At 70.7% G+C, this 112,452-nt stretch carries 107 protein-coding genes, 3 tRNA genes, 1 rRNA gene, 1 pseudogene and 1 riboswitch; of the genes and pseudogenes, 70 read left to right on the forward strand and 42 right to left on the reverse strand.

Going from position 1 to position 112,452, the window contains the following annotated elements; translation table 11 throughout:
• Positions 1–5: 5 nt before the first annotated feature.
• From rrf to BM085_RS26805, 22 genes are all read left to right on the forward strand, one after another.
• Positions 6–122 (forward strand): 5S ribosomal RNA (gene rrf, locus BM085_RS26700).
• Positions 123–243: 121 nt separating this feature from the next.
• Positions 244–1,536 (forward strand): bifunctional folylpolyglutamate synthase/dihydrofolate synthase, encoded by a 1,293-nt coding sequence (locus tag BM085_RS26705; RefSeq protein ID WP_093889659.1) that lies wholly within the window; start codon positions 244–246, stop codon positions 1,534–1,536.
• Positions 1,537–1,583: 47 nt separating this feature from the next.
• The gene (locus BM085_RS26710; RefSeq protein WP_037935107.1) at positions 1,584–1,901 is read left to right on the forward strand and encodes a DUF4233 domain-containing protein; all 318 of its coding nucleotides are present in this window, start codon (positions 1,584–1,586) and stop codon (positions 1,899–1,901) included.
• A gap of 11 nt (positions 1,902–1,912) precedes the next feature.
• The gene (locus tag BM085_RS26715) at positions 1,913–3,661 is read left to right on the forward strand and encodes a hypothetical protein (RefSeq protein WP_143121083.1); all 1,749 of its coding nucleotides are present in this window, start codon (positions 1,913–1,915) and stop codon (positions 3,659–3,661) included.
• 95 nt (positions 3,662–3,756) lie between these two features.
• A complete protein-coding gene (gene ndk / locus BM085_RS26720) occupies positions 3,757–4,167 on the forward strand; it encodes a nucleoside-diphosphate kinase (protein ID WP_012893700.1) in 411 nt (136 codons plus the stop codon).
• Positions 4,168–4,361: 194 nt separating this feature from the next.
• Positions 4,362–5,393: a rod shape-determining protein gene (locus tag BM085_RS26725; RefSeq protein WP_012893699.1), complete on the forward strand. Its 1,032-nt coding sequence runs from the start codon at positions 4,362–4,364 to the stop codon at positions 5,391–5,393.
• Positions 5,393–6,328, forward strand: a complete 936-nt coding sequence (gene mreC / locus BM085_RS26730; RefSeq protein ID WP_093889661.1) for a rod shape-determining protein MreC — start codon at positions 5,393–5,395, stop codon at positions 6,326–6,328. The genes BM085_RS26725 and mreC overlap by 1 nt, the downstream gene beginning before the upstream one ends.
• Before the next feature lie 2 nt (positions 6,329–6,330).
• Positions 6,331–6,861, forward strand: coding sequence for a rod shape-determining protein MreD (gene mreD / locus BM085_RS26735; RefSeq protein ID WP_093889662.1), 531 nt, complete (start codon positions 6,331–6,333; stop codon positions 6,859–6,861).
• 67 nt (positions 6,862–6,928) lie between these two features.
• A complete protein-coding gene (gene mrdA / locus BM085_RS26740) occupies positions 6,929–8,992 on the forward strand; it encodes a penicillin-binding protein 2 (RefSeq protein WP_093889663.1) in 2,064 nt (687 codons plus the stop codon).
• Between the two features lie 55 nt (positions 8,993–9,047).
• Complete coding sequence (gene rodA, locus BM085_RS26745) at positions 9,048–10,211, forward strand: rod shape-determining protein RodA (protein WP_245789722.1); 1,164 nt, start codon at positions 9,048–9,050, stop codon at positions 10,209–10,211.
• 153 nt (positions 10,212–10,364) lie between these two features.
• A complete protein-coding gene (locus BM085_RS26750; protein WP_093889665.1) occupies positions 10,365–11,261 on the forward strand; it encodes an aminoglycoside phosphotransferase family protein in 897 nt (298 codons plus the stop codon).
• Positions 11,262–11,279: 18 nt separating this feature from the next.
• Positions 11,280–13,190, forward strand: a complete 1,911-nt coding sequence (locus BM085_RS26755; RefSeq protein WP_093889666.1) for a TIGR03960 family B12-binding radical SAM protein — start codon at positions 11,280–11,282, stop codon at positions 13,188–13,190.
• Positions 13,191–13,293: 103 nt separating this feature from the next.
• Positions 13,294–14,073 carry a TIGR03936 family radical SAM-associated protein gene (locus BM085_RS26760; RefSeq protein WP_093889667.1) on the forward strand — a complete coding sequence of 260 codons (780 nt, stop codon included), beginning with the start codon at positions 13,294–13,296 and terminating at the stop codon, positions 14,071–14,073.
• A 143-nt stretch (positions 14,074–14,216) separates the two neighbouring features.
• Positions 14,217–16,922, forward strand: coding sequence for an Rne/Rng family ribonuclease (locus BM085_RS26765; RefSeq protein WP_425443279.1), 2,706 nt, complete (start codon positions 14,217–14,219; stop codon positions 16,920–16,922).
• A gap of 218 nt (positions 16,923–17,140) precedes the next feature.
• Entirely contained in the window at positions 17,141–17,443 is a 303-nt protein-coding gene (gene rplU / locus BM085_RS26770) for a 50S ribosomal protein L21 (RefSeq protein ID WP_030924785.1), read from the forward strand.
• A gap of 19 nt (positions 17,444–17,462) precedes the next feature.
• Complete coding sequence (rpmA, locus tag BM085_RS26775) at positions 17,463–17,720, forward strand: 50S ribosomal protein L27 (protein WP_012893687.1); 258 nt, start codon at positions 17,463–17,465, stop codon at positions 17,718–17,720.
• A gap of 105 nt (positions 17,721–17,825) precedes the next feature.
• A complete protein-coding gene (gene obgE, locus BM085_RS26780; RefSeq protein ID WP_031165384.1) occupies positions 17,826–19,178 on the forward strand; it encodes a GTPase ObgE in 1,353 nt (450 codons plus the stop codon).
• Between the two features lie 56 nt (positions 19,179–19,234).
• On the forward strand, positions 19,235–20,359 hold the full coding sequence (proB, locus tag BM085_RS26785) for a glutamate 5-kinase (protein WP_086576097.1): 1,125 nt from the start codon (positions 19,235–19,237) through the stop codon (positions 20,357–20,359).
• Between the two features lie 17 nt (positions 20,360–20,376).
• Positions 20,377–21,666, forward strand: a complete 1,290-nt coding sequence (locus tag BM085_RS26790; RefSeq protein ID WP_093889669.1) for a glutamate-5-semialdehyde dehydrogenase — start codon at positions 20,377–20,379, stop codon at positions 21,664–21,666.
• A 309-nt stretch (positions 21,667–21,975) separates the two neighbouring features.
• Positions 21,976–22,167, forward strand: coding sequence for a hypothetical protein (locus BM085_RS26795; protein ID WP_093889670.1), 192 nt, complete (start codon positions 21,976–21,978; stop codon positions 22,165–22,167).
• Positions 22,164–22,850: a DoxX family protein gene (locus tag BM085_RS45360; protein ID WP_218158838.1), complete on the forward strand. Its 687-nt coding sequence runs from the start codon at positions 22,164–22,166 to the stop codon at positions 22,848–22,850. Before BM085_RS26795 ends, BM085_RS45360 begins: the two co-directional genes overlap by 4 nt.
• 152 nt (positions 22,851–23,002) lie before the next feature.
• Complete coding sequence (locus BM085_RS26805; protein WP_093889671.1) at positions 23,003–24,787, forward strand: serine/threonine-protein kinase; 1,785 nt, start codon at positions 23,003–23,005, stop codon at positions 24,785–24,787.
• A 125-nt stretch (positions 24,788–24,912) separates the two neighbouring features.
• On the opposite strand, the gene BM085_RS26810 is transcribed toward BM085_RS26805, so the two are convergent.
• On the reverse strand, positions 24,913–25,938 hold the full coding sequence (locus BM085_RS26810; protein WP_177245291.1) for a M48 family metallopeptidase: 1,026 nt from the start codon (positions 25,936–25,938) through the stop codon (positions 24,913–24,915).
• A gap of 74 nt (positions 25,939–26,012) precedes the next feature.
• On the opposite strand from BM085_RS26810, the gene nadD reads away from it, so the two are divergent.
• From nadD to BM085_RS26830, 4 genes are all read left to right on the forward strand, one after another.
• A complete protein-coding gene (nadD, locus tag BM085_RS26815; protein WP_177245292.1) occupies positions 26,013–26,633 on the forward strand; it encodes a nicotinate-nucleotide adenylyltransferase in 621 nt (206 codons plus the stop codon).
• A 137-nt stretch (positions 26,634–26,770) separates the two neighbouring features.
• Positions 26,771–27,178 carry a ribosome silencing factor gene (gene rsfS, locus BM085_RS26820; protein ID WP_012893678.1) on the forward strand — a complete coding sequence of 136 codons (408 nt, stop codon included), beginning with the start codon at positions 26,771–26,773 and terminating at the stop codon, positions 27,176–27,178.
• Positions 27,175–27,807, forward strand: a complete 633-nt coding sequence (locus tag BM085_RS26825; RefSeq protein ID WP_093889672.1) for a histidine phosphatase family protein — start codon at positions 27,175–27,177, stop codon at positions 27,805–27,807. The genes rsfS and BM085_RS26825 overlap by 4 nt, the downstream gene beginning before the upstream one ends.
• A gap of 124 nt (positions 27,808–27,931) precedes the next feature.
• A tRNA-Ala gene (locus BM085_RS26830) sits at positions 27,932–28,004 on the forward strand.
• Between the two features lie 246 nt (positions 28,005–28,250).
• Here BM085_RS26830 and BM085_RS26835 read toward each other — a convergent pair.
• Positions 28,251–28,847 (reverse strand): helix-turn-helix domain-containing protein, encoded by a 597-nt coding sequence (locus tag BM085_RS26835; RefSeq protein ID WP_093889673.1) that lies wholly within the window; start codon positions 28,845–28,847, stop codon positions 28,251–28,253.
• Between the two features lie 115 nt (positions 28,848–28,962).
• Here BM085_RS26835 and BM085_RS26840 point away from each other — a divergent pair, with 115 nt between their 5' ends.
• The 3 genes from BM085_RS26840 to BM085_RS46920 all read left to right on the forward strand — a co-directional run bounded on the left by BM085_RS26840 (position 28,963) and on the right by BM085_RS46920 (position 33,899).
• Positions 28,963–29,799 (forward strand): DMT family transporter, encoded by an 837-nt coding sequence (locus BM085_RS26840; RefSeq protein WP_093889674.1) that lies wholly within the window; start codon positions 28,963–28,965, stop codon positions 29,797–29,799.
• A gap of 41 nt (positions 29,800–29,840) precedes the next feature.
• Entirely contained in the window at positions 29,841–30,488 is a 648-nt protein-coding gene (locus BM085_RS26845; protein ID WP_093889675.1) for an FMN-binding negative transcriptional regulator, read from the forward strand.
• Between the two features lie 156 nt (positions 30,489–30,644).
• The gene (locus tag BM085_RS46920) at positions 30,645–33,899 is read left to right on the forward strand and encodes an AfsR/SARP family transcriptional regulator (protein WP_281249870.1); all 3,255 of its coding nucleotides are present in this window, start codon (positions 30,645–30,647) and stop codon (positions 33,897–33,899) included.
• On the opposite strand, the gene BM085_RS26855 is transcribed toward BM085_RS46920, so the two are convergent.
• On the reverse strand, positions 33,881–34,861 hold the full coding sequence (locus tag BM085_RS26855) for a helix-turn-helix transcriptional regulator (protein WP_093889676.1): 981 nt from the start codon (positions 34,859–34,861) through the stop codon (positions 33,881–33,883). The genes BM085_RS46920 and BM085_RS26855 overlap by 19 nt on opposite strands.
• A gap of 62 nt (positions 34,862–34,923) precedes the next feature.
• Between BM085_RS26855 and BM085_RS26860 the strand changes: the two genes are divergently transcribed.
• Positions 34,924–35,373 carry a hypothetical protein gene (locus BM085_RS26860; protein ID WP_093889677.1) on the forward strand — a complete coding sequence of 150 codons (450 nt, stop codon included), beginning with the start codon at positions 34,924–34,926 and terminating at the stop codon, positions 35,371–35,373.
• Positions 35,374–35,383: 10 nt separating this feature from the next.
• Here BM085_RS26860 and BM085_RS26865 read toward each other — a convergent pair whose 3' ends face one another.
• Complete coding sequence (locus tag BM085_RS26865) at positions 35,384–36,724, reverse strand: HAMP domain-containing sensor histidine kinase (protein WP_093889678.1); 1,341 nt, start codon at positions 36,722–36,724, stop codon at positions 35,384–35,386.
• On the reverse strand, positions 36,721–37,398 hold the full coding sequence (locus tag BM085_RS26870) for a response regulator transcription factor (RefSeq protein ID WP_093889679.1): 678 nt from the start codon (positions 37,396–37,398) through the stop codon (positions 36,721–36,723). The genes BM085_RS26865 and BM085_RS26870 overlap by 4 nt, the downstream gene beginning before the upstream one ends.
• Positions 37,399–37,448: 50 nt before the next feature.
• Here BM085_RS26870 and BM085_RS26875 point away from each other — a divergent pair, with 50 nt between their 5' ends.
• Positions 37,449–38,081 (forward strand): hypothetical protein, encoded by a 633-nt coding sequence (locus BM085_RS26875; RefSeq protein WP_143121084.1) that lies wholly within the window; start codon positions 37,449–37,451, stop codon positions 38,079–38,081.
• On the opposite strand, the gene BM085_RS26880 is transcribed toward BM085_RS26875, so the two are convergent.
• Positions 38,078–38,572: a 2-thiouracil desulfurase family protein gene (locus BM085_RS26880; RefSeq protein WP_093889681.1), complete on the reverse strand. Its 495-nt coding sequence runs from the start codon at positions 38,570–38,572 to the stop codon at positions 38,078–38,080. The two genes, BM085_RS26875 and BM085_RS26880, sit on opposite strands and share 4 nt — an antisense overlap.
• 86 nt (positions 38,573–38,658) lie before the next feature.
• Between BM085_RS26880 and BM085_RS26885 the strand changes: the two genes are divergently transcribed.
• The 5 genes from BM085_RS26885 to BM085_RS26905 all read left to right on the forward strand — a co-directional run bounded on the left by BM085_RS26885 (position 38,659) and on the right by BM085_RS26905 (position 42,488).
• Positions 38,659–39,021 carry a hypothetical protein gene (locus BM085_RS26885; protein ID WP_093889682.1) on the forward strand — a complete coding sequence of 121 codons (363 nt, stop codon included), beginning with the start codon at positions 38,659–38,661 and terminating at the stop codon, positions 39,019–39,021.
• The gene (locus BM085_RS26890; RefSeq protein ID WP_086576010.1) at positions 39,018–39,398 is read left to right on the forward strand and encodes a hypothetical protein; all 381 of its coding nucleotides are present in this window, start codon (positions 39,018–39,020) and stop codon (positions 39,396–39,398) included. The genes BM085_RS26885 and BM085_RS26890 overlap by 4 nt, the downstream gene beginning before the upstream one ends.
• A 60-nt stretch (positions 39,399–39,458) precedes the next feature.
• Positions 39,459–40,154, forward strand: coding sequence for an SRPBCC family protein (locus tag BM085_RS26895; protein WP_093889683.1), 696 nt, complete (start codon positions 39,459–39,461; stop codon positions 40,152–40,154).
• 193 nt (positions 40,155–40,347) lie between these two features.
• The gene (locus tag BM085_RS26900; RefSeq protein WP_093889684.1) at positions 40,348–41,577 is read left to right on the forward strand and encodes a CynX/NimT family MFS transporter; all 1,230 of its coding nucleotides are present in this window, start codon (positions 40,348–40,350) and stop codon (positions 41,575–41,577) included.
• A 68-nt stretch (positions 41,578–41,645) separates the two neighbouring features.
• Positions 41,646–42,488, forward strand: a complete 843-nt coding sequence (locus BM085_RS26905) for an alanyl-tRNA editing protein (RefSeq protein WP_093889685.1) — start codon at positions 41,646–41,648, stop codon at positions 42,486–42,488.
• A 70-nt stretch (positions 42,489–42,558) separates the two neighbouring features.
• On the opposite strand, the gene BM085_RS26910 is transcribed toward BM085_RS26905, so the two are convergent.
• Positions 42,559–43,446: an RNA polymerase sigma-70 factor gene (locus tag BM085_RS26910; protein WP_093889686.1), complete on the reverse strand. Its 888-nt coding sequence runs from the start codon at positions 43,444–43,446 to the stop codon at positions 42,559–42,561.
• A 110-nt stretch (positions 43,447–43,556) separates the two neighbouring features.
• On the opposite strand from BM085_RS26910, the gene BM085_RS26915 reads away from it, so the two are divergent.
• The 3 genes from BM085_RS26915 (at position 43,557) to BM085_RS26925 (ending at position 47,186) form a co-directional block, all read left to right on the forward strand.
• Positions 43,557–44,987 carry an MFS transporter gene (locus BM085_RS26915; protein WP_093889687.1) on the forward strand — a complete coding sequence of 477 codons (1,431 nt, stop codon included), beginning with the start codon at positions 43,557–43,559 and terminating at the stop codon, positions 44,985–44,987.
• Between the two features lie 19 nt (positions 44,988–45,006).
• Positions 45,007–45,079: transfer RNA gene (locus BM085_RS26920), tRNA-Ala, on the forward strand.
• Between the two features lie 748 nt (positions 45,080–45,827).
• Positions 45,828–47,186, forward strand: a complete 1,359-nt coding sequence (locus tag BM085_RS26925) for a hypothetical protein (RefSeq protein WP_143121085.1) — start codon at positions 45,828–45,830, stop codon at positions 47,184–47,186.
• Positions 47,187–47,483: 297 nt separating this feature from the next.
• Here the strand turns inward: BM085_RS26925 and BM085_RS26930 are convergent, their stop codons facing one another.
• Entirely contained in the window at positions 47,484–48,656 is a 1,173-nt protein-coding gene (locus BM085_RS26930; RefSeq protein ID WP_093889689.1) for an FAD-dependent monooxygenase, read from the reverse strand.
• A gap of 58 nt (positions 48,657–48,714) precedes the next feature.
• On the opposite strand from BM085_RS26930, the gene BM085_RS26935 reads away from it, so the two are divergent.
• Positions 48,715–49,254 (forward strand): TetR/AcrR family transcriptional regulator, encoded by a 540-nt coding sequence (locus tag BM085_RS26935; RefSeq protein ID WP_093889690.1) that lies wholly within the window; start codon positions 48,715–48,717, stop codon positions 49,252–49,254.
• A 19-nt stretch (positions 49,255–49,273) separates the two neighbouring features.
• Entirely contained in the window at positions 49,274–49,453 is a 180-nt protein-coding gene (locus tag BM085_RS43430) for a hypothetical protein (protein WP_143121086.1), read from the forward strand.
• A gap of 99 nt (positions 49,454–49,552) precedes the next feature.
• Here BM085_RS43430 and BM085_RS26940 read toward each other — a convergent pair whose 3' ends face one another.
• The 3 genes from BM085_RS26940 to BM085_RS26945 form a co-directional block, all read right to left on the reverse strand.
• Positions 49,553–50,920 (reverse strand): hypothetical protein, encoded by a 1,368-nt coding sequence (locus BM085_RS26940; protein WP_093889691.1) that lies wholly within the window; start codon positions 50,918–50,920, stop codon positions 49,553–49,555.
• A gap of 208 nt (positions 50,921–51,128) precedes the next feature.
• Positions 51,129–51,263 carry a hypothetical protein gene (locus BM085_RS46925; protein ID WP_281249871.1) on the reverse strand — a complete coding sequence of 45 codons (135 nt, stop codon included), beginning with the start codon at positions 51,261–51,263 and terminating at the stop codon, positions 51,129–51,131.
• Between the two features lie 30 nt (positions 51,264–51,293).
• Positions 51,294–51,659 carry a YybH family protein gene (locus BM085_RS26945; protein ID WP_093889692.1) on the reverse strand — a complete coding sequence of 122 codons (366 nt, stop codon included), beginning with the start codon at positions 51,657–51,659 and terminating at the stop codon, positions 51,294–51,296.
• Positions 51,660–51,848: 189 nt separating this feature from the next.
• Here BM085_RS26945 and BM085_RS26950 point away from each other — a divergent pair, with 189 nt between their 5' ends.
• Complete coding sequence (locus BM085_RS26950; protein ID WP_093889693.1) at positions 51,849–52,760, forward strand: diacylglycerol/lipid kinase family protein; 912 nt, start codon at positions 51,849–51,851, stop codon at positions 52,758–52,760.
• A 110-nt stretch (positions 52,761–52,870) separates the two neighbouring features.
• Here BM085_RS26950 and BM085_RS26955 read toward each other — a convergent pair whose 3' ends face one another.
• The 3 genes from BM085_RS26955 to BM085_RS26965 are packed head-to-tail and all read right to left on the reverse strand — an operon-like array spanning position 52,871 to position 55,062.
• Positions 52,871–53,689: a MerR family transcriptional regulator gene (locus BM085_RS26955; protein ID WP_093889694.1), complete on the reverse strand. Its 819-nt coding sequence runs from the start codon at positions 53,687–53,689 to the stop codon at positions 52,871–52,873.
• Positions 53,690–53,725: 36 nt separating this feature from the next.
• On the reverse strand, positions 53,726–54,238 hold the full coding sequence (locus BM085_RS26960) for a DUF1990 domain-containing protein (protein WP_093889695.1): 513 nt from the start codon (positions 54,236–54,238) through the stop codon (positions 53,726–53,728).
• 8 nt (positions 54,239–54,246) lie between these two features.
• A complete protein-coding gene (locus BM085_RS26965; RefSeq protein WP_093889696.1) occupies positions 54,247–55,062 on the reverse strand; it encodes a YndJ family protein in 816 nt (271 codons plus the stop codon).
• 173 nt (positions 55,063–55,235) lie between these two features.
• On the opposite strand from BM085_RS26965, the gene BM085_RS26970 reads away from it, so the two are divergent.
• From BM085_RS26970 to BM085_RS26985, 4 genes are all read left to right on the forward strand, one after another.
• Positions 55,236–55,865, forward strand: coding sequence for a TetR/AcrR family transcriptional regulator (locus BM085_RS26970; RefSeq protein ID WP_093889697.1), 630 nt, complete (start codon positions 55,236–55,238; stop codon positions 55,863–55,865).
• A 173-nt stretch (positions 55,866–56,038) separates the two neighbouring features.
• On the forward strand, positions 56,039–56,779 hold the full coding sequence (locus BM085_RS26975; protein ID WP_342742899.1) for an SAM-dependent methyltransferase: 741 nt from the start codon (positions 56,039–56,041) through the stop codon (positions 56,777–56,779).
• 60 nt (positions 56,780–56,839) lie between these two features.
• The gene (locus BM085_RS26980) at positions 56,840–57,631 is read left to right on the forward strand and encodes an SDR family oxidoreductase (RefSeq protein ID WP_093889699.1); all 792 of its coding nucleotides are present in this window, start codon (positions 56,840–56,842) and stop codon (positions 57,629–57,631) included.
• Positions 57,631–58,464 carry an SCO6745 family protein gene (locus BM085_RS26985; RefSeq protein ID WP_093889700.1) on the forward strand — a complete coding sequence of 278 codons (834 nt, stop codon included), beginning with the start codon at positions 57,631–57,633 and terminating at the stop codon, positions 58,462–58,464. The genes BM085_RS26980 and BM085_RS26985 overlap by 1 nt, the downstream gene beginning before the upstream one ends.
• A 73-nt stretch (positions 58,465–58,537) precedes the next feature.
• Here BM085_RS26985 and BM085_RS26990 read toward each other — a convergent pair whose 3' ends face one another.
• The 6 genes from BM085_RS26990 to BM085_RS27015 all read right to left on the reverse strand — a co-directional run bounded on the left by BM085_RS26990 (position 58,538) and on the right by BM085_RS27015 (position 66,834).
• Positions 58,538–59,785, reverse strand: coding sequence for a serpin family protein (locus tag BM085_RS26990; RefSeq protein WP_093889701.1), 1,248 nt, complete (start codon positions 59,783–59,785; stop codon positions 58,538–58,540).
• Between the two features lie 100 nt (positions 59,786–59,885).
• Positions 59,886–60,485, reverse strand: coding sequence for a hypothetical protein (locus tag BM085_RS26995; protein WP_093889702.1), 600 nt, complete (start codon positions 60,483–60,485; stop codon positions 59,886–59,888).
• A 37-nt stretch (positions 60,486–60,522) separates the two neighbouring features.
• On the reverse strand, positions 60,523–61,908 hold the full coding sequence (locus tag BM085_RS27000; RefSeq protein WP_093889703.1) for a selenium-binding protein SBP56-related protein: 1,386 nt from the start codon (positions 61,906–61,908) through the stop codon (positions 60,523–60,525).
• 152 nt (positions 61,909–62,060) lie between these two features.
• Complete coding sequence (metE, locus tag BM085_RS27005) at positions 62,061–64,277, reverse strand: 5-methyltetrahydropteroyltriglutamate--homocysteine S-methyltransferase (RefSeq protein WP_093889704.1); 2,217 nt, start codon at positions 64,275–64,277, stop codon at positions 62,061–62,063.
• Between the two features lie 94 nt (positions 64,278–64,371).
• Positions 64,372–64,583: riboswitch (cobalamin riboswitch) on the reverse strand.
• A 325-nt stretch (positions 64,584–64,908) separates the two neighbouring features.
• A complete protein-coding gene (locus BM085_RS27010) occupies positions 64,909–65,463 on the reverse strand; it encodes a dihydrofolate reductase family protein (protein WP_093889705.1) in 555 nt (184 codons plus the stop codon).
• A gap of 177 nt (positions 65,464–65,640) precedes the next feature.
• A complete protein-coding gene (locus BM085_RS27015) occupies positions 65,641–66,834 on the reverse strand; it encodes an FAD-dependent monooxygenase (protein ID WP_177245293.1) in 1,194 nt (397 codons plus the stop codon).
• A gap of 467 nt (positions 66,835–67,301) precedes the next feature.
• Between BM085_RS27015 and BM085_RS47500 the strand changes: the two are divergent.
• Positions 67,302–67,577: pseudogene (locus BM085_RS47500) on the forward strand (replication initiator); the annotation flags it as partial.
• A 415-nt stretch (positions 67,578–67,992) separates the two neighbouring features.
• On the opposite strand, the gene BM085_RS27020 reads toward BM085_RS47500, so the two are convergent.
• On the reverse strand, positions 67,993–68,253 hold the full coding sequence (locus BM085_RS27020; RefSeq protein ID WP_093889707.1) for a GntR family transcriptional regulator: 261 nt from the start codon (positions 68,251–68,253) through the stop codon (positions 67,993–67,995).
• A 98-nt stretch (positions 68,254–68,351) separates the two neighbouring features.
• Here BM085_RS27020 and BM085_RS27025 point away from each other — a divergent pair, with 98 nt between their 5' ends.
• Both BM085_RS27025 and BM085_RS43440 read left to right on the forward strand, forming a co-directional pair.
• On the forward strand, positions 68,352–68,570 hold the full coding sequence (locus BM085_RS27025) for a hypothetical protein (RefSeq protein WP_093889708.1): 219 nt from the start codon (positions 68,352–68,354) through the stop codon (positions 68,568–68,570).
• Entirely contained in the window at positions 68,557–68,844 is a 288-nt protein-coding gene (locus BM085_RS43440) for a hypothetical protein (RefSeq protein ID WP_143121088.1), read from the forward strand. Before BM085_RS27025 ends, BM085_RS43440 begins: the two co-directional genes overlap by 14 nt.
• Before the next feature lie 659 nt (positions 68,845–69,503).
• Here the strand turns inward: BM085_RS43440 and BM085_RS27030 are convergent.
• The 7 genes from BM085_RS27030 to BM085_RS27060 all read right to left on the reverse strand — a co-directional run bounded on the left by BM085_RS27030 (position 69,504) and on the right by BM085_RS27060 (position 74,254).
• The gene (locus BM085_RS27030) at positions 69,504–69,941 is read right to left on the reverse strand and encodes a HepT-like ribonuclease domain-containing protein (RefSeq protein WP_177245294.1); all 438 of its coding nucleotides are present in this window, start codon (positions 69,939–69,941) and stop codon (positions 69,504–69,506) included.
• Positions 69,931–70,227 carry a nucleotidyltransferase family protein gene (locus BM085_RS27035; protein ID WP_093889710.1) on the reverse strand — a complete coding sequence of 99 codons (297 nt, stop codon included), beginning with the start codon at positions 70,225–70,227 and terminating at the stop codon, positions 69,931–69,933. Before BM085_RS27035 ends, BM085_RS27030 begins: the two co-directional genes overlap by 11 nt.
• Positions 70,228–70,360: 133 nt before the next feature.
• Complete coding sequence (locus BM085_RS27040) at positions 70,361–70,510, reverse strand: hypothetical protein (protein ID WP_218158839.1); 150 nt, start codon at positions 70,508–70,510, stop codon at positions 70,361–70,363.
• Positions 70,511–70,849: 339 nt separating this feature from the next.
• Positions 70,850–71,893 carry an NADP-dependent oxidoreductase gene (locus BM085_RS27045; RefSeq protein WP_093889712.1) on the reverse strand — a complete coding sequence of 348 codons (1,044 nt, stop codon included), beginning with the start codon at positions 71,891–71,893 and terminating at the stop codon, positions 70,850–70,852.
• 1 nt (position 71,894) lies between these two features.
• The gene (locus BM085_RS27050; protein WP_093889713.1) at positions 71,895–72,164 is read right to left on the reverse strand and encodes a hypothetical protein; all 270 of its coding nucleotides are present in this window, start codon (positions 72,162–72,164) and stop codon (positions 71,895–71,897) included.
• A gap of 454 nt (positions 72,165–72,618) precedes the next feature.
• Positions 72,619–73,260, reverse strand: a complete 642-nt coding sequence (locus BM085_RS27055; protein ID WP_093889714.1) for a GNAT family N-acetyltransferase — start codon at positions 73,258–73,260, stop codon at positions 72,619–72,621.
• A gap of 250 nt (positions 73,261–73,510) precedes the next feature.
• Entirely contained in the window at positions 73,511–74,254 is a 744-nt protein-coding gene (locus BM085_RS27060; RefSeq protein WP_093889715.1) for a TetR/AcrR family transcriptional regulator, read from the reverse strand.
• A 65-nt stretch (positions 74,255–74,319) separates the two neighbouring features.
• On the opposite strand from BM085_RS27060, the gene BM085_RS27065 reads away from it, so the two are divergent.
• The 3 genes from BM085_RS27065 (at position 74,320) to BM085_RS27075 (ending at position 76,603) form a co-directional block, all read left to right on the forward strand.
• Positions 74,320–75,270, forward strand: coding sequence for an ATP-binding cassette domain-containing protein (locus tag BM085_RS27065; RefSeq protein WP_093889716.1), 951 nt, complete (start codon positions 74,320–74,322; stop codon positions 75,268–75,270).
• Entirely contained in the window at positions 75,263–76,006 is a 744-nt protein-coding gene (locus BM085_RS27070; protein WP_093889717.1) for an ABC transporter permease, read from the forward strand. The genes BM085_RS27065 and BM085_RS27070 overlap by 8 nt, the downstream gene beginning before the upstream one ends.
• A 225-nt stretch (positions 76,007–76,231) precedes the next feature.
• The gene (locus tag BM085_RS27075) at positions 76,232–76,603 is read left to right on the forward strand and encodes a nuclear transport factor 2 family protein (RefSeq protein WP_093889765.1); all 372 of its coding nucleotides are present in this window, start codon (positions 76,232–76,234) and stop codon (positions 76,601–76,603) included.
• Between the two features lie 52 nt (positions 76,604–76,655).
• Here the strand turns inward: BM085_RS27075 and BM085_RS27080 are convergent, their stop codons facing one another.
• Positions 76,656–78,425 (reverse strand): asparagine synthase-related protein, encoded by a 1,770-nt coding sequence (locus tag BM085_RS27080; protein ID WP_093889718.1) that lies wholly within the window; start codon positions 78,423–78,425, stop codon positions 76,656–76,658.
• 37 nt (positions 78,426–78,462) lie between these two features.
• On the opposite strand from BM085_RS27080, the gene BM085_RS27085 reads away from it, so the two are divergent.
• The 3 genes from BM085_RS27085 (at position 78,463) to BM085_RS27095 (ending at position 80,921) form a co-directional block, all read left to right on the forward strand.
• Positions 78,463–79,023, forward strand: coding sequence for a TIGR03086 family metal-binding protein (locus tag BM085_RS27085; protein ID WP_218158841.1), 561 nt, complete (start codon positions 78,463–78,465; stop codon positions 79,021–79,023).
• A 99-nt stretch (positions 79,024–79,122) separates the two neighbouring features.
• Entirely contained in the window at positions 79,123–80,598 is a 1,476-nt protein-coding gene (locus BM085_RS27090) for a vWA domain-containing protein (protein WP_093889719.1), read from the forward strand.
• Positions 80,599–80,848: 250 nt separating this feature from the next.
• Positions 80,849–80,921: transfer RNA gene (locus BM085_RS27095), tRNA-Ala, on the forward strand.
• A 490-nt stretch (positions 80,922–81,411) separates the two neighbouring features.
• Here BM085_RS27095 and BM085_RS27105 read toward each other — a convergent pair.
• The 6 genes from BM085_RS27105 to BM085_RS27130 form a co-directional block, all read right to left on the reverse strand.
• Positions 81,412–81,804: a DUF3224 domain-containing protein gene (locus BM085_RS27105; protein WP_093889720.1), complete on the reverse strand. Its 393-nt coding sequence runs from the start codon at positions 81,802–81,804 to the stop codon at positions 81,412–81,414.
• A 277-nt stretch (positions 81,805–82,081) separates the two neighbouring features.
• The gene (locus BM085_RS27110; RefSeq protein ID WP_093889721.1) at positions 82,082–83,116 is read right to left on the reverse strand and encodes an ABC transporter ATP-binding protein; all 1,035 of its coding nucleotides are present in this window, start codon (positions 83,114–83,116) and stop codon (positions 82,082–82,084) included.
• The gene (locus BM085_RS27115; RefSeq protein ID WP_093889722.1) at positions 83,113–84,267 is read right to left on the reverse strand and encodes an ABC transporter ATP-binding protein; all 1,155 of its coding nucleotides are present in this window, start codon (positions 84,265–84,267) and stop codon (positions 83,113–83,115) included. The genes BM085_RS27110 and BM085_RS27115 overlap by 4 nt, the downstream gene beginning before the upstream one ends.
• Complete coding sequence (locus tag BM085_RS27120) at positions 84,267–85,196, reverse strand: ABC transporter permease (protein WP_245789724.1); 930 nt, start codon at positions 85,194–85,196, stop codon at positions 84,267–84,269. Before BM085_RS27120 ends, BM085_RS27115 begins: the two co-directional genes overlap by 1 nt.
• Positions 85,197–85,266: 70 nt before the next feature.
• Positions 85,267–86,775 (reverse strand): ABC transporter permease, encoded by a 1,509-nt coding sequence (locus tag BM085_RS27125; RefSeq protein ID WP_093889724.1) that lies wholly within the window; start codon positions 86,773–86,775, stop codon positions 85,267–85,269.
• Positions 86,776–86,921: 146 nt separating this feature from the next.
• Positions 86,922–88,628: an ABC transporter family substrate-binding protein gene (locus BM085_RS27130; RefSeq protein WP_245789726.1), complete on the reverse strand. Its 1,707-nt coding sequence runs from the start codon at positions 88,626–88,628 to the stop codon at positions 86,922–86,924.
• A 794-nt stretch (positions 88,629–89,422) separates the two neighbouring features.
• Here BM085_RS27130 and BM085_RS27135 point away from each other — a divergent pair.
• The 8 genes from BM085_RS27135 (at position 89,423) to BM085_RS27170 (ending at position 98,062) form a co-directional block, all read left to right on the forward strand.
• Positions 89,423–90,706 carry an MFS transporter gene (locus tag BM085_RS27135; protein WP_245789728.1) on the forward strand — a complete coding sequence of 428 codons (1,284 nt, stop codon included), beginning with the start codon at positions 89,423–89,425 and terminating at the stop codon, positions 90,704–90,706.
• 64 nt (positions 90,707–90,770) lie between these two features.
• On the forward strand, positions 90,771–91,463 hold the full coding sequence (locus BM085_RS27140; RefSeq protein WP_093889726.1) for a peptidyl-tRNA hydrolase: 693 nt from the start codon (positions 90,771–90,773) through the stop codon (positions 91,461–91,463).
• 470 nt (positions 91,464–91,933) lie between these two features.
• Entirely contained in the window at positions 91,934–92,869 is a 936-nt protein-coding gene (locus tag BM085_RS27145) for a hypothetical protein (RefSeq protein ID WP_093889727.1), read from the forward strand.
• A 312-nt stretch (positions 92,870–93,181) separates the two neighbouring features.
• Positions 93,182–95,227: an ATP-dependent zinc metalloprotease FtsH gene (gene ftsH / locus BM085_RS27155; RefSeq protein WP_093889729.1), complete on the forward strand. Its 2,046-nt coding sequence runs from the start codon at positions 93,182–93,184 to the stop codon at positions 95,225–95,227.
• Positions 95,228–95,238: 11 nt separating this feature from the next.
• Positions 95,239–95,832 (forward strand): Maf family protein, encoded by a 594-nt coding sequence (locus BM085_RS27160; protein WP_093889730.1) that lies wholly within the window; start codon positions 95,239–95,241, stop codon positions 95,830–95,832.
• A 45-nt stretch (positions 95,833–95,877) separates the two neighbouring features.
• Complete coding sequence (locus tag BM085_RS43450; protein WP_143121089.1) at positions 95,878–96,090, forward strand: hypothetical protein; 213 nt, start codon at positions 95,878–95,880, stop codon at positions 96,088–96,090.
• Positions 96,091–96,109: 19 nt separating this feature from the next.
• Positions 96,110–96,859: an EI24 domain-containing protein gene (locus tag BM085_RS27165; RefSeq protein ID WP_093889731.1), complete on the forward strand. Its 750-nt coding sequence runs from the start codon at positions 96,110–96,112 to the stop codon at positions 96,857–96,859.
• Positions 96,860–96,952: 93 nt separating this feature from the next.
• Positions 96,953–98,062: a DUF4192 domain-containing protein gene (locus BM085_RS27170; RefSeq protein WP_093889732.1), complete on the forward strand. Its 1,110-nt coding sequence runs from the start codon at positions 96,953–96,955 to the stop codon at positions 98,060–98,062.
• Between the two features lie 4 nt (positions 98,063–98,066).
• Here the strand turns inward: BM085_RS27170 and BM085_RS27175 are convergent, their stop codons facing one another.
• Entirely contained in the window at positions 98,067–98,405 is a 339-nt protein-coding gene (locus tag BM085_RS27175) for a hypothetical protein (protein WP_031165246.1), read from the reverse strand.
• A gap of 232 nt (positions 98,406–98,637) precedes the next feature.
• Between BM085_RS27175 and BM085_RS27180 the strand changes: the two genes are divergently transcribed.
• Complete coding sequence (locus tag BM085_RS27180; RefSeq protein WP_245789730.1) at positions 98,638–99,186, forward strand: DUF1707 and DUF4870 domain-containing protein; 549 nt, start codon at positions 98,638–98,640, stop codon at positions 99,184–99,186.
• 133 nt (positions 99,187–99,319) lie between these two features.
• On the opposite strand, the gene BM085_RS46180 is transcribed toward BM085_RS27180, so the two are convergent.
• The 3 genes from BM085_RS46180 to BM085_RS27205 form a co-directional block, all read right to left on the reverse strand.
• Positions 99,320–100,090, reverse strand: coding sequence for a septal ring lytic transglycosylase RlpA family protein (locus BM085_RS46180; protein ID WP_245789731.1), 771 nt, complete (start codon positions 100,088–100,090; stop codon positions 99,320–99,322).
• 593 nt (positions 100,091–100,683) lie between these two features.
• Positions 100,684–102,504: an ATP-dependent DNA ligase gene (locus BM085_RS27195; RefSeq protein ID WP_245789732.1), complete on the reverse strand. Its 1,821-nt coding sequence runs from the start codon at positions 102,502–102,504 to the stop codon at positions 100,684–100,686.
• Positions 102,505–102,572: 68 nt separating this feature from the next.
• Entirely contained in the window at positions 102,573–102,947 is a 375-nt protein-coding gene (locus BM085_RS27205) for an FKBP-type peptidyl-prolyl cis-trans isomerase (protein ID WP_031165239.1), read from the reverse strand.
• 137 nt (positions 102,948–103,084) lie between these two features.
• On the opposite strand from BM085_RS27205, the gene BM085_RS27210 reads away from it, so the two are divergent.
• Together BM085_RS27210 and BM085_RS27215 are read left to right on the forward strand one after the other, a co-directional pair.
• Positions 103,085–103,855 carry an SDR family oxidoreductase gene (locus BM085_RS27210; RefSeq protein WP_031165237.1) on the forward strand — a complete coding sequence of 257 codons (771 nt, stop codon included), beginning with the start codon at positions 103,085–103,087 and terminating at the stop codon, positions 103,853–103,855.
• A 438-nt stretch (positions 103,856–104,293) separates the two neighbouring features.
• On the forward strand, positions 104,294–105,286 hold the full coding sequence (locus BM085_RS27215) for a LacI family DNA-binding transcriptional regulator (protein ID WP_093889769.1): 993 nt from the start codon (positions 104,294–104,296) through the stop codon (positions 105,284–105,286).
• Here the strand turns inward: BM085_RS27215 and BM085_RS27220 are convergent.
• Complete coding sequence (locus BM085_RS27220; protein WP_093889737.1) at positions 105,270–106,268, reverse strand: LacI family DNA-binding transcriptional regulator; 999 nt, start codon at positions 106,266–106,268, stop codon at positions 105,270–105,272. The genes BM085_RS27215 and BM085_RS27220 overlap by 17 nt on opposite strands.
• A complete protein-coding gene (locus tag BM085_RS27225; RefSeq protein ID WP_093889738.1) occupies positions 106,265–107,644 on the reverse strand; it encodes a GH1 family beta-glucosidase in 1,380 nt (459 codons plus the stop codon). Before BM085_RS27225 ends, BM085_RS27220 begins: the two co-directional genes overlap by 4 nt.
• 191 nt (positions 107,645–107,835) lie before the next feature.
• On the opposite strand from BM085_RS27225, the gene BM085_RS27230 reads away from it, so the two are divergent.
• The 3 genes from BM085_RS27230 to BM085_RS27240 all read left to right on the forward strand — a co-directional run bounded on the left by BM085_RS27230 (position 107,836) and on the right by BM085_RS27240 (position 111,266).
• Positions 107,836–109,191, forward strand: a complete 1,356-nt coding sequence (locus BM085_RS27230; protein WP_093889739.1) for an ABC transporter substrate-binding protein — start codon at positions 107,836–107,838, stop codon at positions 109,189–109,191.
• Between the two features lie 85 nt (positions 109,192–109,276).
• Positions 109,277–110,248 carry a carbohydrate ABC transporter permease gene (locus BM085_RS27235; RefSeq protein ID WP_093889740.1) on the forward strand — a complete coding sequence of 324 codons (972 nt, stop codon included), beginning with the start codon at positions 109,277–109,279 and terminating at the stop codon, positions 110,246–110,248.
• A 67-nt stretch (positions 110,249–110,315) separates the two neighbouring features.
• Positions 110,316–111,266: a carbohydrate ABC transporter permease gene (locus BM085_RS27240; RefSeq protein ID WP_093889741.1), complete on the forward strand. Its 951-nt coding sequence runs from the start codon at positions 110,316–110,318 to the stop codon at positions 111,264–111,266.
• A gap of 97 nt (positions 111,267–111,363) precedes the next feature.
• Here the strand turns inward: BM085_RS27240 and BM085_RS27245 are convergent, their stop codons facing one another.
• A complete protein-coding gene (locus BM085_RS27245) occupies positions 111,364–112,014 on the reverse strand; it encodes a YflT domain-containing protein (protein ID WP_093889742.1) in 651 nt (216 codons plus the stop codon).
• A gap of 252 nt (positions 112,015–112,266) precedes the next feature.
• Between BM085_RS27245 and BM085_RS44660 the strand changes: the two genes are divergently transcribed.
• On the forward strand, positions 112,267–112,422 hold the full coding sequence (locus BM085_RS44660) for a hypothetical protein (RefSeq protein ID WP_177245295.1): 156 nt from the start codon (positions 112,267–112,269) through the stop codon (positions 112,420–112,422).
• Positions 112,423–112,452: the final 30 nt, after the last annotated feature.

Genomic DNA, 112,452 nt, shown 5'->3' on the forward strand with positions numbered 1-112,452 from the left:
AGTGTTACGGCGGTTATGGCGAAGGGGAAACACCCGGTTACATTCCGAACCCGGAAGTTAAGCTCTTCAGCGCCGATGGTACTGCACCGGGGACGGTGTGGGAGAGTAGGTCGCCGCCGGACAATCTTTTTAGGAAAGGCCACCCTTCGGGGTGGCCTTTTCTGCTTTCCGGGCCAGTGAGGGGTCCGGCCGCGAGGTCAGTAGGCTTGAGGCGTGGACTATCGAGCGGTTGAACTGGCAATCATGGAACGCGGCGTCGAGTGGAACTTCGAGCCCACTCTCGACAGGATCGCCGCGCTCATGGACGTGCTCGGTTCCCCGCAGCACTCATACCCCGTCGTGCACGTCGCCGGAACCAACGGCAAGTCGAGCACGACCCGCATGATCGAGACCATCCTGCGCGAGCGGAACCTGCGGGTGGGCCGTTTCACCAGCCCGCATCTGATCTCCATGCGTGAGCGGATCTCCGTGGACGGCGCCCCGCTGAGCGAGGAACGCTTCGTCGAGGTCTACGAGGACATCGCGCCCTACCTCCAGATGATCGACGCCCAGGGCCGTCGCCTCTCCTTCTTCGAGACGCTGACCGCGATGGCCTTCGCGGCCTTCGCCGACGCCCCCGTCGACGTCGCGGTGATCGAGACCGGCATGGGCGGCAGCTTCGACGCCACCAACGTCGCCGACGGCGCCGTGGCCGTCATCACCCCCATCTCCCTCGACCACGTCGACTATCTCGGCCCCGACATCGCGACGATCGCGGGGGAGAAGGCCGGCATCATCAAGCCCGGCGCGACGGTCGTGCTCGCCCAGCAGGAGCTTCCCGCGGCCGAGGTGCTGATGCGCAGGGCCGCCGAGATGGGGGCCACCGTGGCACGCGAGGGGCTGGAGTTCGGCGTGCTCGGCAGGGAACTGGCGATCGGCGGTCAGCTGCTCCGGCTCCAGAGCCTCAAGGGGACCTACGAGGAGGTCCTGCTCCCCCTCTACGGCGCCCACCAGGCGAGCAACGCCGCCTGCGCGCTGGCCGCGGCCGAGGCGCTGACAGTCGGAGACGACCCCCTCGATCCCGAGCTGGTACGGCAGGCGTTCCTGCAGGTGACCTCGCCGGGCAGGCTCGAGGTCGTACGGCGGGGCCCCACGGTGCTGGTGGACGCCGCGCACAACCCGGGCGGGATCCAGGCGACCCTGGAGGCCGTCCAGGAGTCGTTCGACTTCGCCAAGCTCATCGCCGTGGTGGCGGTGTTCGAGGACAAGGACGTCCAGGGCATCCTGGAGCTGCTGGAGCCGATGGTGGACGAGATCGTGGTGACCCGGAACTCCTCGCCCAGGTCCATGGACGTGGACGATCTCGCCGCGCTCGCCGAGGAGATCTTCGGGCTGGACCGGGTCCACCAGGTCGAGCGACTGGACAGTGCCATCGACCGGGCGATCGGGATGGTCGACGCCCTGGGCGAGTTCAGCGGGGCCGGAGTGTTGATCACCGGGTCCGTGGTCACCGCCGGGGACGCGCGGCTTCTTCTCAAGGCGGGCGAGGCCACGTGAGCGGGGCGACGGCGGGAAGGCGAGAGATGATCACAGTTACTCCGGGCATGCGACGGCTCTGTGCAAGCGTGCTGGGCATGGAGGCGATCGTCATCGGGCTGTTCACACCTGTGGCGATCAACACCCAGAACATCGAGCCGACCGTCGCGGTGACCGTCGGGATCGGTCTGGCGGTCCTGTGTGTCCTGGTCGCGGGCATGCTGAAGCGCCCCTTCGCGTACATCATGGGAAGCGTGATCCAGGTGCTCGCCATCGCCGCGGGCTTCCTGGTCCCGACCATGTTCCTCCTGGGAGCGATCTTCGCCGCACTGTGGATCACGGCGATATTCGTCGCTCGCCGTGTCGAGGGCGTGACTTCCCGCTAAAGTCGGCCAACATGGCCGTCCCTCCCACTCAACCGACTCGGGCGGTGACCGCCGGGCCCAAGGGCGTGGCGCGCCCGCTCGGTGTCTCCGCAGTGCTCGACGTCGTCCTCGGACTGCTCGTCGCGGTGGTTCTCCCGCTGGCGATCGTCGCCATCCCCAACACCATCTCGGTGGTGGCCGCCCTGCTTCCGCCCGAGATCTCGCAGATAGCGATGGTGCGGGCGCACGGGCTGGCGCTGCCCGCGATGGTGCTGACCGTGCCGCTGGCCGCCGTCGCCGTGCGCCGGCTGCGGGCGGCCCCGCTCCTGGTCGCCGGCCTGACCCTGCTCGCCGTGGCGGACGCGGCCGGGGGTTACGCGGACTCCACTGTGCTGGTGGGGGTCCTGCGGGTCCTGCACGGGATCGGCGCCGGCCTGCTGGTGCCCGCGACCCTGGCGGCGGTCGGGGAGCGGTCGCCGTTCCTGCGTGCGGTGTGGGGAGGCATGCTCGCGGTGAGCCTCCTGACCGCGCAGGCACTCGCCCTGTGGCCCCTTGACGAGGTGAGGTCCTGGAGGGTCACGCTACAGCCGTACCCGATGCTCACGGGCGTCGCGCTCGCCCTGGCGGCCGTCTATCTCGTGCTCTGGATGAAGAGGGGGGAGGGCGCCCCGGCCGGCGGTGGGACGGACGCCGCCGAGCGCGGACGCCTGCCGGTGGCGGTGGTGCCCGCCGCGGGCATCGCCGCCCTGGCGCTGGGCAGCACCTTCGACTGGCCGCCGGATCTGCTGGTCGGCGCGGCGCTGCTGTCCATCCTCGTGCTGTTCGGGCTCGCCTCCCTGCGAACTTTGGGCGGCGTCGGCGGCCGGGTGCCCGCTTACACGATGCTGGCGGTGGGCGTCGTCGTCCTGCCCACCGCGGCCCAGGTCACCTATGTGGAGCTGGGCGGGCTGGGTGGTCCGGGCCTGTCCGGGCTCTGGCCGGCCTTCGTGATCGCCGGGGTCGCGGGCGTCGTCGCCGCGGCACTGGTGAGCCGGCTGGGCGACGGCGCCGTGTCCCTCGCCGGCGCGGGCGGTCTGGTGCTCGTGGTGGCCGGGCTGTGCGCGGTCCGGTTGCTCCTTCCCTCCCCCGGCGGGCCCGCGCCGATCATCCCGCTGGCGCTGCTCGGGGTCGGCGCCGCCGTGGCACTCACCTCCGCGCTGCGCTCGTCCGGCCCTGGCGCGGTGCTCTTCGCGCTGTCGCTCTTCTTCCCCGCGGTGCTCTCCGGCTTCCTGTTGGGCAGCGGGGTCCAGTTCATGAGCCTGAAGGACGCCGCGACCTCACAGGCACTGGTCGACGGGTTCGTCGGCGCCCTCCATCTGTGGGCTCTGATCGCCGGCGGCCTGGTGGTCGTGGTGATCGTGCTCTGCTCCGTCCTGGCACGCCGTTCCCCGGCGCCCGCGTCCGCTACGGCGGACACCGGGGCTGCGGACTCCCTGCCTCCGGGCGGGCGGTCACCCGCCGAGGGACTGCCCGCCGGGCGCGTCACCGGACCGGTGATGGTCCCCGAACCCGCCCCCGAGCTGGAGCCGCTGGCCGGGCCGCGGTCCCCGTGGCCGGCGCCCGCGGTGCGGGCGGAGCCGGAGGCCCGGGGAGAGGGCGACAGGCCCGGCCGGGACGGATCCGATCCGGGCGCCGAGCCGCGGCCGGAACCGCGGCCCGACAAGACCGGCACACTGCCGGTGGTGCCGCCGCCCACACCGTCTCCGGAGGACGCGCCGGGAGACGGGCCTGCCCGCACCTGACGTCGCCGAACACGGGGAAACGGGCCAAGGGCGGTAAACTTCGCGCGTTCATCGCAGTCCGCGAGTCAATCCTTCCTGTTCAAAGGAGAACTTCAGTGTCCGAGCGCACTCTTGTCCTGATCAAGCCCGACGGTGTCGCGCGCGGTCTCATCGGCGACGTGATCGCCCGGGTCGAGCGCAAGGGCCTGAAGGTCGTGGCGCTGGAGCTGCGCACCCTGGACGTCGACACCGCCAAGGCGCACTACGCCGAGCACTCCGAGCGGCCCTTCTTCGGCGAGCTGGTCGAGTTCATCACCTCCGGTCCGCTGGTCGCCCTGGTGCTTGAGGGCCCCCGGGCCATCGAGGCCTTCCGCGCCCTCGCCGGCCTGACCGACCCGGTCAAGTCCGCCCCCGGCACCATCCGTGGCGACCACGCCCTGGAGATCGGTGAGAACGTGGTCCACGGCTCCGACTCGCCCGAGTCCGCCGCCCGCGAGATCAAGATCTTCTTCCCGGACCGCTTCTAGGCGTTCTCCACGTCCGGCGCCGTCGAGCCTCGTCAACCCCCTGGGGTTGACGAGGCTCGACGTATTTGACGCGTCTTAAGATTTTCCTGGAACTGGCGGGCCCATTGCGTTCAAGGGTGGGTACGTCACGTTACGATTCGAGTGCGTTCTGTAGTTTTCGCCGACGATCCCACGGGAGGAGGGCCGCCTTCCCCATGAGCAGCAAGCTTTCTTTTCTCGGCCGCGACATGGCAGTCGACCTCGGCACCGCCAACACACTCGTCTACGTCCGGGGACGCGGCATCGTGCTCAACGAACCCTCCGTCGTCGCGATCAACACGACCACAGGGAAGATCGTCGCCATCGGCATCGAGGCCAAGCGCATGATCGGCCGGACCCCTGGCAACATCGTGGCGATCAGGCCGCTCAAGGACGGCGTCATCGCCGACTTCGACGTCACCGAGCGTATGCTCCGCTACTTCATCCAGCGGGTGCACAAGCGCCGTCATTTCGCCAAGCCTCGCATCATCATCGCGGTGCCGAGCGGGATCACCGGAGTCGAGCAGCGGGCGGTCAAGGAAGCCGGCTACCAGGCGGGAGCGCGTCAGGTCTACATCATCGAGGAGCCGATGGCGGCCGCGATCGGCGCCGGGCTCCCCGTGCACGAGCCGACCGGCAACATGGTGGTCGACGTCGGCGGCGGGACCACCGAGGTGGCGATCATCTCGATGGGCGGTGTGGTGACCAGCCAGTCGATCCGGGTGGGTGGCGACGAGCTGGACCAGGCGATCATCAGCTTCGCGAAGAAGGAATATTCGCTCATGCTCGGTGAGCGGACCGCCGAGGAGATCAAGATGGCGATCGGTTCCGCGTGCGTGCTCCCCGAGGAGGGGCATGCCGAGATCCGGGGCCGCGACCTGGTCAGCGGTCTGCCCAAGACGATCATCGTGTCGGCCCATGAGATCCGCAAGGCCACCGAGGAGCCGGTGAACGCGATCGTGGACGCCGTCAAGACCACCCTGGACAAGTGCCCGCCGGAGCTCTCCGGCGATCTGATGGACCGGGGGATCGCGCTGACCGGCGGTGGCGCGCTCCTCAAGGGCCTGGACGAGCGGCTCAAGGACGAGACGGGTATGCCGATCCACCTGGTGGACAACGCCCTCGACTCCGTCGCGCTCGGCTCGGGCAAGTGTGTCGAGGACTTCGATGCCTTGCAGCAGGTCCTGGTCCCGGAGCCGCGGCACTGATGAAAGACACGCGCCGGGCACGGATGAGCCTAGGACTGCTGCTGGCCGCGGCGCTCGTGGTCATGACCGTGGACCACCGGGCAGGGGGCGAGTCTCCCTTCGGCCCTCTCCGCGGGGTAGGCACGGCTCTGTTCGGCACCGCCGAGAGCGCGGGGGCCGACGTCATCCGGCCGGTCGGCCAGTTCTTCGAGACGATGGTGGGCGCGCCCGACGCGCAGCGTCGCATCGACGCGCTGAGCGCGGAGAACCAGCGGCTCAAGCGCGACCTGGTGGCGCAGAGCCTGGACCAGCGGCACTCCGCCGAGCTGCGCCGGTTGCTGGGGGTCGCCGGGACCGCCGGATACAGGATCGTTCCCGCTCAGGTGATCGCCCGGCGTGGCACGCCCGGGTTCGAGGAGGCCGTCGAGCTCGACGTGGGCAGCGCGGACGGGGTGCGCTCGGAGATGACCGTGCTGAACGGCGACGGCCTGGTGGGCCGGGTCGTCCAGGTGGGGGCGTCCACCTCGACCGTGGTGCTGCTCAGCGATCCCGCCTCGGCGGCTGGGGCGCGGATGGAGGGGAGCAACGAGATCGGAGTGGTGCACGGGGTCGGGGAGAACGGCCGCCTGGTCCGTTTCCGGCTGCTCGACTCGACCGCGCAGATCGTTCCGGGCCGCCGGATCCTGAGCTTCGGCTCCCAGCGTGGCGTGCCGTACGTGGCGGGGGTGCCGATCGGGGTGGTGGAGCGGGTGGAGGCCACGCCGGGGGAGCTGACCCGGATCGCCTACGCGCGGCCGTACGCCGACCTCACCGCGCTGGACGTGGTCGGCGTGGTGGTGCAGTCGCCGCGGCGCGACCCGCGTGACGCGGTGCGGCCCGGCGCGCCGCGCAAGCCCGGTCCTTCGCCGAAGCCCGAAGCGTTGCGCGGGCCCGGCGCGGAGCGGAAGGGGATCTGACGGTGGGCGGTCGTGACGTGCTCTCGGCGGGGGTGCTCCTGCTGGTCATGGTCGTGCAGGTGACGGTCGTGAACCGGCTGCCGCTGCCGGGCGCGGGCGCGCCCGACCTGGTGCTGCTCACCGTGGTGGGCTACGCGCTGGTCCGCGGGGCCGCCGCCGGCGCGGTCATGGGTTTCTGCGCCGGGCTGGCCAGCGACGTGCTGCCGCCCGCCGCGCACGTGCTCGGGCAGCACGCGCTGGTGCTGTGCCTGGTCGGGTTCATGGCCGGGCGGGTGGCGGAGAGCTGGCCGGACGCCGGGCAGCTCACGACACTGGCCTGTGCGGTCGCCGGTCCGCTGGTCGCCGTGGGGGTCGGCGCGCTGCTCGGCGACGATCGGATCAGCCGGTCCATGCTCACGGCGACGCTGCCCCAGGCGGTCCTGTACAACCTGCTGGCCGCGCCGCCGGTGGTGTGGGCGGTGACGAGAGCCGTCCGGGGGCCCCGGGTGCGGACCATCCAACCGGCGGGGTATCTGGCGCGGGGGCGGACATGAGTCGGCGGCCCGCCGGACACGGGATCTCCGGATCACGTCCGGGCGCGCCGTCAGGCGAGGAGCGGACATGATCCGGATGCGGGGCCGGCTGGTCGTGTTGCAGGTGCTGGTGGTGTCGTTGCTGGCGCTGCTCGCCGTACGGCTCTGGCAGGTGCAGGTGGTGCGCGGCGACGAGTTCGTGGTGGCCGCGACCGAGACGCGCACCCGCGACGTGGTCGTGCCCGCGGTGCGCGGGCAGATCCTCGACGCGGCGGGACGGCCGCTGGTACGCAACCGGACCAGGCTCGTGGTCTCGGTGGACCGGACGAGCCTGAACCGGATGGAGGGCAACGGCAGGGGGGTGCTCCAGCGGCTGGCCACGGTGCTGGACCGCCGGCCCGCGGATCTGCGCGAGCGCATCAGGGCGTGCGGTCCCGGGGTCCCCAGACCCTGCTGGCCCGGCTCGCCGTACCAGCCGATCCCGATCGACGACCACGTCACCACCCGGGAGGCCCTGCAGATCCTGGAGCGGCAGGAGGAGTTTCCCGGGGTCACCGCCGAGGTGCAGGCGGTGCGGGAGTATCCGGGCAGCAGCGCGGGCGCGCAGGCGCTCGGTTACCTGCAGCCGATCACCCAGGCCGAGATGGACAGGCGCGCCGGGTCCAAGGCGGTCTTCTCCGGGGTGGACCTGGTGGGCCGTGACGGCCTGGAGTCGGTGTACGACAGCGCGCTGCGCGGGGTGCCCGGGATCCGGCGGATGCAGGTGGACCGGCTCGGCAAGGTGATCGGGGTGGAGCGGCAGGTGCCGCCGACGCCCGGGGACACGCTCATCACCAGCATCGACGCCAAGGTGCAGGCCGTGACGGAGAAGGCCCTGGCCGAGGCGATGAAGTCCGCCCCCACGGCAGACGGCGCGGCGGCGGTGGTGCTCGACGCGCGGACCAGCCGGGTGATCGCGCTGGCCAGCGCGCCGACCTACAACCCGGCGATCTGGACCGGCGGCATCTCCGAGGTGGCCTACCAGCGTCTGCTCTCCGGCAAGACCGGCAAGCCGCTGGTGTCGCGGGCCATCAAGGGGGAGTTCGCGCCGGGCTCGACGTTCAAGGTGTCGTCGGTGGCGGCGATGCTCAAAGACGGCTATCCGCTGAACGGCCAGTACGACTGCCCGGGCTCCTTCATGGTGGGCAGCAGGCCGTTCAACAACTTCCGGGGGATCGGGCTCGGCACGCTCACCCTGCACACGGCGCTGGTGAAGTCCTGCGACACGATCTTCTACAAGGCCGCCTATGAGCAGTGGCTGCGTGACGGCGGGCTGAAGCCGAAGGCGAAGACCAAGGAGCCGATGGCGAACATGGCGCGTGCCTTCGGGTTCGGCAGTCCCACGGGCGTCGACCTGCCGGGCGAGTCGGCAGGGCGGATCCCCGACCGGCACTGGAAGAAGGACCTGTGGTCGGCGACCAAGGACGACAACTGCAAACACGCCAAGGCCGGCTATCCGGACGTGGCCAAGAGCGATCCCAGCCGGGCCGCCTTCCTCAAGCGGCTGGCGTACGAGAACTGCCTGGAGGGCTACCAGTGGCGGCCGGGTGACGCGGCGAACTTCTCCATCGGCCAGGGCGACGTCCTGGTGACCCCGCTGCAGCTCGCGGCGGCCTACGCGGCGCTGGTCGGCGACGGCAGGCTGCGCAGCCCCCGGCTCGGCTGGGCGCTGGTGCGGCCGGACGGCACCATGGTCAAGGAGATCAAGACGCCGGTGGTGCGCAAGCTGCCGATCTCCGCCAAGGAACGGGCCTACATCAAGGGGGCGCTGAGCGAGGTCGCCTCCGACGGCACGGCCGCCGGGGCCTTCGTCGGGTTCCCCATGGACAAGGTGAAGATCGGTGGCAAGACCGGCACCGCGGAGGTCTACGGCAAGGCGGACACCTCCTGGTTCGCCTCGTTCGCGCCCACCGACAAGCCCCGGTTCGTGGTCGTCGTCATGGTCTCCCAGGGAGGGATGGGCGCCCAGACCGCGGCTCCGGCCGCCCGGAAGATCTATGAGGGCATCTACGGCTTCACGCCCACCGGGGGCAAGGCCCCGGCGGCGCTGCCGGCTCACCGCCCCGCCTCCGAGCCGCCGATGATCAAACGGGACGGCACGGTGGCGCGATGATCCGCATGACGACGGCGCGGGGCAGCCGCCTGCCCGGCGGGGCGGCGGTGGCGCGGTGATCCGCGCGATGGCCGCGCCACGGAGCGGGTCCTTCGCCCGCAGGGCGGCGACGGCGTCCTCGGCGGTGCAGCGGATGGACGGGGTGCTGCTGGTCGCCGTCGCGGCGCTGGCGGTGATCGGCACCATGCTGGTCTGGTCGTCCACCAGGACCTGGGCGCCCGGATCCACCGGCCTGGTCAAGAAGCACATCCTCAACCTCTGCATCGGGACCGTGCTGACCGGCGTGGCGGCGATGGTGGACCACCGGCGGCTACGGGCCTACGCGCCCCTGGTGTACGGCCTGTCCCTGCTCGGGCTGTTCCTGGTGATCACGCCTCTCGGCTCCACCGTGAACGGAGCCCACTCGTGGATCATGGTGGGCGGGGGGTTCGCCTTCCAGCCGTCGGAGTTCGCCAAGCTCGGCCTGGTGCTGATGCTCGCCATGCTGATGGCCCAGCCCGCCGCGGGCACCGACCGGCCGCGCGGCCTGGACGTCGGGATAGCGCTGGTGGTGGGCGCCTTCACCATGGGCCTGGTGATGCTCCAGCCCGACCTGGGCACCACGATGGTCCTCGGGGTGATCACGGCCGCCGCGCTCGTCGTCGCCGGGGTCCGCAAACGCTGGATCGGCGGCCTGGTCCTCCTCGTGGTCGGCGGGGCCGTGGCCGTGTGGTTCCTCGATGTGCTGGAGCCGTACCAGATCGCCCGGTTCACCGCCTTTCTCAACCCCGCCAGCGACCCGCGCGGCGTCGGCTACAACAGCACTCAGTCGCTGATCGCCATCGGGTCCGGGGAGCTGTTCGGCAAGGGGCTGTTCGACGGCGGTCAGACCACCGGGCGCTTCGTGCCCGAGCAGCACACCGACTTCATCTTCACCGTGGCGGGGGAGGAGTTCGGCTTCCTCGGCTCGGTCACGGTGGTGGCCCTGCTCGGTGTGATCCTGCTGCGCGGGATGCGGATCGCGCGGCAGTGCGACGACCGGTTCGGCACGCTGACGGCCGGGGTGATCGTGTGCTGGCTGGCCTTCCAGTCGTTCGTCAACATCGGCATGACGATCGGGATCATGCCGATCACCGGGCTTCCCCTGCCGTTCGTCTCCTACGGCGGCACCGCGACCTTCGCCAACATGATCGCCATCGGCCTGCTCCAGGCCATCCACATACGCGAACAGTCCTTCTAGGCCGGCCGACATGAGAGCCGCTCGCATGCCGGTGACGCCGGATTCCGACCGGCGTCCGGGCGGTCAGGCGAACATTCCGGGAACGACGACGGGGTTCTGCGCCATGGGCCTGCCCCGGCACGCCCGGCAGGCGATCTCAGACAGGAGCGGACGATGACGATTGCCGCCGGAAGCCCGCTGCTCACCCGGGCGGCCGAGGCGCTCGGCCATGCCTGCCGGGAGGCCGGGCTGGACAGCGCCGGGTTCACACCGCCGCGCGGCCCCGCCTGCACCGTCTACCACCTGCCCGCCGAGCGGACGGTGGTACGGCTGGCGCCGGCGACCACGCCGGGCAGGTTCGACCGGCTGGTGACCTCGGTCCGGGTCACGCGCTGGCTGGCGGAGCAGGGGTTCCCCGCCGTCCGGCCGCTGAACGTCAGGCAGCCGGTCGTCGCGGAGGGATTCCTGGCGACCTTCTGGCACCACGAGGAGCACATCGGGCCGCCGCCCGATCCGGCGCAGCTGGGACCCCTGCTGCGCCGGCTGCACGCTCTGCCGCCCGTGCCGTTCGAGCTGCCGGCCCACGACCCCTTCGGCGCGGTGCGCCGGGCGATCCTGGCCGGCCGCACGCTCGGCGAGGACGACCGCGGCTGGCTGCTCGAACGCTGCGACAGGCTCGCCGGGACCTGCTACGAGCGGCTGGAGTTCGCTCTGCCGTACGGGCTCACCCATGGCGACGCCCACCGCGGGAACATGATCCGCACCCGTGACGGCTTCCTGCTGTGCGACTGGGACGGGGTGTGCGCCGGGCCGCGGGAGATCGACCTGATCCCGACCCTGCAGGGGATCCGGTTCGGGCTGACCGAGCGGCAGCGGTCCAATTTCAGCGAGGCCTACGGCTACGACGCGACGCGGTGGGAGGGCTATCCGGTGCTGCGGGACATGCGTGAGCTGCAGACCCTCACCGCCGTGCTGCGCGACGCCCACCGTGATCGCAGGGCTCACGACGAGCTGCGGCACCGGATCGACTCGCTGAGAGCGGGAGACGACCGCCTGTGGCACCCGTTCTAGGCGGATAGGCTTGACCACATGTCTGTCGAGTCATTGTTTCCCCGCCTGGAAGCGCTTCTGCCCAAGGTGCAGAAGCCGATCCAGTATGTCGGAGGTGAGCTCAACTCGACCGTCAAGGACTGGGACGAGACCACGGTGCGCTGGGCTCTGATGTACCCGGACGCCTACGAGGTGGGCCTGCCCAACCAGGGCGTGCAGATCCTCTACGAGATCCTCAACGAGATGCCCGAGACGCTGGCCGAGCGGACCTACGCGGTCTGGCCCGACCTTGAGGCGCTCATGCGCTCCGAGGGCGTCCCCCAGTTCACGGTCGACGCTCACCGGCCGGTGCGGGCGTTCGATGTGTTCGGGCTGTCGTTCTCGACCGAGCTCGGTTACACCAACATGCTCACCGCGCTGGACCTGGCGGGCATCCCGCTGGAGGCCGCCGACCGGGGTGAGGACGATCCGATCGTCCTCGCGGGCGGTCACGCCGCCTTCAACCCCGAGCCGGTCGCCGACTTCCTCGACGCCGCGGTCCTGGGCGACGGGGAGCAGATCGCCATCGCGATCACCGAGGTCATCCGCGAGTGGAAGGCCGAGGGCTCGCCCGGCGGGCGCGACGAGCTGCTGATGCGGCTGGCCGAGTCCGGCGGGGTCTACGTGCCCAAGTTCTACGACGTCGACTATCACGCCGACGGCCGGATCCAGCGCGTCGCGCCCAACCGGTCGGGCGTGCCCTGGCGGGTCCACAAGCACACCGTCATGGATCTGGACGAGTGGCCCTACCCGAAGAAGCCGCTGGTCCCGCTGGCCGAGACCGTGCACGAGCGGTTCAGCGTGGAGATCTTCCGCGGCTGCACCCGCGGCTGCCGGTTCTGCCAGGCCGGGATGATCACCAGGCCGGTCCGGGAGCGCTCGATCACCACGATCGGCGACATGGTCGAGGCGGGCGTCAAGGCGTCCGGGTTCAACGAGGTCGGCCTGCTGTCGCTCTCGTCGGCCGACCACTCCGAGATCGGCGAGGTCGCCAAGGGCCTGGCCGACCGCTACGAGGGCACCAACACCTCGCTGTCGCTTCCCTCGACCCGGGTCGACGCCTTCAACATCGACCTGGCCAACGAGTTCTCCCGCAACGGCCGCCGGTCGGGTCTGACGTTCGCCCCGGAGGGCGGCTCCGAGCGGATGCGCAAGGTGATCAACAAGATGGTCACCGAGGAAGACCTCATCCGGACCGTCACCACCGCCTACACCCAGGGCTGGCGGCAGGTGAAGCTCTACTTCATGTGTGGTCTGCCCACCGAGGAGGACGCCGACGTCCTCGGCATCGCCGACCTGGCCAAGAAGGTCATCAAGGCGGGCCGTGAGGCCACCGGGTCACGTGACGTCCGCTGCACGGTCTCCATCGGCGGGTTCGTGCCCAAGCCGCACACCCCGTTCCAGTGGGCGGCCCAGGCCGACCACGAGACCGTGGACCGCAGGCTCAAGGCGTTGAAGGACGCCCTGCGCGGCGACAGGGAGTACGGCCGGGCCATCGGCCTGCGCTATCACGACGGCAAGCCCTCGATCGTGGAGGGCATGCTCTCCCGGGGCGACCGCCGGGTGGGCAAGGTCATCCGCGCGGTGTGGGAGGGCGGCGGCCGGTTCGACGGCTGGAGCGAGCACTTCTCCTACCAGCGCTGGATGGAGGCGGCGGCCGAGGCCGGCGTCGACGTCGACTGGTACACCACGCGCGAGCGCGAGGAGAACGAGATCCTGCCCTGGGACCACCTCGACGCCGGCCTCGACCGCGAGTGGCTCTGGCAGGACTGGCAGGACGCCGTCAACGACGTCGAGGTCGAGGACTGCCGCTGGACGCCGTGCTACGACTGCGGCGTCTGCCCCACCATGGGCACCGAGATCCAGATCGGGCCCACCGGGAAGAAGCTGCTGCCACTGACGGTTGTCTGAGATAGGCCGTGCGTGAGCACGGCCTATCCTGAACTGACGACCACGACTTGGGAAGGACGACACCACCCTGAAACCCGCTCCCGATGGGCCTCCGCCCGCGCCCGTGGCGCAGCGCCTGCGTGTTCGCTACGCCAAGCGCGGACGCCTGCGTTTCACCAGCCACCGTGACATCTCCCGGGCCGTGGAACGCGCGGTCCGGCGCGCCGACGTGCCGGTGGCGTTCAGCGCGGGCTTCTCACCCCACCCCAGGATCTCCTATGTGGGCGCGGCCGCACCCACCGGAGTCGCCAGCGAGGCCGAATACCTCGAGATCGGCGTGACGCGAGAGTGTGATCCCGACCGGTTCCGTGCCGCGTTGGACGCCTCCCTCCCACACGGTCTCGACGTGCTCGACGTCGTCGAGGCGGGCGCCGGCAGCCTGGCCGACCGGCTGGAGTGCTCGGCGTGGGAGATCCGGCTGCCGGAGGCCGACCCCACCCTCGCCAGGGTGGCGGTCGAGCGGTTCATCACCACCGAGCGAGTCGAAGTGGAGCGCCTCACCAAAAAGGGGCCGCGCCGCTTCGATGCGCGAGAGGCGGTGCTGAGCCTTGAGGTTATTGAGGGAACTGAGACAACAGCAGGTCAGGCGTCCAGTCAGCCATGTGTCATACTTCGCATGGTTGTACGGCACGCAACTCCTGCCGTTCGACCCGACGACGTTCTTACTGGATTGCGTCTTGTGGCTGACTTCGCGCCGCCGGTGCCCCCCGAGGTGACCAGGCTGGCGCAGGGCCCGCTGGACGTGCGCACCGGTAAGCCCGCCGATCCGTTCGACCTGGACCGCGACAGTACGCGCGGCGGCGAAACGGAACCGGTGGGCCAGTACGTCGGCGGCGACCTATAGGACTTGGCGCCGGGCTCAGGCCCGGCGTACAGCGAGAGACGAGAGCTCCCGCGCGGCGCGGAGACGCGCCCGGGAGCTGACGGGAGAGCGCCCGCATGCTCGACAACGAGCCCGATGTCGGGGCCAATGGCCCTGGCGGGGACATGACGGAGAAGACAGAGCCGACGCGCCGTCGGCGGGCCGCCAGCCGGCCCGCCGGGCCGCCGCCGGAGGACCCGGAGCCCGCGCCACAGGTGGTGGCGGCCGTGGCACAGCCCTCCGCGCCGGTGGCGACGGAGCCCGAGACCGCAGTGGAGCCCGAGGCTCCCGCGGCGACCGCCGGACCTGAGCCCGAGACGGCTCAGGAGCCGGCGCCCAAGCGCGCCACCCGGCGCAAGGCGGCCACGACGGCCTCCACGACGCCCGCCCGGCGCAGCCGCGCGAAGAAGGCGGATCCCGAGCCGGTCGCCGAGGCCGCCCCCGAGGAGGCTCCCGCGCCGGTCGTGGAGACCGCTCCCGAGCCGGCGGCGGAGGAGGCCCCCGCGCCGGTCAAGCGCAGCCGTACCCGCAGGAAGGCCGTCCAGCAGGACGTGCCGGCCGAGCCGGAGCCGGTCGAGGCCGAGCCGGTCGCCGACATCAGCACGGCCGAGGCCGAGGAGGTCGCGGCGGCGCTGCTGCTCGCGATGCCCGTCGACGAGGCGCTGGACGACGAGCCCGCCGGTGAGGATGTCGTCGAGGAACGGCCGGGGCTGTTCGTCGACCCGTTCGGACTGGCCGCCCAGGAGCGTGCCGAGGTCCCCTCGGTGACCTTCCAGGCTCCCGCCGCGGTGTTCCAGCCGCTGTTCCAGGCTCCCGACCCGCACCGGGCCGAGCAGCCCGCGGCCCGCACCGCTCCGGCGCAGCAGCAGCCCGCCCTGGTGCAGCAGCCCGAGCCGGAGCCCGCCGAGGTCGAGGCCGAGACCGCCGAAGAGCCCGAGGACGACGACACCGAGAGCGACGATGAGGCCGGTGGCCGGCGCCGCCGCCGCCGCAGGGGCGGTCGCGGCCGGGGCAAGACCCGCGAGCTGGACGAGTCCGAGGACGACGACTCCGACCAGTCCGAGGACGCGACGGCGTCCGAGGCCGAGCAGGACGATGACGAGGGCGGCAGCTCGCGCCGTCGCCGCCGCCGTCGCCGCAGGGGCACCGAGGAGGCCGGCGAGGTCCAGGACGACCCGCCGAACACCGTGGTGCGCATCCGCGCGCCCCGCGCCGGGCGCAGCACCTCGGTGGACGAGGTGCAGAGTGTGCGCGGTTCGACCCGCCTGGAGGCCAAGAAGCAGCGCCGCCGCGAGGGGCGCGAGCTCGGCCGGAGGCGTCCGCCGATCATCACCGAGTCGGAGTTCCTGGCCCGCCGGGAGTCCGTCGAGCGGGTGATGGTGGTCCGCCGTACCGGCGGCCGGACCCAGATCGCGGTGATGGAGGACGGCGTCCTCGTCGAGCACTACGTCAACCGCGAGGCGAGCCAGTCCTACGTGGGCAACGTCTACCTCGGCAAGGTGCAGAACGTCCTGCCGAGCATGGAGGCGGCGTTCGTCGACATCGGCAAGGGCCGCAACGCGGTGCTGTACGCCGGTGAGGTCAACTTCGACACCGCGGGGCTGGAGGGTCAGCCCAAGCGGATCGAGGTGGCGCTGAAGTCCGGCCAGTCGGTGCTGGTTCAGGTCACCAAGGACCCGATGGGGCACAAGGGCGCGCGGCTCACCTCGCAGATCAGCCTTCCCGGCCGTTACCTGGTCTACGTGCCCGACGGCTCGATGACCGGAATCAGCCGCAAGCTCCCCGACAAGGAGCGCACCCGTCTCAAGAGCATCCTGAAGAAGGTGATGCCGGAGAACGCCGGGGTCATCGTCCGCACGGCCGCCGAGGGCGCGTCGGAGGAGGAGCTCGGCCGTGACGTGGCCAGGCTGTCGGCCCAGTGGGAGAACATCCAGCGCAAGGCCAAGTCGGCCAGCGCGCCGGAGCTGCTGTCCTCCGAGCCGGACCTGACCGTCCGGGTGGTCCGCGACGTCTTCAACGAGGACTTCACCTCGCTGGTCGTGGCGGGCGACGACGTGTGGGAGACGGTTGACGAGTACGTCCGCTATGTCGCACCGCACCTGGCCGACCGGCTCTCCCGGTGGGAGGACGGCGCCGACGTCTTCGCCGCCTACCGGATCGACGAGCAGATCGCCAAGGCCATGGAGCGCAAGGTCTGGCTGCCCAGCGGAGGCTCGCTGGTGATCGACCGGACCGAGGCCATGACCGTGGTCGACGTCAACACCGGCAAGTTCACCGGTCAGGGCGGCAACCTCGAGGAGACCGTCACCCGCAACAACCTGGAGGCGGCCGAGGAGATCGTCCGCCAGCTCAGGCTGCGGGACATCGGCGGCATCATCGTCATCGACTTCATCGACATGGTGCTGGAGAACAACCGGGACCTGGTGCTGCGGCGGCTGCTGGAGTGCCTGGCCCGCGACCGGACCAAGCACCAGGTCGCGGAGGTCACCTCTCTCGGTCTGGTGCAGATGACCCGCAAGCGGGTCGGACAGGGCCTCCTGGAGGCCTTCTCCACCGTCTGTGAGTGCTGCAACGGCCGTGGTCTGCACGTCTCGACCGAGCCGGTCGAGAGCAAGCCCGAGCCGCGCGGGACCCAGGGCAAGATGGCCGTGGAGAAGGCCGTCGCGGACAAGCTCGGCAAGGACGCCGGCCACGCTGTCGCGGCCGGTGCGCAGTCCGGCCGTGATACGGTGACCGATGCGCTTGATGACGTCCCGGCAGAGGACGCTCAGGGCATACAGGCTTCCGGCCGGGGGCGGCGACGCTCCCGCAAGGCCAAGTCGGCCGATTAGGCCGGCAACCACGTAAGGCCGTGTCGGCCGTCAGGCCGGCAACTCCGACGTTCCGCCCGGTTCGCTCAGGACACCGGTAATCCGGTACCCTGGTGAACCGGTGCGCTCATGGCGCGCCCTGTTCGCGCGCCTACCTGGTTCGTCGGTCAAATCAGTGACCATAGCCGGATGCGGGGCGCAGCATCCAGCGAGCAAGTAGTCAGAAGAAGGGTTCCGCGGTGTACGCGATCGTTCGTTGCGGCGGCAGGCAGCAGAAGGTCTCCGTCGGTGACGTCCTCGAGGTGGACAAGGTCGCCGGCGAGGTCGGTTCCACGGTTTCGCTGCCGACGGTGCTCGTCGTCAACGATGGCGACGTGACCACCGAGGCGGGCAAGTTCACGGTTGCCGCCGAGATTCTCGGTGAGACCAAGGGTCCGAAGATCCGGATCCTGAAGTACAAGAACAAGTCCGGCTACAAGAAGCGCCAGGGTCACCGCCAGCGTTACACGCAGGTGAAGATCACCGGCATCGACCAGGCCTGAGTTTCGGGAGTTTTGCGAGATGGCACACAAGAAGGGCGCGTCGTCCACTCGGAACGGGCGTGACTCCAACGCACAGCGGCTTGGCGTGAAGCGCTTCGGCGGCCAGCTGGTCAACGCCGGTGAGATCATCGTCCGCCAGCGTGGCACCCACTTCCACCCCGGCGACAACGTCGGCCGCGGTGGCGATGACACGCTGTTCGCGCTGGCCGCCGGCCACGTGCAGTTCGGTGTCAAGCGCGGTCGCCGCGCGGTGAGCATCGTCCCGGTCGCGGAGTAGATCCGCACCGACAGACGTCAACGGCAGGGGTGGATCGCATACAGCGGTCCACCCCTGTTGGTGTTGTAAGCGGGTGTTCCCGCAGATGGGGGTAGGAGGGCAGACATGCCGGACTTTGTGGACCAGGTGGTCCTGCACATCAAGGCCGGTGACGGGGGACATGGCTGCGCCTCTGTGCATCGGGAGAAGTTCAAGCCGCTGGGCGGCCCCGACGGCGGCAACGGCGGCCGCGGCGGCGACGTGATCCTGGAGGTCGACCCCAACACCGCCACGCTGCTGGAATACCATCGCCGCCCGCACCGCAAGGCAGACAACGGCAGGCAGGGCTCGGGCGCCAACCGCGACGGCGCCAACGGCGGCGACATCATCCTCGCGGTGCCCGACGGCACCGTGGTCAAGGACGCCGTCAGCGGCGAGGTCCTGATCGACCTGGTCGGCGCCGGCACCCGCTACGTGCTCGCCGAAGGCGGCCACGGCGGGCTCGGCAACGCGGCCCTGGCCTCGGCCAAGCGCAAGGCCCCCGGCTTCGCGCTGCTCGGCGAGCCCGGCGACGAGCTCGACGTGATGCTGGAGATGAAGAGCGTCGCGGACGTGGCGCTGGTGGGCTTCCCGAGCGCGGGCAAGTCCTCCCTCATCGCCGCCCTCTCCGCGGCCCGGCCGAAGATCGCCGACTACCCGTTCACCACCCTGGTGCCCAACCTCGGCGTGGTGACCGCGGGAGACACCATCTTCACCGTCGCCGACGTGCCCGGCCTCATTCCGGGCGCGTCGGAGGGCAAGGGGCTGGGTCACGAGTTCCTGCGCCACGTCGAGCGGTGCAACACACTCGTCCACGTGATCGACTGCGCCACCATGGAGCCCGGCCGCGACCCGATCAGCGACTACGAGGCCATCGAGGCCGAGCTGAAGGCGTACGGCAAGCTGGAGGACCGTCCCCGTCTGGCGGTGCTCAACAAGGCCGACGTGCCCGACGCCCGCGAGCTGGCCGAGATCGTCCGGCCGATGCTGGAGGAACGGGGTCTGCGGGTCTTCTCGATCTCCGCGGCCACCCACGAGGGCCTCAAGGAGCTGACCTACGCCATGGGTGAGATGGTCGCCGCCGCCCGGGCCGCCGCGCCCGTGGTCGAGCCGACCCGCCTGGTCATCAAGCCCAAGCAGCTCGGCGACACCGGCTTCACCGTGCGCAGGGTCGACGACAACACCTTCCAGGTCACCGGGGTCAAGCCGGAGCGGTGGATCCGCCAGACCGACTTCACCAACGACGAGGCCGTCGGCTACCTGGCCGACCGGCTGGAGCGGCTCGGCGTCGAGGAGGAGCTCACCAAGGCCGGGGCCACGGCAGGGGCCGAGGTGATCATCGGGTCCATGGAGAACGGCTACATCTTCGACTGGCAGCCGACGCTCAACGCGGAGGCCGTCCACCAGGGGCCGCGCGGCTCGGACAACCGGCTCGGATAACCTGCTCTCTCCTGCAAGCCCCTGCGAAACCCTGGCTCCCGCGAAAGGTGCGTGTCGTGGACTCTGTGCGCGATCGGATCCGTACGGCCTCACGCCTGGTCGTGAAGGTGGGTTCGTCCTCGCTCACCACCGCGCAGGGGATGATCGACGTCGACCGGGTGGACGCCCTGGTCGACGTGCTCGCCGCCCGGCGCGGGACCGGCACGCAGATCGTGCTGGTCTCCTCCGGCGCCATCGCGGCCGGCCTCGGCCCGCTGGGCCTGTCCAGCCGGCCGCGTGACCTCGCCACCCAGCAGGCCGCCGCCTCGGTCGGCCAGGGGGTGCTGGTCGCCCGATACACCTCCTCCTTCGCCCGGTACGGCCTGCGCGTCGGCCAGGTGCTGCTGACCGCCGACGACATGATGCGCCGCTCGCACCACGTCAACGCCCAGCGCACGCTGGGCCGGCTGCTGGAGCTGGGCATCGTCCCGGTGGTCAACGAGAACGACACCGTGGCCACCGACGAGATCCGCTTCGGTGACAACGACCGGCTCGCCGCCCTGGTGGCGCACCTGACCCGTGCCGACGCGCTGGTGCTCCTGTCCGACGTGGACGCCCTCTACGACGGCGATCCCCGCCGTCCCGGCGCCCGCAGGCTCGGCGACGTGCGCGGCCCGGAGGATCTGGTGGGGGTCGAGCTCGGCAAGGGCGGCGCGGTCGGCACCGGCGGGATGGTCACCAAGGTGCAGGCGGCCAGGATCGCCACCGGAGCCGGCGTGCCCGTGGTCCTGACCGCCGCCGCGCACGCCGCCCAGGCCCTCGCGGGTGTCGACATCGGCACCTGCTTCCATCCGGACGGCCGCCACCCCGGCACCCGCCTGCTCTGGCTGGCCCACGCCACCACCGGCCGCGGCCGGCTCCACCTGGATCCCGGTGCGGTCGAGGCCGTGGTGGGCCGGCGCAAGTCGCTGCTGCCCGCCGGGGTCACCGCCGTGGAGGGGGAGTTCGCCGCCGGCGACCCGGTGGACCTGTGCGGGCCGCTGGGCCGGGTGGTCGCCCGGGGGCTGGTCAACTTCGACGCGGTGGAGATCCCCGGACTGCTCGGCCGTTCCACCCGCGAGCTGGCCACCAGCCTCGGTCCGGAATATGAACGCGAGCTGATCCACCGTGACGACATCGTCATACTGGAGTCCCACCACTAGTTCCATGGGAGCGCGAGATGTCCGAGGACTTCCTGAAGGTAGCCCTGGCGGCTAAAGAGGCCGCCGCCGAGCTGGCCCCGCTGCCGCGGGCACCGAAGGACGCCGCGCTCCGCGTGATCGCCGACGCGCTGGTGTCCCGGGCCGCCGAGATCGTCGCGGCCAACGCGCTCGATGTGGAGCGGGCCCGAGAGGGCGGCCTCTCCGAATACATGATCGACCGGCTCCGGCTCGACGTGGCCCGTGTCGAGGCCGTCGCGGAGGCGGTCCGCCAGGTCGCCGACCTGCCCGACCCGGTGGGTGAGGTGATCCGGGGCAACACGCTGCCCAACGGGCTGGAGCTGCGCCAGCTCCGGGTGCCGCTCGGTGTGATCGGCATCATCTACGAGGGCCGTCCCAACGTGACCGTCGACGCCGCCGCGCTCTGCCTGAAGAGCGGCAACGCCACCCTGCTGCGCGGCTCCTCCAGCGCCTACGAGTCGAACACGGTCCTCGTCAGGATCATGCAGGACGCGCTGGCGGGCACCGAGGTCCCGGCGGGAGCCGTGCAACTGGTCCCCGGCCTGACCCGCGAGTCGGTCAAGGAGCTCATGCGGGCCCGCGGCCTGGTGGACGTGCTGATCCCGCGCGGCGGGGCCTCGCTGATCAACTCGGTGGTGGAGGAGTCGACGGTCCCGGTCATCGAGACCGGCGTGGGCAACTGCCACGTCTACATCGACGCCGAAGCCGACCAGGATCTGGCGATCGCGATCCTGCTCAACTCCAAGGTGCAGCGGCCCTCGGTGTGCAACGCCGCGGAGACGTTCCTGGTCCACGCGGCCGTGGCCGACGCCTTCGTGCCGCGCGCGCTGGCCGCGCTGGCCGCGGAGGGGGTGACGGTGCACGGCGACGACCGGATCGCGGCCTACGGTGACGTGGTGCCGGCCGGCGAGGAGGACTTCGGCGCCGAGTATCTCTCGCTGGACATCGCCGCCGCCGTGGTCGACTCGCTGGAGGAGGCGGTCGCGCACATCAGGAAGTACGGCTCGGGCCACACCGACGCGATCGTCACCCGCTCCGTCAGCGCGTCCCGCAGGTTCGTCGCGCTGGTCGACTCCGCGGCCGTGGCGGTCAACGCCTCGACCAGGTTCACCGACGGCGGCGAGTTCGGCTTCGGCGCGGAGATCGGCATCTCCACCCAGAAGCTGCACGCGCGCGGTCCCATGGGCCTGCCCGAGCTGACCTCCACCAAGTGGGTCTACACCGGCGAGGGGCATCTGCGCACCGGCGCGGGCACGGTCATCGCCTCGTGCGCGGCCGGCGACAGGTAGGAGACGGGCCGGAAGGTCACCCGGGAAGGGGGGATCGTCTCCGACGCTCCGGCACTCCGCCTGCGGGCCGCGGGAAGGCATTCCCGTGCGAGACCACCGGGCCGGCGTTACGCTGGAGCCGCCGCCGTGGGGGTGGGGCCGTGATCCGAGGGCGGTCGCGGTCCGAGGGCGGCTGCCGGGGCAGGGGGCGTTGGTGAGGCCGGTGCTCCGGCGTTTCGCCGACGGCCTGGTCCAGCGCCTCATTCGTCACCCAATGTAGTGGCGTGTCGCTCCATGTAATCGCGGCTGCTTACGGTTTGACTGGACTTCATGGAAATCGTAGTCGCGTTCCTGTTTGTCGTCCTGGTGTTGTTCGGTCTCGACCGGATGATGCTGTGGCTGGAGCGCCGGGGACATGTGAACTGGCGGCGCACCGGCCGCCGGAACCTGTCGGCCGAGCCCACGGCCGAGCTGGACAGCCTGCTGGTGAACTCGGCCGCTGAGCGTGCGCACCAGTCATGAGACGGTCCCTTTACGATCTGGCCGCGCTGATCGCGCGGATCGTCCTCGGCGTGGTCCTCATCGCCCATGGGTGGCAGAAGCTCAGCGACGGGGGTCTCGACGCCGCGGCCGCCGGGTTCACCTCGATGGGGATTCCCATGGCCCGGGTGGCCGCGGCGTTCTCCATCGTCGTCGAGTTCGGCGGGGGAATCCTGCTCATCCTGGGCCTGCTGACCCCGCTCGTCGGTCTCCTGATCGCCGTGGACATGCTCGGCGCGTTCATCTTCGCGCACATGCGCAAGGGCGTGTTCGTGTCGGAGGGCGGGTTTGAGCTGGTGGGGGCCCTGGGCTCGGCCGCGCTGCTGCTGGCCGCCGGGGGAGCGGGCCGGATCAGCCTGGACCACCTGATCTTCGGCCGCCGCAGGGACCGCCGCCGGGAGAGCGAGAACACTCCGGCGTACGTCCCGCCGATCGCGGCCGAACCCCTGCCGCGGATCTCGCCGGCCACGGAACAGCCGCAGCCACCGGCCACGGCCCCGCCGGCCCCGCCGGTCACCGAGCAGCCGCAGCCACCGGCCACGGCCCCGCCGGCCCCGTCTGTGGCGGAGCGGCCGCAGCCGCCGGCCACCGAGCAGCCACCGGCCACGGCCCCGCCGCCCGGCCCCCGTCCCGAGCCGCCGGGCGCCGAGCCCCCGCCACGCTGATCTTCCACCGGGTACGGCGCGCCTCCGGACATTCGTCGCACCTGCCCGCTATGGTGTTGTCTCCTATGGCTGGAGGGCAGGGAAGCACGCGGAAGCGGGCGACCCGATAGGCACAGCGGTCTTGGACCCATGTGGCCGATGCAGGAGGTCACGTGGGTCGTCCCGGGCGCGTCGGCCCCTACACGCTGGCGGAACGCCTTGGCCGGGGTGGCATGGGCGAGGTCTACCGCGCCACCAACCGCCGGGGCGAGAGCGTCGCGCTCAAGATGCTCCACGAGGTCGTCGACGCCGACTCGGAGGCCCGAATACGGCTCGAGCGCGAGGTCCGCGCCCTCCGCAGGGTCGAGAGCCCCTACGTCGCCCGTGTCGTCGACGCCGACCTCGCCTGTGAGCGGCCCTATCTGGTCATGGAGCACATCGAGGGAGACACCCTCCTCGATCGGGTACGGCGCGGCGGCCCGCTCAAGGGGAGCAGCCTGGTCACCCTCGCCCAGGGCCTGGCCGCCGCGCTGTCGATCATCCACGCGGCCGGGGTCGTCCACCGCGACCTCAAGCCCGCCAACGTGCTCGTCAACGCCGAGGACGAGCCTATCCTGATCGACTTCGGCATCGCCCAGGTCCTGGACGCCACCCGGCTCACCCTGACCGGCACCTTCCTCGGCACCCCGAGCTACGCCGCCCCCGAGCTGTTCGTGGACGAGCCGGTGGGCGAGCCCGCCGACGTGCACGCCTGGGCGGCCACGGTGGCCTTCGCCGCGACCGGACGCCCCACCTTCGGCCGGGGTACGGTCGAGTCACAGATGTACGCCATCCTCAACGGCCAGGCCGACCTCGCGGGCATCCCCGCGGCGCTGCTGCCCCTGATCCGCGCCGCTCTCCACCGCGAGGCGGCGAAACGCCCCACCGCGGCCCTCCTCGCCGCCCGTCTCGCCCGTCTCGCCCGCGCCACCTCTCCCGAGCGGGCGCCGTCGAGGGCGGCCGGGCAGGGTGGGGAGAAGACCGGTGCCGCCGCGCCGAGGAAGCCGGAGCCGCGGGCCAGGTCCGGGGCCAAGGTGGAGGAGTCCCCGCGGAGCGGCCGGACGGCCTCCCGGGCGGGCGAGCCCGATCGCGGGGCACGGCCGGCCCCGAGCGGGGAGGGGACGTCGCGCGGAGGCCGTCCGGCTGCCGTCACCGGCGAGCCGTCACGGGCCGACCGGCCGGTCGCCGGGGCGGACGGGACCGCACGTGCCGCCCGTCCGGCCGCGGGCGGCGACGGAGCCAGTCGTGGCGGGCGTCCGGTCTCCGGGACGGGCGAGACGTTCCGGGGATCCCGGCCGGCGTCCGGGGGGACGGGGCGCAAACCGGTCCGGAGGACGGCCAAGGGACGACAGGCGGACGGCGCGCAGGCCGCGGAGAGCGCGATCGGCGGCAGGGCGGGGCCGTTGCCCGCGGGGAGCGGCGCGCTGCTCCTGCTGGCCGTGCTGGCCGTACCGTGCGTGGTGGCCACGGTGATCTGGCCGCTGGCCACCTTCGCCGTCACCGGGCTCTTCGCCGTCCTGGCCCGCACGATCTGGGCCGGGCGCTGGCTGGTCAGGAATCGCAAGTCGGCCAGAGTGCGGGGCCTCCTGCGGGTCGTGGGGTTCCCGCCGACCTTCGTGGTGTCGCTGCTGACCGCGCTGGCCTGGCCGGGGCTGCCCGCCGCGGCCCTCGCGGGCTTCGTGCTGTGGCTGGTCCTCGGCGCCTCGCTGCCGCCGGAGTGGTGGCTGCGCCCCGCTCCCGTCGCGGTCGCCGGCATCGTGTTCGGCGTGGTCTGCGGTGGGATAATCGGCCGTGAGGTCGAGCGGATCAGCTCCGTGATCCCCGAACTCCGCAAGGAGGGACTGCGGGCGCTGGCCGTACTGGGCGGGTTCGTCGCACTGTGCGCGGCGGCCGTGCGGGTGGTCGCCCTGCTGGTCTGAGGGCCGGAGGGCAGGGGTGCCCCGTCGGCGGACCGGTGGTTTCCGTTGACGGATCCTCCGGCGGGACGGATCCTCCGGCAGGAAGGTCCAGAAGGTGAGCTTCTGGACCTTTTCCCGGGCTCTGTCTAGTTGCCGTCGCGGCGGGAGAAGCGGTTGAAGATGCGCTCTCCGGCGTTGACCGCGCCCTCGGCCACGTCACGCAGGACGCCGATGAAGGGGTCCTGGGACTGCGACCACGACTCGCGGTAGGAGCGGGCGGCGGCCTTGATCTCCTCGGAGACCCTGGCGTTGGAGTCGTCGGCCCGGCGGGGGTATTCGCCGCCGATGATCGTTTCGTACTCGCCGCCGCGGCGCCACTTGTCCAGCTCGGCGACCCGGGAGACCGCGAACGGGTGGGTGGTGCCGAGCAGGTTGAGGACCTTGAGCAGGCCGTCACGGACGTCGCCCGCCGTGTCGTACTCGCGTGCCTGGTCGAGGAACGCCTCGATGTTCATCTCGTGCAGGCGCGATCCGCCGGCGAGCTTCATCAGCGCGCGCAGCGCGGCGTCGGTGTCCTGGCCGCAGAGCAGGCCGCCGCGGTCGGCGGAGAGCTCGGACTTGCGGTGCCACTCCTCCAGGCCCGCGACGATCGCGCGCAGGCCGATGTAGCCGAGCGGGATCCAGGCCACCCGGGTGGCCAGGCGGGTGAGGATGTCCAGCATGGTGCGGTAGACCGCGTGGCCCGAGAGGATGTGCGCGGTCTCGTGGCCGATGACGAAGCGCTGCTCCTCCTCGTCCATCAGGTCGAGCAGGCCGGTGCTGACGACGATGAACGGGTCGTCGAAGCCGATCGCCTTGGCCTGGACCAGCGGGCTCTGCTGGACGTAGACCTCGGGGATGCGGTGAAGATCGAGTGTGTAGGCGGCGTCACGGCCCATGTCGTGCAGCGCACGGAACTGGGTGTCGCTGGTGCGCACGGCCGAGGCGAGGTAGATCAGGCGCAGGCGGCGCTCGCTGACCAGTCCGGACATCTGCTTGAGCACCGTGTCGAACCCGCTGAGCGAGCGCAGAGCGACCAGCGCGGACCGGTCAGCGGGATGTTCGTAGGCACGCGAGCTGATTCCGGGAAGCTGCACGCGGTTGCGATCCGGGGTGGTGGTCATGTCCGGCATGCTACGTCGGGGGCGCGTGGCACGCGCGGGGGGTGGCTAAAAGCCGTGCATGGCTTACGCGTATGGTCCGTTGCATGATGAACGCGCCTACCGGCCGGGGCAAGCGACGTCTGGGCGTCATGGGCGGCACCTTCGACCCGATCCACCACGGTCACCTGGTCGCCGCCAGCGAGGTCGCCCACCACTTCGACCTCGACGAAGTGGTCTTCGTCCCGACCGGGCGTCCATGGCAGAAGGCCGACAAGACGGTCTCCGCGCCTGAGGACCGCTATCTGATGACGGTCATCGCGACCGCCTCCAACCCGCGCTTCTCGGTGAGCCGGGTGGACATCGACCGTCCCGGCCCGACCTTCACCATCGACACGCTGCGGGAGATCGCCGCCGCCTGGGGCCCGGACGTCGAGCTGTACTTCATCACCGGAGCCGACGCCCTCGCCCAGATCCTGAGCTGGCGTGACGTCGAGGAGCTGTTCACCATCGCCCACTTCGTCGGAGCCACCCGGCCCGGCCACATCCTGCACGACCCGGGGCTGCCGAAGGGAAAGGTCAGCCTGGTGGAGATCCCGGCGCTGTCCATCTCGTCCTCGGAGTGCCGGGAACGGGTCGCCTCGGGACAGCCCATCTGGTATCTCGTGCCGGACGGTATCGTTCAATACATCAACAAGCGTGGTCTCTACCGCTACGTGAGCCCCTGATCGGACCGCTGATTCGTCTGCGGCACGGAATCGGGTGGCACACGACAGGCGTTGTACCTATGGCGTCTCTTCACCGAGCGCCCGATCGGGCACCCTGATAGGTGACAGCGCCGACTACAGGAGGACTAACCGACACCGTGACCGCAACCGACAGATCCGTCCAGCTCGTCAGGCTCGCCGCCGAGGCCGCGGCAGACAAGCTGGCCGATGACATCCTCGCCTACGACGTGAGCGAGCAGCTCGTCATCACCGACGCGTTCCTGCTCTGCTCCGCCACCAACGACCGTCAGGTCCGTGCCATCGTCGACGAAATCGAAGACCGGCTGCGGATCGAGGCCGACGCCAAGCCCGTCCGCCGTGAGGGCGAGCGTGAGGGCCGCTGGGTTCTCCTGGACTACATCGACATCGTCGTCCATGTCCAGCACGAGGAGGACCGCACCTTCTACGCGCTCGAGCGGCTGTGGAAGGACTGCCCCTCCATCGCCCTGCCGGACAGCGTGCGGCAGGCGGCCGCCCAGCGAGCCCGCGAGGCGGTAACTGAGTGAGTCGCCGTGTCGTCTGCCTGAGGCATGGCCAGACGCTCTGGAACGTCGAACACCGTTTCCAGGGCCACAGCGACATACCGCTGGACGAGACCGGCGTGGCGCAGGCGGTCCGCGCCGCCTCGTTGCTCGCCTCCCTCCGCCCCGACATGATCGTCTCTTCGGACCTTCAGCGGGCCCTGACCACCGCCTCGGCGCTGGGCCGGGTCACCGGCCTGGACGTGGCCGTGGACAAGGACCTGCGCGAGCGTGGCGGGGGCGAGTGGGAGGGGCTCACCCGTGATGAGATCTTCGCCGGCTGGCCCCGTGAGTACGCCGCCTGGACCGCCCCGGGCGGCGAGGAGGTCGCCGACGTCGCGGAAAGGGTGTCGGCGTCGATCCGCCGCTGGGCGGCCGAACTCGACCCCGACGGCCTGCTGGTGATCGCCTCCCACGGGGCGGCGCTCCGGCTCGGCGTCTCCAGGCTGCTGGGCCTGCCGCCGGAGCTCTGGTCCGCCCTCGGCGGCCTGGGCAACTGCTCGTGGTCGGTGCTGGAGGAGGGGCGCAAGGGCTGGCGCCTGCTCGAGCACAACGCGGGAACCCTGCCCGAGCCGATCCAGAGCGACGACAGTCCCGAGGTCACGCAAGACTGATTCCGCGGCACGGCTTGCGCCCGAAATGACGGGCGCGAGCCGTACGGCCGTCGATTAGGTGAACGTACGGGTCTCCCTATATGCTTCCGAAGCGCCGCAACGAGAGCACTCGGAGCGGTGACCAGGGGCTATGGCGCAGCTGGTAGCGCGCCTCCATGGCATGGAGGAGGTCTGGGGTTCGAATCCCCATAGCTCCACAGCAGGGCCGTTCTTGAGACGGCCTGAAGGTGGTTGACGAGATCCCGTCCGATCGGTTCGATCGGGCGGGATCTTTCCGTTCTCCAGGTTGGTGTGGCCGCCGGAGCGCGTGCGGCGCGCGTGGAGAACGGGCTCCGGCCGCTCGACCCGACCGGATGAAGCACCTGACCGGCCCGCCCGTCGAGACCTGCGGGCCGGTCCGTCGGCGCTCGGTCAGCGGGTGCGTGGGGTGGCGGAGGGGTTGATCATGACTCCTGGCCAAGGGCCGGCGCGGGGCCGGGCGGGAGGTGGACGCTCATGATCAGGTGGCAGGTTTCGGTGCCCGCTCCGCGGTAGGTATGGGGGGCGTCGCCGTTGAACGTGGCGGTCTGCCCGGCCTCGACGGCGTATTCGGCGCCGTCGACGACGAGGGTCATCCGGCCGGAGGTGACGCTGATGGTCTCGACGACTCCAGCTTGGTGGGGGTGGCTGGGGTAGTCCTCGCCGGGTTCCAGGCGCCAGCGCCACACTTCGACGGGGCTGGGGGTCGGGGTCGTCAGCATGAGCCGGGCCTCGCTGCCGTGCTTCCCGGTCCACAGAGGTGCGACGGTGTCGGCGGCGACGATGCGGACGCGGCCTTCGGGCGGTCCCTGCATGAGGTCGGACACCGAGACGCCGAGGGTGTCGGCGAGGCGGACGAGGGTGGCGAGGTTGGGGTTGCCCTGGGCCTTTTCCAGGGCGACGAGGGCGCCTTTGCTGACCTGGGCGCGCCGTCCCAGTTCTTCCAGGGACAGGCCGGCGCGCCGGCGGGCGGCCCGGACGTTGTTCGCGACGGTCCGCAGGGCCGTGGTCGGCTCTGTCATGCGATCACCCTCCCATTCGGAACAGTCTGCTGTACCGGCTGGTTGTTCGATTGGCCCCGTGAGGTCGTTCTGACATACATTGTAGTCGTTTCATTGTACTTTTGGGGGAGGTGTCGTGATCGCTCTGGTACTGGCTCTGGGCTGCTCGGTGGCCTATGGGTGCGCTGATTTCCTCGGCGGGCTGGGTGCCCGGAAGGCGCATGTGCTGCGCACGGTGATGATCGCGGCTCCGGCCAGTCTCGTGGTCGAGCTGCTGCTGTGGCCGCTGCTGGGCGCGTCCTTCAGCGCCGGGGCCATCGGCTGGGGCGCCGCCTCGGGTGTCGCTTCGGCGGCGGCGTTCGTGCTGCTCTACCGGACCCTGGCGATCGGCCCGATGAACGTCCTGTCGCCGGTCACCGCGCTGGTCTCGGCCGCGCTGCCGGTGAGCGTGGGCCTGTCGCGGGGCGAGCATCTGGCCGCCGCCGGGCTGATCGGGCTGCCCCTCGCGCTGGCGGCCGTGGTGCTGGTCAGCGCTGGACCCGGCGTGCGCTCAGCCCGGCCTTCGCGTACCGCGCTGCTGCTCGCGTTCGGCGCGGGCGCCGCGATCGCCCTCCAGCTCGTCTTCCTGCACCAGGCGCCGTCCGACAGCGGGGTCGCTCCGCTGATCGTGGGCCGGGCGGTCTCCTCGGCCGTCACCCTGACCGCGGCCGCCCTGATGTTCCGCAGGCTCGGTCCCGAACGCCCCGCGTACGCGATGTCGGCGGCCGCGGGTGCGCTGGACTCGGTGGCGAACCTGCTGTTCCTGCTCGCCGCCCGGAGTGGCGACCTGTCCGTCGTCGCGGTGATCACCGCCCTCTACCCGGCCGGAACGGTCCTGCTCGCCCGCAGCGTGCTGCACGAGCGCATCGGCCGCGGCCAGCTCGTCGGGCTGGGCGCCGCCGCCGTCGCCGTCAGCCTCCTCGCCCTTTCCTGACCCGAAGACCACAGCACGACACCCTCGCAAAGGAGTTCGACATGTTCATCCAGCCCTGGGACGCGAGCCTGGACGAGGCCGAATGGCAGGCCTGGATCGCCGAAGGCCACGACTTCGGGCAGCTCAGCGTGAACGGCCTGCCCGGCCGGCCGCCCGTCGTCGTGCCCACCCACTTCACCGGTGACGGACCCGATCTGCTGGTCCACCTGGCTCGGCCGAACCCGGTCTGGAAGGCGATCGACCAGGATCCGGACGTCGTCCTCACCGTCATCGGCGACTACGCGTTCATCCCCGGCCCGTGGCGCGCCCCGGCCGACGTTCCGCCACACGACGGGGTCCCGACCAGCTACTACGCGGCCGTGCAGTTCACCTGTCGCGCCCACGTCATCGACGACCCCGAGGCCAAGGCCGAACTGCTGCGCCGCCAGCTCGCGCACTTCCAGCCCGACGGCGACCACGCCGAAGTCACCGTCGGCCGGCCGCCCTACGGGCGGATGCTGGCGGGCATCCGGGGCCTACGCCTGCAGGTCACCGGAGTCGTCGCGAAGTTCAAGTACGACGACCACAAGCCCGTCGAGCACCGCGCGGCCGTCGCCGACCACCTCACCGAACGCGGCCAGGGCCTCGACGCCTCGGCCGCGCACCAGCAGCGCCGGCGCCTGGACCGCATCGGCCCCTGGAAGTCCTGACCCCGCACCCGCCGCACCCGGCATGAGAAGCGTGACCGCCGTCGCCGCGGTTCCGGAGTGGCGGCTCGCGAACTCGGGCCGGCCGTACGACCCCGCACCGGCCGGGCGGCACCCGGCCGGGGTCACCGGCGGCCGGCGCGCGCGATAATCGGTGCCATGTGGGTCGGCGTGCTCGGCGCGATGGAGGTGCGGGACACCGCGGGCGACCCGATCGCCGTCGGGGGCGCCCGGGTGCGGGCGCTGCTCGCGATGCTGGCGTTCGACGCCGGGCGGGTGGTCACCGCCGAACGGCTGATCGACGGCCTCTACGGCGAGGAACCGCCGGGCAACGCCGCCAACGCGCTCCAGTCCCAGGTCTCCCGGCTCCGCCGGCTGCTGGGGCGCAGCGGCGCGGTGGAGTTCCACCCGGCGGGCTACCGGCTGGCGGTGCGGCCGGAGGACGTCGACGCGCACCGGTTCGAGCGGCTGGCGCTGGAAGGGCGCCGGGCCCTGGCCGCCGGTGACCGGCCGCGCGCCGTCACGCTCCTGCGCGAGGCGCTGGCCCTCTGGCGTGGGCCGGCGCTGCCCGATGTGGGGGACGCGCCGTCCGTGCGCGCCCAGGCCGCACGCCTGGAGGAGATGCGCCTGGCGGTCGTCGAGGAACGCGTCGAGGCCGAGCTGGCGGCGGGCGCGCACCGGACGCTGGTGGCGGAGCTGCGGGACCTGGTGGCCGCGCACCCGCTCCGGGAGGGGCCGCGAGGGCAGCTCATCCGCGCGCTGTACGGCAGCGGGCGGCAGGCCGAGGCGCTGGCCGTCTACGAGGAGGCCCGGCGGACCCTCGCCGAGGAGCTCGGCACCGAGCCCACGGCCGAGCTGGCCGCGACGCATCTGGCCGTGCTGCGGGGCGACCCGCTTCCCGCCGTCCCGGCCGCTCCCCAGATCGACTCCCCGGCCGTACGGCAGGCGCTCACGGCCCAGCTCACCAGTTTCGTGGGACGGGATGGGGAGATGGCGCGGGTCGCCACGCTCCTGGAAGAGGGGCGCCTGGTCACCCTCACCGGGCCGGGGGGAGCGGGCAAGACCCGGCTGGCCGTGGAGGCGGCGGCGCGGCAGCCGGGTGAGGTCTACTTCGTCGACTTCGCGCCGCTGGGCGAGGGGGACGAGGTGCCCCAGGCGGTGTTCGGCGTGCTGGGGCTCCGTGAGGCCGGGCTCACCCCGGTGCCCGACCGGCCGCCGGCCGACTCCGTCGAACGGATGATCGCCGCGCTCGCCGGCCGGCGGGTCCTGCTCGTCTTCGACAACTGCGAGCACCTGGTGGAGGCCGCCGCCGGGCTGGCCGGGCGCCTGCTCGGGGCCTGTCCGCGGCTGCGGATCCTGGCCACCAGCCGAGAGGCGCTGGGCATCACCGGCGAGAGCCTGTGTCCGCTTCCCTCGCTCGCGGTGCCGCCTCCGGGCACGCCGGCGCCGCGGGCGCTCGGCTATCCGGCGGTCCGGCTCTTCGCGGACCGGGCGGTGGCCGTGCTTCCGGGATTCACCATCGACGAGGCGAGCGTCGAGGACGTCCTGCGGATCTGCCGGGCCCTCGACGGGCAGCCGCTGGCGATCGAGCTGGCCGCGGCGCGGCTGCGGTCGCTGCCGGTGGCCGAGGTGGCCACCAGGCTGGCCGACAGGTTCCGGCTGCTGTCGCGCGGCAGCCGTACCGCGCAGCCGAGGCACCGCACGCTGCGCGCGGTGGTGGAGTGGAGCTGGGAGCTGCTCGACGAGACCGAGCGGACGCTGGCCCGGCGGCTGACGGTCTTCTCCGGAGGGGCCGGTCTGGAGGCGATCGCGGCGGTGTGCGGGCTGCCCGACGACGAGGTGGTCGAGCTGCTGACCGGGCTGGTGGACAAGTCCCTCATCGAGGTCTCCGGGGCCCGCTATCGCATGCTCAACACGATCCGGGCGTTCTGCGCCGAGCGGCTGGCCGAGGCGGGGGAGGTGGAGCGGTTCCGGCGCTCGCACGCCGACCACTTCCTCGATCTGCTGCTGGCCGCCGAGCCGCGCCTGCTCACCGCCGACCAGTTGGAGTGGCTCGCGTCGCTGGACGCCGAGCGCGACAACCTGCACGTCGCGCTCCGCCGGGCGGCGGACACCCTCGACGTGGAGCGGGGGCTCCGGCTGCTCGCGCCCCTGACGATCTACTGGTGGCTGCGCGGGCTGCGCACCGAGGGGGCCACGCGTGCCCAGGAGCTCGTCAGGGCGATCGGTACGCGACCTCCGGGCGGGCTGGAGGAGGAGTACGCGCTGTGCGTCCTGAGCATCGCGTCGGGCGGATCCCACAGCGAGTTCGGCGTGCATCTGGAGAACGCCGTCGAGGCGATGGTCGGGAGCGAGCGGCCACCTCGGCGTCCCTTCCTCACCATGCTGTGGGGGATGGTGGCGGGGATCCCCGACGAGGAGTCCCCCGGCGTCGCCGAGAGCCGGCGCAGGCTGCTGGGGGCCGATCCGTGGAGTCAGGCGCTCAACCTCGTCGGCGAGGGGCTCATGTCCCTGTACGCCGGACGGCTGGACGAGGCCGAACGCGATCTGTCCGCCGGGCTGGCGGGCTTCCGCGCCATAGGGGAGCGGTGGGGGCTGGTGCTGACCCTGGGAGAGCTGGTCAAGATCGCCGAATGGCGGGGTGACTCCGCACGGGCCTCGGCGCTGTGCGACGAGGCCCTGGAGCTGGCACGCGAGCTCGGCGCGGACGAGGACATCGCCGAACGGCTGTGCCAGCGCGCGGGTGTGCGGGCGAGCATGGGCGACTTCGAGGGAGGGCGCCGCGACGCCGAGCGGGCGGCCGAGCTCGCCCGCCGGACGGGGGCGTCGGAGGTCCTCGCCAGGGCGGGCCAGATGCAGGGCCGCGTCGCCCGGCTACGGGGTGAGCCGGACGAGGCCCGGAGGCTGTCGGAGGCGGCGCTGGCCGTGTGCCCGGCCGGGTGGTTCGGCGCGGAGGAGAGCCGCACCCACATCATGATCGAGCTCGGTCTGACCGCGGAGGCCGGAGGCGACGCCCCCACGGCCCTGGCCTGGTACCGACGGGCGCTGGTCGCGGCGTCCGGGCAGCGCGACATGACCACGGCGGCGCTGGTGACCGAGGCGCTGTCCGGGGTCGCGCTGCTGGAGGGCGACGGTGAGCGGGCCGCCCTGCTGCTGGGCGCGGGTACGGCGGTACGCGGGACGGCGGTCGCCGGGGACGCCGACGTCGTCCGGCTGAGGGCCGCCGTGCGGGAGGCGCTCGGCGACGAGGGCTACGAGAAGGCCTACGAGCGGGGGGTGTCCCTGACCCGTGAGGAGGCGTTGGCGCTGGCCGGGGCTCCGGTGGACCGGCGGCCCTCCCCGTCTGTCCCGGGGACGGGCCCGTGGCCTCCGGCGGGCGCGGGCGGTCACGGGGCTCATCCGGATGTGCCGTAGCGCCGGGCCAGGGATCCGGTGGTCTCCGCCATGAGGTCGCGCAGCTCGACGGGGGCGACGACCTCCAGGTCCAGGCCGAACCGCAGGAATTCGCTCAGGGCGTGCCGGTGCGACTCGATGGGGACCGTGACCTGAGTCCAGCCGTCCGGGCCGGGAGGCTCCGCGGTGGCCTCGGCCGCCCGGAGGAGGGCCGGACGGCCCATGTCGGGCAGGCGCTCCATCCCGTCCGGCGAGAGCCGGATGACGGCCTCCCCCCGGTGGAGCCGGGCCTCGAACTCCTCCAGGGCGCCGTTCCAGTGGGCGGCGAGGTCGAAGTCCCCGGGCCGCTCGAAGGACTGCGGGAGCACGCGCAGCTCCAGGATCTGGGAGACCCGGTAGGTGCGGATGTCCTGGCCGCCGCGGGCGATGAGGTACCAGCGGCCCGCCTTGAGCACCAGCCCGTACGGATCCAGCGTGCGGACCACCTCCTGGGGGGCTTTCCAGCGGCGGTAGCGGATCTCCAGCCGGCGCTCCTCCCACACCGCCTCGGCGGCGGCCGCCAGGTGCGGGGTCTCGTCGGCGCCGTGGTACCAGGTGGGGGCGTCGAGGTGGAACCGCTCGCGGATCCGCCCGGCCCGGTCCCGGAGCTCGGCGGGGAGGGCGGCCATGAGTTTGAGCTGGGCCGTCGCCACCACCGCCCCCAGGCCCAGCTCGGCGGCGGGTCCCGGCATTCCCGCCAGGAACAGTGACTCCGCCTCGCCCGAGGTCAGGCCGGTGAGCCGGGTGCGGTAGCCGTCGAGCAGCCGGTAGCCGCCCGAGGGGCCGGCGTCGCCGTACAGGGGGACGTCGGCCGCGTGGAGCGCCTCCACGTCCCGGTAGACGGTCCGGACCGAGACCTCCAGCTCCGCCGCCAGCTCCTGGGCGGTCATCCTGCCCCGGGTCTGCAGCAGCATCAGGAGGGAGAGAAGCCGGCTCGCACGCATATCTGAATTATCCCGAAAAACACTGACAATAGGTGTCAGTGACCTCCGCCTAGCGTTCAGGCGTGAACAACTTCGACTTCCTCGTCGGCACCTGGACCGTGACCAACCGCCGGCTCGTCCGCCCCTTGACCGGTAGCACCGAGTGGGACGAGTTCCCCGCCACATCCGTCGCCCGGCCCGTCTTCGGCGGCGCGGCCAACGTCGACGAGATCACCTTCCCGACCAAGGGGTTCTCCGGGTTCACCCTGCGGCTGTTCGACGTCGAGCGTGAGGAGTGGTCGCTCTACTGGGCCAGCAGCCGGACCGGCACCCTGTTCCCGCCGGTCGTGGGCCGTTTCGCCGACGGGCGCGGAGAGTTCTACGGCGACGACGACCACGAGGGCACCCCGGTCAGGGCCCGGTTCGTCTGGTCGGAGATCACGCCTGTCTCCGCACGCTGGGAGCAGGCCTTCTCCGTCGACGGCGAGAAGACCTGGGAGACCAACTGGATCATGGAGCTGGCCAGGGCGTAGCCGGGGGGCCTCAGCGTGCGGTGTCCCTGCGCGGCCAGCCCTTGCCGACCAGCCGCCGGGTCCCGCGCGGGGTGCGCTCTCGCTGGTCGGTACGGAACCAGAGCTGCACACTGGCCCCGCCCAAGGATGAGGAGTCGATCCGCAGCGTGCCGCCGGAGGACTCGGCGAGCTGGCGGGCGATGTCGAGGCCGAGCCCGGTGGACCCCGAGCCGCTGGCCCCGCGCCGCAGAGCCGTCTCGGGGTCGGGGATGCCCGGCCCCGCGTCGGCGATCAGCAGGCCCACCGTGCCGGAGCCCTGGTGCAGGGTCACCGTGAACGCCGTGCCCTCGGGGGTGTGCCGGAAGACGTTGCCGAGCAGCGCGTCCACCACGGCGCTGAGCTCGGAGGCCGCGACCGGGACCGGGACCGGATCCGACGCGCCGACCAGCTCACACGGGCGCCGCTGGTCCTCGGCCAGGGCGGACCAGAAGGCCAGCCGCTCGCGCAGCACGTGGGCGGCGTCGCAGGAGACGGACTTCGGGGCGCGGGAGGGTCGCCGGGCCGCCGCGATGATCTGGTCCACCTCGGACTCCAGGCGGGCCAGGGCCTGGCGGCTCTGCTCGGCCTCCGGGCCCAGGTTGTCCAGGCTGAGCCGGAGCGCGGTGAGCGGGGTGCGCAGCCGGTGCGACAGGTCGGCGGCCATCTCCCGCTCGGCGGCGAGGAGCTGGACGACCCTGTCGGCCATGGTGTTGAACGCCTCTCCGGCGGAGACCAGCTCGGGTGGTCCATCGGGCTCGATGCGGACGCTGAGATCTCCCGCGCCCAGGGCGCCGGCGGCCCGGCCGAGGCGCTGGGTCGAGCGCACCACCCGCACGCCCAGCCGGTCGGCGACCAGCACCGAACCGGCGACGAGCACCACCGCGACCCCGGTGAGCACCGCCCATGACTTGGTGACGCCCCGGGTGAGGTCCTGGGCGGGTACGAAGATCTCGATGACCACCGTCCGCCCGCCGTCCAGGACGACCGGGCGCAGCAGGAGATAGCCGGTCTCGGTCCTCCCGGTCACGGCCCGGCTCAGCCGGGAGGCCGTGGCCACGCTCTCGTCGGGCGCCCGTACGGTGCCCACCGAGCCGCCGTCCGGGAGGTGGACCGCGATCCGGCCTTCCGCGCCGGTGCTGACCAGCGCGTGGGTCAGGCGGGCCGGATCCACGGTGATGGCCAGCACCGGGACCAGTGCCGACGCCTGCCGCTCGGCTTCGGCCATGGCCCGGCCGTGAGCGATCTCCTTGACGATGAGCCCGAGCGGGATCAGGAAGGCCAGAGCGATCATCGAGGCCCCGGCGACGGCGAGCAGGGCCAGGGTCCGCCTCACAGGGGAGTGATCAACATGACGCCGACGCCGCGCACGGTGTGCAGGTAACGGGGGGCGGAGGCGCTCTCGCCGAGTTTACGCCGCAGCCACGACAGGTGGACGTCGATGGTCTGGTCGTCGCCGTAGGACTGCTGCCAGACCTCGGTGAGCAGTTCCTTGCGGGAGACGACCCGGTCGGCGCGGGCGGCGAGGTAGGCCAGCAGGTCGAACTCCCGCCGGGTCAGCGTGAGCGGCACGCCGTTCACGGTGGCCTCACGCCGGTTGAGGTCCACCGTGAGCCCGCTGATGCGTAGCACCGACGGCGGGGTCACGGCCCGGGCCCGGCGCAGCACGGCGTCCAGCCGGGCGTTCAGGTGGTCGCCGGAGAACGGCTTGACCAGGTAGTCGTCCGCGCCGGCCTCCAGCAGGCGGACGATCTCGGCCTCGTTGTCCCGGGCGGTGGCCACGATGACCGGGACGCTGGAGATGCTGCGGACCATCTTCAGGGCCTCGGATCCGTCCAGGTCGGGCAGGCCGAGGTCGAGGATCACCGCGTCCGGGGGATTCTGGGCGATCTCCCGCAACGCGTCGAGGGCACGTCCCGCGCTGCGTACGGCGTGCTGGCGCCTGCTCAGTTCCTGGATGATCGCGGAGCGTACGTAATCGTCGTCTTCCACCACCAGAACCGTCGCCATGCGACGTAACCGTAGTGAACAAAGAGACATGTGAGGTAATAATTCACCGCATGCGTCAAACGCTTGGTTTCATAGCGGTGTGGTGTGGAGCCACGGTTCTGGCGATCTCGGTCGCCTGGTTCGGCGTCAGCGACGTGTTGCACAGGGAGGTCTTCGACGACGCGAGGATCGAGCCGATCAACGCCGCCATCAGCCGGACAGGGGTCGCCTCGCCCCCCTCGGAGACGCCCACCGGGCCGGTGCCCGCCGTCGTCACGCCGACCGTCTCGGCGTCCCCGGACAGGCCCACCCCCACCCCTCGCGTCACCCGGGCCGAGCCCGTGCGGAGCAGCCCCCGGCCGAGGGCCACCCGCGCCCCGCGCGAGCCCGTCCACATCCCGGTGCGCTCGCAGGACCCGGCGACCGCCGAACCGCGGCCGTTCACGACCGTTCCCGCGCCCGGCCCCTCCGCCGCGGCGCCCTCCGACGACAACGTCCGGGTCGTGAACGTCAAGGGCGGCTCGGTCTCGTTCGCCATAGGGGGCGGTGCGTGCCGCCTGGTCGCCGCCGCGCCCAACGCGGGGTTCGAGGCGAAGGTGGCCCAGGCTCCCGGCTGGATCCGGGTGGACCTGGTCCGGGACGAGCACGGCTCGGCGGTCTTCTGCGTCGGCGCGGAGAAGCGGACCGACACCTGGGAGTACTAAGCCTCCAGCTCGCGCAGCCGTACTCCGGCGTCGGCGACGCGGTCCTCGGCGAACACCGCGACGCCGTGCAGTTCGAGCAGGGCGGTGGTGACACCGCTGCCGGGCAGGCGGCGGCCGCGGAAGGTGCCGTCGTAGACGGTCAGGCTGCCGCAGGAGGGGCTGCCCTCCTTCAGGATCGCCACCCTGGCGCCGGAGGAACGGGCGGCGGCCAGGGCCGCATGGGCTCCGGCCAGGAACTCCCGCGTGACGTCGCTCCCGTCGGCGGCCAGCACCCGGGCGGTCCCCGCGAGCACCGCCGCGCCCCCGGCGCCGCCCTCGATCTCGGCGGCCGGGCGGGGGACGGGCAGCCCTCCCTCGACCTCCGGGCAGAACGGGACCAGCCGTCCCTCCTCCCGCCAGGTGGCCAGCAGCGCGTCGCCGCTCGTCTTGGCGGCTCCGTCGTAACGGACCTTCCGCCCCATCAGGCAGGCGCTGACCAGGATCCTCTCCACGGCTCCAGACTATGCGGCGCGGGAGGGAGGGCGGCGGGACCGGGCAGTACCCTACTGCTCATGTCCCTTGCCCCTGTGATGTATCGATGATCGGCCCGCTCGCGACCGGCGTGATCGTGCTGTCGCTGGTGATCGTCGTGGCCGCGATCGTGACCGCCGCACGGAACCGGGCGATGGGGACCGTCCTGCTCGTCGCGCTCGGGGTGCTGGAGGCCGCGCTGCTCGTCCAGGCCGGGTTCGTGATCGCCGGGATGGTCGGGGGCGAAGGGCCGGACGAGACGGCCACCCTCATCGGCTATCTCGCCGGCACCCTGGTGATCCCGCCCGCCGCGGCGTTCCTGGGGCTCGCCGAGCGCTCGCGCTGGGGGGCGATCGTGATCGCGGTGGGGGGCTTCGCCGTCTGCGTCATGGTCGGGAGGCTGCTGCAGGTCTGGCAGGGGACGGCATGAGCGAACCGGCCATCGGCAGCGGGCCGGGGCGCGCGCTGGTGGCGGTCTACGGGGTGTTCGCCCTGGCCGCCGGGGCGCGTGCCGCCGTGCAGATCGCGACGCGCTTCGACGAGGCCCCGCTGGCCTACTCGCTGTCGGCCTTCGCCGCGGCGGTCTACGTCGTGCTCACCGTGGCGCTGGCCCGGGGCGACCGGCGGCTGGCGCTGGCCGCCTGCGGCATCGAGCTGGCGGGGGTGCTCATCGTCGGCACCCTGAGCATGGCGGACCCCGAGGCGTTCCCGCGCGCCACGGTCTGGTCGGGCTACGGCAGCGGCTACGTGTTCATCCCGCTCCTGCTTCCGATCCTCGGCCTCTACTGGCTTTTGCGCCGCAGGTAGTTAGGGTCCGATCCCCTCGGGCAGGTCTGCTCCCCGAACCCACAAGAGGGAGGCAGAGTTGTGAGCACGATCGAACAGTCCGTCGATGTGAACGTCCCGATCCGGACGGCCTACAACCAGTGGACCCAGTTCGAGAGCTTTCCCGAGTTCATGGAAGGCGTCGAGTCGGTCAAGCAACTGAGCGACACCCGTACGGCGTGGGTCGTCGAGATCGCGGGGGTCCGCCGCGAGTTCGAAGCCGACATCACCGAGCAGCACCCCGACGAGCGGGTCGCCTGGAAGTCCGTCGAGCGCCCGCACCAGGCCGGCGTGGTGACCTTCCACCACCTCAACCCGGAGACCACGCGGGTCACCCTCCAGATGGAGTACGACCCGGAGGGCTTCGTCGAGACCGTCGGTGACTGGCTGCAGATCGTCCGCCTGCGCGTCCGCGGCGACCTGGAGCGCTTCAAGACGTTCATCGAGTCGCGCGGCGGCGAGACCGGCGCCTGGCGCGGCGACGTGCCCGGCCCGCAGGACCGCGGCACGGGCGACTACGGACCGGGCGCGGGCGGCGGAGGCCTGAACCTGGAGGACCGTCCCACCGGCGGTCCGGCGGGCGGCTACGGCTTCGACGAGCCGGCACCCCCGCGCACCGTCGGCGGCGGCGGGTACCCGCCGGAGTCCCCGCTCCCCCCGCCGGGCAGCGGCCCCCTGCCGCCGGCCGGACGCCGGCCGGGCGAGGAGCCGCCGATGGCTCCCGGGCCGCGCATCTGAGGCCCGTGTCCGAGGCTCGCCTCTGACACGTGGGAAAGCCGGGTCACGCTCTGTAAAGGGGGGCGTGGCCCGGCTTTCACGTTGTCAGAGTTCCGGGAGACAGGAACAAAGTGATGTTTCACTCCTGTTACAGTTGCAGTCAGCCAATCATCCTACGATTGGGTGAATCAATTGGAGGAGGACTGAGCCCCCCATGACCGTGCTCACCCAGGAGACCCGGGGCCGCACCGGTGGAACGACGGGATCCCTGGCCTGGTTGCTTGTGGCGGGAATCGTCCTCGCCGCGCTGAACCTGCGCACCGCCGTCACGAGCGTGGGACCGGTCCTCGACCACATCTCATCCGGTCTGGGGATGTCCGGGGTGGGGGTCGGGCTCCTCACCACACTACCCGTGCTCATCTTCGCCTCGGTCGGCGCGGTGACGCCGGCGCTGGCCAGGAGGATCGGTGAGCACCGGCTGCTGCTGCTCGCCCTGATCACCCTCGGCGCGGGCCTGCTGATCCGCGCGATGGTGGGTTCGGCGGGCGTGTTCCTGTTCAGCAGCGCCCTGGCGCTGTCCGGGGGCGCGGTGGGCAACGTGCTCATCCCCACCCTGATCAAGCGCCACTTCCCGGGCAGGGCCGGGACCATGACCACCGTCTACACCACCGCCCTCGCGGTGGGCACGATGCTCGCGGCCGCCGCCACGGTGCCGATCGAGCGGGCCGCCGACGGCAACTGGCACGTTGCCCTCGGGGTGTGGGCGGCGCTGGCCGCTGTCGCCGCCATTCCGTGGCTTGCGCTGTTGCGCAGTGAGCCGGAGCGGGACACGGGCAGCAGCGATCTCGGGCCCCGGGCCCTGGTCCGGAGCAAGCTCGCCTGGTCGGTCGCCGCGTACTTCGGCACGCAGAGCATGGTGGCCTACATCATGTTCGGCTTCCTGCCGAAGATCCTCACCGACGGCGGCTACACCACCGGGCAGGCCGGGCTGGTGCTGGGCGTCTTCACCGCGATCGGCATCCCGGTCTCGATGGTCGTGCCCTGGATCGCCTCGAAGTTCTCCGACCAGCGGCCCGTGGTGGCGGCGTTCGTGGCCTTCTACACGGTCGGCTTCCTCGGCCTCTGGCTGGGCCCGGTGGGTCTGGCATGGGCGTTCGCGGTGCTGGTCGGCATCGGGATGGGGTCCTTCCCGCTCGCGCTGACCATGCTCGCCCTGCGTACCCGCACTCCGGAGGCCACCGCCGCGCTGTCCGCCTTCGGGCAGAGCACCGGATACCTCATCGCGGGCGCCGGCCCCCTGGTCGTCGGTGTGATGCACGAGTCGACCGGTGGCTGGACGCTGCCCTTCCTGCTGCTGTTCGCGGTGGTCGGGGTGCAGCTCGTGACCGGCTGGTACGCCGGCCGCTCCCGCTACCTGGAGGACGAGCGGGCCCTCGCCGGCTGACCTCCCCCTTTCCGGTACGGCTTGCGTCCCTTCGGGGGCGGCGCAAGCCGTACTGGCATGATGAGGGGATGGAAATCGGTGGGTCGACGCTGGTCAGTTATCCGGCAGGTGAGGTTCGGGGACGTTCCGCGGTCGTGGGGGCCGTACCGGTGGGGGACCGGTACGGGACGATCGTGGCCGAGACCCCGTTCCACCCGCTGGACCACACCTGGCCGGACCAGCCCGCCGACGAGGGGACGATCGGCGGGCTGGCGGTCGTCGACTGCGTGACCGGGGCGGTGGAGGAGGGCGGGGAGACCGTCCATCTCGGTGCGGACATCCCGGTGCGCCGGGGCACCCCCGGCTGGAACTGGCTGGTCGTCCACGTCACCGACGGACCGGTGCCGGGCCGGGAGGTCGAGCTGGCGGTGGACGAGGCAAGGCGCCGCGCGCTGTCGGCCGGGCACACCGCCTGCCATCTCACCGCGCTCGCGCTCAACGCGGCGCTGGCCGGCCGGTGGCGCAAGGAGATCCCGGCAGACGGGCTCGGCCATCCCGACTTCGACCAGACGGCCATCACCTCCTCGCGGATCCTGCCGGACGGCAGCCAGGACGTCTACCGCCTGGGCAAGTCCCTGCGCCGCAAGGGCTTCACCGCCGAGGGGCTCGCCGAGGACCTGCCGGGGATCGCCCAGCGGGTCAACGACCGGCTCAAGGAGTGGATCGCGGCCGACGCGCCGGTCTGGATCGACAGCCCCGGCTCCGAGCTGACCGCCCGCCGCACCTGGCACTGCGGCCTGCCCGAGGGCGAGGTCGCCATCCCGTGCGGCGGCACGCACCTGTCGCGCACCTCCCGGCTCGGCTCGGTCACCGCCACCCTGGAGCTGTCCGGCGACGGTTCCGAGCTGACCATGCACACCACCGTCGGCTAGACCGTTCGCCGGGCCGCCCGGCGCCCGGCGCCCATGGGTCACGACGCATCCGGCGGGGGCATCCGTGCCATCACAGGCGCGACATCTTCTCCGGGTTGGCGACCAGGAAGACGGTCTGGACCAGACCGTCCTGGATGACCAGGGAGAACACCGAGACCGGCCGCCCGCCGACGGTCACCACGGCCGCCGGCGCGCCGTTGACGTCCGCCACCGCCGTCTCGATGTCCGGGGTCGGGCCGGTGCCCAGCGACTCCAGGAACCTGCGCGTGCCCCTGGACGAGGCGGCGGCCAGAAGGAAGCGCGCCACCTTCTCGCCGCCGGTGATGACCCGGAGGGGGGCCTTGACCTTCCCGCCGCCATCGCCGACCAGCGACACGTCGTGGGCGAGCATCGCGGTCAGCGCGTCCAGGTCACCGCCGGCGGCCGCGCCGATGAACCGCTCGGTCAGCCTGCGCCGCTCGGCGCGGTCCACCTCGAAACGGGGCCTGCGCTCCCGCACGTGCTGCTTGGCCCGCCGGGCGAGCTGCCGGGCCGTCGCCTCGGTGCGGCCGATGATCTCGCTGATCTCCGCGTACGGCAGGGCGAACGCCTCCCTCAGCACGAACACCGCGCGCTCCAGGGGGGACAGGGTCTCCAGCACCACCAGCAGCGCCAGCTCGACCGAGGCGGTCAGCTCGGCGTGCTCGGCCACGTCGGGCACGGCGCTGACCAGCTCGGGCAGCCACGGCCCGACGTAGGACTCCCGCTGCGCCCGCACCCGCCGCAGCCGGTCGATGGAGAGCCGGGTCGTCACCCTGATCAGGTAGGCCCGGTCATCCTCGACCTCGGCCGTGTCCACCCCTGACCAGCGCAGCCACGCCTCCTGGACGACGTCCTCGGCGTCGGTCACGGTGCCCAGGACGCGGTAGGCGACCGCGGTCAGCAGGTCTCGGTGTTCCTCGAAGCGCTCGGTGGCCATAGGAGTAAAGACGTATCACGGTGTCCTTGGCGTGACATGACCCGGCCGATGATGTTTTCTTCATACGATCTACCATTTGATTGCCAAAGTCGGCGGCAAAGGGGTGGTCTGTGGCAGAAGTAGCCGTCGCCGAGCCGAGCGCGGTACGGCAGGGCAGGCAGCTCTGGCTGACGCTGCTGGCACTCTCCACAGCCGGAATGGTCGTCTCCGTCCAGCAGACCGTGGTGATCCCGCTGCTGCCCCGGCTGATGGTCACCCTGGGCGTGCCGGTGGCGGAGGTCACCTGGGTCTTCACCGCCTCGCTGCTCGCGGGCGCGGTCGCCACGCCCCTGCTGTCCCGCCTGGGGGACATGTACGGCAAGAAGCGCATGATCCTGTTCACCGTCGGCCTGCTCGTCGTGGGTTCGGTGATCTGCGCCCTGTCCGGTTCCCTGGCCGTGCTGATCGCCGGGCGGGCCCTGCAGGGCGCGTCGGCGGCGCTGATCCCGCTGGCCATCGGCATGATCAGGGACAGCTTCCCGGGTACCCGGGTGATGACGGCCATCGGCGTGGTCAGCGCCACCATGGGCGTCGGCGGCAACCTCGGCATGATCGTCACCGGGCTCATCGCCGACCGCACCCCCAGCCACCACCCGGTCTTCTGGATCACCGCCGCCCTCGCCGCGGCGGCGCTCGTGCTCATCGCGCTGAGCGCCCATGACACCGGGGCCAGGGCCGGAGGCCGTCCTGACTTCGTCGGCGCGGTCCTGCTCTCCCTCTGGCTGGTCTGCCTGCTGCTGGCGATCTCCAAGGGCAACGACTGGGGGTGGGGCTCCGCACGGGTCGCCGGCCTGTTCGCGGGCGCGGCGGCGCTCTGCGCGGTGTGGGTTTTCAGCCAGCTCCGGCTCCGGGCGCCGATGGTCCGGCTCCATCTGCTCGCCGGCCGCCGCTCCCTGCCGGCCAACCTGGCCTCGCTGCTGCTGGGCTTCGCGATGTTCGGCTCGTTCACCCTGATCTCCAGCTTCGTCCAGACGCCCTCGTCGGCCGGATACGGCTTCGGCGGATCGGTCCTCGACGTCGGCGTCTACGCCCTGCCGAGCACCCTGACCATGCTGGTGTCCTCCTTCATGTCCGGGCGCCTGTCCGCCCGCCTCGGCCCGGCCCACTCCCTCGCCCTCGGCGCCGCCCTCTGCTCGGCCGGATTCGGCTGGTTCACGCTCTTCAACGCCTCGGTGCTCGACCTGATCGGGGCCAACGCGCTGCAGGGGCTGGGGTTCGGGATCGCCTACGCGGCGCTGGGCGCGCTGGCCGTACAGCATGTGCCGATGGACCAGAGCGGCATCGCCAGCGGGATCAACTCCCTGGTCCGCTCCATCGGCGGCAGTGTCTCCGGCGCGGCCACCGCGGCCCTCCTCACCTCGATCACCATCGCCGGAACCACCCTCCCGTCCCGCGACGCCTACGTCCTGTCCTTCGCGATCATCACCGTGAGCGCCTTGGCCTCCGCCGGTGTCGCCCTCGTCGCCGGAATGATGGCGCGCGGAGTGTCCGAAGTCGGCTAAGATTTGATCTGCATCGCAAGGGGCTATGGCGCAGCTGGTAGCGCGCCTCCATGGCATGGAGGAGGTCTGGGGTTCGAATCCCCATAGCTCCACTTTTGGGCCGTTCTTGAGATGGCTGGACTGAAGTTGACGGGATCCCGTCCGATCTTGATGATCGGACGGGATCTTGTCGTTTCAGGGGTTCCCGATTCGCATTCGCGTGGGTTCGGGGCCTGTGGCGCGAGCGTGATGGAAGGCTCGGGTGCTGTCGCGCGGCTGTCGGGACGCGGCGGACTGGCCGGTGGGCACGGCGAAGCCCTCGGTCGGCGGGGTGCTGAATCTTGATAAGGCGAATTGTGGCTTAAGTCCGAGGTGGGGATGCCCCGTTCGGTGCGGGTGGCTCGCTGGGACGCTGATCGGCGAGGTCTCCGGTGATGTCCGGCGGCTGGATCGCGATGAGCTCGGGCTGGTGGGGTGGCGCCACTGGTCGAGGAGGTCGTCGTTGGCGACCGTGACGATCAAGACGGCCAGGGTTGAGGGGCCACGGTGACGCGTGCCCGAGCGTTGTTCACCTTTGATGCGTGGAACCTGCTGTGCCCGATTGAAGCCGTACGCGCTGCTTATCCGACCCGGTAGGGTTCTTGATCATTTGGGATGATCAAGTAGAAAGGGCGGGCCGCCGTGCTCTCCGTGTCGACTCTCGGGCCGCGGCGGCGTCATCCGGTGTTCTGGTGGTGGCTGGCGGCCTCGTACGCGTTATGGGAGATCATCTGGGAGGTGCTGACGCCCCCACGGCGAGTCACGTGTGTCGGGCCACCGATCTTGCACCCGGTGGGTCCCGTCCGCCGCACAGCCGCCGAAGTGGCTGAGGTAGTCGCGGGCGTGCTGTATCTGGCGGGGCCGTTCCTCCTGATGATGATCGCCCTGTTCGTTGCAAGGCGCGACAATGCCCGCGTCCACCTGACGGCTGCGGTTCTCGGGTTCGGGCTCGTCGCGTTGCCCGAGGCGCTGGCGGTCGCCGCGGAGGTGCTCAGGCCGCCTATGGAACCGCCGCCCGGCTGCCTGCCGGACTCGGCGCCGTTCCGAGTCCTGCCGGTGGTCCTGGCCTGGGTGGTCTCGCCACTGACGATGATCCTGTTCGCGGGCGCCGCCGGGACGCGGGTGCGCCCGGACCGGAGCTCCGTGCTGCGGCTGGTCGCGGCGCTCGGGATGATCGTGCTCGTCGTGCAGGCCGTACGGATCCTGCCGGAGCGACTGGCGGCGCCACCGGTCGCGGACGACGGCACCCCCCGGTACGCGCTGCTCACCGGCGGCTATCTGGAGACGGTGAACCTGGATACGGGCCGCACCGCCCATGAGTACATGCCATACCTCGGCAGGCGCATGACCCAGATCGAGGCGGTGGCCGCCACCCGGGAGCCGGGTGAGTACGTGGTGAGCGTGACCTTGCGGCAGGGCCAGGACACGTGGTCGCCGCGCGGCTTCGTTTCGCGCATCCACCGCCTGAGGGTGGACGCCGACGGCCAGGCGAAGCTGGGCCAGGCGCTGTCGGGCAGACTGAACGGGAGCGTCGATCGGATCGTGGTGTCGCCCGAGGGGCGCATCGCCTACAGCCGCCGGACCGAGGACCGCGATCACAACCAGACCTCCTACGTCGGCGTCCTCGCCCCCGACGTCGAATGGCGGGCGGCCGCGTACGGGTTCTATTGGCGGGACGCCCACACTCTGGTGCTTCCCGCCGACATCCACTTCACCGGGGCCACCTACCCGCCGAAGCCGGAGTTGGTGAAGGCCTGGGAGGGCGCCCTTGACGTGCGGCTGCCGGCGTCGGACCCGTCGGCCGCGGCGGTGCTCGTCCGGGCGCCGCGCGACAACGGCAGCCACACTCTCCCTCATCCTCTGCCGGACGGCCGGACCCTGCGGGTGCGCCAGGGGAGCTACGAGCAGCCGTCCGAGCTGCTCCTCTACGATGGGGACCGGAAGGTGGCCACGGTGCTCGCCCTGAGTTGCGGCGAGATCGTGTCGATGGCGCTGGACCGATCCGGCCGGCATCTCCTGGTCGGCAAGGACAACGAGAACGATTCGGTGGCGGGCAACAGACCGTGCGGGGGCAAGAACTACGAGCTGCTCCGCGTCGGCCTCACCCCGACGGCCGCTGGTGCCTTCCCCCACAGGGTCGTCTGGCGGGGCGGCACCTATGTCGGCGGATTCACCTGGTGACCGACCTCTGTGAACGAGCGGTCAGATCGCGTCCACCAATGCCGATCGATATGGGCGTTGTCGTCCTTGCCCGTGTTCAGGCGCGGCCGCTGCCCCCGGGATCGGGCCTGAGCAGGACGGTGCGGACGTCGGAGGGCTCCCGCTCCAGCTCCGGGACCATTGATCGCATCGCCTCCAGACCGCCGGAGACGCGTGCAAGACAATCTCTCCAGTACGGGACTCGCACGATCAGCTGGATCGCGGTAAGTGGTGAGGGTGTGCTCGCCGATGCCCGCGTCCAGTCCGACGGTGACACTTCTACCAGGAGGCGGGCAGGGCGATCGCGGTGGCGGCGCGGTGGATCGGCTCGACGACCTTGGCCATGATCCGGTCCTTGCCCGGCAGCAGGTTGACCAGGCGCAGCATCACCATCGACATGCGGACCTGGAACCGGCTCGACAGGACCATGCGCTTGATGTTGCCGGTGCCCAGGGCCTGGTTGGCCGCGACGAAGGGGCGCATCCGCGCCTCGTAGGCGGGGAAGGCGGCGGTGTGGTCGCCTGCGGCCCGCTTGAGCTCGCCCGCCAGCACGTACGCGCCGACCAGCGCCAGGCTGGTGCCCTGCCCGGAGGCGGGGGAGGCGCAGTAGGCCGCGTCGCCGACCAGCGCGACCCGGCCGGTGTGCCAGGTGTCCATGCGCACCTGGCTGAGGGAGTCGAAGTAGAAATCGGGCGCGTCGGCCATGCCGTCCAGCAGGCGCGGCACCTCCCAGCCGGATCCGCTGTAGGACTGGGCCAGTGCCCGCTGCTGTTCGACGCGCTCGCGCACCTTGCCGTCGGCAGCCCACAGGAACATGGCCTTGGCGCCGGTGTCCTGCCGGGTGCTGTAGAGCAGGGCCGTACGGCCGGGCCCGACGTAGGTCAGCTCCTCGCGGTCGAGCCCGAGGTGGTTGGGCACGCTGAAGATCGAGACGTTGTAGCCCATGTCGTGGACGAAACGTTCCTCGGGGCCGAAGGCCAGCGCGCGGGTGTTGGAGTGCAGCCCGTCGGCCCCTATGACCAGGTCGAAGTGGCGTACCAGGCCGCTGTCGAAGGTCACCTGGGTGCCGTCGATCGAGGCGATCGAATCGCCGAAGAGGTACTCGACGCCGTTGGCCGCCTCGTGGAGGAGCCGGGCGAGGTCGCCGCGGTGCACCTCGGCGTCCTCGTGGACGCGCCCGCCGAAACTGTCGCCGTCCATGCCGGCCACCTTGCGGCCTCCGTCGTCCACCACCGAGCCCGTGCGCACGTCGGTGCGTAGCCCGTGGACCTTCTCCAGCAGCCCCATCCGCTCGACGACATCGAGGGCCGCGCCTCGGATGTCGATCTTGTAGCCGCCCTCGCGCACCTCGGTGGCGCGTTCGACGACGGTCGGAGTGAAGCCGTGCTCGCGCAGCCAGTAGGCCAGGGTCGTGCCCGCGATGCTCGCGCCGGAGATCAGGATGTTCGTCATGCCTGAATAGTACATATGTGTAAGACAGTTGTGCAAGACGTATGTGTAAGGTTGGTGCATGGGTAACCGTGAAGATCTTTTGGGCGGCGCCAAGCGCTGCCTCTACGACAAGGGCTACTCCCGCACCACCGCGCGCGACATCGCCGCGGCGGCCGGGGTGAGCCTGGCCGCGATCGGCTATCACTACGGCACCAAGGAGGCCCTGCTCAACGAGGCGCTGGTGGAGGCGATGCAAGAGTGGGGCGACGACCTGGGCCGGGTCCTGGCCGAGCCGGCGGACTTCGAGACGACCTGGGGCAAGGTCATCGACTCCTTCGCCAGGGCCAGACCGCTGTGGGCGATCCAGTTCGAGCTGATCGCGCACATGGAGCGCACCCCTGAGCTGCGCGAGTCGTTCGTGGAAGCGGGGCGACAGGCCAGGCTGGGGCTGGCGGAGCTGTTCGGCTCGGACTCCGAGCGGATGGGGGCCGTGGTCCAGACCCTGCTGGGTGGCCTGGCGGCGCAGTGGCTCGTGGACCCCGACGGCACCCCGACCCCGGCGGAGCTCCTGGAGGGCCTGCGCGCCCTGGTGGGATCGACCCGGGGCGCGTCGTCATGATCCAGGATTCGGTGGAGTCGTGACCGAACTCTCGGTCGTCCCGGCCGCCTTCGGCATCGCGCCGCTCGGCGCTGTCGACGGGAGCCGGAACGCGGGGCGGGCAGGGGAGGACTCGAACGGCGCCCGAGAAACGATCGTCGTCCACCTGGGAAGCGATCTTCTCACCCCCTCCTGCGCTCCAGGGCGGCCGTACTCGTGAACGCCCCGCTTCGGAGCCGTTCTTGAGACGGCCTTGAGGAAGTTGACGAGATCCCGTCCGATCGACCTGATCGGACGGGATCTCGTCGTTCATGCCTGCCTAGAGCTGGTCGTAGCGGACGCGCATGCCGTCCACGAGGGTCTTGAGCGCGGCGGCGGTCGGCAGCCAGGGGGCGGCCGGCGACTGGGTGGCCTGAGCGACGAGCTGGTCGGCGAGGTTGGTCATCGGCGTCGCCGCGTTCGTCACGTCCGCGGCCCACAGGTAGGCCGCGTGCCCCGCGGGCAGGGGCGCCCCGGCCGGCAGCACGTGCACGGTGGTCTGCCCGCGGCCCCAGCCCACCAGCTGGTGCAGGTCGGTCAGGACCTCCTCCATCACCGAGAAATCGTACGCGGTGATCATGGGAAGCACCGGCGGGACGTCGGCCCGGGTGGTGGCGCGGCCCCCGGCTCCGTAGTGCAGGGTCATCGAGACCTGCTCCGACTCCCGCATGAGCTGCCGGAGCAGCAGCTCGGACGGCACCTCGCCCCGCCACCAGTAGGAGTTCTGGTACTGCTGCACGTATCCCATGTTCTGCCACACCCACAACGACCGGGCCCAGCCCCGGGTGAGCCGCTCCTGCGCCTCCGTCATCGCCTGGCGCACCTTGGCATCCTGCGGAGGCGTCAGGGCCGGACCGGCCGGCGGGCCGAGCACGGCGAGTGGCGCGGGCGCGGGCAGGTTCAGGCCCGCATGGAGCCTGGCCACCTCGGCGTAGTGGTCGGCGTTGGTGCTCATGGTCGGCCAGTCGGCCGCCGCGAAGCCCGGTGCGCCGAAGTAGTTGTGATCGGTGATCTTCTCGCTGACGATGTGGAAGGACTCGTGCAGCAGGGTGCGGACCCGGTTGTCGGTACGGGCGTCGGTGAACGTATGGGGAAGGATCGATACCTCGGGTGAGGTCACCGCGCCGGCACCTTGGATGGCCAGTTCACCCCGGTTGTCCAGCAGGAGCCTCCGGTTGTCGTAGAGGCGTTTCAGCCCTTTCGAGGCTTCGGTGAACGTCTTCTTGATCTCCGGCATCCTGGTGTTGTCCGGCAGGTTGAAGACGGTGATGATGTGCGCGTCGGCGTGGCCTGCCGCGACCTGGTCGAAAACGGCTGCCACCTCGTCCACCATGGTCTTCAGCACCGCCAGACCGGCGCCCGTCGGAGGCTGGTGCTGCCGGGCTCCCGCCTGCATGACATACGGGACCTTGTCCTCGAAGACCGCGATCAATTTCTCCAGCGTGTCGTTGGCCGCCGCGTTCGTGTAGTCCAGCGGGGTGGCGGCCTGGACGTAGGTGGCCACCCCGATGTTGTTCAGTGCGACCCGCAACGCGCCCAGGTCGTTCGCCTGGACCCGGCCGTACGCACGCCGTACCAGCCGGTGCAGCGTCGCGCGGAGTGGGGGCTGGGGGAGCTGGGGGTGGGTGAACGGCTCATTCTGGGTCACACCGCGTAATGGCAGCATGAGTTCCCTTTCATCCGGCGTGTTCCCTTGCGACGGCTGTCGCGCACACCAGATGTGACGCTTACCGTACAAATTGCGTTTACCATTCCAGGCCGGGCAGTCGGCACGGCTGACCGGCCTGATCGCGGCCGCCGTCGCTGGAGCGCTTCAACGCCGTGGCGGGATTCCCGATCCGGAGCCCTGGCGGTGATCAGCCGGGTTGAACGGCCTCAAGGAGAATTTCCAGCAGGTCGTCCGGCGCGTCCCGCATGAGGTTGTGCCTGCTGTCCAGTGCGCGCGTCGTCCACAGCGGATCGTCACGCAACATATCGGTTGTCGGCGTCATCACTGCCGTCTTCCGCGGCGGCGGGGTGCTTCAGCGGACGGGAGGGACGAACTCGGGCTGGTCGAGCAGGCGGAGCCAGCTTCCGTCGGGCTGGCGCCGGACGACCTGCGCGCGGGCGCCGGACCCGTCCTTCGGCGGGGTCGAGGTGAGGGCGATGTCGCCGCTCACCAGCGTCGGCAGCGGCTGTTCCGGCTCGAAGCGGGGACGGTCGGCGAGCACCTTCTCCCACAGCGCGCGGATCGCCTCCCGGCCCACCGTCCGGCCGCCGGGCGGGTAGGCCATCACCGCGTCCCGCTCGTAGAGCGCGGCGACTCCGGCCGCGTCGCCGGCGTTGGATCGCTCGACGAACAGGCGGGTGATGTCTTCGGGCCGCATGGCCTTCTCGTACTCCGGCATGGCTTCCTCCTGAGATCGGACTTGAGCACCTCCCACCCTGGTCGCCCGGCACTTAGAAGTCCAACAGATGAATCTGATGGAAACCAGAAGCTTCAGTTATGACACAGCGGCGGGTGCGGCCCGACGTTTGCGGCTGATGCGCGGGGGCAGCCGAGGCAGTGCCCAAGGCGGTGCTAAAGGAGGGTTTCCATGCTGCGGCAGAAGCAGAGAGCCGGCACGGTCGCGGTGATCGCCCATCAGAAGAAGTCACTCGGGGGCGGGCTGGACGAGCTGCGCAGGCTCCTCGCCGACGAGGAGCCCGGCAAGCTGCTCTGGTACGAGGTGCCCAAGAGCAAGAAGGCTCCGAAGCAGGCGCGCAAGGCGCTCAAGGAAGGCGCCGATCTGGTGCTGGTCTGGGGCGGGGACGGCATGGTGCAGCGCTGCGTGGACGCGCTGGCCGGCTCCGGCGTGACCGTGGGCATCATCCCCGCCGGGACGGCGAACCTCCTCGCGCAGAACCTCGGCATTCCCGAGGACCTCCCCGAGGCCGTGCGGATCGCCTTCCACGGCGAGAGCCGGAAGCTCGACCTGGGCAAGGTCAACGGCGAGCACTTCGCCGTCATGGCGGGACTCGGCTTCGACGCTGAGATGATCAAGGACGCCGATCGGGGGCTGAAGGACAAGCTGGGCCGCGCGGCGTATGTGTGGACCGGGCTGCGGCACGTCCGGGGGGAGCTCGTCCGGATGGAGGTCAAGCTCGACGGGGTGAAGTGGTTCGAGGGGGAGGCGAGCTGCCTGCTGCTGGGCAACGTCGGGACCATCACCGGCGGCATCGAGGCCTTCGACGACGCGCGCCCCGACGACGGGTGGCTGGAGATCGGCGTCACCACGGCGAAGGGGCCGATCCAGTGGGCCCGCGTGCTCGGCCAGATGGGCGCCGGACGGTCGGACGAGTCTCCCTTCGTCCGGATGACCCGGGCACGCAAGATCAGCGTCAAGCTGGGCGCGCCGATGACCTACGAGCTGGACGGCGGCGCCAAGGACTCCGTCACCCGGCTCAAGGCCAAGGTCGTGCCCGGCGGCATCACCGTCCGGGTCCCCGTGCCGGGGCCGAACGCCTGACCGCCGGCATCACCGTCCGCGTCCCCGTGCCAGGGCCGGGGCCGAACGCCTGACCGGCGGCACCGCCTCCGTCCTCCTGGGCGGTGCCGCCGGTCAGGTGGAGTCCGTACCTAGACGGTGCTGACGGTCATCTGGAGCTCGGTGACCCACTGGTCCTGGTCGTCGGGGCATTCGATGCTGACCTCCCGGGCCAGCCCGACGCTGCGGTAGCCGTGCTCCTCGACCCAGTGGGCCAGTGTCTGGAACGTGGTGCCGACCTGGTCCATCGAGCCCCGGTGGATGATCGTGGCGGCCGTCTCGACCGCCGGCAGGTCCACGATCGCGAAGTCGTGCGCCTCGGACGCCTCCGCCGTCACCTCGACCCCGGCGTGCACGACCACCCTGCCGTCCGCCTCCGGCTGGTAGCAGGCGATGCCGTATCCCGACGGTGTCACCCCGGCCCGGTCGAGCCGCTGGAACAGCTCGCCGTACAGGGGCTGGATGACGGGTCCGATGTCCTCGCTCTCGTAGCTCCCCGCGACGGCGGTGAGCTCGGCCACGCGGGTCGGGGGGATCCGCTTGAGGATGACCTCTTCGGTATGCATGCGCCCTTCTCTCTCGATCGTCCGGAGCCTCGCCTCGACCCGGAGCAGCCGCGCGGTGTCCGCCGTGATCCGCTCCTCCAGCTCCGCGCGGCGCAGTCGCACCATCCCCTGCAGCTCGGCCGTGCTCACCCGCTCGTCGAGGATCGACCGCACCTGGTGCAGGGTGAAGCCGAGATCCTTCAGCGCGATGATGCGGTTGAGCCGTGAGAGCTGGCTCGCCTGGTAGAAGCGGTAGCCGCTGGCCGGGTCGACGTGGGCGGGCTGCAGCAGCCCGAGCGCGTCATAGTGGCGCAGCATGCGCACCGACACCAGGCCGAGCTGGGCGAAGTCTCCGATACTGAACATGGTCCTTCATGGATAGGGGCTCACACGGTGTCAGGGTCAACCCAGCCTGCCGGCGTAGGCCCGGGCGAACGCCTGCTGCGCCAGGACACCGGCCGGTCCGGCCAGGCGGGTGTACCACCGTCCGGGACGGGTGAACGCGCGGACGGTGAACCACACCCGTCCGTCCCCGGCCCGTTCGAGAAGGAAACTCTCCTCCCCGCTCGCGGGATGTCCGGGCAGCGTGCCGTAGGCGAATCCGGCCCGGTCGTCCTCCTCGCGCACCCACACCACCCGGCACGGCATGAGTATCCGCAACGGCCCGGCGCCGAGCCCGCAGACCAGGGTCACCCCGGGTGCGGCCCGGGGCGCGGACGCGACCGGGCGGAGCCCGAGCCGGGCGTGCACCCGCCAGGTGAGCAAGGACTCGGCGGCACGGCCGAAGCTCAGCTCCGGCCCGAGGCGCCGCCGGTAGCGCAGGGCCCGGTAGCCGGGCGGGACCGTTCCGGTACGGCTCGCGCCGACGTCCGGATAGGAGAACTCCGCGTCGAGGTAACGCTCCAGAAGGTCCATCTCGCTCCTCACAGGGGTTGGGGGCGCAGCCGGAGCCGGGCCCCGATCGCGCACAGGGCGAATCCGAAGGCGTTCAGCAGGCCGTGGGTGGCGACCATCCAGCTCACCGGCGGCCTGGGCAGGCCCGCCGCCTCGCCCAGCGCCCAGCTCAGGGCCAGCACCATGGACACCGCCAGGACCAGTGAGGACACGCCGAGAAGGAGACGGGTCGGGCGGTCGTGACCGCCCTGCCGTACCTCGGTGAGAGTCAGCAGGCCGACCAGCCACATACCCGCGGTGAGCACCACCGCACCGGCCAGCTCGAACCAGTCGCCGACGAAGTAGCCGGCCAGGACCAGCATCGTGCCGCCGGGCACGCTGAGCGCCGCCGTCCGGGCGAGCGGGCCGTCTCCGGCCGCGCGGCAGGTCAGGCCCGCCACCAGCGCCGCGGCGAAACCGGCGAAGTGGAAGTGGGCGACGGTCAGGGCGAGGATGCCGGGGGAGAAGCCCCACAGCGGGTGCCCCAGGCGTTCGGCGACCAGGGCGGTCGCGGCGATGGCGGGGGTGACCAGCGCGGTGAGAACGGCGATCTCGCGGGGGAGCGGGGACCGTAGCGTCCGCAGGCGGAGTGGGGCCTGCAGTGCGAGCCAGACGGTCACGAGCGCGTAGGCCACGGCCAGGGCACCGGCCCAGACGCCGCGGTCCAGCCACAGCGAGATCGCGCCCGGCACGGCCCCGAGCCACCACAGGCGGAGCAGGAGGCCCGGCACCTGGACGAGCCGCAGCCCGGCCGGGACCACCACGAGCATCCCGGCCGTCAAAATCACGTTGAGCAGGAGGCGCATGAGGCCCTCTCATGTTCTGAACGCGTTCAGAAACCTGACGGCATCAAGGTAACAGCCGGGTGGATCCCCCTCCCGGGGCCCCCTCCCCGGCGCGGGCCCGCCGGCCGACGGCTGTCAATCATGTAGGTGAATGACAGAGATCATCTAGCCGATTGATGCCGTATGGTCGGGACATGTCCACAGACCAGGAGCGCCCCGCACCGCGCAGGGCGGCCACCCCGGAGGAGCGCGGCAGGGCCGCCGAGCAGACCCGCGAGCGGATCCTGCGGGCGGCCGTCGAGGAGTTCGGCGCCAAGGGATACACCGGGGCGCGTACGGCGGGCATCGCCGCGCGGGCCGGCGTCAACCAGCAGCTGATCTCCTACCATTTCGGCGGCAAGCAGGGGCTGCTGGACGAGCTGCGCCGCCGCCGGCACGAGGAGCGGTCCGTGCTCGCGCCTCCTGGCTCCACCTTCGGGGAGTCGCTGGCGGCCTATCTCGACGCCACTCTCGACCGGCCCGACTGGGCCAGGCTGGTGATCTGGCAGGCGCTCGGCGACGGTCCGGGCGACAGTTCCGAGGCGGCCGGACGGCAGCGCGCCGGGCTGCGCGAGGGGGTGGACGCGATCCGGCGCCGGCAGGCCGACGGCGAGCTCACCACCGCCGTCCAGCCGGAGTTCATCGCCCTCGTCTCGCACGTGCTGGCGTTCGCCCCGGTGGCGACGCCGCAGTTCGTGGCGGGCGTCCTCGACGTCGAGCCCTGCTCGGAGGACTACCGTGAGTGGGTCGGCGAGCAGCTCGCCGCCCTGCTCCGCCCCGCGTGACCCGCGTGACCCGCGTGACCCGGACGGTCCGGACGGTCCGGGCCGCGCGCCGCGAGGGCCCGCTGCCGTTGGCCGGGCTGCTCACCGGGACGGCCCGCCACCGTCCGCCGGGCCTGTCGCGCCGGCGGAAAACCGGTTGGCCGATGACGTCGCGGCAGGAAAGTATGGCCGTCATGTCACTGCGCTTCCACGAGATCGCCGAGAGCGGTCATCGCATCCTCAACCCGTTCACCGAAGAGAAGCTGGCGCTGCTCGGAGAGGTCGCCCGGCTCAGGCCGGGCATGCGCCAGCTCGACCTGGCGTGCGGGAAGGCGGAGCTGCTCTGCCAGTGGTCCCTGCGCCACGGGATCGAGGGCGTCGGAGTCGACATCAGCGAGGTCTTCCTGAGCGCGGCCCGGGAGCGGGCGCGTGAGCTCGGGGTCGGCGACCGGCTCCGCTTCGAGCGGGAGGACGCGGGGGCCTACCGGGCGGAGCCGGAGGCGTTCGACGTCGTGTCCTGCATCGGGGCGTCCTGGATCGGCGGCGGGCTGGAGGGAACGGTCGAGCTGATGCTCCCCGCGCTCAAGGAGGGCGGGATCCTCCTCGTCGGCGAGCCGTACTGGATCTCCACGCCGCCGGAGGAGGCATACGAGGTGCTGGGTTTCGGCGCGGAGGCGTTCAGCTCGCTGGCCGGGACCTTCGACCGGTTCGAGGCGGCCGGGGTCGAGGTGCTGGAGATGGTCCTCGCCGACCAGGACAGCTGGGATCGCTACGTGGCGAGCCAGTGGTGGACGCTGAGCGACTGGCTCCGCGACAATCCCGCCGACCCCGACGTCGAGGAGGTGCGCGAGTTCCTGGAGCGCGCCCGCCGCTCGCATGTGGAGTACGGCAGGCGGCACCTCGGCTGGGGTGTCTTCGTGCTGCGCCGCCGTTGACTGCTACTGACGGGTAAGCATAGGTTCCCAGATACCGACTGGTCGGTTAAGGGAGCTTCTATGCGGGTGCGGGACAAGGTCGTCGTGGTGACCGGGGCCGCGAGCGGGATCGGGCGGGCGATGGCCCTGCGCTTCGCCGCCGAGGGTGCGGCCGGGGTGCTGGTCGCCGACCTCGACGAGGTGGGCGCGACGGAGGTGGCCAAGGAGATCGGCGACCGGGCGGTGGCCGTACGGGCCGACGTGTCCGTCGAGGACGACGTCCGCGGCCTGGTCACCACCGCGGAGAGCGCCTTCGGGCCGATCGGCCTGTTCTGCTCCAACGCCGGGATCATCACCGGTCACGGGCTGGACGCCACCGACATGGAGTGGACCAGGACCATCGCGGTCAACGTCCTGGCCCACGTCTACGCGGCGCGGGCCGTCGTGCCCGGTATGGTCGAGCGCGGCGAGGGCTACCTGCTCACCACCTGTTCGGCGGCCGGGCTGGTGAGCTGCCCCGGCGACGCCCCCTACGCGGTGACCAAGTCGGCCGCGATCTCCTTCGCCGAGTGGGTGGCCATCCACTACGCGACCAAGGGCGTGAAGGTCAGCGTGCTCTGCCCGCAGGGCGTGCGCACCGGGATGTTCGAGCGGGGGATCGCCGAGGACCATCTCACCGCCAGGGCGGTGGGCGCCTCCGGCGCCATCCTCGATCCCGCCGCGGTGGCCGGTGCGGTGGTCGAGGGCCTGGAGGCCGAACGGTTCCACATCTTCCCGCACCCCGAGGTCGCCGAGTTCGTCCGGCGCAAGGCCGACGACCCGGACCGCTGGCTGGCAGGGATGGCCCGTTTCGTCGACTCCCTGGAGGGATGATGACCGACGTCCGGCTGGCCCGGCAGTCCTGGCGCCGCCTGGAGCCCGTCCACGGAATGATCTATTTCGTGCCCGAGGCCGCCGAGCGCTACGCCGCGCTCGGCCTGGAGCCCCAGGCGGGTTACTTCGCCTCCCGCGGAGCGGCCTTCGGGACCGCCTCGCCCGAGCTGGTCATCGCGACCTTCTACAACTTCTGCCCCACCCTGGTACGGCGGGCGCTCCCGGCCGCCTGGGGCGTCGCGACCCCCGAGAAGGTGATCGAGGCCCGCCTCGACGCCGTCGGCGCGGCCCTGCGCCGGGCGGGCATCCACGAGATCCCGGTCCTCGCCGAGACGACGGCGCTGGCCAGACACGCCGCGGAGCAGGCCGTCGAGCACCTGCAGGGCCGCCCGCTGTTCGCCGCGCACGCCGCGCTGCCCTGGCCGGACGACCCGCTGCTGGAGCTCTGGCACGCCCAGACCCTGCTGCGCGAGTTCCGGGGTGACGGTCATGTCGCGGCCCTGACGGCCGAGGGGATCGGCGGCCTGGACGCGCTGATCCTGCACGGCGCGACCGGGCAGATGCCCACGGTCTTCCTGAAGGTCAGCCGGGGCTGGCCGGAGGAGGAGTGGGCGGCGGCCGAGGAGGCGCTGCGCGGACGCGGGCTGCTGGACGGCGACGAGCTCACCGAGGAGGGCGGCGCGCTGCGGCAGCGGATCGAGGACCGCACCGACGAGCTGGCCCTCCCCGCCTACGCCGCGCTCTCGGACGACGAGCTCGCCCGGCTGGCCGAGCTGGCCCGGGTCTTCGGCCGGGCCGTGGTCGACGCGGGCCTGCTCACGTTCTCCCTGTGAGGCCGCCCCCCGGCAACCGGCCCGGCGTGCTCGCTCCGGCACGGGAGCGGCACCCCGGCGGTTCCGCCGGTGGTCAGTCCTCGGCGGTCGGGTCGGCGACCTGGCCGACGAACAGCGGGGTCAGCGTCGGCCGGTGGACGATCGCGAAGGCGAACGGGTGGTCGGCGCGGATCTCGGCCTCGGGCGAGGGCATGGCCATCACGGGGAAGGCGAGGCCGGTGACGGCGGCGGCCTCGGTGCCCCACTCGTCCACGGTGATGGTGGCGCGGTGCGTCGCCTGGCCGAGGAACGCGCCGTCGGCGATGCCGGAGTAGTCGGAGCCGTCCAGACCGAGCTCCCGCAGCGGCTCCTGCAGGCTCAGAGCCGTGGAGAAGTCCCACCGGGGCATGACGACCGTGACCGGGGTCTCCCTGAGCCCGGCGGCCACCTCCGCCATCACGGCCGGGGCGAGCAGCCCGGCGGGGGGCCCGCCCGCTCGCGGCAGGAGGACCCACATGGCCAGGTCGCCCTTGGCGTAGCGGAGCTCGACGGCCTGCCAGTCCGCCCCGGAGGCGTAGCCGAAGGTCCCCGCCTGGCGCATCAGGGTCGTCCGCGCGGTCGTCCCGTCGGCGCGGGTGAAGGCGGCGTTCTCCTCCGGCGGGTCGGTGAACGCCGTCGCCCACTCGGCCTTGAGGTAGACGGCGTTGGCGATGACCAGCCGGGTCCCCGGGTCCAGCCGGTCGAACACCTTCTTGATCCGCCCGGCGGTCTGCCTGTCCGCCCACGCGTCGATGACTCCGGCGGCGTCCCCGGTGAAGTCCACCTGCCGTACGCCGGCGCCGTACTGCGCGGCGAGCGTGCGCAGGAACTCCGGCCTGACGCTCAGCCCCTCCTGGGTGAACAGACCGCTGGCCACGCCGACGATCGGCGCGGCCGGCTCGCTCTCCTGCGCGTCCCGTCTGACGTCCGGGGTGGGCGCGGGCGGCGGGCCGTCGAGCGTGACGATCTGCCGGGTGAGGGCGTTGAAGGAGGTGTGCGGCCCCTCGGCGGGGAAGCCGAAGACCTCGTCCAGCTCCGGTCCCGTCCCGCCGCCCGCGCCCGCCCTGGCCATGCCGTAGGCGTGGCCGATGCTCAGCGGGGACAGGACGGCGTTGGCGCCGGGCCTGGCGGTCGCCGCGAGCAGGGCGTGGCCGAACGCGGTCAGCCCGCGCACGGTCTCCTCGACCGGGGGCTCCGCCGGGGTCTCCCGCCCGACCCCCTCGGCGGTGATCACGCGGGCCTGCGGCGTACCGCAGGCGGCGAGGGCGGCGACGGCCAGCAGGGCGGTGAACAGACGGCGCATGCCCCTGACACGTATGCCGCCGCCGGGCGGTTCAACTCGGCGTTCCGTGGGAGGGCGGCTTCGGGGACGGTTTCAAGGGTGGGCCCAGGTCGGGGCGGGGTCAGGTCAGGGCGGCGGAGGCGCCCGCGCCGATCAGGGCGACGGCCCACACGAGGTCGAGGTTGAACCACGCCTTGCGGAGCACCGCGACCCCCAGTCGCTCGTAGACGATCACGGCCAGGGCGGTGATCGTCGCGAGCATGGAGAGCGTGTGGATCGCGGTCGCCAGCAGGCTCTGCGAGGCCAGCGAGGCGGCGCCGTGCCCGGCGTGCAGGGTGATCGGAAGCACCATCAGGCCGGCGCCGTGGGCGGTGGCCATCAGGAACGACCACCCGGCGAGCTGCCAGCGGGTCACCTTCATCCCGACCCAGCGGGGATGGCGCCGCCGTACCAGCCGCCAGACCCCGAACCCGCACACCAGGGCCGCCACGCCGTAGGAGATGAGCCTGGGCGGGGCGGCCAGGCGTGCCACGGACACCAGCGCGAGCGTGATCAGCACCGATCCCGCATGCCCGAGCACGATGGGCGGCAGTGCGCGCAGCACCGCCGCGCGCGAGCGTTCCTGCAGGCCGAGGGCTACCGCGAAGAGCCAGCCCATGGCCGGGTTCAGGCCGTGGAAGGCGCCGAGCCCGGCCAGGATCAGCACGGAGGTCAGATCCATCGGGCGCGCCCCGCCGTGGTCATGGACCGGGCCGTGATCACGGGAAGCAGTAGGAGTCGGACGAGGAGTCGCCGCCCTGCAGGCGGATCTGGTGGGCCCGGCGGCCGTCGGCGGCGAAGTCGACGAAGAAGCCGGGGTCGAGGGAGATCGAGCCGTCGTCGGCGATGTCCACCTTGGCCATCCAGCCGGAGATCCCGTCGGGGTAGAAGACGTCGTCCCAGGAACGGTAGAGCGAGTTGGTGAAGTAGACCCGCCGCCCGTCCCTGCTGGCCTCGACCATCTGGGGCCCGCCGTTCAGCGCCCGCTCCGGGGCGGCCGGGTGGGCGTCGCGCCGGGCGATGCCGCCGAGCCGGACCGAGCCGGTCTCCCGGGGGGCGAACGGGTCGGAGACGTCATAGGCCTTGAGCTCGCCCGTGCCCCAGCAGGAGACCAGCAGGGTCCGGTCGTCAAGGGTCAGCGAGATGTCGCTGACCAGCGGCGGAACCGCGCCGAACTGCTTGAGCGGCTCCGGCAGCAGGTCGGCCGGGGCCGGCTCGGCCGGGATGGTGATGGTCTTGAGGGCCTTCCAGACCCCGTCCTCCAGGTACCAGGTGAAGATGTTGGCCGACAGGTCCTCGACGTTGATCACGGTGTTGACGAAGCCGTAGGTCTTGGTCGGGTCGTGGGCGGGGCGCAGCTCCAGGGTCATCTGGTGCTGGTCGCCCAGGTCGATCTCCTGCAGGTGCCTGCGCTTGGTCAGGTCCCAGAGGTGCAGCTTGTGGCCGTACTCCCGGCCGACCAGCAACTCCAGCGAGGGCCCCGCCTCGATCTGGTTCGGCGTGCCCCACTCGCTTGTGATCATCGTGTCGTGGCCGAGGTGCCACCAGAAGTCGTAGTGCAGCTTCTGCGTCCCCCGGTCCGCCTCCCAGCGGCCCTTGGGCTCGAAGGTGTCGTGGTCGAGCGTGAACACCCCGCCCGGCGTGTCGCCGTCCACGTTGCCGAGCGCGCTGACGTAGATCGCGTCGGTGCCGCAGTGGACGGTGTGCGGGCGGCTGTAGCCGGTCTTCGCGAAGATCGTTTCTGGTTCGATCGTCTTGACGAGCCTGGGATGCCAGGGATCGTCCTTGACGTCGAAGATGTAGATCCTGCTGGACCGCAGGCCGGGCACGACCAGGTAACGCCGCTCGACGTGCGGGTGCGGGGCGTACGGGCACAGGGCCGCACTGCAGACGTTCCACCCGAAATGATGGAGTTCGTCACCCGGGACGGACATGTCGTGCACGTTGACGATCGACCCGTCGGACAGGTCGATCGTGGCGAGCCCGTCGGGGCGCCCATCGCCGGCGGTGTCGAGTAAGGCCACATAGGCGAGCTCTTCCCGGGGGGCCAGCATGGCCTCACGGGCGGACGGGTAGAAGGTGGGATCGGGCTGGACGAGTGCCATGGCGGGCTCCTGGGCCGAGATCAATATCCTACTAATGTTGTAGGAAAACTCTCCGCTGTCTAGGGGTCATTTTAGGTAACCGGCGCAGCCGGAGCGCGGGCGGGCACCCCCGCCGAGCCGTACGGCCCGGCGGGGGTCGCCGTCGGTGTCTTCTACAGCGCGCGGACCCTCCGGGCCGCGGCCACCATGTTCCGCAGGCTCGCCTCGGTCTCGGCGTAGCCCCGCGTCTTCAGCCCGCAGTCGGGATTGACCCAGAGCCGCTCCGGCTCGACCGCCCGGACCGCCAGCCGGAGCGCCCGCTCGATCTCGTCGGTCTCCGGCACCCGGGGGGAGTGGATGTCGTAGACGCCCGGCCCGATCCCGCGGGTGTACCCGGCGGCGCGCAGGTCCTCCAGCAGCTCCATCCCGGACCTGGCCGCCTCGACGCTGGTCACGTCCGCGTCCAGGTCGCCGATGGCGCCGATGATCTCGCCGAACTCCGAGTAGCACATGTGCGTGTGGATCTGCGTGGAGTCCGACACCCCCGAGGTCGCCAGCCGGAACGCGGCGACCGCCCACGCCAGGTAGGCGGCGTGCCCGGCCGCCCGGAGCGGCAGCAGCTCCCGCAGCGCGGGCTCGTCGACCTGGATGATCCGGATGCCCGCCGCCTCCAGGTCGCGGATCTCGTCCCGCAGCGCCAGCGCCACCTGCCGTGCGGTCTCGGACAGCGGCTGGTCCTCCCGGACGAACGACCAGGCCAGCATGGTCACCGGTCCGGTCAGCATGCCCTTGACCGGCCTGCCGGTCCGGGACTGGGCGTAGACGGCCCAGCCCACCGTCATCGGCTCCGGCCTGGCCACGTCCCCGAACAGGATGGGCGGCCGGACGCACCGGGTGCCGTACGACTGCACCCAGCCGTGCTCGGTGGCCGCGTAGCCGTCGAGCTGCTCGGCGAAGTACTGGACCATGTCGTTGCGCTCGGGCTCGCCGTGGACCAGCACGTCCAGCCCGATGTCCTCCTGCAGTGCGATCACCGAGTCGATCTCGGCCCGCATCGCCGCCTCGTATCCGGCCCGGTCGATCCGGCCCCCCCGGAGATCGGCGCGGGCCCGCCGTACCGCGTCCGTCTGCGGGAACGAGCCGATCGTGGTCGTGGGCAGCGGCGGCAGTCCCAGCGACGCGCGCTGGATCACCGCCCGCTCCGCGTGGGCGGCCCGTGCCGTCCCCTCGCCCAGCGCCGCCAGCCGGGCCCGCATCCGCCCGTCCACCGGAGCCCTCACCGGTACGGCGGGCACGACCGCGCCGGGTCCCTCCCGCATCGCGCGGCCGATCGCCACGACCTCCGCCACCTTCTGCCTGGCGAACGCCAGCCCCTCCGGCACCGCCGTCTCCCGCTCCACGTCGAGGGGGACGTGCATCAGCGAGCAGGAGGTGGAGATCACCACCTCCCCGGCCAGCCCGAGCAGCGCCGCGCAGGTGGACAGCGCGGCGGGCAGCTCGGTCCGCCAGACGTTACGGCCGTTCACCACCCCCGCCACCACGGACTTGGCCGCCATCCCGGGGGTGGAGGCCACCGCCGCCAGGTTGCCGGGACCGGCGACGAAGTCCAGGCCGACGGCCTCGACGCGGGTCGCGGCCAGCACGGGGAGCGCGGCGCCGATCTCGCCGAAGTAGGTGGCGACCAGCAGCCGCGGGCGGTGGCTGAGCCCGCCCAGGTGCTCATAGGCGCGGGCGAGCGCCTTCAGCTCCTCCGCCGACCGGTCCGCGGCCAGTGCCGGCTCGTCGAGCTGGACCTCGGTGACCCCGGCGGTGGCCAGCCGCTCCAGCAGCTCGGCGTAGACGTCGAGCAGGTCGTCCAGGAGCCGCAGCGGGGCGAAGGCGGGGTCGGCGGACTTGGCCAGCAGCAGGTAGGTGAGCGGGCCGACCAGCACCGGCCTGGTCTCGATCCCCAGCTCCCTGGCCTGGCCGTACTCCGCCAAAGGCTTGTCCCAGGTCAGCCGGAACCGCGTCTGCGGGCCCACCTCCGGCACGAGGTAGTGGTAGTTGGTGTCGAACCACTTGGTCATCTCCAGGGGGGCGATTCCCCGGGCGCCGCGTGCCATGGCGAAGTAGCGGTCGAGGCCGTCGAGATCGGCGAAGCGGGCGGGGACGGCGCCGATCATGACGCTGGTGTCGAGCATCTGGTCGTAGAAGGAGAAGGTGTTGGAGGGGATGTCGGTCAGTCCGGCGTCGCGCAGCTCGCTCCAGGTGCGTTCGCGCAGCTCGCGGCCAGCCTGTTCCAGCCCGGCGGCGTCGAGACGGCCCGCCCAGTAGGCTTCCACGGCCTTCTTCAGCTCCCGGTCGGGGCCGATCCTGGGGTAGCCGAGGACGGTGGTGCGTTGGTCTGTCATGGGTCCTTTTCCCTCGTGGAACCCGGCTTTCGCGGGCATGGCGAGGGGAGGTCCCCCCGGCCCTCCCGCGAGGCCATGGACTCACCGCGCGCCGGTCGGCGCGCGGGCGGTGGCAGGTATTCGGACTCGTGGGCGTCGTGCGCGTTCCTACTGGCCGTCGCTTCCCAGGTGATCGTTCACCCAGTGCTCGTGTGACGGCGGTCGTTCCCACTCACCGCTGCGGGGCAGTCCCGGAATCGCACCGGGTTCCCTGTTGCCTCGCCGCTCCGGTGAGGGAGCGGCGAACCAGCCGCACCGGCAGCATAACCCCCGTCGCTTCGGCGTGCGGAAGCCCTACGGCGAAGAAGCGAAGAGGGAGGTACGGCATGCGCCCGGTCTGTCCGAGGCGCTGGGCGATGGCGCTGCGCGGAGTCGGTCGCCGACCCGGAGGAGACGGGACCGGGGTTCTGCTTTATGAATCACCGATGTCCGAGTTCGGTCCGTGCCCATGGGCCTCGCTTGCGGCAGGACCGTATCCTGCACGAGGCCCGTGAGAGCGCCGATCCGCTACCGAGCAGCTCAGAACGAGGACGAGAACGCGCCTCACCTCCACGACGGGTGGCAGGGCGCGTCGCATGCCGAGGCCTCGTTTCTACGCCTCCTGCCGGGCTGCCGGGCGGTAGTCCAGGACGATGGCGCCGGAGCTGAAGGTGTGGGTGCCGGCGAGCTGCCAGGTCGTGGTGTCGATGCCGTCGGCGAAGAGACGCTTGCCCTTGCCGACGATGACCGGGTGGAGGAAGAGCTTGAGTTCGTCGATGAGGTCGTGCTCGATCAGGTAGTTGACCAGATCACCGCTGCCGTAGATCAGGATGTCCTTGCCGTCCTCGGCCTTCAACCTGGCGACTTCCTCGGAGACGTCACCTTCGATGACGGTGGCGTTCCACTGCGGGTCCTTGAGCGTGGTGGAGGCCACGTACTTCGGGATGCTGTTCATCTCTGCCGCCCCCTCCTCGCCCTCGGACTCCATCTGCGGCCGGGCCTGGGACATGCCGTCATAGGTGACGCGTCCGAGGAGCAGGGCGCGGCTCTGGGAAAACTGGCCGTTCTGGAACTTGCCGTGGTCGTCGTTCCAGAACGGCCCGGTCCAGGCGGGCGCCTCCACGACGCCGTCCATCGAGCTGTAAATGACTGCGACAACCTCGCTCATGTTCTGCTCCTCAAGAGTGACGGGTCTGTCCGGCTCGCTGTTTTGATGTGCCTTCAGCTTGGCGGAACCCATTTGCGGATTGCTTACGGCCTTCTTTAGGCGCCGGGTCTCTGGGCCACCGGCCTCGCCGTTACGACCGGGGAGATGCCAGGATGACCGGGGAGTCGGAGCAGCGGCTCAGCCGGGACCGATGGGCCGGGTAGGGCGGGATCCGGGCGCCGGCCGCCACGACAGGGTCTCGGTGATGATCCGCATGTACAGCGGGGTCGGCACGACCCAGGCGAGAGCGTCGCGGAGGAACGCGGTCACCGGACGGTGAGCCTGGGCGAGCCGCCCAGCCTGGGCGGAGACCCGGACGAGGCGCTGCGTGCGTGGGCGTCTTACCATGTCGTAGGCCTTGAGTGCCGCTCTCACGTCGGGTTCGCGATCCAGTGTCTCCGCGAGCGTCACCGCATCCTCCAGGGCCTGGCAGGCCCCCTGCGCGAGGTCGGGGGTGACCGCGTGTGCCGCGTCTCCCAGCAGCGCGACCGAGCCGGCGACATAGGTGGGCAGTGGCGTGGTCAGGCTGTAGATGTCGTGTCGCAGCAGGGATTCGGGCGGGGTCGAGGCCAGAAGGTGCGGAATCGGTTCGTGCCAGCCGCGGAAGCAGTCGGCCAGTTCCTCAAGTGTCGCCTCCGGCAGCGAGCCCTCGGGCAGGCCGAGAGTCGCGTACCAGTAGACCCTGCCATCGACCAGCGGCGCTATTCCGAAACGCCTGCCACGGCCCCAGCTCTCGGTCAGCGAACCAAGACGGAGGCCGGAGACCTTCTCCTCGGGTACGACGCCTCGCCACGTGATGTAGTTCGCATAGGCGGGAGCCGGGTGGCCGGGGAACAACTTCTCACGCGACCTGCTGTGGAGCCCGTCGGAGGCGACGACCAGATCGGCCGTCACCGTACGGGGTCCCTGGGGACCCGTGTAGCTCACCGTTCCTTCGGCCGCGTTCACGTCGGTGACGCGATGCCCCGTAGAGATCACATTCTCGGGAAGGGCCTTGGTGAGCATGGTGATGAGGTCGGTGCGATGCAGCGCGAATCCGGGAACGCCGAAGCGCCGCTTGAGTTCCTCGATGTGCGTCCGCATGAGCCAGTGGCCGGAACTCGTCCGCAACCCCGCTCCGCCCTGGATCACCCCCGTCGCGCGGAGTTCGCCTCCGAGCCCGAGCCAGTCGATCGCGCGCACCGCGTTGGGCGCGAGCGTGATACCCGCGCCCAGGGCTCGAATCTCCTGCGCCTGCTCGAAGAGCGCCACCTTCCAGCCCGTTCGGGTCAACGCCAGCGCGGTGGCGAGCCCGCCGACGCCTCCTCCGATGACGACGGCTGTGCGATCCATCAGCTCCCCTTCGATAACTCGAACACATGTGTACGGATTAATATAGTCCATGCCTGCGCCGAGTTCTCTCTGTCGGGGAAGAGGGCCACATGATCTCGGCGCGGTGATCACGAGGGACCCGCCCGGGCCTAGGCCTTCTTCGGTTCGCCGGTCGGGGTCGATTCCGGGGAGCAGAGGATGGCGGTGCGCCGGTCTGTCGTCGATCCTTCTGTCGCCTCCCGCCGATCCTGGCGTGTGGCCGAGCCTCCGGGCTCGGTGATGTTCCCCGGACCACTCGGCCATGCGTGCGGGCGCGGGGGCGTGATACCACGGTGTGATGAACGACGAACTCCACGCCAAGGCCGTTGACGCCTTCATCGAGGCTGCCAACACTTCTGATTCACAGCGGCGTGCGACCCTCCTAGGTCGCGCTCTCACCGACGACGTCGTTTTCTGGGGTCCATTGGGGCGCGGAACCGGTCTACGTCGCCACCGAACTCGACGGCGTCTCGGACAAGCGGGTCGCGGCCTACATCGCCAAATACGCGACCAAGGGCGCGGAGTCAGCCGGGACGGTGGACCGGCCTATCCGGCAGGTATGGGAGGTGGCACGCCTGGAGGTGACCGAGCATGCCCGCCGCATGATCTACGCCTGTTTCGGCCTCGGCGACCTTCCCGAGTACCGGGACGTTCCCCTGCGGCGGTGGGCTCACATGCTGGGTTACGGCGGCATTTCTCGACCAAGTCACGCCGTTACTCGGTGACCTTGGGCGCTCTGCGGCGGGTGCGGGCCGATCGCCGGGCCGAGGAGGTACGGCGTGCGCTGGGTCTGCCCGAGGGGCGGAGGAACGGGAGAAGGTCGTCGTCCAGCAGTGGCGCTACGGGGGAAGCGGTCACCGGCATGGCGAACTCTTCTGGGCCGAACTCACCCGGCAACGCATCGCTGCCGCTCGCCGGATCGCCCGGGAGCGTGAACAGCTTGGTCCCGGCTGACTGTGGGGCTCAACCATCTGCCGAGTGGTGTGGCCGGCGGAATGCCGTAGGCACCCGAAGGGCTCGCGGAGCGAGTTCGGCCGGCGACGCCACGGGGGAGAGTTCCTCCCCTTCGCCGGGCCGGACGGTGGCGGAGGGAAGGCGCGGAACCCGGTAACCGTCCCGGCTGGCCTGGTCTCGCTTGGCCTATTGTGAAGTGCGCGGGTTCGCAGCCCGTTCCTCTTCGGTGGTCGGGAACGAACCGACGCCTTGCGAGGTCACGACCCACCCTTCATCGCGAAGCACCTTCATGGCCTTGCGGACGGTCGGCCTGGAGACCTGGAATTCCTCCTCCATCGCGACTTCGGACAGCAGGGTCTCGGCGTCGTACTCGCCCGTGTCGATCCGCCTGCGGATCTCCTCGACGATCTGCGACCACTTGGGCTTACGCGGGTCGTACCTGAACATGATCTCAAGACTAGATATGCCCTGACCTGCAAAGATAGAAACAGACGTTAGATGACGTAAGTTAACGTGTGTTTACAGGTGCTCCTATGATGTCAGGCATGGCCGACTGGAGCATCCCTGAGTTCGACGTCACCCGGTGCCCTGACGGCACCTGGGAGGCGCGGTTCAAAGGAACATCAGCCGAAGCCCTTGCGGACGCGACTGCCGGCACCTTCCGGTACCTGGAACTGATCTGCTGCGCCAAGCGGATCGGCCGTTCCCTCCGCGAGGTCTGCGACCGTGACTTCTCGTCGGGGACTCGCCGTGATCACGGTTGATCGGTGCCTGAGCCCACACGTGGCGATGGCGCAACGCGACCATGTGCGCCTGGAGTGGCGAGAGCCGTACCGGACTCCCGAGCGGGTACGGCCGGTGGCATGGACCTGCCTGTGTAGAGCGACGGTCTACGAACTGTGCTCCGGCGGCGGTCAGGCGTTCATCCGCCGGACCGTCCAGCTCGACGGCAACGCCACGGTGCATGAGTCCCCGCGCTGGTCGGTCAACGAAGCTCGGACCGTCTGGACAGCCCTGCTGTCTGGAGGTGTCCGGTAGACGGGCGTGGCGACGTGAGTTTTGGAGGGACGGCGTCGCCACGCCTACCAGGGTGCCAGGGGTCAACCGGGTGACTCCTGGCCCATTCCTCCCCCGCCCCCGATAGCTGCCGATCTCGTGGCCCGACCGAGGTGTCAACTCCGTCTTCGCGTGTCCCCCAGCACGCTACGTGCACCGTTGATCCCACCCAACGTGCACAGACGGAGTTGACGCCGACCGAGGGACACGGACAATGAGGCAGCGGGGGCGGGGGAGTCGCGGACAGCAACTTGGCTCCCGATCAGACGCTTACCGGTGATCACGACGGGCAAGCCGTGCTGAGAGAGCCCTGATCGTTTACAGGTACTCGCCGGAGTTCGCTGGACGTGGGCGGACGGCGGGCGAGAACGGTCCCCAGGCCGCAGCGCAGCCCGCCGGGCCGCCAAGCGGCCGGGCGGGCTCCGGTAAGGAGACCACTTCATTACGAGTGCCTGCTTGCAAACGGGAGCCGGTCACGACGTCGTGGCCTTCTTGTCCTGCTCGAGAGGCAGATGCGGGCCGGTGGCGTGTGATCGTGTGAGGTGGCGTTGCTGTATGCCGACGCTGTACACGCCTCCAGGTAGTGTCCCGCCCCATCATCCGACGACCTTCTCTGTGTTTCTCTACCGCGCAGGGAGAAGTCAGTGAAGATCCGAGCTGGTTGAGGGCTCGGTGTGCGCATCGTCGGAGGAATCGGCAGAGGCGCGTGATTCCTCCTGCTCCAGGCGCCTGAAGAGATCCGGATGGGCATACTGAAGCAGAGCTCGCACTTGCCGTTCCAAGTCGGGAACGTTCACTGTGGCAGCGATGTGCACGATCTTCCAGTCGACGCTGAAGTATCGGTGGACCACGTTGTTGCGCAACCCTCTGATGAGCTTCCACGGGATCTCGGGGGTGGAAGCTCGGGTCTCGTCAGAGATCCCTCCGACAGCCTCACCGATGATGGAAAGCTGCCATATGACTGCGTCGCGGCGCATCGAGTCAGCAGCCCACACCTCAGGTGAGACGCCTTCGAGGTATGAGGCGATCTTCCTGGCGGCTTCCACGATGTCCACCAGATACAGGCCCTCACGCTGCATACAACACCCGGGCGTCGGTAAGAACCTGGTCGCGGATGACCCAGTGGAGACCTTCCTTGGAGACCACATCGACCTTACGGCCCAGCAGATCCTCCAGTTCCTCCTGGAACGCGAAGAACTCAAGCCCGATGTTGCTGTCGGGCTTCAGAACATAGAGGAGGTCGATGTCACTGCCGTCTCCGTCCTCGCCACGAGCAACCGAGCCGAAAACAGCCAACTCGGCAATCCCGTATCTCTCGCACAGCTTGACCAACTGCGCGTAGACGGTCGTGAAGTCAACGCTCATGACACCTCCTGGTTCCCAGGATGCCACCTCAACCGCGACGCCACACGATTCGGCCCTATCTTCCCCGAGGGACATATCGCGGTGATCATGACAGAGGTAGCCGACTGGTATGACGATCAGAGCCGAGCCCAGGTCAGGCGCGGCCGGTCCGGTAGTCGAAGTACACAGTGAGACTCGGCTGGTTGCCGTCTTCGGTGATCTCGTCGTGCATGATCACGTCGTAGATCTCGACGTTACCCAAGCTTTCGATGGTGTCGGCCACCCTGCGAAGAAGCGCGGGCACGTCTTCTTGTCCCAGCCCCTCCGGGTTGACCTGCACGAGTGCTTAGCACAGGCAACATCGCTTGCAAGATCATCCCGTACCTGTCCCGTAGTTGGCCGCCGGGCCAGTCCTTATGAGTGTGTCTCATATAGACGCCACGCTACTGGCCGGCCTCCACCTCACTACGCGGCATTGGATCGCGTAGCGACGTCGTAGGCGCCCTTGACCCACCAAGGTGCGGACAGCTGTACGACCCGCTACCAAGGTTGATGTCCTCGATAGCGGACCACGCCTCGACTATCTCCTACCCGCCGAAGCGGAGCACTTCATAGCCCTTTAAGAGGCCTCCCAAGCGACGTCTCAATCTGCTACCCGCACAAGTAGCTTGCCCAAGTTTGCGCCGCTGAACAGCTGGTGGAGAGCGTACGGGGCAGCTTCAATGCCGCCGTCGACGATTGTCTCGTCGTAGTGGAGCTTACCTTCGCCGAGCAGCCCGGCGAGGTATGTGATCGCTTCTTCGAAGCGGTGGGCCCAGTCAAGTACAAGGAAGCCCTTGATCGTCGCCCGCTGCATGATCAGCTGGACTATGTTGGTGAGACTTCCAGTGTGTTCGCCGCCCTTGTTATAGCTGTTGTACTCGGAAATCATGCCGCACAGGGAAACCCGGGCACCGATGTTGAGCCGCATCAAAATGTGATCCATGACCGGCCCGCCAACGTTCTCGAAATCGACATCGATCCCATCCGGTGTGGCGGCGTCGAGCTGTGCACGCCAGTCAGCGGCGTGGTGGTCGATGCAGGCGTCATAGCCGAGAACCTTGACGGCGTGTTGGCACTTGCTGGGACTGCCGGCAATGCCAATCACCCGTCCCGCCCCTTTCTGCCTTGCGATCTGACCGGCAATCGAGCCGACCGCACCGCAGGCGGCAGAGATGACGATTGTCTCTCCCTCTTTCAACTCGGCCAAGTCGATCCCGAGATAGGCCGAGATGCCGGTGTGGCCGAGGACGCCGAGAAAGGCTGACTCGGGTGCCGGCAGTGGGGTCGGCAGGACAGTAAGCGGCGCCTCCAGCTGTGAGTCGTCGGCAAGGACCAGTTCCTGCCAACCGGTGAAGCCGCTGACAGTGGCCCCGACCGGCATGTCTTCGCGCCTGGATGCAACTACTTCGCCGACGCCGAAGCCACGCATCACTGCGCCGATCGGGACTGGAGGTTCGTAGCTACGCATATCGCTCATCCAGACGCGGGAGGTTGGGTCGAGCGAGAGAAGCTTGGTGCGGACCAAGGCCTGACCGTCGGCCAGCTCCGGTAGCTGCTCTTCAACCAGTTCGAGGTCACCGTCGGTGAGTTGCCCAACGGGTCGGCGTCGTAGGCGGTAGGCCCGGTTGATGCGGTTGCCAGTCATACTAGACACCTACATTCTCGGCCGTCGGTGCGGCGTTGACGCCAGCCTTCGACGCGGTGGTTTCGGATATGTTCGCAGCGCCGCCGGTACCGAAAGCTTCCAGTTCGCTGAGTGCGAGGCAGATGATCGCCTGAGCAGCCTCCAGGTCCGGTACGTTCTCCAGCGGGCCATTCCGCAGCGCGGTCACCCGTTCGACGTCCAACACCTGCCGCACCAACGGCGCACCCGGAAAGCCTTGCCGCGCAGAGAGCAGAAAGTCGCTCGGCTTCATGGCGTCAGACTACGACGCCACCCGACATCTCCAAGGCGTTTTCGGTCACATCTCGTGGAGTGACATCGTCGCGGTGTCGGCGATCACGGCCTGGGGGGTCAAAGCGCGTGGGCGGTGCTGGTCGCGACCGGCCGAAGAGCCGCAGCGCGGCCGGCGACCGCCCGACGCGCACGGGACGCCGTAGGCGGGACGCGCCTTGACCTTGTAATGAAACTCCCCGCGGATCGGCTTTCCGGGCCGATCATGACGCTGGTGTCGAGCATCTGGTCGTAGAAGGAGAAGGTGTTGGAGGGGATGTCGGTCAGTCCGGCGTCCCAGCCGCACCGGCAGCATGACCCGCCCCCGGCGAGAGCTTCGGCCGGCGGCACCGGATCGGGCAGCCGACTCCGGGGGAATTACATGCGCTTCCACAGTCCGAAGAGGTGACTGCGGTATTCGGCCGCGATCGTCGCCCTCAGCGGAGGTTTTTGACCATCGTCTGCTGGTGAACCCCCCTGCCCTCGTACCGGAGGCCGGGCACCAGCGGCGTCGGGCCGTGCGTGGCGAACCCGGCGCGCTCGAAGAACCGCACCGCCCGGGTGTTCTCGGCCGGCGTCTGAAGGTGGCAGCCGGGGGAGCCGGCCGCCTTCAGCCGGTCGAGCCACAGCGCCATCAGGGCGTCGGCGGCGCCGGTCCCGCGCGCCTCGGGGGCCACGTTGATGTGCAGGTGCGACGGCCACCGCGCGTCGGTGAAGTCGCCTGCGGTGGGCCTGCGCCGTACTTTCGACACCGTCAGGTCGGCCAGGCTGCGCGCGAAGAAGGTCGCGGGACCGCGCCGGAAGAAGAGCCGGTACTTCCGGATGGCGTTCTCGATGCGCTCACCCTCGCTGGGGAAGGCCGCGCTGTCGAGGCAGCCTGCCAGGTAGCCGACCAGGGCGCCGTCGACCGAGGCGACGAACAGCGAGCTCGGCTCGAGGTCCATGTAGGGGTCGAGATAGATGGCCGCCTCGGACTCCTCGTGTCCCCACAGCGAGGCGGTGGGTGCGCCCTCACCGGCGCGGCTGAACAGCGCGCGCAATTGGGCGCGGTCGGTCTCGGCGAACATGCGGGCTTCCATACGCCCTCCCTTCTGCGTACAACATACACGTTTCTGCGTATGCCGTACGTTTTCAAGTGGCCGCAGGGGTGTTCACCGTGTCGCCCAGTCTCTGCGACACCTCCAAGAGGGAATTCGCCGGCCCTGGTCGCGGGCAGGCTGCGGGCCGGGGCCCGCTGTCACGCGCCGGCCGTGTCCGGCGTTCCTCCGCTGGTGGCCAGGCTGCTGGAGATCGCCGGCCTGGCCGCGCCCTTCGCGCCGCCGGGCCACATCAGCGGAGAGAGCGGATGTGTGCCTCGATGCCGTCCAGCGCGCGTTCCAGGCCGAAGACGAAGTGATCGTCGGGAGCTCCCGGGTCGGCGCCGAAGGCGCCCTCGTCGAGCGCGGCGCGTAGCCCGGGCAGGCGGCCTCCGCCGGTCACCCGCCGCAGGAACGGCTCGTACTCGCTCCAGCGCCGCAGGCTGCCGGGCTCGGTGTCGAGCGTGATCGCCGCGGTGATGCTCACGTGACTCCACACGTGCCCGCTGATCAGCAGTTGGGTGGCGAGCTTGGCGCTCACGGGCAGGCCGGTGTCCTGGAGGATCCGCAGGAACTGGTCGAGCCAGGCGAGCTGGTTGGGGGTGGCGGGCGGCCCCTTGGGCATCAGCAGGTGGACCGTCCAGGGGTGGGTCAGGATCGCCGCGCGCATCGAGGTGGCCCACGACTCCAGGCCGCGCCGCCAGCCGAGACCTTCGGGCAACGGCGGAGGTGGGCCGACAGCGGCGTCCAGCATCAGCGTGAGCAGCTCGTCCTTGGTGGCGAGGTAGCGGTAGAGCGCCATGGTCGAGCTGCCCAGCTCGTTGCCCACGCGGCTCATCGAGACCGCGTCGAGGCCGTCCTCGTCGGCGACCTTCACGGCCGCGGAGACGATGCGCTCCAGGGTCAGTCCGCGCTTCGGCCCTTTGTGGGGACGTTCGCGCAGGCCCCAGGCCGCCTCGATGCTCGCCGGGAACGCCTCGCCGCTCTCGCTGTCCATCCCGGCAGTCTAGCGTGTATGGTCTACGCAATACCGCGTATGTAATACGCAGAAGAGAGGCGGTCATGACGCATGCCATCGAGGCGAGAGGCCTCATGAAGTCGTACGGCGACGTCAGGGTGTTGCGGGGTGTCGACATCACCGTGAGCGGCGGGAGCGTCTTCGCGCTGCTCGGCCCCAATGGCGCGGGCAAGACGACCACGGTCAGGATCCTCGCCACCCTGCTGAAGGCCGACGCGGGCCGGGCGCGGGTGGTCGGCCACGACGTGGTCGCCGAGCGCTCGCGGGTACGCCGCAGCATCAGCCTGACCGGCCAGTACGCGGCCCTCGACGAGCAGCAGACCGGCATCGAGAACCTCCGCATGATGGCCCGGCTGTCCGGCCTGAACCGGGCCGGAGCGCGCAGCCGCACGGCCGAACTGCTCCAGCGCTTCGAGCTGACCGAGGCGGCCGGCCGACGCGTCTCGACGTACTCCGGTGGCATGCGGCGCCGCCTGGACATGGCGGCCTCGCTGGTCGCCGAGCCGTCGGTGCTCTTCCTGGACGAGCCCACGACCGGCCTCGACCCGCGCAGCCGCATGGACGTCTGGACGATCGTCACCGAGCTGGCCGGATCGGGCGTGACGGTCTTCCTCACCACGCAGTACCTGGAGGAAGCCGACCGGCTCGCCGATCGCATCGCCCTCATCGACGGCGGCCGGATCGTCGCCGAGGGCACCGCGGCCGAGCTCAAGCGGCAGGCCGCGGGGGAGCGGCTCGACCTCACGCTGGCCGATGCCCAGGCCTACGAGCAGGTCGCGGCCCGGCTCGGCCCGGGAATCGCCCGCCGAGACCCTTCCCGGCTGCTGCTCGGGGTGCCGACGACCGGGAAGGCGCACGACGTGCGCGCGCTGCTGGACGCCGTGGACCCCGAGAGCCGCCTGGTCGAGCGCTTCGCCGTGCACAGGGCCAGCCTCGACGACGTCTTCCTGGCCCTGACCGGCCACCCGAGTGCCAAGGAACCCGGCCATGTCTGACGCCCTGACGATGGCCGCCCGCTCCATCCGCCTGAGCGCGCGCAACATCGACGCGCTCATCACCGCGCTGGCCCTGCCGGTGATGCTGATGCTCTGCTTCGTCTACCTCTTCGGCGGAGCCATCGACACCGGCGGCGGCTATGTCCAGTACGTGGTGCCGGGCATCCTGGTCATCTGCGCGGGATTCGGTGCGGGAACCACCGCCATGAGCGTGTCGGGCGACATGAGCGGCGGCATCGTCGACCGCTTCCGCTCGCTGGACGTCGGCGGCACCGCGATCCTCGCCGGCCACGTCGCCGCCTCCATGGTCCGCAACCTGGCCGCGTCCACCATGGTCTTCGCCGTGGCCCTGGCCATCGGCTTCCGACCCGAGGCCACGGCCGGCGGCCGGCTCGCCGCCGTCGCGATCCTGCTGGCCTACATCCTGGCCATCTCGTGGATCGGCGCGGCGGTCGGCCTGCTGGCCAAGACGCCCGAGGCGGCCAGCGGCTTCGCCTTCTTCGTGTCCTTCCTGCCCTACCCCTCCAGCGCGTTCGTGCCCGTCGAGACCATGCCCGGCTGGCTGCACGGCTTCGCGCTGAACCAGCCGCTCACCCCGGTCATCGAGGCGCTGCGCGGGCTCCTGCTCGACCAGCCCGTCGGCGCCGCCCCGTGGCAGGCGCTCGCCTGGTGCGCGGGGATCGTGGTGGCCGGGATGGCGGTCTCGGCCGCTCTGTTCCGTCGCCGCGTCTCCTGACCGCTCAGGCGGACCGCTCGCGGCGATCGCGGGCCGGTCGCTCGCGCGGCACCAGCGTCGGGTCGACGTCGCCGAGCACGGTGGTGCCGTCGACCACCGGTGGGCCGGCGCCGCCTGACCGGGGCCGGGAGGGCCGGGGGCTCGGCCGGTCGCGTGGCCGCCGTCCCGGTCACCGGATCGGCCCCGGCCGCGCGGGCGGGCGCGGGAGCGTGGTACGACGGTGCGATGAACGACGAACTTCACGCCAAGGCCGTTGACACCTTCATCGAGGCCGCCAACACCGCCGACCCCGAACGGCGTGCCACCCTGCTGGGCCGCGCTCTCACCGACGACGTCGTTTTCTGGGGGCCCCTGGGGCGCGGCGTCGGACGTAAGGCCGTCGAGGACTTCATCACCGAGGTGGTCCAGCGCCATCCGTCCGGGTCCTGCCTCATGGTCCGGACCACCCGGGTGGACGCACCGGACGAGTGGGCCCGCTACGGCTGGCGTTACGAGAGCGCGGCCGGTGAGCCCCTGCTCTCCGGCATGGACATCGTCCATGTCGCCGCGGCCGGTGACATCGACGAGATCGTCGTCTTCGCCGGCCCGCTCACATGAGAGCCCGACCTTGGGGGATTCGGGACGGGACGGGGACGGGCCGGAGGGGAGGTCACGACGGGATGGGGACGCGGATCGGGTCGAGTCCTTCGGGGGCCTTGCCGGGGTAGGCGCCGTCCAGCATCGTGGCCACGGTGTAGAGGTGCCAGGCCTGGGTGGGTTTGCCGAGCACCGGTCCGGCGAACAGCTTGCGGACCTCGTCGGGGGAGACGATCGGGGCCAGCAGGTCGAGGCGGCCGAGGACGTGGTCGCGGAGCAGGGACGTCAGCTCCTCGCCGGGGGCGGTCCGCCAGTTCCAGCCGGCACCGGTCTTGGGCGCCGTCAGGAACTGCGGCCTGCGCTGCCAGGGGCGGTAGCGCCTGTCCACGCTGAACCGCCACGGCTTGCCCTCGATCGGGATGTGCCGGAGCGACGGCGCCAGCATGGTGATGAGCTCGTAGATGACCTCCTCCGACAGTCGCCAGGTCTGGTCGAGGCCCAGCGCCGCACCGACCACCCGGTTGTCGAGGAACGGCCAGATCGGATCGCCCCGGCGCAGGGCCCCCGCGCGGGCGCCGGCCTGCCAGCGGCCGACCTTGTAGGTGACGTACATGTGGTCGAGCGCCTCCAACCCGGGCCGCTCCCGCCAGGGCCGGGCCAGCTCGCGGGCGTGCTCGTTGGCCGCCTCGCTGAACAGCGCAGGATCCCGCAGGAACGTGGTGTCCACCCGGCGGCCCAGCGCCTTGGCCGCCAGATCGGTCTGGAGCAGGAGGAATCCTCCGGACCGCAGGATCTCGCCGCTCTGCCCGGACATGGTCGGCCGGGCGTTGTAGGGCAGGTAGCCGACGACCGACTCGTAGGCCGACGTCATGCCCTCGCAGGCCCGCAGCGTCTCGTAGGCCCGCGCGAGCGGGTGTTCGACCAGGATCGCGTCCTTCTTCTCGGCGCGCACCGGGGGGATGACCGTGTGCTCGATGCGGAGCGCGCGGGCGATCCGCCCGGCGACGACCACGTCGGGGTGGACGTCCAGGCCGTTGGTGGTCGCGCGGAGCGGGATCCTGGCCGCGTGCAGCACCGCGGCGACCAGGCGGCTGTCCCGGCCGCCGGTCAGCGCCAGGTTCACCGGCTCGCCCGTCGCGCGCAGCGGCTCAACGGTCGCCAGCAGCGCGCCGGCCAGCTCCTCGACGAGTGCCCTCTTCTGTCTGCGGGAGACCGGTGCGGGCGCGGCGGTGGGGAGCGGGGTCCGGGTGATCGTACGGCTGCCGCCCGCGACGGTGACGGCCGAGGACGGCGGCAGCGCGGTCACCCCGCGGTAGGGCGTCTCGTCGGACAGGAAGTAGCCCTGCCGGATCAGCGACTGTAACGCGAGCACGTCCCACTCGACCCGGTCTCCGCGGGCGGCGAGGTGGACCAGCAGCGCCCGGCTGCCGATCACGTGCATGTCGGGGGTCTCGGCGTAGTAGACCGGGCAGACCCGGTGGATCGCGGTGGCGGCCGACAGCTCGCGGCCGGTCGCGCGGAACACCGAGAAGCAGCCGCCGACCGCCTCGGTGCCCAGCACCGGCATGCCCGCCAGCCGGTCGACCTCACCGGGCGCGGCCAGATGGCCGTTCACCCCGGTCACCCGGTCGTGCCCGTCGTGCAGCAGGGCCGGTTGCCGGGAGTCGTCCGGCTCGTTGGTCCAGGCGAACAGGGAGACGCCGGGGCGGTGCCACTCGCGGGCCCTGATGACCTCCGGAGGGACCGGGAACGCGGCGGCGATCGCCTCTCTGACGGTGTGGAGCACCGTCTCCGGGAGCCCGGTTTCCGGGCGTTTGGCGGCCAGTCCGAGATACACACGCATGTCGAGGGATCTTATGTCGCGTTTTTTCAATACATCTGTGAGTTTGTGGGAAAGCATGGCCGTCATGAACGAACTGCTCTCACGCGCCGTCACCCGTACCGCGGCCGTCGTCCGAGAGATCCGGGAGGATCAGCTCGGCCTGCCCACTCCCTGCGCGGACTTCGACGTGCGGGGCCTGCTCGGGCACCTGTCCCGGGCGGCGGGGATGTTCGACGCGCTGGCGCGCAAGGAGGAGGTGCCGCCGGAGGACGGCGACCACACCGCCTTCGAGAGCCGCGCCGCGGCGATGGTCGCCGCCTGGTCGCGGCCGGAGGCCTTCGAGGGGATCAGCCCCACGATGGGGATGCCCATGACCACCGTGTTCCAGCTGGGCCTGGGCGACGTGGTGATCCACGGCTGGGACCTGGCCAGGGCCACCGGGCAGGACTACGGGGTGGATGAGGAGACCGGGGAGGCCGTGGCCGCCTTCATGGATCGGATGGCCCCGCAGGGCCGACGGATGGGGGCCTTCCGCGAGGCGCACGCCGTACCGGAGGACGCCTCGCCGTTCGAGCGGGCCCTCGGGCTCAGCGGGCGTGATCCGGGCTGGAAGCCCTGATCACGCGCCGAACACGGTTTGCGCTCGCTTGGGTCAAGCCCCCGGCGCACCCGGAGGGAGCGTCGTCGTAGGAGGTGACACGCATCCTACGGAGGCGACATGAATCCGCGCACGCTCGCCATTGCCCTCGCCGTGATCGCCCTGCTCCTCACCGCCGCCTGCGGCGGATCGAGCACCAGCAGCAGACCCGCCGCCGAACCGAGGAACAACCCCGGGAACGCGGTGCCGTCCCTGGCGCAGGACCAGGAGGCCGGCGCCGCCGGAGAGCGGGACACCACCGCCGACCAGATCTCCACCTTCGCTCTCGACGTGGACACCGCCTCCTACGGCTACGCCAAGAGGATCCTTCAGGAGGGAGGGCTGCCGGAGCCGGGCCGGATCCGGCCGGAGGAGTTCGTCAACTCCTTCCGGCAGGACTACAAGGAGCCGGGAGACGACGGTTTCACCGTGCACATGGACGGCGCCCGCATGCCGGAGAACGGCACCGCGCTGATCCGGGTCGGCCTGCAGACCCGCAGGGCGGACTCGCAGGCGCGGCGCCCGGCGAACCTGACCTTCGTGGTGGACGTGTCCGGCTCGATGGGTGAGCCCGGCCGGCTCGACCTGGTCCGCGAGGCGCTCCACAAGCTCGTCGACCAGCTCGGGCCGGGGGACCAGGTCTCCATCGTGGCCTTCAGCACCCAGGCCCGGCTGATCCTCTCCATGACCCCGGCCACCGGCAGGGACCAGCTGCACGCGGCCATCGACCGCCTCGGTGTGGAGGACTCGACGAACCTGGAGACGGGGCTGACCGCCGGCTACGCCGAAGCCGCCCGCGCCTTCCGCCCGGCGGCCACCAACCGGGTCATCCTGCTCTCCGACGGCCTGGCCAACACCGGTGACACGAGCTGGCAGGGCATCCTCGACCGGGTGGCGGAGTCCGCCGGCCGGCAGATCACCCTGCTGTGCGTCGGCGTGGGCCGTGACTACGGCGACCAGCTCATGGAGCAGCTCGCCGACAACGGCGACGGCGCCGCGGTCTACGTCAGCTCGGTCGACGACGCCCGCAAGGTGTTCGTCGAGCAGCTCGCCACCAACCTCGACCTCCGGGCCCGCGACGCCAAGGCGCAGGTCGTGTTCAACCCCTCGGCCGTGGAGTCCTACCACCTGATCGGCTACGAGAACCGGCAGATCGCGACCGAGGACTTCCGCGACGACACCAAGGACGGCGGCGAGATCGGCCCGGGCCACTCGGTGACGGCCCTGTACGAGGTACGGCTGCGCAGCGGGGCCTCCGGTCAGCTGGCCACGGCCACCGTGCGCTGGCAGGACCCCGACACCCGGGGCCCCGGCGAGACCAGCCGGTCCCTGGAGTCGGCCGACCTGTCGGCCTCGGTGTGGCGCGAGTCCTCGCCGAGGTTCCAGGTCGACGTGGTGGCGGCGGCCTTCGCCGAGTATCTCCGCACCCGTGAGGAGATCGCCGGGGTGGGGGCCAGGGAGCTCGCCGGACACGCCACGCGTCTGGCCGCCTCCACCGAGGACGCCGCGGTGACCGAGCTCGCCGGCCTGATCGACAGGGCCGCGTCGCTGGGCTGAGCGGGGCGCGCCGCCGGGCCGGAAGCGGACCCCGCACGAGACCGGGACCGGTCCTCCGGCCGGCCCGGTGCCGCCTGTGCCCCGTGTGCCGCTCGCGAGGCGGGGCCCGGGCTCCGTCCGTGCCGGGTCCCCGCGCGACGAGGGCGCCCCGCCTCGCGGGGGCCGCGGAAACGGTTTCTGAGTGGTGCCCGATGTCCTATACACTGGCGTGGTGCCGCTGGGGCGAGAGCCCGGTGGCGCGGACATCTGAGGGGCTATGGCGCAGCTGGTAGCGCGCCTCCATGGCATGGAGGAGGTCTGGGGTTCGAATCCCCATAGCTCCACCTCGGGGCCGTTCCTGGAATGGCCTGAAGGATGTTGACGAGATCCCGGCTGATCACCTCGATCGGCCGGGATTTCGTTGTTTTCCGGGTCAGCGGAGGCCGGCGGGGTCGACGGCGTGAGCCGCCGCGCCGATCGGGGAGGCGGCGAGGCCGCCGTCATTCGGCGGTGCCGGGCTTCTCGAGCCGGTCACCGACGGAGACGAGCAGGACGATGAGGAGGAATGCGACGAACGCGGTGGTGGTTCGCAGGAAGTGGAACGCCTCCCACCGCTGCAGGATCGTCGCGTGATCGGCCGGGGCCGAGGTGACGGCCCACTGCTTGATCTGGCCGTTGATGGGAACGTTGCCGAATCGGTCGTCGTTCGTGGGGAGTCCGTTCGGCTACCACGCTGGGAGTAGGTGCGGTTTCCCGCCTGGAGGGGGAGTGGGGGGACTGCCGTCGGAAGTCCCGGCTCGCTGTCGGCGCGGGCCGGGTCGTCGTCCGGGTGGGTCAGCCGAGCTCGTAGTCGAGGTGGAAGGAGTGGGCGCCGTCGTCGTTGACGATCTGGCCCCCGCCCCGGATGCCGGCGAGCTCACCGGTGCCGGAGTCGGGAAGGACCGTCCAGCTCAGCGATGACTCCCCGGCGTGGCTGGTGGCGGTGTGGTGGAGCACGAAGGTGCCCTTGCGCCCGTGCACGGTGCCGATGAAACGCTCGAAGCCGGCATAGGCCGCCGAGCTCTCCACCGGGGCCACCGCGGTGATGATGTCGGTGGTGCTGGTGCCCAGCAGGTCGCCGCCGAACGTCTTGGTCACGTGGACGCGGGAGAGCGCGGCGCCCTCGGCCTCGTCGTAGGGCTGTGCGTCCCAGCTGTCGATGCTGAAGGTACCGGTGGCGCGGGGCATGGTCGACTCCTCGGTGCGGCGGTTTCTGTTCCCAATCGTCGCGCCCATACCTGTCATCTTTTGACAGATGTAGCCGGGGACATGATGCGATTCCGCTCGCCGTGCGACGGGTCTGCCGGGAGGGCGATCATCGAGGTGACTGGAGCCGGCCGTGAGGGGTCCATCGGCCGGGCCGACGCGGCGCCCGGGGCCGGGGTGTTCGCCGCACGCGGCGGGCCTCGGGCGTGGGGCGGGGAGCCGTACGGAAGGGGGATCCCGTACGGCTCGCCTCGTCCGGTCAGCGCGCGGTGACCTCGGCGAAGTGGCAGGCCACCGGGTGCCCGTTGCCGCGGTCGACGAGCGGGGGCTCCTCGACGGCGCAGATGTCCTGGGCCTTCCAGCAGCGGGTGCGGAAGCGGCAGCCGCTCGGCGGGTCCAGGGGGCTCGGCACGTCTCCGGTGAGGATGACGCGCTCCCTGGCCCGCTCCTCCTTCGGGTTGGCCGTGGGGGCGGCCGACAGCAGTGCCTGGGTGTAGGGGTGGGCGGGGCGGTCGTAGAGGTCGTCCCTGGGCCCGGTCTCGATGACCTTGCCCAGATACATCACCGCGACCCGGTCGGAGATGTGGCGGACCACCGACAGGTCGTGCGCGATGAAGAGGTAGGCCAGTCCCAGCGACTCCTGCAGGTCCTCCAGCAGGTTCACCACGCCAGCCTGGACCGACACGTCCAGCGCGGACACCGGCTCGTCGAGCACCAGCAGCTTCGGCTCCAGGGCCAGCGCCCTGGCGATGCCGACCCGCTGGCGCTGGCCGCCGGAGAACTCGTGCGGGTAGCGGTTGCCGTGCTCGGGGCTCAGGCCGACCAGCCGCAGCAGCTCGGCCACCCGGTCCGGGCCGCCGTCCTTCCAGCGCTCGTGGACCTTCAGCGGCTCGGCGATGATGTCGTTGACCGGCATCTTCGGGTTGAGCGACGCGTAGGGGTCCTGGAAGACGATCTGCATGTCGCGCCGTACGGGCTGCAGTTGCTTGGACGACAGCGTCGTCAGCTCCTTGCCCCGGAAGCGGACCGAGCCCGAGGTGGGCCTGTGCAGTTGCAGGATCGCCCGGCCGGTCGTCGACTTGCCGCAGCCGGACTCGCCCACCACGCCGAGGGTCTCGCCCTCGTCCACGTGCATGGACACCCCGCTGACGGCCTGGACCTGGGCCACCACCCGGCGCAGGAAGCCGCCGCCCCTGACCGGGAAGTTCATCACCAGGTCGTTGACCTCGAGCAGGTGGTCGCCGCCGGCCGGCTCCCGCTCCGGAGCAGGCGTCTCCTCGGTCTTCACGCTCATGCCTTGGTCTCGCTCTCGGTGCGGAAGAACACGGTCGGGTCCTCGACCGCCGCCAGCCGGTCCCAGTGGTGGCAGGCCGCGAAGTGGCCGCCGCTGTCGGTCTCGGCCAGCTCCGGCTCGGCCGTCCTGCACGTGTCGTCGGCGAGCGGGCAGCGCGGCGAGAAGGGACAGCCGGCCGGCATGTTGATCAGTGACGGGGGAGTGCCCTTGATCGGGCGGAGCCGGTCGCCGGAGTTCTCCAGGGACGGGATCGACCCCAGCAGGCCCGCCGTGTACGGCATGCGGGGCTCCTCGAACACCGGGTCGGTGTCGCCGACCTCGACCGGACGGCCGGCGTACATCACCAGCACCCGGTGGGCCATGCCCGCGATGACGCCCAGGTCGTGCGTGATGAGCACGATCGCGGCGTTGACCGCGTCCTTGACCTCCAGGAGCTTCTCCAGGATCTGCGCCTGGACGGTCACGTCGAGGGCCGTGGTCGGCTCGTCGGCGATGATGATGTCGGGGTTGTTGATGACCGCCATGGCGATCATCGCGCGCTGGCGCATGCCGCCGGAGAACTCGTGCGGGTAGCTGCGCAACCGCGCCTCGGCCTGCGGGATGCCGACGAGGTCGAGCATCTCCCTGGCGCGGGCCAGCGCGCTCTTGCGCGGCATCAGCTCGTGCGCCAGCACCGCCTCGGCGAGCTGGTCGCCGACGGTGTGCACCGGGTTCAGCGCGGTCATCGGGTCCTGGAAGACCATCGCGATCTTGCGGCCGCGCAGGCTCCGCTGTTTGCGGGCCGGCATCTTCAGCATGTCGTCGCCGCGGAAGAGGATCTGCCCCTTGACCCGGGCGCTCTTGGGCAGCAGGCCCATGACGGCCAGCGAGGAGACCGACTTGCCGGAGCCGGACTCGCCGACGATGCCCAGCACCTCGCGCTCGCGCAGGCTGTAGGAGACGCCCCGGACGGCGCGGACGACGCCGTCGTCGGTGGGGAACTCCACCGTCAGGTTGTCGACCTTGAGGATCTCCTCCTCCGACGGAGGCCGTACGGCGTCCAGGGTCAGGCCGACGTGCACCTCCCCGGAGGCGTCGAGCACGTTGGGGGCGATGTCGTAGGTGTGCACATCGCCCTTTCGGGGCTCGATCGGCACATTAGGAGTCGTCATTAGGCACGCACCCGGGTCTGTCGGGGGTCGAAGGCGTCACGCAGGCCGTCGCCGATGAAGTTGATCGACAGCGCGATCATGATGATGAACATGCCCGGCCACCAGAACAGCCACGGGCGGACCACCATCGCACTGCGGTAACGGCTGATGAGCTGACCCAGTGAGGTGTCCGGGGCCTGGATGCCCAGGCCGAGGAAGGACAGCGCGGACTCCAGCAGCACCGCGCTGGCGATGCCCAGGGTGGCGCTGACGATGATCACGCCGACGGTGTTCGGCAGGATGTGGCGGAAGATGATCCGGCTCGGCCGGGTGCCGATCGCGCGGGCGGCCTCCACGAACTCCTTCTCCCGCAGGGAGAGGAACTCGCCGCGGACCAGGCGGCCCAGTGTCGGCCAGGTCACCAGGCCCAGGAAGACGCCGAGGACCAGGGCGCCGCTGTCGCCCATCATCCGGCCGACGACGGCGGCGATGACGAGGACCGGGATGGTGATCATCACGTCGGTGAGGCGCATCAGCACAGCCTCGAGCCGGCCGCGGAAGTAGCCGGCCAGCGCGCCGACGACGGCGCCGGTGAGGGTCGCGACGATGCCGACGACGAACGCGATGATGATCGACTGCTGGGCGCCGCGCATGGTCAGCGCGAAGTAGTCGATGCCGATGTCGTCCTGGCCGAACGGGTGCTCGCCGAGGTGGATGCCGGTACCGCCGAGGAACTCGGGGATCAGGCTGAGGGTCGGCCTGCCCTGGTTGGTCAGGGGACCGGTGTCGAGGTAGGTCTTGTCCCACCAGCCGGGGATGCCGGCGAAGCCGATGGAGCTGAACGCCAGGACGATGACGAAGCCGAATATGATCATTCCGGCCAGTGCGGCGCGGTGCCGGAAGAAGCGGCGGCGGACCATCTGGCCCTGGGTCCGGGCGACGATCGCCATGCCCTGCGAATCGGATGGGGTGCCAGGTTCCGTTGCCTGCGCATTGAGCGTCATGGGTGGTTCTCCGATTTCAGGACAGCCGGATGCGCGGGTCGAGGTAGGCGTAGAGGATGTCGGCGATCATGTTGAAGACGACGATCGCGGTCCCGGTGACGATGAAGAACGCCATGACCGGGGCCGGGTCCACCTCTCGCAGGCCCTTGATGAACAGGTTGCCCATGCCCTGCCAGCCGAAGACGTTCTCGGTGACCACCGCGCCGCCGATGACGCCGGCGAAGTCGAAGGCCATCAGGGTGGTGACCGGGATGAGCCCGTTGCGGAAGGCGTGCTTGACCACGACGGTCCGCTCCGGCAGGCCCTTGGCGCGGGCCGTGCGGACGTAGTCCTGGTTCATGACCTCCAGCATGCTCGCCCGGCTGTAGCGCGTGTAGGTCGCCAGTGAGACCAGGATGAGTGCCATGCTCGGCAGCAGCAGGTGACCGGCCGAGTCCAGGTTCAGCTGCCAGAAGTCGCCGGCGAAGTTGGGGGTCCGCGCGCCGATCGTCGAGATCGGCCGACCGCGCACCACCTTGCTGTAGGCGGCGAACGCCTGGAGCATGTGGTCCAGGAAGATCACAGCGCCGGTGAACAGGCCGGTCAGCACGGAGGTCGTGATCGCCTGGCGGCGCTGGAACCCGCCCAGGCCGTAGCCCAGACCCACGCAGACCGCGACCGTCACCAGGGCGAGACCGATGATCTCCAGCCAGGTGGGGTCGACCAGCACGGGGGCGAGCACCTGGGAGGCGACCACCCCGATCAGGGCGGCGGCGAGGGCGGCGTACAGCGGCCCGCGCTGGCGCAGCCCGGCGGACAGGACGGTGAAGCCCACCGCGGCGGCGAGGGAGATGGCCAGGACGAGCGGGAGGCCGAACCCGGGGTCGGCGAACCAGCGGGTCACCGACAGCAGGGTGAAGAGCGCGCCGCTGATCGCGGCGCCGACGAGGAAGGCGAGGAGCCGCCGCTTGCGGTCGCCCACGGTGAGGGCGCCGAATATCAGGCCGCCGAGCAGTGTCAGGACGCCGATGACGGTCGGCGGGATGCCGGGGTCCTTCAGCCAGTTGTTGAACTCGATGGCCATGTACTGCTTGAGCATCACCGCGATCCAGAAGATCGGCAGGGAGAAGCAGACGAAGGCGGCGAAGGTCACGCTGTAGTCGAAACCGCTGTACTGGCGGAGGGCGGAGACGATGCCGACGACGATGCCGACGACGACCGCGAGCACGGTGGCGGCGAGCACCAGTTGGAGCGTGGCGGACAGGGCGTGGCCGAGAAGGGGGGCGACGTCCTGGCCGTCGCGGTTGACGCCGAGCTCACCCCGGACGATGCGGCCGAGCCAGCCCAGGTAGCGGACCGGGATGGGGACGTCGAGCTCCATCCGTTCGGTGCGGTCGGCGATCTTGTTGGCCTTGTTGGGGCTGTTGTCCTGGCGGAGGTCTTCCAACGGGTCGCCCGAGAGCGCCGTCAGCACGAAGATGATGAAAGTGGCCGCCAGGAGGACGAAGAACGAGATGACCAGTCTCCGCGCGATGAAGACGATCATTCCCTCACCTCCTGCTCATTCGAAGGACTATATGTGCGGGTCAGGGCCGGAACCGGAGGTTGGTGATTCTCCGGTTCCGGCCCTGGGTGGTTGGTGTTCCATCAACCGCACGCGACGGTCAGGGAACAGGCCCTAGAACGAGGGGGTTACGACAGGCTCCACTTGTCCATGTTCCAGGTGATGGTCGACTGCGCGGGGTTCGGGATGACGTTCTTGACCGTCTCGTCCCACGCGCTGAGGCCCGGGTGCTGGAACAGCGGGATCGTGGCCAGGTCGGCCCAGAGGTTCTTCTCGATCTCGGCGATGAGCGGGTCCTGCGCGGCCAGGTCCACGGTCGAGTTCAGCTTCTTGATGAGCTCGTCGACCTTCTTGCTGGAGTAGCAGCCGTTGTTGTTGCCCTTGTTCTCGCCGTCGCACTTCTTCGGCGTGGTGAAGGTGGAGGCCCAGCCGCTGACCAGGGAGGAGCCCGACCAGGCGTACAGCGCCACGTCGTAGCCGTTGGCGGGCATCACGGTGCCGAAGAAGTCCTCGGAGCCCTTGTCGACGACCTTGAAACCGGCCTTGTTGCAGGAGTCGATGATGAGCTGGACGGCAGCGGTACGGCGCGGGTTCGGGGTCTGGTAGCCGATCTTGACTTCCAGGCCGGTCTTGCCCGCCTTCTCCAGGAGAGCCTTGGCGCCCTCGATGTCCTGCTGGGCGTAGACGCCGGCGCCGCCGCTGGCCGCGACGACCGCGGCGCTGTTGTTCTGGAACGGAGCGACGTTGCGGACTTCCAGAGGCTTGGACTCCGGCGCGACGGGCTTGATCAGGTTGTCGACGATGAGCTGCCGGGGCACGCACTTGGCGAAGGCCTCACGCAGCGCCTTGTCCTTGAACGGGCTGGAGTCGAAGTTGAAGTCCAGGTGCTCGTAGGTGTAGGCGTCGCCGAGGTTGACCTGGACGCCCTCCAGAGCCTTGAGCTGGTTGAGCACGTCGGGGCCGGGCTGCGGCTCGACGATCTGGACCTCGCGGTTCTGCAGGGCCTGGGCCTGCTCGTCGAGAGCGATGAAACGCTCCACGATGGTCGGAGTGGCCGCCGGGGTCCCCCACCACTTGTCGTTGGCGACGAAGGTCAGCGACTGGCCGGCGTCCATCTTGGACATCTTGTACGGGCCGGAGGAGGGGATGAGCTCGGCCGCGGGCAGCGAGCCCTCGGAGACCCAGCCGTCGTTGAAGAACTTGATGGCCTTCTCGAGCTTCTTGGCGTCGGTGGCCTTGACCGCGGCGATGAACTCGTCCTCGGACAGGCCCGCCTGCTTCTCGACCACGTGGGCCGGCATGATCTCGGCCGCGCCGGGGCCGTTGGCCACCCAGTCGGCGAAGGGCTTGTCGTAGACGAGGGAGAACTTCTTGCCGCCCTTGTCGCAGTCGAGCACCTTGGTGTCCTGGACGCCGTCGGTGCCGGAGGCGGAGAAGCCCTTGATCTTGCCGGACTTGTAAGCCCACCAGAGCAGGGCGTCGTCGCAGTCGATCGGCGTGCCGTCCGACCAGACGGCCTTGTCGCTGATCGTGTACTCGACGGTCAGCGGGTCGTCGGCGGTCTTCTCGTAGGTGCCGAAGTCCTTGTCGGGCGTGATGGCGCCCTTTTCGCCGTAGAACCAGAAGCCCGTCAGCACGCGCTGGAGGGGGCCGTTGTTACGGGTGGCGTTCTCCGCGGCGGTGTTGCCGTTGTAGGAGTGGAACTCCTGCTCGTAGGCGTACGTGATGCTCTGTGCAGCCGGAGCCGAGGCTGACGCCGAGCCCGACGCGGCCGGCTTGTCCGCCCCCGTGTCGTTACCCGCGCAGGCGGTCAGCAGGAGCGCACCTCCTGCCACAGCAGCTAGAAACTTGCCAGATGTCCGCGATTGGAACACGCCAGCACTCCTTTAATTGTCCGGTCTGAGGTCAGCCGCCAGCATTGTCGAACAAAGCTGAGCACCGGGACTCCACCTCGGACAAGTAGGACGACTTGGGTGTTGCAGACCTGAGACCGGCACCGCCCCAAGCTGTAACAAAGTCGGGCGGGAAGCGCGAAACTCCTCAATCGGTGAGGATCAGGAAAAACGTAACGTTTGACCGAATAGTCCCAGTATGTGAGATGACGGAGAGTGACGATCGGGGGAGTCCTCGGAAGACTCTCGGGGGACCGTCGGAAGATTCTCAGATGTTCGAGGCGGCGGCGAGCTGTCCGGAAACTCCGGCGAGGATCGCGGTTTTGCTCACGTACGGTGATCAAGGAGTAGGGTTTCCGGCTCTCCGGAACCCGTGGACCGGCGTGTCCGCAGCGGCGGCGCGGGTTCTGTGGCGGCGGTCTCCGCTCCGGCCCGTGTCGGAGTTCCTTTTTTCGGAAGGGATTTCCTCGCTTATATCAGATCGATGAAGCATCTCATGTGCGGAATTGCTATCCCAGACCGTGTTCCCGGGGCCACTTTCCGTAGCCGGTCTGCGATTGGGGTGCCGGGAGATCGGAAAGCGGCGCCTGCCGCGGGCGGAAAGATCCCCGCCCGCCGTCCGGCCCGCCCCTCCCGGCCCGGCCGTACCGGCGGTGCCGTCGGCTTGGCCCGATATTTTCGGACATTGACACTCGGGCCACTCGTCGGGCGTGCCGCCGGTCTCCATGATTGGCCGCATGACAACGACTCTTCAGACGCGTAAGCGCGGGCTGCATCGCGCCTGGATCGTGGCGGGAGTCGCGTTCGTGGCCATTCTCGGCGCGGCAGGGTTCCGCGCCACGCCCGGCGTGCTGATCACCCCCCTCCAGGAGGAGTTCGGCTGGTCCCGGGGCACCATCTCGCTGGCCGTCTCGGTCAACCTCATGCTCTACGGCCTGACCGCCCCGTTCGCCGCCGCCCTCATGAACCGCTTCGGCATGCGCCGGGTGGTGTCGGGCGCGCTGCTGCTCGTCGCAGCCGGCAGTGGGCTCACCATCCTGATGAACGCCCCCTGGCAGCTCGTCCTGTGCTGGGGCGTCCTGGTCGGCCTCGGCACCGGATCGATGGCCCTGGTCTTCGCCGCCACCCTCACCGAACGCTGGTTCGTCCGCCACCGCGGCCTCGTCACCGGGATCCTCACCGCGGGCGGCGCCACCGGGCAGCTCATCTTCCTGCCCGTCCTCGCCCACCTCGCCGTCGCGCAGGGCTGGCGCACGGCCGCCGTCACGGTCACCGCCGCCGCCCTCGTCGTCGTGCCGCTGGTCTGGTTCCTGCTGCGCGACCGTCCGGAGGAGGTGGGCACCACCGCCCTGGGAGCCGAGCCCGGCACGGTCACGGCCGCCCCGCCCGCCGGGGCCGGCGGGGCCGGCAGGGCCGCCGCGCACGCGCTCGGTGTGCTGCGGAGCGCCGCGCGGACCCGGCCCTTCTGGCTGCTCGCCGGCGGGTTCGCGATCTGCGGTATGAGCACCAACGGCCTGGTCGGCACCCATTTCATCCCCGCCGCCCACGACCACGGCATGGCCGAGCCGACCGCCGCGGGGCTCCTCGCGCTGGTCGGGATCTTCGACGTCGCCGGGACCATCGCGTCCGGCTGGCTGAGCGACAAGGTCGATTCGCGGGTCCTGCTCGGCGCCTACTACGGGCTGCGCGGGCTGTCGCTGATGATGCTGCCCAGCCTGTTCGGGGCGACCGCCGAGCCGAGCATGCTCGTCTTCATCATCTTCTACGGCCTCGACTGGGTGGCCACCGTCCCGCCCACCGTGGCCCTGTGCCGGCAGATCTACGGCTCCGAAGGCGCGGTGGTGTTCGGCTGGGTCTTCGCCTCCCACCAGGTCGGCGCGGCCGTCGCCGCGGTGGGCGCGGGGCTCACCCGCGACCACTTCGGCGCCTACGACCTCGCCTGGTACGCGGCCGGGTTCCTCTGCCTGATCGCCGCCCTGATGTCGGTCGTCATCGCCAAGAGGGCATCCTTGAACGCGTGAATGAGCGAAGCGGATCAGTCGGCGGGCACGGCATCGGATCGGTCACGCGGCGGGCGGAGGCCGCATGACCGGTCAGAAGGTGCTCCCGCTGGTGGTCAGGATCGAGCGGGCGGACCCGCCGGAGCGCACCGACGCCCTGGAGGCGGCCGCGCTGGCCGTGCTGACGCTGCTCAACGACCCCCGCGCCCTCGGCGACGGCGAATGGGCCGAGGCGGTCCGGTCCTGGGAGGACATCGGGATCAGGAAGGTCGTCCGGCGGGCGCGCGGGGCCGAGTGGCGCCGGGTGCTCGACCTGCCCGGCATCACGGTGACCTGCGGCACCGCCGAGGTGCGGGTCCACCCGCCGGTGCCGCTCGACGACTGGCCCAAGGACCTGTCCAGGCTCCAGGTCTCCGGCACCGACCTGACCGACTCGGCCCCGCCGGGACCGGCGCGGGAGGTGACGCTCTGGATCAACCCTGAGCTGGAGATGTCGGCGGGCAAGGCGATGGCCCAGGCCGGGCACGCGGCTCAGCTCGCCTGGTGGGGCAGTGACGAGCGGGCCCGGCAGGCGTGGCGGGACCGGGGGCTGGCGGCCGCCGTACGGACGGCCGACCCCGCCGGATGGGCCGCGCTGACCGGCTCGGGCCTGCCGGTGGTCCGGGACGCGGGGTTCACCGAGATCGAACCGGGCTCGTGCACGGTCGTCGCGGACGCCCCGTGGCTGCGTCACGGAGGCTTCCGGCCCGCCGGCTCCGGGCCGCTCAGGTCATCTTGACGACGCCGGCCGGGGAGAAGGCGCGCTGGTCGTCGTAGCGGTCGTCGGCAAGGCGCGCTGGTCGTCGTAGCGGCCGTCGCGGAGGGCCGGATGCTCGACGGTGGCGGTCTCGTCCCCCGCCACCCGGAGTCCGGGGGCCGTCGGGACGGACGGCGGGCAGATCGGTGCGGGTCCCGGTCTCACGTGAGGTGCGGTGGAAGCGGAGCTCTGCCCGGTGCTTCACGGGCACCGCCGGATCGTTCCACGGGCACCGCCGAAGCATCGCAGGCGGGCCTTTTGCCGACAGGGAGCCGGCAGGGAGGAGATACTCGTCACACGGGAGGCGGTCGTTACACGGAGGAAGGTACTCGTTCCCGAAGTGTGATGGGTATCGTGCACGAGAAAACCGGATTTGTCGTACGCTCCCGATCGTGCTCGATGGGTTGGATGGGACTCCGGGGACCCGGGGGACGGGTTCTGCGCCGACGTATGTGACCGCAGAGGCGGCCACGTCCGAGCTGCCGAGGGTCGCCCTTGACGACCCGCCGAAGCCGCCGCTGAGCCCGCCGAGGCCACCGGTCAAGAAGTCGCGCATCGGCGACCTGCCGATGCGTGTCATCTACCGGATTCTCGCCGTGGTCACCGCGGTGGTCGTGGCCGCCGTCGCGGCCGTGGCCGGGTTCGTGTACTCCGGCTCCTCAGATCAGCCGGGCGGGGAAGCGTCGGGGCCGATCGCCGCGCCATCTGCCGCGACGCCCCCGCCCGGTGTCAGCTCGCCGCCGGCTCCCTCCCCTCTGTCGTCGGCCTCTTCTTCGCTGCCGGCCTCCCCGTCGGCGCCCTCGCCGACCGCGAGCGCGGCCGGCGCTCAGGGACGGAGCGCGGCGGTGGTGGCGGCCCTGGCCGACCCCCGCGTCCCCGGCCTGCCGCGCGACAAGCGGCTCGGCCGGTTGCCGGGCAAGGAGTACAAGGCCAAGCGCCGTCTGCAGGACGCCAGGTCGGGTGTGTCGCTGGCCCGGCTCGGCAAGCCGTGGAAGCCCCACGGCGCCGCGCCGTTCTCCACCAAGCAGGTGCTGCCGAAGGTGAAGGGCGTGCCGACCCGGGCGATGCTCGTCAGCTGCCCCGTGCCGATCAAGGTGCAGGAGAGCCCGAAGGACACCGCGCTGCTGGCCGCCCGCTGGACCCTCAACCACCACCCCGAGGACGCCAGGATCAGATGGACCGCCTCCCAGCCGGTCAAGGACGGCTGGGTGCTCGCCTACCAGGTGAAGTACAAGGTCAAGGGCAAGCCCCGCTACTCCATGGCCGCCGTCGCCGTGACGGAGGTGCCCGGCGCCAAGCCCGCCATGGTCTTCGTGACGATCCCCGACGCCCAGCGCAAGCGCTGGCGCGACATCAACACCGCGATCTCCTCGATCAGGTTGAAGTAGCCACTTACTGGGCAGGAATCGCCTTATTCATCTGGCCTAATGAAAATCGGGGGATTTCATGGCCGACCTCTCCGTCGTCGCCTGCGATGCCCTCGCCGCCGCCGAACAGGTGAGAGACCGACCCTTCGAGCCCCGGAGCCGGCGGCCGGACCGCCGCGTGGCCGCGGCCGGACGCGGGCGAGGCGGCACGATCGGACCCCGCCGGGCGTCCAGCGCCGCGGACGCGGGCGCCACGGGCCGGGCGGACGTCTGAGGACGCCGCTACCAGGATGATCCCCCCGAGGGGGCGGCCTGGGCAGTGGAGGGGGAGTCGTGGAGCGACCGGCGTCTCAGGAACGCAAGGGACCCAACGCCGAAGGGCCTGACAGGGACGACGAGCCCAAGCCGTGGCGGTCCGAAGGGCTGCCCTCCGGACCGCCGGCCCCGCAGCGCCCGAAGATCAACTGGCGGCGCTTCCTGATCACGCTCCTGGCGGTGTACGCGGGCTTCTTCCTCATCTCGTCCTTCTTCGACACCGGCGGGACCGAGACGGTCTCCTACACCCAGTTCACCCGGCAGGTGCAGGCCAAGAACGTCAAGGACATCTACGCCAAGGGCTACTCCGTCCAGGGCGATCTGAAGAACGCGGCCAAGGACCCCGACAGCGGTGACCGCAGCTATACCAAGTTCTCCACCGAGATCCCGGTCTTCGCCGACAAGGACCAGCTCTACCAGCAGCTCACCTCGGCGGGCGTGGAGATCAAAGCCGAGCCGGTCAGCGCCGACCGCGGCTTCTTCGTCAACCTGCTGCTGTCGCTGCTGCCCGTGCTGCTGCTGGCCGGCCTGTGGATCTGGTTCATCCGCCGGTCGGCGGGCAACATGATGGGCGGCGGAGGCATGGGAGGGCTGGGCGGCCTGGGCAGGTCCAAGGCGGCCACGCCGGTGGAGGCGGGCAAGGTCCGGGTCGACTTCGACGACGTCGCGGGCATCGACGAGGTGGAGAACGAGCTCGCCGAGGTCGTCGACTACCTCAAGGAGCCTGACAAATACCGCCGGCTGGGCGCCAAGCTCCCCAAGGGCGTGCTGCTCACCGGCCCGCCCGGGACGGGCAAGACCCTGCTCGCCCGGGCCGTCGCCGGCGAGGCCGACGTGCCCTTCTTCTCGGCGGGCGCGTCGGAGTTCATCGAGATGATCGTGGGCGTCGGCGCCTCCCGGGTGCGTGAGCTGTTCGAGGAGGCCCGCAAGGTGGCCCCGTCGATCATCTTCATCGACGAGATCGACGCGATCGGCCGCGCCCGCGGCGGCAGCACCGTCGGCGGCCACGACGAGCGCGAGCAGACCCTCAACCAGATCCTCACCGAGATGGACGGCTTCACCGGCTCCGAGGGCGTCATCGTGATCGCGGCCACCAACCGGCCGGAGATCCTCGACCCGGCGCTGCTGAGGCCCGGCCGCTTCGACCGGACCGTCATGGTGTCCGCGCCGGACGCCGACGGGCGGCTGGCGATCCTCAAGGTGCACACCCGAGGCGTGCCGCTCGCCGACGACGTGAACCTGGCGCAGCTCGCCAAGTCCACCCCCGGAATGACCGGCGCCGACCTGGCCAACCTGGTCAACGAGGCCGCGCTGCTCGCCGCCAAACGCGGGAACGCGAAGGTGCGGGCGCGCGACCTCACCGACGCCCTGGAGAAGATCCTGCTCGGTACGGCCCGCGCGGTCGTCATCCCGCAGGAGGAGCGCAGGCGCACCGCCTACCACGAGGCGGGTCACGCGCTGCTCGGCATGCTCCAGCCCGGTGCGGACCCGGTCAGGAAGATCTCCATCATCCCGCGTGGCCGGGCGCTCGGTGTCACGCTCTCCACGCCCGACACCGACCGCTACGCGTACGACGAGAAGTACCTGCGCGACCGGATCGTGGGAGCCCTCGGCGGCATGGCCGCCGAGCAGGTCGTCTACGGTGTGATCACCACCGGCGCGGAGAACGACCTGGAGCAGGTCACCCTGATCGCCCGGGGCATGGTCGGCCGCTGGGGGATGTCCTCCAGGATCGGCCCGCTGACCATCCTGCCGAGTTCCGCCGACGGCCAGCTCACCGCCGCCCCTGCCACCCTCGCCGCCGTGGACGAGGAGACCCGGCGCATCGTGGACGAGTGCTACGAGGTGGCCCTGCGCGTCCTGACGGAGAACCGCGACCGCCTGGACGCCATCGTCGCCGCCCTGCTGGAGCACGAGACCCTCGGCGAGGCCGAGGCCTACGCCGCCGCCGGACTGCCCCGTGGCGGGCACGTGGACGCGCCCGTCTCCACACGGGAGGAAGAGGGGCCCGTCTCCACATGGGAGGAAGAGGGAGTACGGCGGGAGCGCGGCGGACCGCGCTAGGCTCGATCGACGTGACCCAGATCGTTCTCGCCTCCGCCTCGCCCGCCCGCTTCGCCCTGCTCCGCAGCGCCGGACTCGATCCCAAGGTGATCGTCAGCGGAGTGGACGAGGACGCCGTCATCGCCGACACCCCGAGCGACCTCTGCCTCGCGCTGGCACGCGCGAAGGCGGCGGTCGTCGCACGGGACCTGACCAGCGGCCTGGTCATCGGCTGCGACTCCGTGCTGGAGCTCGACGGCCGGGCCTACGGCAAGCCTTCCTCGGCCGAGGAGGCCGTCTCCCGCTGGCAGGGCATGCGCGGCAGGGAAGGCCGCCTGCTCACCGGTCACTGTGTGATCGACGCCGCCGACGGCCGGGAGGCGGCCGAGGTGGGTGCCACGGTCGTGCGGTTCGGCACCCCCACCGACGCCGAGATCGCCGCCTACGTCGCCACCGGTGAGCCCCTCCGCGTCGCGGGCGCCTTCACCCTCGACGGTCCCGGCGGATGGTTCGTCGACGGCATCGACGGCGACCACGGCAACGTCCTGGGCATCTCCCTGCCCCTCCTGCGCCGCCTCTTCGCCACCCTCGGCGTCTCCGTGCCCACCCTCTGGCAGAGCGCCTGACCCGCCCTGCCCGCCTTTTCCCGTTCGGGCCCTTCCACGGGGCCCGTGCGGGCATTCAGGGATCCGTACGGCGGTTGCCGTCCGGCATGGGCCCGGCTCGCCACCCTGTCGCTTGCCCGGCACGGGCACCGGTACGGCACCGGCACCGGCACGGGCACCGGCACGGGCACCGGTACGGCACCGGTACGGCACCGGTACGGCGAGGCGCGGGGTGGAGCGGAGCGGTGTTCCCGGCGCCGTCGCGCGGTGATCCACTGATGCCGCTAATCTTCCGGGCATGGGTCATTTCCGCTCCTTTACGGACGGCATCGGGTTCTTTCTGCAGGGAGTGCGCTGGGTCGCACGGAACCCTCGGTGGTGGCTGTTCGGGTTGATCCCCGCCCTGATCGTGTTCGTGCTCTACGCGGTCGCGCTCTACTTCCTCGGCACCAACCTGGGAGGGCTCGCAGAGTGGGCGACACCGTTCGCGAGCGGGTGGGGTGAGGCGGCGCGCAAGACCCTCCGGGCACTGGTCGGACTGCTGATCTTCGGTACCGGCCTGGTCCTGTCCGTGGTGACCTTCACGGCGGTCACTCTGATCGTCGGTGAGCCCTTCTACGAGAAGCTCTCGGAGAAGGTCGAGGAGTCCTATGGTGAGGTGCCGAGCGGGCACGAGCTCCCGCTCTGGAAGTCGATCCCCAGGTCCGTCAAGGACAGCCTGATCACCCTCGGATACGTGCTGCTGTTCACCATCCCGCTGTTCTTCCTCGGCTTCGTGCCGGTGATCGGGCAGACGGTGGTGCCGGTGCTGGGCGCCCTGGTCTCGGGCTTCTTCCTCACGGTCGAGCTCACCACGCTGGCCATGGAGCGCCGGGGCATGGCGCGCAAGAACCGGTTCGCCCTCCTCCGGAGGAACAAGGCCTCGGCTCTCGGCTTCGGCGTGCTCGTCTTCCTGCTCTTCCTCGTCCCCCTGGTCGCGGTGGTCGCGATGCCCGCGGCCGTGGCGGGTGGGGCGATCATGGTCAGGGCGAAGCTGGCTCCCGTCTGAGTTTTCCACAGGGATGCCGGACAGAGGTCCGGGCGTCCACAGATCGAGGTTCAGCGCGCAAGGCGCGGCCGGAATCCGGCGAAACTCTGGGCCATGACAACCGACACCCCGGCCCCGCCCGCCTCCCAACCGCGCCTGCTGCTCGGTTCCACGGAGGACGTCCTCGGCGCCGTGCCCTACCTCGTGGGATTCCACCCCGCCAACAGCCTGATCATGATCGGCCTGAAGGGCAGGCCGTCCAGAGGACGGCTCCACCTCACCATCCGATGGGATCTGCCTCTGGCGGCACCGGGTCTCGGCCGGATCGTCCCGCTGCTCCGCAAGGAGGGGATCAGCCAGGTCATCGTCGTCGGCTATGGTCCGGGCACGCTGGTGACCCCCGCCGTGGACGTGGCCGTCGCGCTGCTGCGCCAGGACGGGGTCACGGTCGTCGACGCGCTCCGGGTGGAGGAGGGCCGTTACTGGTCCTACCTCTGTTCCCGGGCCGACTGCTGCCCCGCCGAGGGCACGCCGTACGGACGGGAGGCCGATGTGATCGCGGCCGAGGCCACCGTGCACGGACTGGTCGCTCTGCCCGACCGCGAGACCCTGGAGCGCTCGCTCGACCCCGTCGGCGGGTCCGCGCGGCTGGCCATGCGCCGGACCACGGCCCGTGTCACGGAGAAACTGCGGGGCCGGCTCGCCGGATGCGAGGACGTCGGGAGGCTCGCGGCGGAGTTCGTCGCGGACGGGACGGCCCGGGTCCGTGCGGCGATCGGCGTCTACGCCTCCGGTGGGCGGCTCGACGACGAGCAGGCGGCCAGGCTCGGGCTGGACCTGGCGGTGACCCGGATCAGGGACGAGGCGTGGGCGCTCGTCACCGACGACGCCCACGACGCCCACCGCAGGCTCTGGCAGGACCTCACCCGGCGGCTGGAGCCCAGATTCGTGCCTCCGGCCGCGTCCCTGCTCGGCGTCGTCGCCTGGTGCGACGGCGACTCCGCGCTGGCCGGCATCGCCCTCACCCGGGCACGCGACGTCGACCCCGGTTACTCGATGGCGAATCTGCTCATGCACGCCCTCCACCATCTGCTCTCGCCACACGTGCTCAAGGAGAGGATGCCCAGCTCCCAGGAGCTGGATGAGGAGATGGGCAGTCCCCGGGCGGCCTGGCTGCTCCCCATGATCGCTTTACTGGAGGAGCCGAAGGCGCCGGCGGGGTGACGGGTTATCCCTCGGCGCGTCTGCGGCGCTCGTTGTAGGCCCGCATCCGGGGCGGGTAACCGGTCAGCTGCACGTCATAGACGGGCATGGCCAGGTCGCGGGCCACTTTGCGGATCACAGCGGGCGAGCCGACCCGGCGCCGGGTCCACTCGCCGTCGTCCGCGATGGCCATCGCGGTGGTGTCCGTCGCGAAAGTCTCCGGCTCGACGTAGAACTCCACGCCACGACGCGACTTCGCGAAGGCGATGAGCGCCTCGACGTCGGCGTCGGTTGCCTCACGGTCGAACTTGGCGATCTTCGGCCCACGCAGACGCCTCAACCCATAGCGATCCCGCCATCTCATGACTCCTTGTATACCTCTCCGGGGCGTTCCATGGCGGGAGGCCAGGGTGGACTCTAAGGGACATCCAAGGGTTCATCCGGATGGACCGGACGAAAGTTGATGACAAATATGGAAGGAAAAGCGGCGACGAAAGGGATGTCGGTTCATGGCAGGCACAGTGACACCAGCGGCAGGCCCGTGGCACGGGGGCGTGCCGACGCCCGGTGCGAGGCCCGGACACGCCGACCTCAGGGTGAGCAACCAGGATCGGGAGCAGGTGGTCGAGCACGTCAAGGCCGCCTATGCCGAGGGGCGGTTCGACAAGCTCGAGTTCGACGACCGGCTGGAGCGGGCGATGACAGCCCGTGTGCACGGCGACCTCATGCCGATCATGCATGAGCTGTACGGCTCACACCCGGTCAGGCCGATGTCCTATCCGCCCGTGACCAGTCGGCCGATGCCGGGCCACCACCACAACGTCCGGGCGGAGACGGGCGGAGACCGCCTGGGCGCGACGGCGGCGCATCTGCTCCCGCTGACCGGCCTGCTCGTGATCGGCCCGCTGATCATGCTGCTGGCCGCAGGCAAGACCTCGCCCTACATCCGTAAGCACGCGGTGGAGGCGCTCAACTTCCAGCTGACCCTGCTCGGGGCCACCGTGCTGCTGGCGATCACCTTCGTCGGCCTCGTGCTGATGCCGGTGCTCTGGCTCGGGGGCGCTGTCCTGTCCGTGGTCGGAGGCGTGGCGGCACTGGGCGAGGGTGACTTCCGCTACCCGTTCACACTGCGTCTGGTGAAGTAGGACCGGCGAGCCGGACCGACGCACGACCGTGCCGTCCAGTGCCCGGCGGACGGGCCGGGGGTGGTGCTCTGTTCAGTGCCCGGTGTGCGGGCCCGGCCCGATGCGTGGGGCGAGGCCGGCCCCATAGGCCGGATCAGGTGCCGAGAACCTCATACTTGACCCGCATGACTCCGGCGCCGGTGTTGCCGATGGCGGAGAAAGCGGCTCTGGACAGGTCGAGGCAGCGCCCGCCCACGTAGGGGCCACGGTCGTTGATCCGGACCGTTACCGACTCGCCGTTGGCGGGGTTGGTCACCCGGACCCTGCTGCCCATGGCGAGGGACTTGTGCGCGGCGGTCATCGCACGGGGGTTGAAGCGCTCACCGCTGGCTGTCATCTGCCCCTCGTCGTAGAAGGAGGCGCCACAGGTCCCGGTGGAGATCACCCGGACCTTCGGCTTGGAGACGGTCTTCGGCGTGCCGGCCTTCTCGCTCTTCGCCGCGCTCTCGGCCTTGGCGGCCGAGCTGTCGCGCGATGTGCTCCCCGTCTTGGGGGTGGCCGCGTCACGCGGTGTGCTCTTGGCCTTGGGAGTGGCCGCGTCGCGTGGCGTGCTCTCCGTCTTGGGAGTGCCGTTCTCGGCGGCGGTGCTCGGCCCGGCCGTGGCGCCAGGAGTGGCGGATGGGCCGGTGGACGGGGTGGCGATCTCGTTGGCGGTGGCCTCCGCGTTCCCGGTCGCCGGTTTCTGGGAGGCGGAGGGACCGGGGACGGCCCCGGGGGTCGGGTCGCCGGACTGCCGCACACCGGCCAGACCGGCGGAGGCGGCCGTCTGCGAGGCGTCGCCACCGGAGATCGCCCAGGCGGTGGTCGATGCCGCGGCCACCACGGTGACGCCGGCGGCCAGCACGGTCAGGCGCCGCCTGCTCATCAGCGATCTCTTCGAGGATGACTTGTCGGAGGACGGGGTGGAGGAGTGCAAGCCCAAAGGAAACCACGGTCCAAAATCGGGGGAAGGACACGGGAGGCCGTACGGGGCAGGGGAGAGGGGGATGCACGCCGGCCGGTCCCGATGGCGGGGTACAGGGGTGTCTCCCGCGTAATGCGGTTGACCATATGCGACAAACAGGTAGTAAAGGCAAGTTAATGTCGCAATGGTGACTTATGTCACTTTGATCAAGGAACTGTGCCAAGCTGATATGGATCTGCCCAGCTCAGATCATGGGCCGGGCCGGATCCCATCCGATCCATGACCTCCGGACACACGGAATCGCGGGCGCATGTGCTGGTCCATGAGGGAGCCCTGAGACGGTGGCGAGCCGTCCTGCGAGGGATAGACAGGGTGTTCTGTGAGGGGGAGGGCGCGGCTCTGCAGGAGTGGGGCTGGTCGGTTCAGCGGGGGAAGGGCGGTCCGCAGAGGGGGCGGACGTTCTGTACCGGGGAAGGGAGCGCTCTGCAGGGGAGGGGCCGGTTGGTTCTGTACCAGAGGAGGGGGCCGCAGGGGGGCACGGAGGTGGATCCGGTTTAAAGCATGAGGGAGCGCACCATTTCCACGGTGTCGGCCTGGTCGGCGTTCTTGTCGGGGCGGTAGCGGATCACCCGGGCGAAGCGGAGTGCCATGCCGCCGGGGTAACGGGTGGACTGCTGGACTCCGTCGAACGCGATCTCGACGACGAGCTCGGGGCGGACGACGACCGTCCAGCCGTCGGTGGGCCCCTCGGTGATTTCGAGGAAGCGCTCGGTCTGCCAGGCGAGCACCTCGTCGGTCAGGCCCTTGAAGGTCTTGCCGAGCATGACGAACCCGCCGGTCTGCGGGTCGCGGGCGCCCAGGTGAAGGTTGGAGAGCCTGCCCTCGCGGCGGCCGCTGCCCCACTCGGCGGCGAGGACGACCAGGTCGAGCGTGTGCCGCGGCTTCACCTTGATCCAACCGGCGCCGCGCCGCCCGGCGGCGTAAGGCGTCTGCAGCGACTTGACGACCACGCCTTCGTGACCGGCCCTGACAACGTCCTTGAAGAACGCCTCGCCGCTCGCGGCGTCACCGGTGACCAGACGGGGGGTCACCAGCTCCGAGGGCACGGCCGCGGCCAGCGCGGCGTGGCGCACCTCGCCCGGCAGGTCGAGCAGGTCGGCGCCGTTCACCCGCAGGGCGTCGAAGAAGAAGACGCGTAGCGGGGTCCTCTCGCGCACCCGGGTCACGTCGATGCGGCTGGACACGCGGCCGGAGGTGATCTGGAAGGGCTCGGGACGGCCGTCGGGGCGCAGCGCGATGACCTCGCCGTCCAGGACGAGGTCCTGGGAGGGCAGGGCGCGGACCGCCTCGACCAGCTCGGGCACCTGGGCGGTGATGTCGTCGAGGGTCCGGGTGAAGACGCGCACCGTGTCGCCGGAGCGGTGAGCCTGGACCCGCACACCGTCGAGCTTCCACTCGATCGCGGCCGGCCCACCGAGCTTGCCCAGGGCGGCTGTGACAGAGGTGGCGCTCTGCGCGAGCATCGGCGACACCGGCCGGCCGACCTCCAGATGGAAGGCCCGCAACGCGTCGACCCCGCCGCTCAGCGCGGCGGCGCCGACGGCCGGCAGCCAGCCGCGGAGGGTCAGTGCCCGCCGTACTTCGACCGTCGGCACTGCGGACGCCTTCGCGATGGCCTCGATCATCACCCCGTCCAGCGCGCCCTGCCGGAGCTCGCTGCGGAGCAGCCGGGACAGGAAGGTCTGCTCCTGGCGGGTGAGCGCGGCGAACAGCTCGATGATCAGGGCCTTGCGCGCGGCCTGGGAACCGGGGCCCGCCTGGGCCTTGATGCGGTCGAGGAAGTCGTTGACCTGGCGCAGGGTGGCGGTGGCGGCCAGGCGCGGGTCGGGCGGATCCTGCAGGCCGGCCCAGCCCACGCCGATGTGGCGCTGCGGCAGCTCGCCGGAGAGATAGGAGATGGCGATCTCCGCCTCGTCCGGATCGACCCGGCCGAGCAGCTCCGCGAGATGGCCGACCTTCGCCAGTCTGGCGGAGTCGGCGGTCACGGCTGCGGAGGTGCGCGCAAGGTCGATCAACAACACAAGGCTCAGCCTAAGAGCTGGGGGTGACATTCCGGGAGAGCGGACCCCGCTTTTCGGAGCGATCCGGTTCCGGGGAGTGGGCTGCCCGATGGTGGTCGGGGTGATCCGGTTCCGGGGAGTGGGCTGCCCGATGGTGGTCGGGGTGATCCGGTTCCGGGGAGTGGGCTGCCCGATGGTGGTCGGGGTGATCCGGTTCCGGGGAGTGGGCTGCCCGATGGTGGTCGGGGTGATCCGGTTCCGGGGAGTGGGCTGCCCGATGGTGGTCGGGGTGATCCGGCTCTGGGGATGGGCCACCCTATGTGGGATGGGCCACCCTATGCGGGACGGGCCACCCTATGGAAGGGTGGCCCGTCACCAGGACGTCAGCTGACGCCGAGCAGGTCCACGACGAAGATGAGCGTCTCGCCCGGCTTGATGCGGGCGCCCGCGCCGCGGCTGCCGTAGCCGAGGTGGGGCGGGATGGTGAGGCGACGACGGCCGCCGACCTTCATGCCCGCGACACCCTGGTCCCAGCCCGCGATGACCTGGCCGCCGCCGAGCTGGAAGTCGAAGACGTCGCCGCGGTTCCACGAAGCGTCGAACTCCTCGCCGGTGGAGAAGGCGACGCCGACGTAGTGCACGCTGACCCGGTGACCCGGCTTGGCCTCCTGGCCGTCTCCCTCGACGATGTCGACGATCTGCAACTCCGCGGGCGCGTCGCCCTCCGGGAAGTCGATCTCCGGCTTCTCCAGTGCCACGTGGTTCTCCTTGGTCGGATACGCGCCGGTCGATTTCCGGCCGGCCGGACGACTCTACGGGGTCCGGCGGCCGTATGAGAGACAGAGGGACGTGACGGCCCCGGCGTCGTACTCTCAAGGAGATCCGTGGAGGTGGGATGCGCAAGCCGTACACCCCGGAGGAGATCCTCCTCACCGGGAAGGTCGCTGTCGTCACCGGGGCGGCCCGGGGGCTCGGGCGGGCGATCGCGGAGGCCATGCGGGAGTTCGGGGCGGAGCTGGCGCTGTGCGACCGGCATCCGATCGACGGGTTCGACACGCTCACCATGACCATGGACGTGCGGGATCCGGCCGCGCTGGAGGTGTTCGCCCAGGCGGTGCGGGAGCGGTTCGACCGGGTGGACGTGCTGGTCAACAATGCGGGCGGGACGTTTCACTCGGCCTTCGCCGAGACCTCCCCGCGAGGTGAGAGCGTGCTGATCGCGGAGAACTTCACGCAGGTGACCGCCATGATCAGACGTTTTCTGCCGTTGATGCCGCCGGGGGCGTCGATTGTCAACGTCACCTCCAGCGAGGCGCACCAGGCCGCGCCGGGGTTCGCGGTCTACGCGGCGATGAAGGCGGCCGTGGAGAGCCTGACCCGCTCGCTCGCGCTGGAGCTGGCCCCGCGCGGGATCCGGGTCAACGCCATCGCGCCCGACGCGCTGCCCACCGGTGGTGAGGAGGGCGTGCGCGAGCGCATGCTGGCGGACCCGCTGCCCTTCGAGCCGGTACGGCTGCCGCCGCTCGGCTGTCTGGGCGATCCGGCGGAGGCCGGAGCCGCCGCGGTGTTCCTGGCGAGTGAGATGGCTGGATTCGTCACCGGGACCACGCTGCACGTGGACGGCGGCATCCATGCCGCGGGTGGCTGGCGGCGCGCGGAGCCCTGACGGAGAAACGTGGGGGAGCGCTCTCTGAAATAGAGATCGACCGGAGCTGCCGGGGCCCGGCTCCGGTGCCGTGAGATATGACCGCCACGCGATGTCAAAGTGGCCTACCTTTGGTGAGAGTGCTCCATCGATCTTGCGAAGAGGTCATCTCGCCTCATTTGACCTGTGGAAATGTGTATCTATTTCGGAGGGAGCTCTCCTTTCCCGTGTCGGCGGGTAACGGCGATTGTTGTCCGAGAGGTCGTTGACACGTGACTCCGGTGGCGTCAATCCCCGCAGGGAGCGCTCTCTTCATGATCATTTATGAGGTTCCTGGGCGGGGAGCGGCGTAGATTCGGCATCGTGCACGTCGACTCCGCCACCCAGCGGCGCCCGCTCAAGGACGGCGCGCTGTGGTATCGCGAGGTCATCAAGCGGAACGGACTGCGGGAGAACCAGATGAGACGACCCACCTTGGAGGCGGTCGCCGCCCGTGCCGGGGTGTCCCGGTCGACCGTCTCCCGGGTGGTGAACGGCCAGACCACGGTGACCCCGGACATCCGCGACGTGGTGATGCGGGCGGTGAACGAGCTGGGCTACGTCCCCAACGGGGCGGCACGCAACCTGGTCACCCAGCGGACCAACTCGGTCGCGCTGGTCGTCTCGGAACCCCCGAACCGGGTCTTCTCCGACGACCCGATGTTCTCCACCGTGATCCGCTCGGCCGGCATCGAGCTGGAGGCCGTCAACATGCAGGTCGTGCTGTTGCTGGCCGGGTCGCCGGAGAGTCACGCCCGCGTGGAGACCTATGTCGCCGGCGGCCACGTGGACGGTGTCATGCTCGTGTCGAGTCACGGCGCCGACCCGCTGCCCGTCGCGCTCACCCGGCTGCGCGTCCCGGTCGTCTCCTACGGCAGGCCGGCGGTGCCGGTCGCCATGCCGTACGTGGACAGCGACAACGTGGGCGGCGCCGCCGCCGTGCGGCACCTGCTGGCGCGGGGGAGACGGCGGATCGCGACCATCGCCGGGCCGCTGGACATGATCGGCGGCCAGGACCGGCTGGCCGGCTACCGCGACGTGCTCCGCGACTCCGACCGCCGCTCCATCATCGCGGTCGGCGACTTCACCCGGGAGTCCGGCGCGGTCGCGATGCGCCAGCTCCTGGCCGACGACCCCGACCTGGACGCGGTGTTCGCCGCCAACGACCTGATGGCGATCGGCGCCATGCACGCGCTGCGCCAGGCGGGCCGCCGCATCCCCGACGACGTCGCCGTCGTCGGCTATGACGACATCGAGGCCGCCCGCTACACCGACCCGCCGCTCACGACCATCCACAACCCGCACGCGGAGCAGGCCGCCGCCATGGTCCGCCTGCTGCTCGGCCTCCTGGCGGACGGCTCCGCCGACCCGTCGATCGTGTCCACCGAGCTCGTCGTCAGGACCTCCTCGTAGACTCCCGCACCACCAGCTCGGTGGGGAGCACCACCGGCGCCCTGTCCTCCGGGTCGAGCACCATGCGCGCCAGCCGCCGCCCCATCTCCACGGTCGGCTGCCGGACGGTGGTCAGCGGAGGCTCGGCGTAGGCCGCGGCGGGGATGTCGTCGAAGCCGACGACGGCGACGTCGCCGGGGACCGCCCGGCCCGCCCGGCCCAGCGTCCGCAGCGCGCCCAGCGCCATCAGGTCGTTGGCCACGAACACCGCGTCCAGGTCGGGGTCGTCGGCCAGGAGCTGGCGCATCGCGATCGCGCCGGACTCCCGGGTGAAGTCGCCGACCGCGACGATGGAGCGGTGGTCGGAGTCGCGCAGGACGTCGCGGTAGCCGGCCAGCCGGTCGATCCCGGCGATCATGTCCTGCGGCCCGGCGATGGTCGCGATCCGGCGGCGGCCCCGCTCCACCAGGTGCCGGACCGCCCGCTCGGCGCCGCCGGCGTTGTCCATGTCCACGTACCGCAGGTCGCCGGGCACGCTGGGCCGGCCGCCGCAGACCACCGGGACGCCCCGCCGGGTCAGGATCCCCGGCAGCGGGTCGGTCCCGTGCATCGAGGCGACGATCACGCCGTCCACGTGCCCGTTGGTGGCGTAGCGCTCGACCCGCTGGTAGCTCCCGTCCGGGCCGGTGAGCATCAGCACGAGCTGCTTGTCGGCCTCCTCGATCTCCAGGCTGACCCCCCGGATGATCCCGGCGAAGGTCGGGTCGTCGGAGAAGACCCGTGTCGCGGGTTCGGGGAAGACCAGGGCGATCGAGTCGGCCCGCTGGGTGACCAGGCTCCGCGCGGCCTGGTTGGGGACGTAACCCAGCTCCTCCACGGCGCGGTTGACCGCCTCGCGGATCCGCGGAGCCACCCGGGTGGAGCCGTTGACCACCCGTGAGGCGGTCGCCCGGGACACTCCCGCCCGGGCGGCCACCTTCTCCAGCGTCGGCCGGGCTCTCACAGCCCGTTCCGGCGCACGACGTCGCGATACCACAGCGCGCTGTCCTTGGGCGTGCGGTTCTGGGTGGCGTAGTCGACGTGCACGACGCCGAACCGCTTGCCGTAGCCCTCGGCCCACTCGAAGTTGTCCAGCAGCGACCAGACGAGATAGCCGCGCAGGTCGGCGCCGGCCTCGATGGCGGCGTGGGCGGCGCGCAGGTGCCCGTCGAGGTAGGACAGCCGGCCCGCGTCGTGGATCCGGCCGTCCTCCACGACGTCGTCGAAGGCCGCGCCGTTCTCGGTGATGATCAGCGGGGTGCCGGGGTAGTCCCGCGACAGCCGTACCAGGAGGTCGGTCAGCCCGGACGGCTGGACCGGCCAGCCCATCGCGGTCCTGGGCGCGTCGGGACGGGGGAAGGCGATCCCCTCGCTGCCCGGGTAGACCGGGTTGGCGGGCTCGCCGGTGCGGGCGGCCACGGTCTGCGGGTGGTAGTAGTTCACGCCCAGCAGGTCGATGGGCTGGCTGACGATCTCCAGGTCGCCGTCCTCGACGAAGGACCAGTCGGTGAAGCGGCCGGCCCGTTCCACCACGTCGGCGGGATACTCCCCGCGCAGCACCGGGTCCAGGAAGATCCGGTTCTGCAGGCCGTCCACGATGGACGCGGCCTCGCCGTCGTCGCCGAGCACCGGTGCGAGGTTGAGCGTGATGCCGATCCGGCTCGCGCCGGCCGCGCGCAACGCCTTGACCGCCAGCCCGTGACCGAGCAGCAGGTGGTGGGTGGCGGCGAAGCCCAGCCCCGGCTCACTGCGGCCCGGCGCGTGGATGCCCGAGGCGTAGCCGAGGAAGGCCGAGCACCAGGGCTCGTTCAGGGTCGTCCACGTCTCGACCCGATCACCCAGCCGCGCGTGTACGATCGCGGCGTACTCGGCGAACCGTTCGGCGGTCTCCCGGTTGGTCCAGCCGCCCCGGTCCTCCAGGGTCTGCGGCAGGTCCCAGTGGTAGAGCGTCACGATCGGGGTGATCCCGGTCCCGTGCAGCTCGTCCACCAGGCGGTCGTAGAAGTCCAGGCCGCGCGGGTTGGCCGGACCGGAGCCGTCGGGCTGGATGCGAGGCCAGGAGATGGAGAAGCGGTAGGCGTGCAGGCCCAGGTCGCCCATGAGGCGGACGTCGTCGGGGTAGCGGTGGTAGTGGTCGCAGGCCACGTCGCCGGTGTGCCCGGCGTGCACCTTGCCGGGGCTCCGGGAGAAGGTGTCCCAGATGGAGGGGCCTCTGCCGTCCTCCCGAGCCGCGCCCTCGATCTGGTAGGCCGCGGTGGCGGCGCCCCAGACGAAGCCCTCGGGGAACCTCAGCACGCCGGAGTCCTCCAGGACGTAGGACTGTTCGGCGGACATGGTCATGTGTTCACCGCTCCATTCTGGTCTGAGTCATGTGAGAGCGCTCTCACGAGCATCACGGTTGTCTGAGTTGCCTGTCAAGAAAAATGGGACTGTAACCGTAGGATCACAGTCATTGACATCAGGGAGGGGGCAGACAATTCTTCCAGAGAGCGCTCTCAGACTTCCCGGCAACTTCATATGGAGGAAGGTTCATGTCGCTCCCCTCACGGGCCAACCGCGTCACCCTGCTGGCGGGCACCATCGGGCTGGCGCTGGCCGTCACCGCCTGCGGATCCACGGAGCCCAAGCCATCGGCGAGCGGAGGCGGCAGCACCTCGGCCGAATGCGCGGCCTTCGACAAGTACGGCAAGCACGACGGCAAGACCGTCAGCATCTACTCCCCGATCCGCGACGCCGAGGCCGACCTGTTCCAGGAGGCGTGGAAGCCGTTCGCGAAGTGCACGGGAATGAAGATCACCTATGAGGGCACCGGCGAGTTCGAGGCCCAGATCCAGGTGCGCGCGGACGGCGGCAACCCGCCGGACATCGCCTTCTTCCCGCAGCCGGGCCTGCTGGAGCGTTTCGCCAAGGCCGGCAAGCTCAAGCCCGCCTCGGCCGAGGTGAAGAAGCTGGCAGAGGAGGGCTGGTCGCCCGACTGGGCCAAATACTCCACCGTCGACGGCACCTTCTACGGCGCGCCGCTGGGCGCCAGCGTGAAGTCCTTCGTCTGGTACTCGCCGAAGATGTTCAAGGAGAAGGGCTGGACCGTCCCCACGACCTGGGACGAGCTGATGACACTCTCCGGCACGATCGCCGGCGCCGGCGTCAAGCCGTGGTGCGCGGGCATCGAGTCCGGTGACGCGACCGGATGGCCGGCCACGGACTGGATCGAGGACATCCTGCTCCGCGAGATCGGTCCCGAGGGGTACGACGAGTGGGTGAGCCACAAGCTCGCCTTCAACGACCCCAAGGTCGTCGCGGCGGTGGACAAGGTCGGCGCGATCCTCAAGAACGACAAGTTCGTCAACGGCGGCTACGGGCCGGTGAAGTCGATCGCCAGCACCGCCTTCCAGGAGGGCGGCGTCCCGATCACGCAGGGCAAGTGCGCGCTGCACCGCCAGGCGTCCTTCTACGCCAACTTCTGGCCCGAGGGCACGAAGGTGGCCGAGGACGGCGACGTGTTCGCCTTCTACCTGCCGGGCAACGACCCGTCCAAGAAGCCGGTCCTCGGCGCGGGCGAGTTCGTGGCGGCCTTCACCGACCGTCCCGAGGTCCAGGCCGTGCAGGCATACCTCGCCTCCGCGGAGTTCCCCAACACCCGGATGAAGCTGGGGACCTACGTCTCCGCGCGCAAGGGCGTCGACACCGCCAACGCGCAGAACCCCATCGACAAGCTCTCCATCGAGATGCTGCAGGACCCGGACACGGTCTTCCGCTTCGACGGCTCGGACCTGATGCCGGCCGCGGTCGGCGCCGGCACCTTCTGGAAGGGCATGACCGACTGGATCAACGGCAAGGACACCAAGACGGTCCTCGACTACATCGAAGCCTCCTGGCCTAAGTCCTGATATTTACCGATATGTCCGGTCCCGTGTAATCTGCGGGGCCGGACCTGTCGCCCCCTCGGCACGATCCTTCCGGGAGTTCCCTCCGATGGACTTCGACTTCGCCGCCGAACAGCCCAAGCTCGTTCAACTACTGATCGGCGTCGCCGCGTTCCTCGTGGTGGTCGCGGTGATCCTGTTGCTGGTCGACCGCGCCCCGATGCGGCGGCGGGCCTGGTCCCACGCGACGATCCTGCTCCTGCCCGCGCTCGCCCTCCTCGGCATCGGCCTGGTGGTGCCCGCCGTACGGACGACCCTGCTGTCGTTCATGAGCGGCGACGGCCGGGACTGGGTGGGGCTGGACAACTACGCCTGGATGTTCACCCAGCCCGAGGCCCTGACCGTGTTGCGCAACACGCTCATCTGGGTCCTGCTCGTGCCGCTGCTGGTGACCACGGTCGGGCTGGTCTACGCGGTCCTGGTGGACCGCACCCGCTTCGAGCCGGTCGCCAAGTCGCTGGTGTTCCTGCCGATGGCGATCTCGTTCGTCGGCGCGGGCATCATCTGGCGGTTCGTCTACGCCTACCGCGCCGACGACCAGGACCAGATCGGCCTGCTCAACCAGCTCGTGGTGAGCATGGGCGGCCAGCCCCAGCAGTGGCTTCAGGAGCCGCCGCTGAACACGCTGTTCCTGATCGTGGTGATGGTCTGGATCCAGGCGGGCTTCGCCACCGTGGTGCTCTCCGCCGCGATCAAGGGAATCCCGGCGGAGATCATCGAGGCCGCCCGGCTGGACGGGGCGAGCCCGGTGCAGATGTTCTTCCGGGTGACGCTGCCCTCCATCCGCTCGGCGGTGATCGTGGTGCTGGTCACCCAGTCGATCGGCACGCTGAAGCTGTTCGACATCGTCCGCACGATGACCGGCGGCCAGTTCGACACCAGCGTCATCGCCAACGAGATGTACAACCAGGCGTTCCGCTACGGCGAGACGGGCAAGGGCGCGGCACTCGCGGTCTTCCTGTTCGTCCTGGTGACGCCCATCGTGATCTACCAGATCCGCCAGCGCCGGGAGGTCCGGTGAGCGGGCGGGGGATCGGGCGGGCCTGCGGGCACGGCGCCACGGGAACGTCTCCGACGAAGGAGTCCGCGTGACCACATTGACCGAGACCGTGGCGCGGACCAGGGCTGTCACGGCTCCCCAGCGGGTCCGGCGGCGGCTGACCAGCCGGGTCGCCAGCGCCGTGGCGATCGTCATCGCTGTCCTGTGGACCACTCCGACCTTCGGCCTGCTGCTGTCCTCGCTGCGCCCGGAGGACCAGATCAAGTCCACCGGGTGGTGGACGTTCTTCTCCGATCCGCAGCTCACGCTGGAGAACTACCAGGAGGTGCTGTTCGGCACCTCCTCCTCCTCCGGCCAGATGATGAGCTTCCTGATCAACTCGATCGTCATCACGATCCCCTCGGTGCTCCTGCCGCTGGCCCTGTCCACCTTCGCCGCCTACGCGCTGGCCTGGCTGCCGTTCCGGGGACGCGAGTGGATCTACATCGGCGTCTTCGCGCTCCAGATCGTGCCGCTGCAGATGGCCCTGGTCCCGCTGCTGTCGTTCTTCTCCCAGGGCGTGGAGGTCTTCGGCCTCCAGGTCCTGCCCGGCTGGGAGCTGGAGGGGTCGGCCCGCTTCGTCCAGGTCTGGTTCGCGCACACCTGCTTCGCGCTGCCGCTGGGCATCTTCCTGATCCACAACTTCATGGCCGAGCTGCCGGGCGATCTCATGGAGGCCGCCCGGGTGGACGGCGCCACCCACGGCACGATCCTGCGCAAGCTGGTCCTGCCCCTGGTCGGGCCCGCGCTGGCCACCTTCGGCATCTTCCAGTTCCTCTGGGTCTGGAACGACCTGCTGGTGGCCCTGATCTTCGCCGGCGGCACCGCGGAGACCGCCCCCATGACGGTACGGCTGGCGCAGATGGCCGGTACCAAGGGCAACGAGTGGCAGCGCCTGACCTCGGGCGCGTTCGTCTCGGTGGTCATCCCGCTGGCCGTCTTCCTGTCGATGCAGCGCTACTTCGTCCGGGGCCTGCTCGCGGGCAGCGTCAAGGGCTGAGCCCACCGCCCTCGGACCCGCCCGCCGCCCTCGGTTCCGCCCCGGACCGGCTGCCGGGTCCGCGGTCGCGGCGGGCGGCACGCGTGGGGCCGGCCGGTCAGGCGCGGCGGTCCGGCGCGGCCGGTTCGGTGACGGGGGAGTGGCCGGAGGCGGCGGGTTCCGTGACGGCGCGGTGGTCGGGGGCTGTGGGCTGCGCGGCGGCCGGGTCGTAGAGTCCGGCGGACGCCGGGACCTCGACCACCATCGTGTCGGCGGGGCCGGGAGCCCCTTCCATGACGGCGCGGGCGTGGTCGAGGTGCGAGGCCGCGACCAGCACGTCGTAGCGGCCGGCGACGATCGCGTTACGTGAGGCGAAGTCCCGCTTGCCGCCGGTGAAGAAGTGGTTGATGAACCCGAAGGCCGCCCCCATCACGGCGCCCCAGAGCGCAGCCCAGAGCACGAGCACGACGAACGACATCGTGGTCGAGGTGAACAGCCCGAGGAACATCCCCACCACCGCGCCGAAGACGGCACCGCTCCCCGCCCCGGTGAGCGCGGCGCGTCCGTTGGTCATCCTGCCGGTGACGGTCTCCTCCAGCTTCAGGTCGCTGCCGACGATCGCCACGTGCTCGACGGGGAAGCCCGCGTCGGAGAGCGAGTCCACGGCTCGCTGCGCGGCCAGGTAGTTGTCGTAGCCGACCAGCACTCTCCGGTCGACGACGACCTGGGTGGCCGGAGGGGTGGCCAGGGGGGTGGGGAGTTCCGTCATGTCCGTTCGCCTTCCCGTGCGTAGAGGGGGATCCGGCCTGGCGACTACCCTGCCCCCGGTCGACAATGCGCGATCGCGGGCGAGACCTTGTGTCCATGGAGGACATGTAATAGTTTCAAATGAAAAGTTTTCTGGCGAAAGTGGACATAGGGCAACAAATCGCCCTGTCACTGTTAAGGTTCTTTAGCAAAAGACGCCGCCGATGCGCGGCGGTACGGGTTGTCCGGCGCTAGGTCCGCGAAGGAACCTGGAATGATCGCATTCATCGTGATGATCGAAGCAGTGCTCGCGCTCACAGGACTGATGGCACTGTGCTGTCTCACCCGCTACACGGGCAGGCGGCCGCTGTACCTGCACGACCACCGTGACCACCGTGACCGCCTGGTGGGAGCGCGAAGGCGGCGCTGACCACGCCGCGGCCCGCCGGGCCGGGGCGCG

It is taken from the genome of Streptosporangium canum (assembly GCF_900113865.1).
Classification (GTDB): domain Bacteria; phylum Actinomycetota; class Actinomycetes; order Streptosporangiales; family Streptosporangiaceae; genus Streptosporangium; species Streptosporangium canum.

Coding starts and splice junctions, on each gene's coding strand:
- BM085_RS26970 (WP_093889697.1), top strand. CDS start 55,236: ATGTCCACAGACCAGGAGCGCCCCGCACCGCGCAGGGCGGCCACCCCG.
- BM085_RS26930 (WP_093889689.1), bottom strand. CDS start 48,656: ATGACGAACATCCTGATCTCCGGCGCGAGCATCGCGGGCACGACCCTG.
- BM085_RS27105 (WP_093889720.1), bottom strand. CDS start 81,804: ATGCCCCGCGCCACCGGTACCTTCAGCATCGACAGCTGGGACGCACAG.
- BM085_RS26710 (WP_037935107.1), top strand. CDS start 1,584: ATGCGACGGCTCTGTGCAAGCGTGCTGGGCATGGAGGCGATCGTCATC.
- BM085_RS27090 (WP_093889719.1), top strand. CDS start 79,123: ATGAATCCGCGCACGCTCGCCATTGCCCTCGCCGTGATCGCCCTGCTC.
- BM085_RS26790 (WP_093889669.1), top strand. CDS start 20,377: ATGTCCGAGGACTTCCTGAAGGTAGCCCTGGCGGCTAAAGAGGCCGCC.
- BM085_RS26890 (WP_086576010.1), top strand. CDS start 39,018: ATGAGCGAACCGGCCATCGGCAGCGGGCCGGGGCGCGCGCTGGTGGCG.
- BM085_RS26945 (WP_093889692.1), bottom strand. CDS start 51,659: ATGCCGGAGTACGAGAAGGCCATGCGGCCCGAAGACATCACCCGCCTG.
- BM085_RS26765 (WP_425443279.1), top strand. CDS start 14,217: ATGACGGAGAAGACAGAGCCGACGCGCCGTCGGCGGGCCGCCAGCCGG.
- BM085_RS26835 (WP_093889673.1), bottom strand. CDS start 28,847: ATGACAGAGCCGACCACGGCCCTGCGGACCGTCGCGAACAACGTCCGG.
- BM085_RS26795 (WP_093889670.1), top strand. CDS start 21,976: ATGGAAATCGTAGTCGCGTTCCTGTTTGTCGTCCTGGTGTTGTTCGGT.
- BM085_RS26935 (WP_093889690.1), top strand. CDS start 48,715: ATGGGTAACCGTGAAGATCTTTTGGGCGGCGCCAAGCGCTGCCTCTAC.
- BM085_RS27035 (WP_093889710.1), bottom strand. CDS start 70,227: ATGAGCGTTGACTTCACGACCGTCTACGCGCAGTTGGTCAAGCTGTGC.
- BM085_RS26750 (WP_093889665.1), top strand. CDS start 10,365: ATGACGATTGCCGCCGGAAGCCCGCTGCTCACCCGGGCGGCCGAGGCG.
- BM085_RS27025 (WP_093889708.1), top strand. CDS start 68,352: ATGGCCGACTGGAGCATCCCTGAGTTCGACGTCACCCGGTGCCCTGAC.
- BM085_RS27140 (WP_093889726.1), top strand. CDS start 90,771: ATGACCGGTCAGAAGGTGCTCCCGCTGGTGGTCAGGATCGAGCGGGCG.
- obgE (WP_031165384.1), top strand. CDS start 17,826: ATGCCGGACTTTGTGGACCAGGTGGTCCTGCACATCAAGGCCGGTGAC.
- BM085_RS27065 (WP_093889716.1), top strand. CDS start 74,320: ATGACGCATGCCATCGAGGCGAGAGGCCTCATGAAGTCGTACGGCGAC.
- BM085_RS27215 (WP_093889769.1), top strand. CDS start 104,294: ATGAGACGACCCACCTTGGAGGCGGTCGCCGCCCGTGCCGGGGTGTCC.
- BM085_RS26965 (WP_093889696.1), bottom strand. CDS start 55,062: ATGCGCCTCCTGCTCAACGTGATTTTGACGGCCGGGATGCTCGTGGTG.
- BM085_RS27080 (WP_093889718.1), bottom strand. CDS start 78,425: ATGCGTGTGTATCTCGGACTGGCCGCCAAACGCCCGGAAACCGGGCTC.
- BM085_RS46925 (WP_281249871.1), bottom strand. CDS start 51,263: ATGACGCCGACAACCGATATGTTGCGTGACGATCCGCTGTGGACGACG.
- BM085_RS27230 (WP_093889739.1), top strand. CDS start 107,836: ATGTCGCTCCCCTCACGGGCCAACCGCGTCACCCTGCTGGCGGGCACC.
- BM085_RS46180 (WP_245789731.1), bottom strand. CDS start 100,090: ATGAGCAGGCGGCGCCTGACCGTGCTGGCCGCCGGCGTCACCGTGGTG.
- BM085_RS26885 (WP_093889682.1), top strand. CDS start 38,659: ATGATCGGCCCGCTCGCGACCGGCGTGATCGTGCTGTCGCTGGTGATC.
- BM085_RS27225 (WP_093889738.1), bottom strand. CDS start 107,644: ATGACCATGTCCGCCGAACAGTCCTACGTCCTGGAGGACTCCGGCGTG.
- BM085_RS44660 (WP_177245295.1), top strand. CDS start 112,267: ATGATCGCATTCATCGTGATGATCGAAGCAGTGCTCGCGCTCACAGGA.
- BM085_RS27120 (WP_245789724.1), bottom strand. CDS start 85,196: ATGGCGATCGTCGCCCGGACCCAGGGCCAGATGGTCCGCCGCCGCTTC.
- BM085_RS26975 (WP_342742899.1), top strand. CDS start 56,039: ATGTCACTGCGCTTCCACGAGATCGCCGAGAGCGGTCATCGCATCCTC.
- BM085_RS26980 (WP_093889699.1), top strand. CDS start 56,840: ATGCGGGTGCGGGACAAGGTCGTCGTGGTGACCGGGGCCGCGAGCGGG.
- BM085_RS27165 (WP_093889731.1), top strand. CDS start 96,110: ATGGGTCATTTCCGCTCCTTTACGGACGGCATCGGGTTCTTTCTGCAG.
- nadD (WP_177245292.1), top strand. CDS start 26,013: ATGATGAACGCGCCTACCGGCCGGGGCAAGCGACGTCTGGGCGTCATG.
- BM085_RS27175 (WP_031165246.1), bottom strand. CDS start 98,405: ATGAGATGGCGGGATCGCTATGGGTTGAGGCGTCTGCGTGGGCCGAAG.
- BM085_RS27110 (WP_093889721.1), bottom strand. CDS start 83,116: ATGAGCGTGAAGACCGAGGAGACGCCTGCTCCGGAGCGGGAGCCGGCC.
- BM085_RS26875 (WP_143121084.1), top strand. CDS start 37,449: ATGCGTCAAACGCTTGGTTTCATAGCGGTGTGGTGTGGAGCCACGGTT.
- BM085_RS26910 (WP_093889686.1), bottom strand. CDS start 43,446: ATGGCCACCGAGCGCTTCGAGGAACACCGAGACCTGCTGACCGCGGTC.
- BM085_RS27070 (WP_093889717.1), top strand. CDS start 75,263: ATGTCTGACGCCCTGACGATGGCCGCCCGCTCCATCCGCCTGAGCGCG.
- BM085_RS27115 (WP_093889722.1), bottom strand. CDS start 84,267: ATGACGACTCCTAATGTGCCGATCGAGCCCCGAAAGGGCGATGTGCAC.
- BM085_RS27135 (WP_245789728.1), top strand. CDS start 89,423: ATGACAACGACTCTTCAGACGCGTAAGCGCGGGCTGCATCGCGCCTGG.
- BM085_RS27010 (WP_093889705.1), bottom strand. CDS start 65,463: ATGAGCGAGGTTGTCGCAGTCATTTACAGCTCGATGGACGGCGTCGTG.
- BM085_RS27245 (WP_093889742.1), bottom strand. CDS start 112,014: ATGACGGAACTCCCCACCCCCCTGGCCACCCCTCCGGCCACCCAGGTC.
- BM085_RS26990 (WP_093889701.1), bottom strand. CDS start 59,785: ATGCGCCGTCTGTTCACCGCCCTGCTGGCCGTCGCCGCCCTCGCCGCC.
- BM085_RS27055 (WP_093889714.1), bottom strand. CDS start 73,260: ATGGAAGCCCGCATGTTCGCCGAGACCGACCGCGCCCAATTGCGCGCG.
- BM085_RS27075 (WP_093889765.1), top strand. CDS start 76,232: ATGAACGACGAACTTCACGCCAAGGCCGTTGACACCTTCATCGAGGCC.
- BM085_RS27030 (WP_177245294.1), bottom strand. CDS start 69,941: ATGCAGCGTGAGGGCCTGTATCTGGTGGACATCGTGGAAGCCGCCAGG.
- BM085_RS27000 (WP_093889703.1), bottom strand. CDS start 61,908: ATGGCACTCGTCCAGCCCGATCCCACCTTCTACCCGTCCGCCCGTGAG.
- BM085_RS26950 (WP_093889693.1), top strand. CDS start 51,849: ATGCTGCGGCAGAAGCAGAGAGCCGGCACGGTCGCGGTGATCGCCCAT.
- metE (WP_093889704.1), bottom strand. CDS start 64,277: ATGACAGACCAACGCACCACCGTCCTCGGCTACCCCAGGATCGGCCCC.
- mrdA (WP_093889663.1), top strand. CDS start 6,929: ATGATCCGGATGCGGGGCCGGCTGGTCGTGTTGCAGGTGCTGGTGGTG.
- BM085_RS27015 (WP_177245293.1), bottom strand. CDS start 66,834: ATGGATCGCACAGCCGTCGTCATCGGAGGAGGCGTCGGCGGGCTCGCC.
- BM085_RS26870 (WP_093889679.1), bottom strand. CDS start 37,398: ATGGCGACGGTTCTGGTGGTGGAAGACGACGATTACGTACGCTCCGCG.
- BM085_RS27020 (WP_093889707.1), bottom strand. CDS start 68,253: ATGTTCAGGTACGACCCGCGTAAGCCCAAGTGGTCGCAGATCGTCGAG.
- BM085_RS26985 (WP_093889700.1), top strand. CDS start 57,631: ATGACCGACGTCCGGCTGGCCCGGCAGTCCTGGCGCCGCCTGGAGCCC.
- BM085_RS27050 (WP_093889713.1), bottom strand. CDS start 72,164: ATGAAGCCGAGCGACTTTCTGCTCTCTGCGCGGCAAGGCTTTCCGGGT.
- BM085_RS27060 (WP_093889715.1), bottom strand. CDS start 74,254: ATGGACAGCGAGAGCGGCGAGGCGTTCCCGGCGAGCATCGAGGCGGCC.
- BM085_RS26995 (WP_093889702.1), bottom strand. CDS start 60,485: ATGGATCTGACCTCCGTGCTGATCCTGGCCGGGCTCGGCGCCTTCCAC.
- BM085_RS26755 (WP_093889666.1), top strand. CDS start 11,280: ATGTCTGTCGAGTCATTGTTTCCCCGCCTGGAAGCGCTTCTGCCCAAG.
- BM085_RS27210 (WP_031165237.1), top strand. CDS start 103,085: ATGCGCAAGCCGTACACCCCGGAGGAGATCCTCCTCACCGGGAAGGTC.
- BM085_RS27235 (WP_093889740.1), top strand. CDS start 109,277: ATGGACTTCGACTTCGCCGCCGAACAGCCCAAGCTCGTTCAACTACTG.
- BM085_RS26900 (WP_093889684.1), top strand. CDS start 40,348: ATGACCGTGCTCACCCAGGAGACCCGGGGCCGCACCGGTGGAACGACG.
- BM085_RS27170 (WP_093889732.1), top strand. CDS start 96,953: ATGACAACCGACACCCCGGCCCCGCCCGCCTCCCAACCGCGCCTGCTG.
- BM085_RS26705 (WP_093889659.1), top strand. CDS start 244: ATGGAACGCGGCGTCGAGTGGAACTTCGAGCCCACTCTCGACAGGATC.
- BM085_RS26715 (WP_143121083.1), top strand. CDS start 1,913: ATGGCCGTCCCTCCCACTCAACCGACTCGGGCGGTGACCGCCGGGCCC.
- BM085_RS46920 (WP_281249870.1), top strand. CDS start 30,645: ATGTGGGTCGGCGTGCTCGGCGCGATGGAGGTGCGGGACACCGCGGGC.
- BM085_RS27125 (WP_093889724.1), bottom strand. CDS start 86,775: ATGATCGTCTTCATCGCGCGGAGACTGGTCATCTCGTTCTTCGTCCTC.
- BM085_RS26905 (WP_093889685.1), top strand. CDS start 41,646: ATGGAAATCGGTGGGTCGACGCTGGTCAGTTATCCGGCAGGTGAGGTT.
- BM085_RS26855 (WP_093889676.1), bottom strand. CDS start 34,861: ATGCGTGCGAGCCGGCTTCTCTCCCTCCTGATGCTGCTGCAGACCCGG.
- BM085_RS26960 (WP_093889695.1), bottom strand. CDS start 54,238: ATGGACCTTCTGGAGCGTTACCTCGACGCGGAGTTCTCCTATCCGGAC.
- BM085_RS26845 (WP_093889675.1), top strand. CDS start 29,841: ATGTTCATCCAGCCCTGGGACGCGAGCCTGGACGAGGCCGAATGGCAG.
- BM085_RS26955 (WP_093889694.1), bottom strand. CDS start 53,689: ATGTTCAGTATCGGAGACTTCGCCCAGCTCGGCCTGGTGTCGGTGCGC.
- BM085_RS26810 (WP_177245291.1), bottom strand. CDS start 25,938: ATGCCGGACATGACCACCACCCCGGATCGCAACCGCGTGCAGCTTCCC.
- BM085_RS45360 (WP_218158838.1), top strand. CDS start 22,164: ATGAGACGGTCCCTTTACGATCTGGCCGCGCTGATCGCGCGGATCGTC.
- mreC (WP_093889661.1), top strand. CDS start 5,393: ATGAAAGACACGCGCCGGGCACGGATGAGCCTAGGACTGCTGCTGGCC.
- BM085_RS26725 (WP_012893699.1), top strand. CDS start 4,362: ATGAGCAGCAAGCTTTCTTTTCTCGGCCGCGACATGGCAGTCGACCTC.
- rpmA (WP_012893687.1), top strand. CDS start 17,463: ATGGCACACAAGAAGGGCGCGTCGTCCACTCGGAACGGGCGTGACTCC.
- BM085_RS27045 (WP_093889712.1), bottom strand. CDS start 71,893: ATGACTGGCAACCGCATCAACCGGGCCTACCGCCTACGACGCCGACCC.